The 115,343-nt window shown below is 69.1% G+C and carries 91 protein-coding genes, 1 tRNA gene and 5 pseudogenes; 40 read left to right on the top strand and 57 right to left on the bottom strand.

Annotated elements, in window-relative coordinates:
• Positions 1-31: 31 nt before the first annotated feature.
• Positions 32-1,159: a patatin-like phospholipase family protein gene (locus tag ABT115_RS11335; protein ID WP_351786908.1), complete on the top strand. Its 1,128-nt coding sequence runs from the start codon at positions 32-34 to the stop codon at positions 1,157-1,159.
• A 33-nt stretch (positions 1,160-1,192) separates the two neighbouring features.
• Here the strand turns inward: ABT115_RS11335 and ABT115_RS11330 are convergent, their stop codons facing one another.
• On the bottom strand, positions 1,193-1,402 hold the full coding sequence (locus ABT115_RS11330) for a hypothetical protein (protein ID WP_351786905.1): 210 nt from the start codon (positions 1,400-1,402) through the stop codon (positions 1,193-1,195).
• 395 nt (positions 1,403-1,797) lie between these two features.
• Between ABT115_RS11330 and ABT115_RS11325 the strand changes: the two genes are divergently transcribed.
• The gene (locus ABT115_RS11325; protein WP_351786903.1) at positions 1,798-2,076 is read left to right on the top strand and encodes an Hsp20/alpha crystallin family protein; all 279 of its coding nucleotides are present in this window, start codon (positions 1,798-1,800) and stop codon (positions 2,074-2,076) included.
• Between the two features lie 190 nt (positions 2,077-2,266).
• A complete protein-coding gene (locus ABT115_RS11320) occupies positions 2,267-2,662 on the top strand; it encodes a hypothetical protein (RefSeq protein WP_351786900.1) in 396 nt (131 codons plus the stop codon).
• Between the two features lie 137 nt (positions 2,663-2,799).
• On the opposite strand, the pseudogene ABT115_RS11315 reads toward ABT115_RS11320, so the two are convergent.
• From ABT115_RS11315 to ABT115_RS11215, 21 genes and pseudogenes are all read right to left on the bottom strand, one after another.
• A pseudogene (locus ABT115_RS11315) lies at positions 2,800-3,371 on the bottom strand (transposase); the annotation flags it as partial.
• 670 nt (positions 3,372-4,041) lie between these two features.
• Entirely contained in the window at positions 4,042-4,779 is a 738-nt protein-coding gene (locus tag ABT115_RS11310) for a CBS domain-containing protein (protein ID WP_351786897.1), read from the bottom strand.
• 206 nt (positions 4,780-4,985) lie between these two features.
• Positions 4,986-5,073 (bottom strand) — tRNA-Leu (locus ABT115_RS11305).
• A gap of 410 nt (positions 5,074-5,483) precedes the next feature.
• A pseudogene (locus tag ABT115_RS11300) lies at positions 5,484-6,837 on the bottom strand (IS110 family RNA-guided transposase).
• Positions 6,838-7,073: 236 nt separating this feature from the next.
• Positions 7,074-7,544, bottom strand: a pseudogene (locus tag ABT115_RS11295) (transposase); the annotation flags it as partial.
• Between the two features lie 107 nt (positions 7,545-7,651).
• Entirely contained in the window at positions 7,652-8,803 is a 1,152-nt protein-coding gene (locus ABT115_RS11290; protein ID WP_351786894.1) for a sugar phosphate isomerase/epimerase family protein, read from the bottom strand.
• A 49-nt stretch (positions 8,804-8,852) separates the two neighbouring features.
• On the bottom strand, positions 8,853-10,250 hold the full coding sequence (locus tag ABT115_RS11285; RefSeq protein WP_351786891.1) for an alkaline phosphatase family protein: 1,398 nt from the start codon (positions 10,248-10,250) through the stop codon (positions 8,853-8,855).
• Complete coding sequence (eboE, locus tag ABT115_RS11280) at positions 10,247-11,422, bottom strand: metabolite traffic protein EboE (RefSeq protein WP_351786888.1); 1,176 nt, start codon at positions 11,420-11,422, stop codon at positions 10,247-10,249. The genes ABT115_RS11285 and eboE overlap by 4 nt, the downstream gene beginning before the upstream one ends.
• Positions 11,423-11,426: 4 nt before the next feature.
• On the bottom strand, positions 11,427-12,275 hold the full coding sequence (locus tag ABT115_RS11275) for a TatD family hydrolase (protein WP_351786885.1): 849 nt from the start codon (positions 12,273-12,275) through the stop codon (positions 11,427-11,429).
• The gene (locus ABT115_RS11270) at positions 12,275-12,940 is read right to left on the bottom strand and encodes an EboA domain-containing protein (protein ID WP_351786882.1); all 666 of its coding nucleotides are present in this window, start codon (positions 12,938-12,940) and stop codon (positions 12,275-12,277) included. Before ABT115_RS11270 ends, ABT115_RS11275 begins: the two co-directional genes overlap by 1 nt.
• A 20-nt stretch (positions 12,941-12,960) precedes the next feature.
• Complete coding sequence (locus tag ABT115_RS11265) at positions 12,961-13,818, bottom strand: sugar phosphate isomerase/epimerase family protein (protein ID WP_351786879.1); 858 nt, start codon at positions 13,816-13,818, stop codon at positions 12,961-12,963.
• The gene (locus ABT115_RS11260) at positions 13,815-14,861 is read right to left on the bottom strand and encodes an SCO3242 family prenyltransferase (RefSeq protein ID WP_351786876.1); all 1,047 of its coding nucleotides are present in this window, start codon (positions 14,859-14,861) and stop codon (positions 13,815-13,817) included. Before ABT115_RS11260 ends, ABT115_RS11265 begins: the two co-directional genes overlap by 4 nt.
• The gene (locus ABT115_RS11255; protein ID WP_502969073.1) at positions 14,858-16,012 is read right to left on the bottom strand and encodes an inositol-3-phosphate synthase; all 1,155 of its coding nucleotides are present in this window, start codon (positions 16,010-16,012) and stop codon (positions 14,858-14,860) included. The genes ABT115_RS11260 and ABT115_RS11255 overlap by 4 nt, the downstream gene beginning before the upstream one ends.
• A 90-nt stretch (positions 16,013-16,102) precedes the next feature.
• Positions 16,103-19,825 (bottom strand): ThuA domain-containing protein, encoded by a 3,723-nt coding sequence (locus ABT115_RS11250; RefSeq protein ID WP_351786871.1) that lies wholly within the window; start codon positions 19,823-19,825, stop codon positions 16,103-16,105.
• A 231-nt stretch (positions 19,826-20,056) separates the two neighbouring features.
• On the bottom strand, positions 20,057-21,061 hold the full coding sequence (locus ABT115_RS11245) for a sugar phosphate isomerase/epimerase family protein (protein ID WP_351786868.1): 1,005 nt from the start codon (positions 21,059-21,061) through the stop codon (positions 20,057-20,059).
• 12 nt (positions 21,062-21,073) lie between these two features.
• A complete protein-coding gene (locus ABT115_RS11240; RefSeq protein ID WP_351786865.1) occupies positions 21,074-22,315 on the bottom strand; it encodes a Gfo/Idh/MocA family protein in 1,242 nt (413 codons plus the stop codon).
• Between the two features lie 68 nt (positions 22,316-22,383).
• Positions 22,384-23,421, bottom strand: a complete 1,038-nt coding sequence (locus tag ABT115_RS11235) for a substrate-binding domain-containing protein (RefSeq protein WP_351786862.1) — start codon at positions 23,419-23,421, stop codon at positions 22,384-22,386.
• Positions 23,422-23,614: 193 nt separating this feature from the next.
• A complete protein-coding gene (locus ABT115_RS11230; RefSeq protein ID WP_351786859.1) occupies positions 23,615-24,664 on the bottom strand; it encodes an ABC transporter permease in 1,050 nt (349 codons plus the stop codon).
• Positions 24,661-26,187, bottom strand: a complete 1,527-nt coding sequence (locus ABT115_RS11225) for a sugar ABC transporter ATP-binding protein (RefSeq protein ID WP_351786856.1) — start codon at positions 26,185-26,187, stop codon at positions 24,661-24,663. Before ABT115_RS11225 ends, ABT115_RS11230 begins: the two co-directional genes overlap by 4 nt.
• A 201-nt stretch (positions 26,188-26,388) precedes the next feature.
• On the bottom strand, positions 26,389-27,570 hold the full coding sequence (locus tag ABT115_RS11220) for an ROK family transcriptional regulator (protein WP_351786853.1): 1,182 nt from the start codon (positions 27,568-27,570) through the stop codon (positions 26,389-26,391).
• Positions 27,571-27,875: 305 nt separating this feature from the next.
• Entirely contained in the window at positions 27,876-28,826 is a 951-nt protein-coding gene (locus ABT115_RS11215) for a beta-ketoacyl-ACP synthase III (protein WP_351786850.1), read from the bottom strand.
• A 407-nt stretch (positions 28,827-29,233) separates the two neighbouring features.
• On the opposite strand from ABT115_RS11215, the pseudogene ABT115_RS11210 reads away from it, so the two are divergent.
• The 4 genes and pseudogenes from ABT115_RS11210 to ABT115_RS11195 form a co-directional block, all read left to right on the top strand.
• Positions 29,234-29,359, top strand: a pseudogene (locus ABT115_RS11210) (2Fe-2S iron-sulfur cluster-binding protein); the annotation flags it as partial.
• Between the two features lie 11 nt (positions 29,360-29,370).
• Complete coding sequence (gene fdhD / locus ABT115_RS11205) at positions 29,371-30,225, top strand: formate dehydrogenase accessory sulfurtransferase FdhD (protein WP_351786847.1); 855 nt, start codon at positions 29,371-29,373, stop codon at positions 30,223-30,225.
• Between the two features lie 306 nt (positions 30,226-30,531).
• Positions 30,532-32,331 (top strand): AMP-dependent synthetase/ligase, encoded by a 1,800-nt coding sequence (locus tag ABT115_RS11200; protein ID WP_351786845.1) that lies wholly within the window; start codon positions 30,532-30,534, stop codon positions 32,329-32,331.
• Positions 32,332-32,548: 217 nt separating this feature from the next.
• Positions 32,549-33,385, top strand: a complete 837-nt coding sequence (locus ABT115_RS11195) for an aldo/keto reductase (RefSeq protein WP_351786842.1) — start codon at positions 32,549-32,551, stop codon at positions 33,383-33,385.
• 586 nt (positions 33,386-33,971) lie between these two features.
• Here the strand turns inward: ABT115_RS11195 and ABT115_RS11190 are convergent.
• The 3 genes from ABT115_RS11190 to ABT115_RS11180 all read right to left on the bottom strand — a co-directional run bounded on the left by ABT115_RS11190 (position 33,972) and on the right by ABT115_RS11180 (position 36,922).
• Entirely contained in the window at positions 33,972-34,598 is a 627-nt protein-coding gene (locus ABT115_RS11190; RefSeq protein WP_351786839.1) for a hypothetical protein, read from the bottom strand.
• Positions 34,599-35,443: 845 nt separating this feature from the next.
• Positions 35,444-36,382 (bottom strand): class I SAM-dependent methyltransferase, encoded by a 939-nt coding sequence (locus ABT115_RS11185; protein ID WP_351786837.1) that lies wholly within the window; start codon positions 36,380-36,382, stop codon positions 35,444-35,446.
• Positions 36,383-36,592: 210 nt separating this feature from the next.
• The gene (locus ABT115_RS11180) at positions 36,593-36,922 is read right to left on the bottom strand and encodes a 4a-hydroxytetrahydrobiopterin dehydratase (RefSeq protein WP_351786834.1); all 330 of its coding nucleotides are present in this window, start codon (positions 36,920-36,922) and stop codon (positions 36,593-36,595) included.
• Positions 36,923-36,985: 63 nt separating this feature from the next.
• On the opposite strand from ABT115_RS11180, the gene ABT115_RS11175 reads away from it, so the two are divergent.
• A complete protein-coding gene (locus ABT115_RS11175; protein ID WP_351786831.1) occupies positions 36,986-37,858 on the top strand; it encodes a helix-turn-helix domain-containing protein in 873 nt (290 codons plus the stop codon).
• Between the two features lie 197 nt (positions 37,859-38,055).
• On the opposite strand, the gene secD is transcribed toward ABT115_RS11175, so the two are convergent.
• The 6 genes from secD to ABT115_RS11145 all read right to left on the bottom strand — a co-directional run bounded on the left by secD (position 38,056) and on the right by ABT115_RS11145 (position 46,752).
• The gene (gene secD, locus ABT115_RS11170; protein ID WP_351786829.1) at positions 38,056-40,371 is read right to left on the bottom strand and encodes a protein translocase subunit SecD; all 2,316 of its coding nucleotides are present in this window, start codon (positions 40,369-40,371) and stop codon (positions 38,056-38,058) included.
• Positions 40,372-40,401: 30 nt separating this feature from the next.
• Positions 40,402-40,974 carry a hypothetical protein gene (locus tag ABT115_RS11165; RefSeq protein WP_351786826.1) on the bottom strand — a complete coding sequence of 191 codons (573 nt, stop codon included), beginning with the start codon at positions 40,972-40,974 and terminating at the stop codon, positions 40,402-40,404.
• A 29-nt stretch (positions 40,975-41,003) separates the two neighbouring features.
• Entirely contained in the window at positions 41,004-41,828 is an 825-nt protein-coding gene (locus tag ABT115_RS11160) for a rod shape-determining protein MreC (protein WP_351786823.1), read from the bottom strand.
• A gap of 149 nt (positions 41,829-41,977) precedes the next feature.
• Positions 41,978-44,089, bottom strand: coding sequence for an NAD-dependent DNA ligase LigA (ligA, locus tag ABT115_RS11155; RefSeq protein WP_351787102.1), 2,112 nt, complete (start codon positions 44,087-44,089; stop codon positions 41,978-41,980).
• A gap of 46 nt (positions 44,090-44,135) precedes the next feature.
• Positions 44,136-46,238 carry a phage holin family protein gene (locus ABT115_RS11150; RefSeq protein WP_351786820.1) on the bottom strand — a complete coding sequence of 701 codons (2,103 nt, stop codon included), beginning with the start codon at positions 46,236-46,238 and terminating at the stop codon, positions 44,136-44,138.
• Positions 46,239-46,338: 100 nt separating this feature from the next.
• Positions 46,339-46,752, bottom strand: a complete 414-nt coding sequence (locus tag ABT115_RS11145; RefSeq protein ID WP_351786817.1) for a hypothetical protein — start codon at positions 46,750-46,752, stop codon at positions 46,339-46,341.
• Positions 46,753-46,960: 208 nt separating this feature from the next.
• On the opposite strand from ABT115_RS11145, the gene ABT115_RS11140 reads away from it, so the two are divergent.
• Both ABT115_RS11140 and ABT115_RS11135 read left to right on the top strand, forming a co-directional pair.
• Positions 46,961-47,743: an MBL fold metallo-hydrolase gene (locus tag ABT115_RS11140; protein WP_351786814.1), complete on the top strand. Its 783-nt coding sequence runs from the start codon at positions 46,961-46,963 to the stop codon at positions 47,741-47,743.
• Positions 47,744-47,754: 11 nt separating this feature from the next.
• On the top strand, positions 47,755-48,360 hold the full coding sequence (locus tag ABT115_RS11135) for a DedA family protein (RefSeq protein WP_502969068.1): 606 nt from the start codon (positions 47,755-47,757) through the stop codon (positions 48,358-48,360).
• A gap of 24 nt (positions 48,361-48,384) precedes the next feature.
• Here ABT115_RS11135 and ABT115_RS11130 read toward each other — a convergent pair whose 3' ends face one another.
• Both ABT115_RS11130 and ABT115_RS11125 read right to left on the bottom strand, forming a co-directional pair.
• The gene (locus ABT115_RS11130) at positions 48,385-49,653 is read right to left on the bottom strand and encodes an aminotransferase class I/II-fold pyridoxal phosphate-dependent enzyme (RefSeq protein WP_351786808.1); all 1,269 of its coding nucleotides are present in this window, start codon (positions 49,651-49,653) and stop codon (positions 48,385-48,387) included.
• A 160-nt stretch (positions 49,654-49,813) separates the two neighbouring features.
• A complete protein-coding gene (locus ABT115_RS11125; protein ID WP_351786805.1) occupies positions 49,814-50,662 on the bottom strand; it encodes an SMP-30/gluconolactonase/LRE family protein in 849 nt (282 codons plus the stop codon).
• A 222-nt stretch (positions 50,663-50,884) separates the two neighbouring features.
• Between ABT115_RS11125 and ABT115_RS11120 the strand changes: the two genes are divergently transcribed.
• Complete coding sequence (locus ABT115_RS11120) at positions 50,885-51,694, top strand: class I SAM-dependent methyltransferase (RefSeq protein WP_351786802.1); 810 nt, start codon at positions 50,885-50,887, stop codon at positions 51,692-51,694.
• A 24-nt stretch (positions 51,695-51,718) separates the two neighbouring features.
• The gene (locus ABT115_RS11115) at positions 51,719-52,072 is read left to right on the top strand and encodes a VOC family protein (protein WP_351786799.1); all 354 of its coding nucleotides are present in this window, start codon (positions 51,719-51,721) and stop codon (positions 52,070-52,072) included.
• Between the two features lie 43 nt (positions 52,073-52,115).
• Here ABT115_RS11115 and ABT115_RS11110 read toward each other — a convergent pair whose 3' ends face one another.
• Positions 52,116-54,086 carry a DUF5107 domain-containing protein gene (locus ABT115_RS11110; protein WP_351786796.1) on the bottom strand — a complete coding sequence of 657 codons (1,971 nt, stop codon included), beginning with the start codon at positions 54,084-54,086 and terminating at the stop codon, positions 52,116-52,118.
• A gap of 236 nt (positions 54,087-54,322) precedes the next feature.
• Here ABT115_RS11110 and ABT115_RS11105 point away from each other — a divergent pair, with 236 nt between their 5' ends.
• The 3 genes from ABT115_RS11105 (at position 54,323) to ABT115_RS11095 (ending at position 55,857) form a co-directional block, all read left to right on the top strand.
• The gene (locus ABT115_RS11105) at positions 54,323-54,676 is read left to right on the top strand and encodes a DUF6204 family protein (protein ID WP_351786793.1); all 354 of its coding nucleotides are present in this window, start codon (positions 54,323-54,325) and stop codon (positions 54,674-54,676) included.
• A gap of 363 nt (positions 54,677-55,039) precedes the next feature.
• Complete coding sequence (locus ABT115_RS11100; RefSeq protein ID WP_351786790.1) at positions 55,040-55,564, top strand: hypothetical protein; 525 nt, start codon at positions 55,040-55,042, stop codon at positions 55,562-55,564.
• 71 nt (positions 55,565-55,635) lie between these two features.
• On the top strand, positions 55,636-55,857 hold the full coding sequence (locus ABT115_RS11095; protein WP_351786787.1) for a hypothetical protein: 222 nt from the start codon (positions 55,636-55,638) through the stop codon (positions 55,855-55,857).
• A gap of 847 nt (positions 55,858-56,704) precedes the next feature.
• Here the strand turns inward: ABT115_RS11095 and ABT115_RS11090 are convergent.
• From ABT115_RS11090 to ABT115_RS11080, 3 genes are all read right to left on the bottom strand, one after another.
• Positions 56,705-58,300: a multicopper oxidase family protein gene (locus ABT115_RS11090; protein WP_351786784.1), complete on the bottom strand. Its 1,596-nt coding sequence runs from the start codon at positions 58,298-58,300 to the stop codon at positions 56,705-56,707.
• 73 nt (positions 58,301-58,373) lie between these two features.
• Positions 58,374-58,805, bottom strand: coding sequence for a DUF6153 family protein (locus ABT115_RS11085; protein WP_351786781.1), 432 nt, complete (start codon positions 58,803-58,805; stop codon positions 58,374-58,376).
• 281 nt (positions 58,806-59,086) lie between these two features.
• On the bottom strand, positions 59,087-59,746 hold the full coding sequence (locus ABT115_RS11080; RefSeq protein ID WP_351786778.1) for a class I SAM-dependent methyltransferase: 660 nt from the start codon (positions 59,744-59,746) through the stop codon (positions 59,087-59,089).
• A 359-nt stretch (positions 59,747-60,105) separates the two neighbouring features.
• On the opposite strand from ABT115_RS11080, the gene ABT115_RS11075 reads away from it, so the two are divergent.
• Positions 60,106-61,278, top strand: coding sequence for an MFS transporter (locus tag ABT115_RS11075; RefSeq protein ID WP_351787099.1), 1,173 nt, complete (start codon positions 60,106-60,108; stop codon positions 61,276-61,278).
• Between the two features lie 25 nt (positions 61,279-61,303).
• On the opposite strand, the gene asnB is transcribed toward ABT115_RS11075, so the two are convergent.
• The 6 genes from asnB to ABT115_RS11045 all read right to left on the bottom strand — a co-directional run bounded on the left by asnB (position 61,304) and on the right by ABT115_RS11045 (position 69,498).
• The gene (asnB, locus tag ABT115_RS11070; RefSeq protein ID WP_351786775.1) at positions 61,304-63,151 is read right to left on the bottom strand and encodes an asparagine synthase (glutamine-hydrolyzing); all 1,848 of its coding nucleotides are present in this window, start codon (positions 63,149-63,151) and stop codon (positions 61,304-61,306) included.
• 532 nt (positions 63,152-63,683) lie between these two features.
• Positions 63,684-64,247: a GNAT family N-acetyltransferase gene (locus tag ABT115_RS11065; protein ID WP_351786772.1), complete on the bottom strand. Its 564-nt coding sequence runs from the start codon at positions 64,245-64,247 to the stop codon at positions 63,684-63,686.
• Between the two features lie 115 nt (positions 64,248-64,362).
• Positions 64,363-65,307 (bottom strand): S66 peptidase family protein, encoded by a 945-nt coding sequence (locus tag ABT115_RS11060; protein ID WP_351786769.1) that lies wholly within the window; start codon positions 65,305-65,307, stop codon positions 64,363-64,365.
• Entirely contained in the window at positions 65,304-67,289 is a 1,986-nt protein-coding gene (locus ABT115_RS11055) for a prolyl oligopeptidase family serine peptidase (RefSeq protein ID WP_351786766.1), read from the bottom strand. Before ABT115_RS11055 ends, ABT115_RS11060 begins: the two co-directional genes overlap by 4 nt.
• Before the next feature lie 21 nt (positions 67,290-67,310).
• Entirely contained in the window at positions 67,311-68,672 is a 1,362-nt protein-coding gene (locus tag ABT115_RS11050) for a M20/M25/M40 family metallo-hydrolase (protein WP_351786763.1), read from the bottom strand.
• Positions 68,665-69,498 carry a M55 family metallopeptidase gene (locus ABT115_RS11045; RefSeq protein ID WP_351786760.1) on the bottom strand — a complete coding sequence of 278 codons (834 nt, stop codon included), beginning with the start codon at positions 69,496-69,498 and terminating at the stop codon, positions 68,665-68,667. Before ABT115_RS11045 ends, ABT115_RS11050 begins: the two co-directional genes overlap by 8 nt.
• A 741-nt stretch (positions 69,499-70,239) precedes the next feature.
• Between ABT115_RS11045 and ABT115_RS11035 the strand changes: the two genes are divergently transcribed.
• Together ABT115_RS11035 and ABT115_RS11030 are read left to right on the top strand one after the other, a co-directional pair.
• Complete coding sequence (locus ABT115_RS11035) at positions 70,240-71,097, top strand: helix-turn-helix domain-containing protein (RefSeq protein WP_351786757.1); 858 nt, start codon at positions 70,240-70,242, stop codon at positions 71,095-71,097.
• A complete protein-coding gene (locus ABT115_RS11030) occupies positions 71,094-71,297 on the top strand; it encodes a DUF397 domain-containing protein (protein WP_351786754.1) in 204 nt (67 codons plus the stop codon). The genes ABT115_RS11035 and ABT115_RS11030 overlap by 4 nt, the downstream gene beginning before the upstream one ends.
• A gap of 93 nt (positions 71,298-71,390) precedes the next feature.
• Here ABT115_RS11030 and ABT115_RS11025 read toward each other — a convergent pair whose 3' ends face one another.
• Positions 71,391-71,693, bottom strand: a complete 303-nt coding sequence (locus ABT115_RS11025) for a hypothetical protein (RefSeq protein ID WP_351786751.1) — start codon at positions 71,691-71,693, stop codon at positions 71,391-71,393.
• Positions 71,694-72,007: 314 nt separating this feature from the next.
• On the opposite strand from ABT115_RS11025, the gene ABT115_RS11020 reads away from it, so the two are divergent.
• The 5 genes from ABT115_RS11020 to ABT115_RS11000 all read left to right on the top strand — a co-directional run bounded on the left by ABT115_RS11020 (position 72,008) and on the right by ABT115_RS11000 (position 81,763).
• Complete coding sequence (locus ABT115_RS11020; RefSeq protein ID WP_351786748.1) at positions 72,008-74,956, top strand: helix-turn-helix transcriptional regulator; 2,949 nt, start codon at positions 72,008-72,010, stop codon at positions 74,954-74,956.
• Positions 74,957-75,360: 404 nt separating this feature from the next.
• Positions 75,361-79,179: a S8 family serine peptidase gene (locus tag ABT115_RS11015; protein ID WP_351786745.1), complete on the top strand. Its 3,819-nt coding sequence runs from the start codon at positions 75,361-75,363 to the stop codon at positions 79,177-79,179.
• Positions 79,180-79,396: 217 nt separating this feature from the next.
• Positions 79,397-80,341, top strand: a complete 945-nt coding sequence (locus ABT115_RS11010; RefSeq protein ID WP_351786742.1) for an ABC transporter ATP-binding protein — start codon at positions 79,397-79,399, stop codon at positions 80,339-80,341.
• A complete protein-coding gene (locus ABT115_RS11005) occupies positions 80,338-81,312 on the top strand; it encodes an ABC-2 membrane transporter-related protein (protein WP_351786740.1) in 975 nt (324 codons plus the stop codon). The genes ABT115_RS11010 and ABT115_RS11005 overlap by 4 nt, the downstream gene beginning before the upstream one ends.
• 46 nt (positions 81,313-81,358) lie before the next feature.
• Positions 81,359-81,763 (top strand): GntR family transcriptional regulator, encoded by a 405-nt coding sequence (locus tag ABT115_RS11000; RefSeq protein WP_351786737.1) that lies wholly within the window; start codon positions 81,359-81,361, stop codon positions 81,761-81,763.
• Positions 81,764-81,898: 135 nt separating this feature from the next.
• Here ABT115_RS11000 and ABT115_RS10995 read toward each other — a convergent pair whose 3' ends face one another.
• Both ABT115_RS10995 and ABT115_RS10990 read right to left on the bottom strand, forming a co-directional pair.
• The gene (locus tag ABT115_RS10995) at positions 81,899-84,361 is read right to left on the bottom strand and encodes an MFS transporter (RefSeq protein ID WP_351786734.1); all 2,463 of its coding nucleotides are present in this window, start codon (positions 84,359-84,361) and stop codon (positions 81,899-81,901) included.
• Between the two features lie 187 nt (positions 84,362-84,548).
• Complete coding sequence (locus tag ABT115_RS10990; RefSeq protein ID WP_351786731.1) at positions 84,549-84,992, bottom strand: SRPBCC family protein; 444 nt, start codon at positions 84,990-84,992, stop codon at positions 84,549-84,551.
• Positions 84,993-85,264: 272 nt separating this feature from the next.
• On the opposite strand from ABT115_RS10990, the gene ABT115_RS10985 reads away from it, so the two are divergent.
• Positions 85,265-86,869 (top strand): alpha/beta hydrolase, encoded by a 1,605-nt coding sequence (locus ABT115_RS10985; RefSeq protein ID WP_351786728.1) that lies wholly within the window; start codon positions 85,265-85,267, stop codon positions 86,867-86,869.
• A gap of 97 nt (positions 86,870-86,966) precedes the next feature.
• Here ABT115_RS10985 and ABT115_RS10980 read toward each other — a convergent pair whose 3' ends face one another.
• Positions 86,967-87,539 carry an adenylosuccinate lyase gene (locus ABT115_RS10980; protein WP_351786725.1) on the bottom strand — a complete coding sequence of 191 codons (573 nt, stop codon included), beginning with the start codon at positions 87,537-87,539 and terminating at the stop codon, positions 86,967-86,969.
• Positions 87,540-87,879: 340 nt separating this feature from the next.
• Here ABT115_RS10980 and ABT115_RS10975 point away from each other — a divergent pair, with 340 nt between their 5' ends.
• The 10 genes from ABT115_RS10975 to pssA all read left to right on the top strand — a co-directional run bounded on the left by ABT115_RS10975 (position 87,880) and on the right by pssA (position 99,755).
• Complete coding sequence (locus ABT115_RS10975) at positions 87,880-89,661, top strand: 3-hydroxyacyl-CoA dehydrogenase family protein (protein WP_351786722.1); 1,782 nt, start codon at positions 87,880-87,882, stop codon at positions 89,659-89,661.
• A gap of 85 nt (positions 89,662-89,746) precedes the next feature.
• Entirely contained in the window at positions 89,747-90,562 is an 816-nt protein-coding gene (locus tag ABT115_RS10970) for a TetR family transcriptional regulator (RefSeq protein ID WP_351786719.1), read from the top strand.
• Positions 90,563-90,687: 125 nt separating this feature from the next.
• Entirely contained in the window at positions 90,688-91,485 is a 798-nt protein-coding gene (locus ABT115_RS10965) for a GNAT family N-acetyltransferase (protein WP_351786717.1), read from the top strand.
• A gap of 360 nt (positions 91,486-91,845) precedes the next feature.
• The gene (ccrA, locus tag ABT115_RS10960) at positions 91,846-93,315 is read left to right on the top strand and encodes a crotonyl-CoA carboxylase/reductase (RefSeq protein WP_351786714.1); all 1,470 of its coding nucleotides are present in this window, start codon (positions 91,846-91,848) and stop codon (positions 93,313-93,315) included.
• 1 nt (position 93,316) lies between these two features.
• Complete coding sequence (locus ABT115_RS10955) at positions 93,317-95,329, top strand: ethylmalonyl-CoA mutase (protein ID WP_351786711.1); 2,013 nt, start codon at positions 93,317-93,319, stop codon at positions 95,327-95,329.
• The gene (locus tag ABT115_RS10950) at positions 95,326-96,345 is read left to right on the top strand and encodes an HpcH/HpaI aldolase/citrate lyase family protein (protein ID WP_351786708.1); all 1,020 of its coding nucleotides are present in this window, start codon (positions 95,326-95,328) and stop codon (positions 96,343-96,345) included. The genes ABT115_RS10955 and ABT115_RS10950 overlap by 4 nt, the downstream gene beginning before the upstream one ends.
• A gap of 2 nt (positions 96,346-96,347) precedes the next feature.
• Entirely contained in the window at positions 96,348-96,875 is a 528-nt protein-coding gene (locus ABT115_RS10945) for a MaoC family dehydratase (RefSeq protein ID WP_351786705.1), read from the top strand.
• A gap of 2 nt (positions 96,876-96,877) precedes the next feature.
• Positions 96,878-98,083, top strand: coding sequence for an acyl-CoA dehydrogenase family protein (locus ABT115_RS10940; RefSeq protein WP_351786702.1), 1,206 nt, complete (start codon positions 96,878-96,880; stop codon positions 98,081-98,083).
• 180 nt (positions 98,084-98,263) lie between these two features.
• Positions 98,264-98,911, top strand: a complete 648-nt coding sequence (locus ABT115_RS10935) for a phosphatidylserine decarboxylase (RefSeq protein ID WP_351786699.1) — start codon at positions 98,264-98,266, stop codon at positions 98,909-98,911.
• Between the two features lie 22 nt (positions 98,912-98,933).
• Positions 98,934-99,755 carry a CDP-diacylglycerol--serine O-phosphatidyltransferase gene (gene pssA / locus ABT115_RS10930; protein WP_502969072.1) on the top strand — a complete coding sequence of 274 codons (822 nt, stop codon included), beginning with the start codon at positions 98,934-98,936 and terminating at the stop codon, positions 99,753-99,755.
• A gap of 124 nt (positions 99,756-99,879) precedes the next feature.
• Here the strand turns inward: pssA and ABT115_RS10925 are convergent, their stop codons facing one another.
• Entirely contained in the window at positions 99,880-100,920 is a 1,041-nt protein-coding gene (locus ABT115_RS10925) for a zinc-binding alcohol dehydrogenase family protein (protein WP_351786693.1), read from the bottom strand.
• A gap of 299 nt (positions 100,921-101,219) precedes the next feature.
• Between ABT115_RS10925 and ABT115_RS10920 the strand changes: the two genes are divergently transcribed.
• Positions 101,220-101,714 carry an SRPBCC family protein gene (locus tag ABT115_RS10920; protein ID WP_351786690.1) on the top strand — a complete coding sequence of 165 codons (495 nt, stop codon included), beginning with the start codon at positions 101,220-101,222 and terminating at the stop codon, positions 101,712-101,714.
• A gap of 187 nt (positions 101,715-101,901) precedes the next feature.
• Here the strand turns inward: ABT115_RS10920 and ABT115_RS10915 are convergent, their stop codons facing one another.
• Positions 101,902-103,017 carry a glycerate kinase gene (locus ABT115_RS10915; protein WP_351786687.1) on the bottom strand — a complete coding sequence of 372 codons (1,116 nt, stop codon included), beginning with the start codon at positions 103,015-103,017 and terminating at the stop codon, positions 101,902-101,904.
• Positions 103,018-103,146: 129 nt separating this feature from the next.
• Between ABT115_RS10915 and ABT115_RS10910 the strand changes: the two genes are divergently transcribed.
• Together ABT115_RS10910 and ABT115_RS10905 are read left to right on the top strand one after the other, a co-directional pair.
• Positions 103,147-103,641 carry an NUDIX domain-containing protein gene (locus ABT115_RS10910; protein WP_351786684.1) on the top strand — a complete coding sequence of 165 codons (495 nt, stop codon included), beginning with the start codon at positions 103,147-103,149 and terminating at the stop codon, positions 103,639-103,641.
• Between the two features lie 216 nt (positions 103,642-103,857).
• Positions 103,858-105,060: a hypothetical protein gene (locus tag ABT115_RS10905; protein ID WP_351786681.1), complete on the top strand. Its 1,203-nt coding sequence runs from the start codon at positions 103,858-103,860 to the stop codon at positions 105,058-105,060.
• On the opposite strand, the gene ABT115_RS10900 is transcribed toward ABT115_RS10905, so the two are convergent.
• Positions 105,035-105,187, bottom strand: coding sequence for a DUF2191 domain-containing protein (locus ABT115_RS10900; RefSeq protein ID WP_351787096.1), 153 nt, complete (start codon positions 105,185-105,187; stop codon positions 105,035-105,037). The two genes, ABT115_RS10905 and ABT115_RS10900, sit on opposite strands and share 26 nt — an antisense overlap.
• 376 nt (positions 105,188-105,563) lie before the next feature.
• Between ABT115_RS10900 and ABT115_RS10895 the strand changes: the two genes are divergently transcribed.
• On the top strand, positions 105,564-106,148 hold the full coding sequence (locus ABT115_RS10895) for a TMEM165/GDT1 family protein (protein WP_351786678.1): 585 nt from the start codon (positions 105,564-105,566) through the stop codon (positions 106,146-106,148).
• 108 nt (positions 106,149-106,256) lie between these two features.
• Here ABT115_RS10895 and ABT115_RS10890 read toward each other — a convergent pair whose 3' ends face one another.
• The 5 genes from ABT115_RS10890 to ABT115_RS10870 form a co-directional block, all read right to left on the bottom strand.
• A complete protein-coding gene (locus tag ABT115_RS10890; RefSeq protein ID WP_351786675.1) occupies positions 106,257-106,781 on the bottom strand; it encodes a methylated-DNA--[protein]-cysteine S-methyltransferase in 525 nt (174 codons plus the stop codon).
• Positions 106,782-106,794: 13 nt separating this feature from the next.
• A complete protein-coding gene (locus ABT115_RS10885; RefSeq protein WP_351786673.1) occupies positions 106,795-108,264 on the bottom strand; it encodes an AlkA N-terminal domain-containing protein in 1,470 nt (489 codons plus the stop codon).
• An 84-nt stretch (positions 108,265-108,348) separates the two neighbouring features.
• The gene (locus ABT115_RS10880) at positions 108,349-108,885 is read right to left on the bottom strand and encodes an O-acetyl-ADP-ribose deacetylase (RefSeq protein WP_351786670.1); all 537 of its coding nucleotides are present in this window, start codon (positions 108,883-108,885) and stop codon (positions 108,349-108,351) included.
• A 115-nt stretch (positions 108,886-109,000) separates the two neighbouring features.
• Complete coding sequence (locus ABT115_RS10875; protein WP_351786667.1) at positions 109,001-110,416, bottom strand: phytoene desaturase family protein; 1,416 nt, start codon at positions 110,414-110,416, stop codon at positions 109,001-109,003.
• 239 nt (positions 110,417-110,655) lie between these two features.
• Positions 110,656-111,483, bottom strand: a complete 828-nt coding sequence (locus tag ABT115_RS10870; RefSeq protein WP_351786664.1) for an inositol monophosphatase family protein — start codon at positions 111,481-111,483, stop codon at positions 110,656-110,658.
• 243 nt (positions 111,484-111,726) lie between these two features.
• Here ABT115_RS10870 and ABT115_RS10865 point away from each other — a divergent pair, with 243 nt between their 5' ends.
• Positions 111,727-113,664 carry a glycoside hydrolase family 5 protein gene (locus ABT115_RS10865; RefSeq protein ID WP_502969067.1) on the top strand — a complete coding sequence of 646 codons (1,938 nt, stop codon included), beginning with the start codon at positions 111,727-111,729 and terminating at the stop codon, positions 113,662-113,664.
• Positions 113,665-113,751: 87 nt separating this feature from the next.
• On the opposite strand, the gene ABT115_RS10860 is transcribed toward ABT115_RS10865, so the two are convergent.
• Positions 113,752-114,102: a Zn-ribbon domain-containing OB-fold protein gene (locus tag ABT115_RS10860; RefSeq protein ID WP_502969066.1), complete on the bottom strand. Its 351-nt coding sequence runs from the start codon at positions 114,100-114,102 to the stop codon at positions 113,752-113,754.
• 319 nt (positions 114,103-114,421) lie between these two features.
• Positions 114,422-115,093: a TetR family transcriptional regulator gene (locus tag ABT115_RS10855; RefSeq protein ID WP_351787090.1), complete on the bottom strand. Its 672-nt coding sequence runs from the start codon at positions 115,091-115,093 to the stop codon at positions 114,422-114,424.
• Positions 115,094-115,262: 169 nt separating this feature from the next.
• Between ABT115_RS10855 and ABT115_RS10850 the strand changes: the two are divergent.
• Positions 115,263-115,343, top strand: a pseudogene (locus tag ABT115_RS10850) (electron transfer flavoprotein subunit beta); the annotation flags it as partial.

The raw sequence follows: 115,343 nt of genomic DNA, 5'->3' as shown, positions 1-115,343 counted from the left end.
CCGATGGACACGTGAGGAGAGGCGGCTGGAAATGACGTCGCAGGTGGCGGGGGACCCCAGGCATCCGGACGCGCCGCGTTCAGCTCCCGGTCGGCGCCGGGGGCTGGTACTCGGTGCCGGCGGAAGCCTCGGCGCCGCGTGGACGATCGGCGCGCTGTGCGCGCTGGAGGACGCCTACGGATGGGATCCGCGCACCGCAGACGTGATCCTGGGCACCTCCGCGGGTGCCATCGTGGGCTCGATGCTGGCGCTCGGGGCGCGTCCACGTGACCTGCGCGACCACCAGCGGGGCGAGGCGGTGCAGTCCGGCCCATTCGACCAGGTCCACGTGGACTACGACACGTGGGTCGGCGGCGCACTGCCGCACCTCCCCAGGCCGGGAATCGGGTCGGTCAAACTGCTGGGGAGCCTGGCCAGGCACCCGCACCGGATGCCCTTCACGACCCTACTCGCCGCCTGCGCACCGCCGGGGCGGGGAAGCCTCAGCGGCGTGCACGACCTGTTCCGTCAGCTTGGGATGACTGACCGCTGGTCTGCCAACACGGCGCTGCGCGTGGTCGCGGTCGACCTCGACAGCGGTACGCGCGTGCTGTTCGGGACAACGGACGCCCCGCGCACCGGCCTGGCCTCCGCAGTGACGGCTTCCTGTGCCCTGCCCGCCTGGTTCGAGCCCGTGCCGATCAACGGGCGACGGTACGTGGACGGTTGCGCCTGGTCGGACACCAACCTCGACCTGCTGGCCGGGGAGGAACTGGACGAGGTGTTCGTTCTGGCACCGACCTCCGCCCGCCGAATGGACCACCCGCGCGGTATCCTCGCCAGAGTCGAGCGCCGCCTGCGCGGAATCGCGACGCGGCGCCTGCTGCACGAAGCCCAACTCGTACGGGAGGCAGGCACTCGGGTTCGGCTGATCGTTCCCGGACCAAAGGATCTGGCAGCCATGGGCGCGAATCTGATGGACCCGCAACAGCGACTGAACGTTCTGGAGACCTCGCTGCAAACGACCGCCGCAGCCTTGCGCAGGCCCTGCCCGCAGCAGAGAGGCACACCGGCCGAGCCAGGCACAGCGGGCCGACCCGCAGGCTTACAGAGCAGAGTTCCACGCAGCCGGCCACGACCAATGACCGGGCCACGATCAGGCGGCTTTGAGGTCAACTGAGCTGCCGGGTTTCGTATCACCGGGCATCGATGGCTAAGCCGAGGCTAAGTCGCCGCTGGCCACCCACCGGAAGCGGGCCACCATCATCACGTCGTCGACGCTCTCCTGCACGAACCCGTCCACGATGCCAAGACCGCCCGGGCGTTCCCGCAGCACCACATAGCCCGGCTCCTGATCATCCGCGATCTGCTGGTAGTCCCCCGAGTCGGGGCAACCCGAGAACTCGTACAGCCAGTGGCCCATGCCTGCCATCCTGCCGGGAACGACGAGCACCCCAGTGATCAGGCGCGAAGGCGGTGGAGTGGATCCGCCCGAAGGGATCAGAGGCACTGCTGATCACGCAAGTGGGCGGCCCGGGGTCCTGGAGCTGTCGGCTGGCCCGATTCGCGGGCCGTCACGGATACCCGCAGCATGGAGATGACCCGATTGCCGTCGCTTCGCGGAGGTGAACCCGATGACTCTGCCCGTACACCGCAGGCCCGGCCGTCTCATGGAACGGCCGTTCCCCTCTCTGGGCTGGGGGGAACCGACCGCCGCCGAGTTCGATGCCCTCTTCGAGCGGATGAGCCGTTTTCTCCGAGCCCTCCGCAGGGGCGTGGTCGCCCCTGGCCGACCTGCATGAGACGGACGACGCCTACGTGGTCGAGGCGGAACTGCCCGGGATCGAGCGCGAGGACATCGACGTCGAGATCAGCGACCGGGAGTTGCGCATCACCGGTGAGTACAAAGAATGCGAGCGCGAGGGCGTCCTGCGCCACAGCACGCGGCGCGCTGGGCATTTCGTGTACCGGGCGCTGCTGCCAGCGGACCTCAAAGCCGAAAAGGTCGCCGCAGCGCTGTCCGACCGGATCCTGACCGTCACCGTGCTCAAAGCGCAAGCGGCCAAGCCGCACCATGTCGAGATCGCTCAAGTCTGAGGCATGTATGGCGGTGGGGGCGGTTCCCAGCTCCCACCGCCTGGAAAGGGACCGTCCGTTTCCAGGAGAACTCGGTGGCACCGGGCTGTGGTAAGGCCGACCGGGCCCCTGTCCGGTCCGGGTGTCACCGACCGTCGGCACCTGGAAGGGTGCGGAGGAGCGCTGCTGGCGCCGAACCTTGGAGCGATTCATGGCGGGTGTCTACGCACTCATCGATCCCGACGGACGGCTGGAGTTCCGCGACGGCGTCCCGGACCGGATGCTGGGAAACTCAGACCCGCAGCACGGGGCCCCCGTGGCCTTCACCATTCAGCGCGCCGCATGGGGCGGCAACGGCCTGCAGGGCCACATCGGCAACGTCTCCTGTTTGGCCGGCGCGTATCCGCCGAACCACATCGCCACTGGTGTCGTGACCGCCCTGGGCGGCCCGCAGGATTACATCTTCGGCAACCTGACCATCTGCGGCAGCCAGAGCTTTTCCGTCAGCGGGGAACCATACTTTCTGTGCGCCCTCACCGAAGCACAGCAGGATCTCATTGGTGATGTCCACACCGCAGTCTTGAAAAGAGCCGTCGACGGTCCGTAGCCGAGTGGCAGCAACTGTGCACGGCCTTGCCGGTAGGTGTCCACCGAGGGCCGCCGATGTCACATCAGGCTTTGAGGGGATCTTTCGCGCGCGCCCGGGTGCTGGCGAGGCGGTCGACACCTCACGATGCCAACGTGTCAAGCGGCGGCGGCGAGTTCGGTGGGGAACGCGGTGTGTTCGTCGACCAGCCTTCGGTGCTGGAGGCAGTGGTAGAGCTGTCCGACTCATGCGGTTGAAGAGGTTGCGCTGGGCGGCTACGCGCCAGTCGCCGTGCTCGCGTCGTCGGCGGTAGTGGGCGTTGGCTCCGGCAGACGCTCGGAGTGAGGGGAAGCCGCAGAGGTATCCGGCGTGGTTGAGCCGGTCGTTCTTCACCCATCGCCTGGTGATGGCCGACATTTTTTACCGGAGGCCCTGGTAACGGGCGAGGAACCCGCGTACGCCTTCAAACCGCGGGCGTCGGCGAGCGGGTGTGGTCGTCCCCGACCTCAGCCAGGATCCGGGCGGCGTGCTGGATGCCGAGCCCGGGGAAGCTCAACAGGATCTCGGCGTCCGGATGCTGAGGGAACGCCTCTTCCATAGCCGTCGCCAGGTCATTGGCAGGGGTGCAGGCGGTTTCCAACTGTACGAAGAGGGCAAGCATCTGCTTGCCGAGTGCGTCCTCGACCAGCAGCGGCTGGTGGTCCCACTCGGCCCGGAAGACGTCGCGGATCGGCTTCCGCTTGCGCGGCGCGGCCCTGAATAGCACTCCTGGGAAATCGCGCCCGCGGTCCGAGTACCGGACCACTGTGGCGGCGCCGATGCGCTTCCGTCTGCTGAGGGCTGCGGCGGGCCGACTGCTCAGTGCGGTCCGGGCTTGAGCATCGGCCCCGCCGTAGTCCCGCAGTCCGCAACCTTCAGCTCATCACGCAACCTTCCGGCCTCAACTGGGTTCTGTCCGCGAGCACGTCACCGCGACGACCGTCACCGAGGCCCTCGGCCTGCCCCAGGACCGGCTCGCACAACGGTTCGCCCGGCTGGTGGAGCACTGGGAGGAGGTCGCCGCGGCACATGGCCGCAGCCGGGGCCGTAGCGCTGCCTGTGGTGAAAGGACGACCACGTGGTCGGTGTGGTCACGACGGAGACCTGGTCGTGCGGGTGATGGCCCTGCTCTCACCTCACCTGCGGGTCGACATGGCCATGCAATTCCCCGAAATTCACGTCGGCGCCCTCCCAGTTCAGGCGGGGTGGTGTCGACCGTCATCGACACCCGGTGTCGACTCCCACGTACAAAGCCAGGCGGAACTGCGTTCGGCCCTTCGACTGGTGGCCGCCGACCGCGGCCTTACACCCCACGCCGGTGTCCGGCAGTGGGGGACCGGGGCCGGGCGGCCGGGCCACGGTCACAGACCGCCGCGCCGCCCGGGGGCGGTATTCATCAGCCATGTCACCGTGCGGCTGACGTCCGAGAGCGAGACGATTCCGACGAGCCTGCCGTGATCCATGACCAGGACCCGGTGTTCGGCGCCCGGTTCCATGCGCGGCAGCAGATCCGCGAGCGGCGCGTCCGGCTCCACGACGGTGGTCTGCGTCAGCGGCACCATCACCTCGCTCACCGTCACCGCATGGGCCTCGGCCTGTGGCACCTTTCTGGCGCTGTCGAGGGTCACCAGCCCGACCGGCGCCCCGTCGTCGGTCACCGGGAACGCCGAATGCCGGTAGCGGTAGCGCGAACCGGTGAGGAAGCCGACGACCGTGGTGTCGGCGGAAACCGTGAGAGGTTTGAGCGTCATGGCGTCCCGCACCGGGACGCCGGCGAGCACGCCGCGCAGCTGGGCCTGCCGTCCCTCGGCGGTGGCGGCCGCGATGAGGAACCAGCCGATCAGTGCCGGCCAAAGACCGCCGAACGCGCCGGTCCTCATGAACGCGATCAGTCCGAACACCACGAGCAGCCACCCGAAGACCCGCCCCGCCGCAGCCGCGCCGGCTGTCGCCCGCAGCCGGTCTCCCGTGCGCCACCACAAAAACGCGCGCAGCAGCCTGCCCCCGTCGAGAGGTGCGGCGGGCACCGCGTTGAAGACCGCGAGCAGCACATTGATGCCTGCCAGCCACGCCACCATCTCCACCACGATCCCGGACACGGACGCAAACCTTCATCTTCCACACAGCATCACTTCTAGAAGTTGCCTACGACCAACTCCCTTTCATGTTCAGGACACAAGAACAGCACAAACGCATCTGGCCCTCTGCGAACCCGCAGAGGGCCAGACCCATATCCACCACAACAACAGAACCGGTCAAAGCGACAAAGTGTCGCTTTGACCGGCTCTATTTGGTCGGTTGACCCTGGTGTCCGAGGGGGGACTTGAACCCCCACGCCCGATAAAGGGCACTAGCACCTCAAGCTAGCGCGTCTGCCATTCCGCCACCCGGACCCGGTGGTCGGCCCCGGTTTCCCGCGGCGACATAGAAAACAATACCAGGGGTTCGGGGTGCCTCTCACCTGCGTTTCCGGTGGTCAGTGCGGCAATGCGGACGAGCTCATTCAATCCGGCGCGCTTTGCCCACCTTGCGTACACTCCGTCGCCGAGTGCATACGCATGGGTGCACCAGTTCCCTGATCTCGTGCAGGAGGTGCGTGACGGGGACAGCCGGGTTGTCGGACCGGCGCCGGCGCAGGTGGTCGCGGTAGGGGTGGGCCGGTAGCGGGGGCAATGCGATCCGCGGGCCTTCCACCGTTGCCAGCGGTCGCTGACCGGAAAACTCCACGGTGAGACGGGTACGGCGAGGTAGCCCCTGGTCGGTGACGTCGAGGGGCTGCTTGCGGGTGCTTCGGCGGGTTCGGTCAGGCGGTGGCCGGGGTGAGGGTGACGTCGTGGCCGAGGGCGGCGAGCTGGCGGACGAGGTCGCGGGTCTTGCGGGTGGGGTCGAGGTTGCGGGTGTGGAAGTCGGTTCCGAGGTCGCGGTAGCGGGCGGTGGGGTCGCTCATGAGGTGCCACACGGCGACCAGGATGGAGCGGGCGACAGCGACCAGGGCTTTCATGTGGCCGCGGCGTTTGACGATCCGGCGGTAGCGGGCGCCGAGGAAGGTATTGGTGCGGGCGGCGGAGATTGCCGCTTCACCGAGCGCGCCGCGGAGCCAGGGGTTGCCCTTGCCGGTGGGTCCGGAGGTGTTCTTGCCGCCGGACTGGATGGTGCGTGGGGAGAGTTTCGCCCAGGACACCAGGTGCCCGGCGGTGGGGAAGATGCTCATGTCCAGGCCGGTCTCGGCGAGGATCACCTGCGCGGTGCCCGGTCCGATGCCGGGGATTTCGTCGAGGCGTTCGGTGTCGGTGATCGGTGATCGGTGATCGGTATGAGGGTGCCCTGTCCGGGGCCCTCGTCGCCCTCGGTGGTGGACAGCTCGGCCAGGCGCAGGGTGATGCGGGCGGTGAGCTTGTCGATCTGCACGGTGAGGTAGTCGACGGTGTCCAGCAGCATCCGGCACATGAACCCGTGATGCTCCTCGAACCGGCCGGTCAACGATTCGGCCAGGGTGGCGTGGCTGGCCTTGATGGTGCCGTGGGCCAGATCCGCGAGGGCTTTCGGGCTGCGTTCACCGGCGATCAGCGCTTCGAGCATGGCACGTCCCGAGACGCCGAAGATGTCGGAGATCACGGTGGAGAGTTTGATCTGGGCGTCTTCGAGGAGTTTCTCGGTTCGCTGCTTGTGGCGGGTGCGCTCGTGTGTCATCACCGCGCGGGCCCGGATGAGATCGCGGAGTTCGCGGATGGGTTTCGGGGGTACGAAGGAGGCCTGAGCATGCCGCGTTCGGTGAGCTTGGCCAGCCAGACCGCGTCCAGACGGTCGGTCTTGGGCCGGCCGGGGACGTTCTTCACGTCACGCGCGTTGACCAGCCAGCACTCCAGCCCGCGGGATTCGAGGAGGAAGAAGTACGGCTTCCAGTATGTCGAGGTCGCTTCCATCACCACCCGGGTGACGCCCTGGCAGATCAGGTGGTCGGCCAGTTCCAGGATCGCGCCGGATGTCGCGACGGTGTTGAAGACCCGCTGGACGCGTTTGCCGGGCTCGTCCTCGTGCGGTACCCGCACGCAAACCATCCTGGACGCCTTGGCGATATCGATCGCGGCGACGCGTTCCACCAACTCGGCGGCCTGCTCGATCTCCTCGACGTCCTCACGGTCCTCGGCCTCGGCCATGGACAGCTCCCCCTCAGTTCTCGTGTCCGCGAACAGAACGGTGCCTGCCCGTGGGACCGCTGGGGGAGCGAGAATCTGACCGGCGTGCTCGAAGGCAACAGTGCGTGGCCCCTCTGCGGTCCCGGCGCCAGACTGACCTACGGGCTCAACGTCCCAACGAGACATCGGGGTCGGCGGGCAGGCGCCGCGATCATGTTTTCACGCCAGCAAGGCGTACCCGAAAAGGGATCAGGGGGACTGACCTGCACCGCGTCAGGCAGGGCCCGGCGGATCGCCTCGGCGTAGGTGGCCGAACCGTCCCGCACACGGCTTCGATCCCTTTCTTCCCTCGCAGCCATGCCTCCGATGTAGCGGCTTCGCGGTCGGGCAGGACATCAATGCGCTCGCCTTTTTTCGGCGTCGATGATGATCGTGGCATAGCGGTGACGATGGCGCAGGGCGAAGTCATCGACCCCGATCAACCGCGGGATCCGCACCGCCGGCGGGGCGATTCCCCGCAGCACCCGCAGGGCGGTGGCGAACGAGATGGGCACGGCCAGTATCCGGGTGAGCCGGGCGGCCGCCCGGCCGCCCAACTCCTTGACCACCCCCGAGACCTGGCTGGTCAGACGCGTAATGCGGCGCTGAAGGCGCTCGATCAGCCCAGGGACCTGCTCGCGGAAGGTCTGTCGCCGGCAGTCCAGGACCGGGCAGACCGGCCGTCGCAGGTGTTCACCTGCCGAGTAGCCGGGAGGGATCTCACCTCCCGGCCCTCACAGAACCGTGCGTAACAGTCTCCCGTGGCGCTGACCGCCCATTCGGTGCCGCCGATGTCCTACTTGCGCAGCGCCGCCAAGTTGTCGTAACCGATCCGAGCATCGTTCAGGGACTGCGCAGGGACGGTCGAGCTCGGTGCGTTGTCCTGCTCGACCATCGGGTTGTGGTAGTTCTTCGCCCCGACGCGGCGGAAGAACGTCCGGTAGTCGATGACCCCGGTACCGAAGGGAACCATGTCGTAGCCGTTGCCGCTGGTTGTGTTGGCGATGCCGTCCTTGGCGTGGAACAGCGGGTAGCGCTTGGTGTTGCAGCGGACCAGTGCCGCCGGGTCGAAGATGTTCTCCTGCTGCGATCCGTCGTGCGCGGTGTAGGTGTGGAACTTGTACTGAGCGACGTGCGCCCAGAAGATGTCCATCTCCAGCCATACGGACTTCGGGTCGGTGACCTGAAGGAAGTACTCGAGCTTGCGGATGCCGGAGCTGCGGGTGGGGCGGCCCTGTGCGTCCAGCGGGCCGCCGTCGAGCAGGAAGCCGTAGGCCGCGTCGTGGTTGTGGGTGTACAGCTTGATGCCCGCATCCTGAGCGATCCGTCCCAGTGTGTTCCACTTGTCGGCGGCCACGTCCCAGTCGGCGCGGTAGGCGCTGCCGGTGGGGTCACCACCGGTGCCCATGTGTTCCATGCCGAGGATGTTCGCCAGCTCGAGGTGGCGCTTGAACTGGTCCAGGTCTTTCTGGCTCAGCGGCCAGGACGACGGGATGAAGCCATGGTTGCCCTGGGCGCGCAGACCGTAGTCGTCCAGCCATGAGCGCAGCAGCTTCGCGCCTTCCACCGATTCGAGGTTGCTCCCGCCGGGTGCGTTGGCGTGCTGGCCGTACCCGGCGAACTCGACCTGCTGGTAGCCGTAGCGGGCCAGCTCCCTGAAGACCTCGCGGAAGCCAGAGGGAAGTTCGCTGCTGAGCGGATCGCGGCCCGTGGCGTCGCGGACGGTGTACAGGATGATTCCTCGTTTCGCCGCCGGGATCAGAGCCTGGCCGACGCCCCGCCCCTTGCCGGATACGGTCTGGGCGAGGGCCGGTGGCGCGCCGAAGGCGGGCGCGGCGAGCGTCGCTGCCGCAGCGGCCGTGCAGGTGCTCAGAAAGCGGCGGCGACTGACGCCGAGGCTGCGGCGCAGGGCACCGTCCGTTCCGGATTGGTCGTTGTACGCGGTCACGGTCTCTCTCTTTCTCGAAGATGCTCGAAGCGCTGTGCACGGACCGATGTCATGCGAGGCCGGCAAGCTTGAGGAGCAAGGACTTCACTTCGGTGGCCCGGACGGGGCCGGTGAACGCGTGGGGGGTGGAGCACAGGATGAGCGGACCTTCTTCGTCGCTCGCGGGAAGGCGGCCGTGGCTGCCGCGAACAGGTGACGGGTCCAGGGGTACGACCGCCATGCGGTAGCGCATGCCGAGTTTCTTGCGGGCGACGGCCGCAGCGGCCTTGACCCGGACGTACGGGTCCTGGGGGTCCAGGAAGAGTTCGACGGGGTCGTAGCCGGGTTTGCGGTGGATCTCGACGAGCTGCGCGAAGTCGGGCGCGTGGGCGTCGTCGAGCCAGTAGTAGTACGTGAACCAGGCATCCGGGTCCGCGACGGCGACCAGCTCGCCGGAGCGTGGGTGGTCCAGGCCGTGTGCCTTCTTGCCCTCGTCGTCGAGGAGTTGCTCGATGCCCTGGAGGTCCTGGAGGGCTTCGCGGGTCGCTTCGAGGTCTTCGGGGCGGCGCACGTAGATGTGGGCGAGCTGGTGGTCGGCGACGGCGAAGGCGCGGGAGGCCATCGGGTCGAGGTATTCCATGCCGTCCTGGGTGTGGACTTCCAGGAGGCCGGCACGGCGCAGGGCCCGGTTGATGTCGACGGGCCGGTCGACGCGGGTGATGCCGTATTCGGAGAGGGCGACGACGGTGCGGCCTTCGCGGCGGGCGTCGTCCAGGAGGACTGCCACGGCCCGGTCGAGATCGGCCGCGGCCCGGTACGAGCGGGGGTCGTCGGGGCCGTAGCGCTGCAGGTCGTAGTCGAGATGCGGGAGGTAGCACAGGGCCAGGTCGGGGTGGTGGGTGTCGAGGATGTGCCGGGTCGCGTCGATGATCCACTGGGAGGAGACGATGTCGGCGCCGGGGCCCCAGAAGTGGAAGAGGGGGAATGTGCCGAGTTTCTCGGTGAGCTCGTCGTGCAGGGCGGGCGGCCTGGTGTAGCAGTCGGGTTCCTTGCGGCCGTCGGCGTAGTAGACGGGGCGTGGGGTGACGGTGATGTCGGTGTCGGCGCCCATCGCGTACCACCAGCAGATGTTGGCGACGGTGTAGCCGGGGTGGGCGCGGCGGGCGGCGTCCCAGAGTTTGTCCCCGGCGACCAGTCCGTTGTGCTGGCGCCAGAGCAGGACGTCGCCGAGCTCGCGGAAGTACCAGCCGTTGGCGACGATGCCGTGCTCGGCGGGGGTGGTGCCGGTGAGGAAGGTGGACTGGGCCGCGCAGGTGACGGCGGGGAGAACGGTGCCGAGAGGGGCATGGGTGCCGGACTGTCCCAGGGCTTTGAGGTGCGGCATGTGGTCGAGGAGCTGTGGGGTGAGGCCGACGACGTCGAGAACGAGCAGCGGGGTGGGCGTGGTGGTCTGCTCGGCTGCGGTCATGGGAGCTCCTTGAGGCCGAGGTCGACCAGGAGGTCGCGGGCGAGGGTGAGTTCGGCGGCGATGCCGTCGGCGAGCTGGGTGCGGGTGCGGGGGCGCAGTGCGGCCGGTAGCGCCTGCCAGGTGTACGTCTCGACCTCCAGGTGCCTGGTGAGGGGGCGTGCGCCGCCGACCAGTCGGGTCAGCGTGGACCGGAGCACGGGAAGGGTGGAGGTGAGCGGTGGTGCGGGAGGTGCGTGCAGGGGGACGTGGAAGTGGGCGCGCCACGGGGCGCCGTCGGGCAGGGCCCGGCCGGTGACCGCCTCGTCGAGGTCGTCGGTGCCGCGCAGCCCGGCGGCGGTGCTGGTGCGGGTCTGGTGGAGGAAGCGGGGCTCGGCGAAGGCGGCGAGTGCGGTGCGTACCTCGGGGAGGTGGGGGTGTTCGGCGTGCAGTGCGGCGGAGAGCTGGGCCTTGGTGACCGGGATGCCCGCTGTGTCGAGTGCGTCGACGGCGCTGTCGGGGTCCTCGAAGGAGGTGGCCAGGTGGCAGGTGTCGATACAGATACCGATGCGCTGGTGTCCGACGGCGGTGAGCGGTGCGATGGCGTCGGCGGTGGTCTCGACCGTGCAGCCCGGTTCGGGTTCGAGGCCGATGCGGATGGACTTGCCGGTGAGCTCGGCCAGTGCGTCGAGGCGCTGGGCGAGGGTGGTGAGCGCGGTGTGTGCGAGGCCGGCCGCCTCGGCGTCGGAGTCGAATGGGGTGCGCCAGGCGATCGGGAGGGTGGAGATGGTCCCTTCGGTGACGTCGTCGGGGAGCAGACCGGCCAGGAGCCGGGCGAGGTCGGTTGTGTGGGCGAGCCGTTCCGGGTCCGTCCAGTCCGGCTTGTACACCCGGTACTTGACCTCGTCGGCGCCGAATCCCTCGTACGGGAAGCCGTTGAGGGTGACGACTTCCAGGCCGCGGCGGTCCAGTTCGGCGTGCAGCGAGCGCAGCTGGGACGGGTCGTTGATCAGGCTGCGGGCAGCGTCCCTGGCGAGCCAGAGGCCGATGCCGAGCCTGTCCCGGCCGACGCGTTTGCGGATCGGTTCGCAGTGGTCCCGCAGTTGGGTGCGGACCCCGTCGAGCGTCTCTGCGGGGTGGACGTTGGTGCAGTACGAGAGATGGATGGTTGAGCCGTCGGGGTGGCGGAAGCGCATCGCCTCACTCCCCGCCGCGCAGGACGGAGTTGCCCTCGTGGAGTGGTTCCGGCGCGGCGATGTCGAGCTGAAGTCGTCCGCTCTGCCCGTAGAAGGCGACGGGGTTGCGCCAGAGCACCTGGTCGACGTCGTCCTCGCCGAACCCGGCGGCAAGCATCGCGTCGCCCACCTTGCGGGTCTTGAGCGGGTCGCTCCTGCCCCAGTCGGCGGCCGAGTTGACCAGGACCTTCTCGGTGCCGTGGGTTTTGAGGATCGCGATCATGCGGTCCTCGTCCATCTTGGTGTCGGGGTAGACGGAGAAGCCGGCCCAGCAGCCGCTGTCGATGGCGTCCTTCACGGTCGTCTCGTTGAGGTGATCGAGCAGGACCCGCTCCGGGGGGAGGTGGGATTCGCGGATGACGTCGATGGTGCGGTGGAGACCGGCGAGCTTGTCACGGTGCGGGGTGTGCACGAGGGCGGGTAGACCGTGGTCGACGGCGAGCTGGAGCTGTGCGGCGAGGGCGGTGTCCTCGGCCGGGGTCATGGAGTCGTAGCCGATCTCGCCGACGGCGACGACGGAGTCCTTGACGAGATAGCGGGGCAGGGCGTCCAGGACGGGGGTGCAGCGGGGGTCGTTCGCCTCTTTGGGGTTGAGAGCGAGTGTGCAGTGGTGGGCGATGCCGTACTGGGCGGCACGGAAGGGTTCCCAGCCGAGCAGGGCGTCGAAGTAGTCGAAGAAGCTGGCGGGCGAGGTGCGGGGCTGGCCGAGCCAGAAGGAGGGCTCCACAAGGGCGCGGACACCCGCGCCGTACATCGCCTGATAGTCGTCCGTGGTGCGGGAGGTCATATGGATGTGGGGGTCGAAGATGCGCATCAGGACTCCTCCGTCGGGGCGGCAGGGCCGGGGGTGGTGAGGTCGAGCACGCGGGTGAGACCGGCGGGGACACTGCGGCCCGCGGCGATGCGTTCGGCCGCGAAGTCGCCGAGCATGCGGGCGAGTTCCGCGTCGCCGCGCGCGCGCCGTGCCAGCCCGTCGACGGTATCTACGGGGACGCCGGTGAACAGGCATTTGAGAATGGCGTGGCGCCAGTTGTGCGTGTCGAGATGGGCGCCGGCGTACGGGCCGACGGCCGCGGCGACCAGCCGGGTGTCATTGGTGCGCAGGGCGTCCTCGACGAGCGGAAGGGCGGTGGGGCCGAGGTCCAGCCGGTGCAGGGTGAGCAGGACGGCGCGTCGTTCGGCGGCGGTGCCCTGCTCGTAGAGCCTGGTCAGGGCGGGCAGTGCGGCGCGGGCTTCGATGAGCAGCAGGGCGCGTACGGAGTCGGCGTGTTCGAGTCCGCAGTGCCGGCCGGCGGCGGCGTACCGCAGCTCCCACGGCGGTACGGCGTACTGACCGCCGGGCTGTCCGGTGCCCTCGTGGGAGGCGGCGTGTTCGGCCTCGGCGAGGGCCTCGTCGAGCCAGGCGCGCGCGGCTCCGCCGAGCTGTGCGTCGAGTTCCCTGCGGGTCAGCAGCGGGGTGGTCGTCGGGGGCATCGGCATGGCGTTTCTCCCTTCGGGATTCAGCGGCTCGACGGACTGTGTTTGCGGAGGAACTCGATGGATGTGCGGGCGAGTTCGGGACCGGCGTGGGAGTGACGGGGCAGTTCGACGACGGTGAGGCCGCGGTAGCCGGTGGCCGGGAGGGCGTCGAGCGCTTCGAGTACGGGCCGGAAGTCGATCTCGCCCTCGCCGAACGGGAGGTGTTCATGGACGCCCCGGCGCATGTCCTCGATCTGGACGTGCCGCAGCCAGGGCGCGGCGTCGCGGACGCAGTCGGCGGGCGGGGCGGGCTCCAGGCACTGGCAGTGGCCGATGTCCAGGGTGAGTCCGAGCGGTGGTGGATCGCCGCTGAGGACGCGCAGGTGGTGGAAGTCGGCGAGGTCGGCGAGGAGGTGTCCGGGCTCGGGCTCGATCGCCAGGGGGATGCCGGAGCGGTCAGCAGCGTCGAGGACGGGGGCGAGGGAGTCGGCGAGCCGCTGCCAGGCAGCGCCAGGGGTGGTGTCCGGTGGGGTGATGCCGCTGAAGCAGTGCACGGCGTGGGCACCGAGGTCGGCGGCGATGCTGACGGCCCGGACGAGCAGCCGGGTGCGGGCCGCGCGGGCGTCGGGGGCCGGGTCGAGGAGGGACGGGCCGTGCTTGCGGCGGGGGTCGAGGACGTAGCGGGCACCGGTCTCCACGGTGACGCCTAGGCCCAGCTCCTGGAGCCTGGACGCCACGCGGCGGGTGCGGGCGGCGAGGTCGGGGGCGAGGGGGTCCAGGTGCATGTGGTCGAGGGTCAGGCCGACCCCGTCGTACCCGAGATCGGCGAGGAGTCCGAGGGCGTCGTCCAGGCGGAGGTCGGTCAGCCCGTTCGTGCCGTAGCCGAAGCGGATCGTCATGTGAGGCTCACCTTCCGGGCGAGGGTACGGGCGAGCGGGACGAGACCCATGACGGCGAGCCCCGTACCTGCTGCTCCGGCGCGGGCGGCGAGGGCGGCCTGGAGCGGGATCATCGCCCGGATGCCGCCGCCGACGGCGCGCTGGGTGAGCGGCGGGGACGGGTTGAGGGCGGCGTGGAGGAGGGGCCGCGCGGCGGTGCGGAAGTAGGAGCCGGTGAGCGCGGTGAGCAGAAGGCGGGGGGCGGTGGAGGCGGGGGGCGCCGGTGGCCGGTGCGACTCTCGTTTACTGCCACGTCCCGTATCCGGGGTCGCGTCCCCGGGTCCGCGCTGCGCGCGCAGCGCCGCGGCTCCCAGTGCGGCAGTGGCCGCGAGCGCGGCGAGGGGTGCGGTGGTGGATCCGCCCTGCGCCTCGTGCCGTGAGACGGCGGTGACCGCATAGGTGTGCGCCCCGAGCAGGCCGGCGGCCGGGAGGGCGCCGCGAACGAGGCCACGCGAAGCCGAAGCCGAAGCCGTACCCGCGCCCGTGCGCGACCCCGAACCCGAGCCTGCGCGCGGCCGCGTGCGCGACCCCGGCTCCGGTCCCGTCGTGCTCTTCGCCGCACCGGTGGCGGTGGCTCCGAGCAGCAGATCCAGTCCTCGTGCCGCCGCCATCGCCGCCGGTCCCGCCGGGGTGTGCTTGAGGCGGAGGTCGTACGCCCAGACCGTCGCCGCCAGCCCTGTGGCGACGGCGAGGGCCGGGCGGCCGGCCCGTGCGGCGAGCCCCAGGCCCGCGGCCGTCAGCGCGCCCGCCGCCGCCAGGGCCGCGCCGGGGGCGATCCGCCCCGAGGGGATCGGCCGGTGCGGGCGGTCGACGGCGTCCTCGTCGCGGTCGGCCCAGTCATTGAGCGCCATTCCCGCCTCGTACAGGCAGAGCGAGGCGCCGACGGCGAGCGCGGTGCCGCGGTCGGGACGCAGGCCGGTTGCCGCCGCCCCGGCGAGTGCGTCGCCGGGGACGGTGAACAGCGCAGACACCCGCAGCAGTTCCGCCCAGGCCCGTACCGTCACTTCTCCCCCCGCAGCGTGTCGGCGAAGGCCAGCAGTTCCATGTACTGCTCGTAGAGTGCGGCAGGGCCGCCGTCCGGGTCCTTGAAGTAGAAGCCGAGCTGGGGCAAGGAGCCGGTCAGCCCCTTCTCGTGGGCGCGGGCCACCAGTCTGGCCAGGTCCAGGACCAGGGGTGCGGCCAGTGCGGAGTCGCACCCCTGCCAGGTCGTCTGGAGCACCATGCGCGCCCCGAGGAATCCGTCGAACGCGATGTGGTCCCAGGCCGTCTTCCAGTCGCCGAGGGCCGGTACGTCGTCGATGTGGACCTCGCCCTCGGGCGCCGTTCCCAGTGTGTCGGCGAGGACGCGTTCCTTGCCCGCGTTCTTGGCCGCGGCCGCGCCCGGGTCGGCCAGCGCCGCTCCGTCCCCGCCGCCCAGCAGGTTGGTGCCCGACCAGGCCCGTACGGGCAGGGCACGCTGCACGAACATCGGGGCGAGTACGGAGCGGAGCAGCGTCTGGCCGGTCTTGCCGTCGCGGCCCGCGTGAGGAAGTCCGCAGTCCGCGACGGCGTCCTGGAGGGCGGGGGTGCGCAGCCCGGTCGAGGGGGTGAAGTTGATGTACGGGCAGCCGGCCCGGAGCGCTGCCGCGGCATAGAGCGAGCTGGCGGGCAGCCGCCGCTCGCCGGGGGCCGGGACCGGTTCCGTGGAGGCGAGATTGATCACGACCGTCCTGGCCAGGTCGTTCCGGTGCCCGAAGGCCGCGAGGTCGGCGGCGAAGGCGGTGATGAGCTCCTCGTCGCTGCGGGTGTCGCCGGGCAGTGGCCCGCCGGGACGTATCTCCGCGTCGGCGGCGGCGAGTTCGGAGCGTACTGCCGAGGGCAGGCCGTGCGGCAGAACTCCCCCGGCGGCCAGTGCCTCGGCCCGTTTGGGCAGCGGACAGCCGACCGTGTCGTGTCCGCCGAAGACCAGTGAGGTCAGGCTGGGCAGCCCGCTGTCGGCGAACGGCGGTGTCTCGGTGACCATGCCTGCCGCCGGGTGGAGCCTCGCTGCGACCGCTGCGCACCCCGCCGTGGCGGTGGTGGCGACGGAGCCGCGTGCTCCGATGAACCAGACTCCGGTACGAACGTCGGGTGCTGACACGGGCTGCCTCCCTGGCTGGGGGTCCTGGCTGGGCAGAGCGAGCGGCGCTGTGCGACGGGGAAGGGATCGGGTGGGGACGGCGGGCGGGGAGGATGTCCCTGCCCGCCCGCCGTCGGCGGGAGTGACCTACGCCGAGGGCAGTTCCTTCAACTGGATGTTGCGGAAGGACACATGGTCATCGGCACCGTGGTTCTGGATGCCGATGTATCCGGCCTTCAGGCTCCGTACCGGATCGGTGTTGGTGAAGTCGTTGATCTTCACTCCGTTGAGGAAGACCTGGAGACGTTCGCCCTGGACCTTGATCTCGTAGCTGTTCCACTGCCCGGGCGGCCTCAGGACCCGGTCGCGGGCATTGATGTCCGCCGCCTTGAAGGTGTAGATCGAGCCCGTGGTGCGGTCGGGCGCGTCGGTGGCGTCGATCTGGACCTCGTAGCCGTTGTTCACCGCGGACCAGGGGTCGTCGGACTCCGGGAAGCCGACGAAGACACCGGAGTTGTCGTCGCCCTCCATCTTCCAGTCGAGCTTGAGCGAGTACGACCCGAGTTCCTTGGCCTGGTAGGTGAGCAGACCCATGCCGCCCTCGGAGCGAAGTTCACCGTCGACAACGTTGAACTTTCCGGGGCCCGCCTGCTTCCAGCCTTCGAGCGTCTTGCCGTTGAAGATCGACCGGTAGCCGGTGTCGGGCTTGCAGTCACCCTTCACCTGACCGGCCGCGTACCGCATACCGCCGAGCAGGAGCTGGCGGAAGGCCGGTTCGGAGTACGACTCCTTGGTGTGGCCGAGGCCGGTGTAGAAGGAACGGCCGCCCTGGTAGGTCTGGCACCAGGTGATCGGGTGATCGCCCTTCATGGTGCCGCCGGTGTAGGTCGTCTCGTCCAGTGTGGCAAGGACCTTGGCCTGACTGCGCGGGTTGGTGCGGTAGTTGTACCACTCGTCGGTTCGGTCCCAGGCGTCCTCGAGGTGTGCGGTCGCCGGGTGGTCATGGTCCTCGACGCGTACGGTGGCGGGCTGGATCGCGGGGTGTCCGGAGAAGTACGCACCGACGAGACCGCCGTAGAACGGCCAGTCGTACTCCGTGTCCGCCGCCGCGTGGATGCCCATGTAGCCGCCACCGGCGGCCACGTAGCTCTCGAATGCCTTCTGCTGGTCGGCATTGAGCACGTCACCGGTCGTCGACAGGAAGACGACCGCGTCGTACCGGGCGAGGTTGCTGCTCGTGAACTGACCGGCCGCCTCCGTCGAGTCGACGGTGATGTTGTTGTCCTTGCCGAGTTCCTTCAGCGCGGCAATGCCGTCGGGAATCGCGTCGTGACGGAAGCCGGCCGTCTTCGAGAAGACCAGGACCCGCTTGGCGGTCTTGTCGGGGGCACTGTGGGAGAGCTCGAAGTCGTCGACGTCGTAGAGCGCTCCGGCGCCGCCCTTGAATACCAGGAAAAGTTCGGTGGACTTCTTCGGGACGTCGCGCAGTGCTACATCGATGTCCTGGAAGTTGTCCCAGGCACCGGTCACCGGTACGGGCGCGGAGCCGAGGATCGTGCCGGTCGGGGATCCGGACCGGACTTCCAGGAATCCGCCCACGCCGCCGGAGGAGATCCGGGCGGTCAGCTTGGTGGAGTCACCGAGGAGGTACGGCTTGAAGGAGATCCAGTCGTCGTTGTGGATGTCGCCGACCGTCTTGCCGCCATGAGCGGTCGCCTTGTTCTGCGGTGCGACGCCGTAGGAGGCGCTGTAGTGCTCGGCCTGGCGGTGGCGCGGCTGCAGTGCGGCCTGATCGTGTCCGGACAGTGCTGCCTGGCCACCGCCCCCGCCGTCCGTGTAGGAAGCGTCGATGACCCCGAAGATGTTGGCGTTCGGGTCGTGTCCGCCGTCGCTGCCGGTCTTGATCGTTCCGGAACACCCGTTGACGGTGGTGATGGGGTGGCCGTGACTGTCGTGACCGAGGACGAAGCGGACCTCGACCTTGGAGCAGTCGATCGTGCCGTCCTCGGGGTCGGTGACGGTCACCTTGAACGGAACCTCGTCCCCGAAGCTGAACAGCTGCCCGTCACCGGGGAGCTTCAACTCCACCTTCGGCGCCGTGTTGCCGACTGTGACATGGGCGCTCGCCGAGGCGGTCCGGCCCGTCGAATCCTTGACGGTGACAGTCGCCGTGTAGGTGCCGTTCTTCTTGTACGTGTACGTGGGGTTGGCGGCCGTCGAGCTCCCGCCGTCACCGAAGTTCCAGGCGTACGTCAGCGGGTCGCCGTCGGGGTCGACGGTGCCCTCCGAGGAGAAGCTCACCTTCAGCGGTGCGGTACCCGAGGTCTTGTTGGACGACGCCACCGCGTTGGGAGAGCGCCCACCTGTGGCGTTCTCGATGCGGTAGAGGGCGGAGTTCGTATCGCCGCCGAACCAGCTGGTGCCGTAGTCGAGGACGTAGAGCGCCCCGTCGGGTCCGAAGGCCATGTCCATTACCTGTGTCCCGGTCCACGGGACGGGGTTGATGGACTGGACGGTGCCGTTGGCATCCTGCTTGATGGCCTTGATCCAGCGTCGGCCGAACTCTCCGGCGAAGAACTGCCCGTCGTAGGACTCGGGGAACTTCACCGGTGAGTCGAGGTCGGCGTCGTAGTGGTAGACAGGTCCGCCCATCGGCGACTCGGAGCCGGTGCCGAACTCGGGCACGGATCCGCCGTCGTAGGGAATCCAGGCGGGCTGGGCGGGCGGAAGGTCGACGAGCCCGGTGTTGTGCACAGAGGTGTTCTTCGGGGCGTCGCAGTCGAAGGACGCACCGGACGTCTTCGTCGCGAAGTCGTAGTCGACGTAGGCGTTGTTGTTGCCGGTGCAGAACGGCCAGCCGAAGTTGCCCGGCTTGGTCACCCGGGCGAACTCGACCTGTCCGGCCGGGCCGCGCTTGGGGTCGGCCGCGCCCGCGTCGGGCCCGTAGTCGCCGACATAGAGGATGCCGGTGGCCTTGTCGACGGAGAAGCGGAACGGATTGCGAAAGCCCATCGCGTAGATCTCGGGACGGGTCTTGTCCGTACCCGGTGCGAAGAGGTTCCCGTCGGGGATGGTGTACGAGCCGTCCTCGGCGACCTTGATCCGGAGAATCTTGCCACGCAGATCGTTGGTATTGCCCGCGCTGCGCCTGGCGTCGAACGCCGGGTTGCGGTCGGGGCGCTGGTCGATCGGTGTGTAACCGTCGGAGGCGAACGGGTTGGTGTCGTCACCGGTCGACAGATACAGGTTGCCCTGGGCGTCGAAGTCGATGTCACCACCGACGTGGCAGCAAATACCGCGCGAGGCCGGAATGTCGAGGATCTTCTTCTCGCTGGCGTTGTCGAGGGTGCCGTCGTCCTTCAAAACGAAGCGCGAGAGCCGGTTCACCCCGTCGAACTTGGCGAAGTCGGCGGCCGTGCCGTTCTCGGGGGCGTCTCCGGCGGGAGTGTCCATCGGGGGCGCGTAGTAGAGGTAGATGGCCCGGTTCTTGCTGAAGTCGGGGTCGATGGCGACGCCCTGGAGTCCTTCTTCGTCGTGCGAGTACACGGGGACGGCCCCCACGACCCGGGTGTTTCCGCCGCTGTCGGTGAGGCGCAGCTCGCCGTTGCGCGAGGTGTGCAGCACGCTGCGGTCGGGGAGGACGGCGAGGGTCATGGGCTCGCCGGTCTCGGCTGCGCCCTTGGCGAGGGTCACCTGCTGGAATTCCTCGGCCGTCGCGTCGGCGGCGGCCGGCGAGGACGGTCCCGCCGCGGCCGCTCCGGGCGCGGCGCCCAGGGCGAGGGTGGCCGCCGCGAGCAGGCCGCTGGTGAGCAGCGCGAGGGATTCACGGGCGCGGAGCCGCGTTCTGCTCCTGCTTCTGATTCTGTGCACGAATGTCCTCCGGAGAGTGCCGGTTGTACGGGCGGGTGTTGCCGTGCCGTTCTGCGCGGGGACTGCCGCGCAGGTCATTCGGGGCCTGTGGGGCGCCGGTGACGCGGGTCATGTCATGTACACATTGAGGACGACGGTAGACCTGTTCGTCCGGGTCGGAAAGCCCTTACGCAGCAGTCTCGTTGAACTTTTTCCCGCGTCAGGACAAAGAGGCCCCCGTGAGGCGGGCGGTCAGTCCCCGCCCCCGAACGCCGCGTCGAACGACGCGGACGGCGGGTCGAAGTCATACCGCTTCAGCGTGGCAAGCGCTTCCGGCGCACCCGCCAGCCGGTCCATCCCCGCGTCCTCCCACTCGACGGAGACCGGCCCCTCGTACTCGATGGACCGGAGCATCCGGAAGACGTCCTCCCACGGCACATCACCATGCCCGGCGGAGACGAAGTCCCAGCCGCGCCGCGGGTCGCCCCACGGCAGATGTGAGCCGAGGCGACCATTACGGCCGTCCAGGCGCCTGCGGGCCTCCTTGCAGTCCACGTGGTAGATCCGGTCCCGGAAGTCGTACAGGAAGCTGACCGGGTCGAGGTCCTGCCAGACGAAGTGGCTGGGGTCGAAGTTCAGCCCGAACGCGGCCCGGTGACCGACCGCCTCCAGCGCTCGGTGCGTGGTCCAGTAGTCGTACGCGATCTCGCTGGGGTGCACCTCGTGGGCGAACCGCACGCCCTCCGCGTCGAAGACGTCCAGGATCGGGTTCCAGCGCTCGGCGAAGTCCTCGTACCCCCGCTCGATCATGCGTGGCGGAACCGGCGGGAACATCGCGACCAGGTGCCAGATCGAGGAGCCGGTGAAGCCGATGACCGTGCGCACCCCGAAGGCAGCGGCCGCGCGGGCAGTGTTCTTGATCTCCTCGGCGGCCCGGCGGCGCACCCCTTCGGGTTCACCGTCGCCCCAGATCCGTGCCGGCAGGATCCCCTGGTGACGTTCGTCGATCGGGTTGTCACAGACGGCCTGGCCGACGAGGTGATTGGAGATCGCCCAGCACTTCAGTCCGTACTTGTCGAGCAGCTGCCGCCGCCCGTCCAGATAGCCGGGATCGGCCAGAGCCTTGTCGACCTCGAAGTGGTCGCCCCAGCAAGCGAGTTCGAGCCCGTCGTAGCCGAAGTCCCGGGCGAGCCGGCAGACCTCCTCCAGCGGCAGGTCGGCCCACTGGCCGGTGAAGAGTGTGAAGGGACGGGACATGCGCAGGACCTCCTAGAGAACTACGGGGGTGTGTACGGAGTTCTTCTCGGCGCTCTCCTCCACCGCAGCGAGCACCCGCTGCACCTGCAGCCCGTCGGCGAACGACGGTGCGGGGGCGGTCCCTTCGGCGATCGTCCGCACCAGGTCACGGGCCTGGTGGATGAAGGTGTGCTCGTATCCCAGGGCGTGACCCGGCGGCCACCACGCCTCCAGGTAGGGGTGTTGGGGTTCGGTGACGAGGATGCGCCGGAACCCCGCCGTGGTGGCGGGTTCGGTGTGGTCGTGGAAGGAGAGTTCATTGAGCCGTTCCAGATCGAAGGCGAGCGAGCCGCGCTCCCCGTTCATCTCCAGCCGCAGCGCGTTCTTCCGTCCGGCTGCCATCCGGGTCGTCTCGAACGAGGCCAGCGCCCCGGAGGCGAGCCGGCCGGTGAAAAGGGCCGCGTCGTCCACGGTCACCGCACCCCGCGCTCCCGAGTCCGCGGCGCCGGAGAGGCCGGCCGACGGACCGGCGAGCAGCGGCCGTTCCGTCACGAACGTCTCACTGACCGCCGACACCCCGACCAGCAGCTCCCCCGCCAGATACTGTGCCAGGTCGACGATGTGCGCCCCCAGGTCGCTGAGCGCTCCCGAGCCGGCGTGTTCCCGCTTCAGCCGCCAGGTGAGCGGCGATTCACGGTCCACGAGCCAGTCCTGGAGGTAGGTGGCGCGGACATGCCGCAGGGTGCCGATCCGCCCCTCGGCGATCAGCTGCCGGGCATACGTGATCGCGGGCACCTTGCGGTAGTTGAAGCCCACCATCGCCACCTGGCCGCGGGCTGCCGCGCGCTCCGCGGCCTCGGTCATGGCCTCGGCCTCGGCAACCGTGTTGGCGAGCGGCTTCTCGCACAGCACGTGTTTGCCCGCCTCCAGGGCGGCGATGGCGATCTCGGCGTGGCTGTCGCCGGGGGTGCAGATGTCGACGAGCTGCACATCGTCCCGGGCAATGAGGGCCCGCCAGTCGGTCTCCGCCGCCGCCCAGCCGTGGCGGGCCGCCGCCGCGTCGACCGCTACCCGGTCGCGTCCGCAGATCGCGGCGAGAGCCGGTTTCATCGGGAGCTCGAAGACGTGTCTGGCGGTGCGCCAGCCCTGGGAGTGGGCGGCGCCCATGAACGCGTATCCGACCATGCCGACTCCGAGCGTCGGCGCACTCGCCATCGGCCGATTCGTCGGCGGTGGCGATGCGGCCTCCTGATCCGTCTCTTCCCTACGGGCCATCCGGGCTTCCTCCTCGTCGGTCGTTCGATGGGTACGGCGGAAGGGTCAGCACCCTCCTGCGGGGCGGATCAGCTGAAGCCGGTCGGCAGGTACTGGTCGATGTTCTCCTTGGTGACGACGGCCGAGTAGAGGGTGAGACTGGTCGGGATCTCCAGTTCGGCCAGACCGCCGACACCCTTGCCCTGCCCGAGAGCACGGGCCAGGTCGATGGCGGACGCGGCCATCGTCGGCGGGTAGAGAACGGTGGCCTTCAGCACGCTGTTGTCGGCCTTGATCGCGTCCATCGCGGACTTGGCCCCGGCGCCGCCGACCATCAGGAACTCGTCGCGGCCCGCCTGCTGGATGGCGCGCAGCGCGCCCACGCCCTGATCGTCGTCGTGGTTCCACAGGGCGTCGAACTTCTTCTGCGCCTGCAGGAGTTGGGCCATCTTCGCCTGGCCCGACTCGACGGTGAAATCGGCTGCCTGACGGGCCACCAGTTTGATGTTGGGATAGTTCTTCAGTGCGTCGGCGAAGCCCTGGCTGCGCTGCTTGGTGAGCTCCAGGTTGTCGATGCCGGCCAGCTCGACGACTTTGGCATCCGCCTTGTCCTTGAGCTGCTCGCCGATGTACGTACCGGCGTTGAGGCCCATGCCGTAGTTGTCGCCGCCGACCCAGCAGCGGTACGCCTGAGGTGAGGCGAAGATTCGGTCCAGGTTGACGACGGGGATGCCAGCCTTCATCGCTTCCAGACCGACCTGGGTGAGCGCCTTGCCGTCAGCAGGGAGAATGACAAGGACGTCGACCTTCTTGTTGATGAGGGTCTTTACCTGGCCGATCTGGGCGGCGGTGTCGTTGGAGCCCTCGGTGATCTCCAGGGTCACCTCGGAGTACTTCGCCGCCCGCGACTTGGCGTTCTCATTGATGGCGTTGAGCCAGCCGTGGTCGGCCTGCGGGCCGGCGAAGCCGATGGTGACGGGCTTGCCTGGCTTGTCGTCGGCGGCAGGCTGATTGCTCTGCGCGGTCTCCGACTTCTTGGGCTCATTGCTGGTGCAGGCAGTGAGGAGGGCGCCCGCTGAGACGGCTGCGGTGCCGAAGAGCAGTCGTCTGCGGCTGGTTTCTGGCATGGCTGTCCAACCCTTCATCCGGTGCGTGACGTGTCACATATGGCGTATGGGGCGGTGGGCGGAATGAGAAGCAGAGCTGCCGGGAGTGCGCCCGAGAGCCTGTCGGGTGACCTTCGTCCGCCCGATCAGAGGTCGCCCGACAGGCTCTGAGGGCTAAGCAGCTGTTGTCCAACCCCCGCTGGACAACAGCTGCTCAGGTCTCCCCGTGCGCCGATGTGCGGCGCTGTACCAGGACGGCGGCGACGATGATCGCGCCCTTGGCGATCTGCTGGACGTCGCTCTGCAGATTGTTGAGAGCGAAGATGTTGGTGATGGTGGTGAAGACGAGGACGCCGAGCACGGAGCCGACGATGGTGCCGCGTCCGCCGCTGAGCAAAGTGCCGCCGATGATCGCAGCGGCGATGGCATCGAGCTCGTACAGATTGCCGTTGGTGTTCTGTCCCGAGCCGGACAGGATGATCAGCATGAAGGCGGCGATGCCGCAGCACAGTCCGGAGAGCAGATAGAGACAGAGCCGCTGCCGTCGTACGTCGATACCGGCCAGCCTGGCCGCTTCCGCGTTGCCACCGACCGCGACAGTACGCCGTCCGAATGTCGTGCGGTTCAGCACCAGCCAGCCGATGACGGTCACCGCGGCAAACATCATGACCAGGGGTGGGATGCCGAGGACGTACGAGTCGGGCAGGCCCAGGTCGAGGACCGACTTGACGGTGACGATCTGAGTCTTGCCGTCGGTGATCTGGAGGGCGAGCCCGCGGGCCGAGGCGAGCATGGCCAGCGTCGCTATGAACGGCACCATCCGCCCGTAGGCGATGAGCACCCCGTTCACCAGCCCGGCACCGAGTCCGACGATCACGGCGGTGAACAGAATCCCCGCGAAGCCGTACTCCTGGGTGGCGAGCGTGGTCGCCCAGACGGAGGCGAGCGCGACCATCGCACCGACCGACAGGTCGATGCCGCCGCTGGTGATGACAAAGGTCATCCCGACGGTGACGACGCCGATGACGGACGACTGGGTCAGAATCAGCTGAAGGTTCCCGGTGTCCAGAAAGGCATCGGGCTCGGTGAATCCGCCGACGGCGACAAGTACGACGAGAACGCCGAGGAGCGAGAGGTTACGGACGTCCGCGCGCAGGCCGAGGGGGCGCGAAGGTCCGTCCTTCTTACGGGGTTCGGCGACCGGGGCGGGGGCGGCTCCCTTGTTCGGCCCGCCCTGCTGCGCCGATGAGACGGGCTGCGTCATGACGTGGGGCTCCCTTCCATCACCAGGTCGAGTACGCGGTGCTCGTCGAGCTCCCGGGCGTCCGCCATATGCACGACGCGGCCCTCACGGAGCACCAGCACCCGGTCGGCGAGGCCCAGCACTTCGGGCACCTCGCTGGAGACGAGCAGCACGGCGAGGCCTTCGTCGGCCAGCCGGCGGATCACGGCGTAGAGCTCGGCGCGGGCGCCGACGTCGACACCGCGGGTCGGTTCGTCGAGCAGCAGGACCCGGCAGCCGCGCAGCAGCCAGCGGGCAAGGACGGCCTTCTGCTGGTTGCCGCCGGAGAGCGTGCGGACGGCGGTGTCCGGGTTGTCGGGGCGCAGCGAGAGTTCGCGGGTGGCGGCGCGGGCCGCCCGGCGTTCGGCCCCGTGGTCCATCCAGCCGGCCCGGGAGAAGCGGGACATCGAGGAGACGGAGACGTTACGAGTGACGGATTCGAGCATCAGCAGGGCCTGCGCCTTGCGTTCCTCGGGGGCGAGCCCGATGCCGGCGGCGACGGCTGCGCGCACGCTGCCGGGCCGGAGCGGTCTGCCTGCCACGGTGACCCGCCCGGCACTCGGTTTGCGGGCACCGTAGACGGTCTCCAGGATCTCGGAGCGTCCCGAGCCGACGAGTCCGGCCAGACCGACGATCTCGCCGGGCCTCAGTTCCAGGTCCACCGGGGCGAATTCGCCCTTCCTGGACAGTCCTTCGACCTTCAGTATTGGCTCCGCCGCTGTTGCTCCCGCGCTGCCCGTGGAGCGTGGCGGGAAGACGTACTCGACATTGCGGCCGGTCATCATGGCGACGATGTCGCGTGTCGGTGTGGACTTGACGGGCAGCCCCACGGCGACTGCGCGGCCGTCCTTGAGCACGGTCACCCGGTCGCCGATCCGGCGGATCTCCTCCAGGCGGTGCGAGATGTACACGACGGCGACCCCGTCGGCGGTGAGGGCGGCGACGATACGGAAGAGGTTGTCGACCTCGTCGGGGTCGAGTGCGGCGGACGGCTCGTCCATCACGATGAGTCGTACGTCGTGGGAGAGCGCCCATGCCATGGAGACGATCTGCTGCTGAGCGGCGGACAGTTCGCCGACCGCCCGGGCCGGGTCGATCTCCGGGTGGCCGAGACGCTTCAGCAGGGCGGCGGCCGCCGTGCGGCCCTCGCGGGTGCGGACGACGAAGCGGGCGGCGGTCGGTTCATGGCCGAGGAAGACGTTCTCGGCGACCGACAGGCCCTCGACCAGGTCGAGTTCCTGGTAGATGGTGGCGATGCCCAAACGCATCGCGGCGATGGGCGACTTGAGCGCAGCCGGTTCGCCGCGCCAGGTGATCTCGCCGCCGTCGGGCTGATGGGCCCCGGCGAGCACCTTGATGAGGGTGGACTTGCCGGCGCCGTTCTGCCCGAGGAGACAGTGGACTTCGCCGGCCTGGACCTCCAGGGCCACGCCGTCGAGGGCGCGTACTCCGGGGAACGATTTGGTGATGCCGGACATGGTGAGCAGGGGTGGTTCTGGTGCCATGACGATCCCCTCGGCGAATGGGGTCTCCCCTGCTCGAGCGCAGCCGAGAGCTTGGGGAAGGCCGATGAGCGGGCAGGGCTGTACCAGGTGCGGTGGTGCGGTACTTCCGGTGTTTCTGGTGTTTCCGGTGTTTCCGGTGTTTCCGGTGTTCTTGGTGTTTCCGGTGATTTCGGTGTGTGCCGATGCGCTGCCGGCCGAGGGTCAGACCGGTGAGAACAGGTGGTCGCTGATGAGGCGGGCGGCGCCGATCACTCCGGCAGCCGGTCCCAACTCGCCCAGCACGATGGGTAGATTGCCGGTGGCCAGCGGCAGTGACTGCCGGTAGACCTGGGTGCGGACGCTGGCGAGCAGCGTGTGGCCGAGGCCGGTCACACCGCCGCCGATCACCACCAGCCCGGGGTTGAAGAAGCTGACGAGTCCCGCGATGACCTGGCCGACCCGGTTGCCGCCTTCGCGGATGAGGTCGAGCGAGGTGGCGTCACCGGCGGCCGCGGCGGCGGCCACATCGGCGGCGGTGAGCTTTCCGGCCGCCTTCAGCCGGCCCGCGAGTTCCGCCGACTGCCCGGCGCGCGCCGCGTCCTCGGCGTCGCGGGCGAGCGCGGCACCGCTGAAGTGGGCTTCCAGGCAGCCCCGGTTACCGCAGGCGCAGGCGCGTCCTTCGGGTTCGACCTGGATATGGCCGATGTCTCCGGCGCTGCCCGTCGTACCGCGGTGGACGTCGCCGCCGACCACGATGCCGCAGCCGATACCCGTACCGATCTTGACGCAGAGGAAGTCGCCCGCGGAGCGCGCGACGCCCGCGTGCTGCTCCCCCATCGCCATCAGGTTCACATCGTTGTCGACCATGACGGGGCAGCCCAGTTCCTGGCTGAGCGCCTCGCGGACCGGGAAGCCGTCCCAGCCGGGCATGATCGGCGGTGCGACCGGCACCCCTTCGGGGAAGCGGACCGGCCCGGGTACGCCGATGCCCGCTCCGTCGAAGCCTTCGGCGAGCCCGGAGGCCCGGAGCTTGGCCACCATGGACAGCACCTGCTCGAAGACTGCGACGGGCCCTTCGCGTACGTCCATGGGGTGGTTGACGTGGCCCAGGACCTCCAACTCGGCGTTGGTGACGGCCACATCGACGGATGTGGCACCGATGTCGACGCCGAGGAAGCGCAGCTGCGGTGCGAGCCGGATGTTGTGGGAGCGACGCCCTCCGCGGGATGCGGCGAGTCCGTCGGCCACGACGAGTCCGGTCTCCAGCAGCCTGTCGACCTCGACGGCAAGCTTGGAGCGTGAGAGATCGACCTGATCCCCCATCTGTGCCCGCGAGTTGGGCCCGCCGTCGCGCAACAGCCTGAGCAGTCGCGCCTGATGCGCATTCGCGGGTCGTGCCGTCATACGTCTCACGCACCCCTCCCGCCACATCGGCTGTCCGTCGGGCTTTTGAGGGGAACGTAGCAGCGGTTGCCGGGAGTGGGAAGAAGTTGCGCAGGAATCCGCTACAACTTTCTCCACACCCAGGACAAAGCCGTTCGGCCGAGGGAGAGGACGGCATTGCCCGCCAGCTCCATGGCCTTGGCGTGGAAGGCCGGGTTGGCAGCATCACGGTCCCCCTCCGGCGACGAGCAATTGCTTACGGCCTCACCCACGATTGGCAGCAGGAGAGGCCGTTATTGTCTGCAATCTACCGATCTCAACGCCCCTCAGGGACAGCGGATCACCTGACCCGCATACGAAAGATTCCCGCCGAAACCGAACAGCAGCACCGGCTCTCCACTGTGGACCTCACCACGCTCCACCAGCTTGGAGAGAGCCATCGGGATGGAGGCCGCGGACGTATTGCCGGAGTCCACTACGTCCCGGGCGATGACCGCATTGACCGCACCGATCTTCCTGGCGACCGGTTCAATGATCCGCAGATTGGCCTGGTGCAGTACCACCGCAGCCAGCTCCTCAGGGGCGACACCTGCCTTTTCGCACACCTTGCGGGCGATGGGCGGCAGCTGCGTCGTGGCCCAGCGGTACACGGACTGCCCCTCCTGCGCAAAACGCGGGGGCGTCCCCTCGATCCGTACCGCATTCCCCATCTCCGGCACCGAGCCCCATAGAACGGGGCCGATCCCGGGCCGGTCGCCACCGCCCAGGTCCGCGACGACGACCGCCGCACCGGCTCCGTCACCGAGCAGGACACAGGAGCTGCGGTCGGTCCAGTCCGCGATGTCCGCCATCTTGTCGGCACCGATGACAAGGACGCGCTCGGCAGCGCCCGCCCTTATCGCATGGTCGGCGGTAGCGAGGGCGTGAGTGAAGCCGGAGCAGACGACGTTGATGTCCATCACCGCAGGCGCGCCCATGCCGAGCCGGGCGGCGACCCGCGCCGACATGCTCGGCGAACGATCGATCGCGGTGGATGTGGCGACAAGAACCAGATCCACTTCGGCGGGCTGCAGCCCAGCCGCCGCAAGCGCCTTGGCTCCCGCGTGCGCGGCCAGCTCGTCCACCGGCTCGTCGGGGCCTCCGATGTGGCGGGTCTTGATGCCGACGCGACTGGTGATCCACTCGTCGCTGGTGTCGACCATGGCCGCCAGATCATCGTTGGTGAGCACCTTGGCGGGCTGATAGTGGCCGAGCGCCACGACACGTGAGCCGGTCATTTACAAGATCCCCTCGCTACGTATGCAGGAACCATCCAGTCTTGGCTGCTACCGCCCGGTACGGGGGCACGTGTTCCCACAGGAATAGCACCCGGCCGTTGGAGGCTTGACAACAGCCGTGATCACCAGAAAGCATATTTGCCTCCCTCCGCGACGCCGGAGCGCTTACCCGCTTCGTCAACGCGGCGATCGGCTGCATGCGCATCTCCAGCCAGGGCGGTGCCGACCGGACCGCACTGGAGTCGATCGCCGAAGTCACCATGGACGCACTCACCGGCTGACGGCGTACGCAGCCAAGGCCGCGTCCGCGCACGCCCAGGTTTTCGCCGCGTTCTGGGCCATCACCCTGATTCCCGCCCTGGCCGGCCTGGCCACCGTCCTGCCCGACCTCGCCCGCCGCACCACACTGCAATGTCACACTCCACGTGCAGGACAATGAGATCGTCAAGGTCGCCTCTGCACACGGCAATCCGGTGATCCACGACAGCCTCTGCACCAAGGGCCGGATCGGCTTTCAACACGTACAGAATCGAGTTAAACCGCTATGGGACGGGTCACCGAGCGTCGCCGCACCATCCGCATCCGGGACGGGGCCGTCACCACGCGCCCCGACACGCTCGTTGCCGAGGAGCCCCTGGAGATCCGACTGAACGGCAAGCCGCTCGCCATCACGATGCGGACACCGGGCGACGACTTCGCACTGGCGGCGGGCTTCCTGGTGAGCGAGGGCGTGATCGGTGACGGCTCCGAGGTGCAGTCGATCGTCTACTGCGCCGGGGCCACGGCGGACGGCGTCAACACGTACAACGTCGTGGATGTGAAGCTCGCCCCCGGCGTCCCGGTCCCCGACATCACACTCGAACGCAACGTGTACACCACGTCGTCCTGCGGGCTGTGCGGCAAGGCGAGCCTCGACGCGGTACGCACCACGACCCGGCATCCGGTCGCCGACGCTCCCCCGGTCCGGGTCGAACCCTCTCTGCTCGCCGCCCTCCCCGACCAACTGCGCTCCGCACAGCGGGTCTTCGACCGGACAGGGGGTCTTCACGCGGCGGCGCTGTTCTCCGAGACGGGCGAGCTGCTCGACATCCGCGAGGACGTCGGTCGGCACAACGCGGTCGACAAGCTGGTCGGCCGGGCTCTGACCGACCACCGGCTGCCGCTGTCCCGGGCGATTCTGCTGGTGTCGGGGCGGGCTTCGTTCGAGCTGGCCCAGAAGGCGGTGATGGCCGGGATCCCGATACTCGCGGCGGTCTCGGCACCGTCGTCCCTCGCCGTCGATCTGGCGGCCGAGACCGGACTGACCCTGGTCGGCTTTCTGCGGGGTCCTTCGATGAACGTGTACGCGGGTGAGCATCGCATTGCGCTGGCCTCAGCTCACCGTGACGCTCTCCGGTGACACCGCAACCGGAGGGCGATCCGGTCCCCCGGTCGAAGCCGAGCCGCTTCGCCCCGTACCCGCCCGGAACGGGGGTGACAGCGGCGTACAGATTCGGTGGAGATTCCGGCGCCGGTCTCTTACTACGTGGGCGGAACCATGCCCGAGCCTTGCCCATCTGGCCGGATTTCGGTGGCTGACTTGTGCATATGCCACGTTGTCCGCCGTTTCGGGGCCCTCCCACCGCGCCGCCCGGTGGGGTAGCGTCACGGCGCTGTGCGGAGCGCCACAAGGAGCAGGTCATTGCGCGAGTTCACTGTCCCACCCATGGCAGCCGCGCCCCTCGTAGGCGGGCTGGCCGATGTGGTGTTCGACTACGCCGAGGAAGATCCGCACCGGGTCGCGCTCGCCCGAAAAGACGCGACTGGACGCTGGCAGGATGTCACTGCGGCAAAGTTCCGGGACGAGGTGCTGGCGCTCGCCAAGGGGCTGATCGCGCACGGCGTCAGATTCGGCGACCGGGTGGCCCTGATGTCGCGTACGCGCTATGAGTGGACGCTCTTCGACTTCGCGCTGTGGACGGTCGGCGCCCAGTCCGTACCGGTCTACCCGACGTCCTCGGCCGAACAAGTCTTCTGGATGCTGCACGACGCCGGTGTGTCAGCCATCGTGGTCGAGCACGAGGACCATGCGATGACGGTCGCGTCGGTGATCGACCGGCTGCCGCTGCTCAAGCGGCTCTGGCAGTTGGACACCGGCCCGGTGACCGAGCTTTTCGACGCGGGCACCCATATCAAGGACGAGGTGGTGCACCGCCACCGGCGCGCGGTGACACCCGAGTCGGTGGCAACCGTCATCTACACCTCGGGGACGACGGGACGCCCCAAGGGCTGTGTGATCACACACGCCAACTTCATGTTCGAGACGGACACCATGGCCTCCCGCTGGAAGTCGGTCTTCCACTCCAAGCCGGGCGACGAGGCCGCCACTCTCCTCTTCCTGCCGCTGGCGCATGTCTTCGGCAGGGTGGTGGAGCTCGCCGCGGTCCGCGGCCGGGTGAAGCTCGGCCACCAGCCGGAGTTGTCGACGAAGGCGCTGATGCCGGACCTGGTGTCGTTCCGGCCGACGTTCATCCTGGCGGTGCCGTACATCTTCGAGAAGGTCTTCAACGCCGCCCGGCGCAAGGCCGAGGCGGAGGGCCGGGCCGGGCCGTTCGACAAGGCCGTGAACATCGCAGTGAAGTACGCCGAGGCGATGGAGGCAGGGGCGTTCGGGACCGGCCCGGGGCCGTCCGCCGCGCTGCGGGTGCAGCACCAGTTCTTCGACAAGGTCGTGTACAAGAAGGTGCGCGAGGCGTTGGGCGGCCGGATCCGGCACGCCATGTCCGGCGGTTCGGGGATGGCGCGGCAGCTCGGGCTGTTCTTCGAAGGCGCGGGCGTGAGGGTGTACGAGGGATACGGGCTGACCGAGTCGACCGCGGCGGCCACCGCCAATCCGCCGGAACGCACCCGGTACGGCACGGTCGGGCAGCCGATCCCCGGCACCACCGTGCGCATCGCCGGGGACGGCGAGGTGTGGGTGCGCGGCGGCAATGTGTTCGCGGGCTATCTCGGCGACCCGGAGGCCACCGGCGCGGTGCTGCGCGACGGCTGGCTGGTCACTGGGGATCTGGGGGCGCTCGACGAGGACGGCTATCTGACGATCACCGGGCGGAAGAAGGAGATCCTGGTGACGTCGGGCGGCAAGAGTGTGTCGCCGGCCGGTCTGGAGGAGCGGGTGCGGGCGCATCCGCTGGTCGCGCAGTGCATCGTGGTCGGCAATGACCGGCCGTACATCGCGGCGCTGGTGACCGTGGACCAGGAATCGGTGGACCACTGGCTGTCCATGCAGGGGCGGCCGCCGATGAGGCCGGAGGATCTGGTGCGGGACCGGGACCTGGAGATGGAGGTCCGGCGGGCGGTGGTGGCCGCCAACACAGCGGTGTCGCAGGCCGAGTCGATCCGTACGTTCCGGATCCTGGCGCATCCGTTCAGCGAGGAGCACGGTCTGCTCACGCCGTCCCTGAAGCTGAAGCGCAAGGCGATCGAGACGGCGTACGCGGCGGAGGTCGATGCCCTGTACCGCTGAGGCACCGTGCCTCAGCGGTGGAGCGCACGTGGCTCGGGCGCGGACCGGCGGCGTCGAACCACGTACGGGGGCGAGGCCGGGTGAGAGGCTGGGTGAAGGCCACGTAGCCTTGCACTGGAGGGCGGCGGCCGCGAACACCGGGCCGGCGGGGAATGCATGGCACTCCCCGATCGTTTGGACATGAGAATCCCACCGACGACGTAAGGATCGACCGCTCGTGAGCAAGGTCCCCTCCATCACCCTCAACAACGGCGTCGAGATGCCGCAGCTCGGTTTCGGTGTCTGGCAGGTGCCGGACGACGAGGCCGCGAAGGCGGTCGCGACAGCCATCGAGTCCGGGTACCGGAGCATTGACACCGCCGCGATCTACGAGAACGAGGAGGGCACGGGCAGGGCCGTCGCCGCCTCCGGTGTCGCCCGCGAGGAGCTCTTCGTCACGACGAAGCTGTGGAACGCTGACCAGGGGTACGACTCCACCCTGCGCGCCTTCGACACCTCGCTCGACAAGCTGGGGCTGGACTATGTCGATCTGTATCTGATCCACTGGCCGGTGCCGGCCAAGGACGCGTACATCGAGACGTACAAGGCCTTCGAGAAGATCTACTCCGACGGCCGCGCGAAGGCCATCGGTGTCTCGAACTTCCTGCCCGAGCACCTGGAGCGCCTGCTCGGCGAAACCTCCGTGGTCCCGGTGATCAACCAGATCGAGCTCCACCCGCAACTCCAGCAGGCCGAGTCGCGCGCCTTCCACGCCAAGCACGGCATCGCGACCGAGGCCTGGTCGCCGCTGGGCCAGGGCAAGGGCCTCCTGGAGGCCCCGACGGTCGTCGCCATTGCCCAGAAGCACGGCCGCACGCCGGCCCAGGTGGTCCTCCGCTGGCACATCCAGACCGGCAATGTGGCGATCCCGAAGTCCGTGACGCCGTCCCGGATCGTGGAGAACCTCGATGTGTTCGGCTTCGAACTGGACGCCGACGACCTGGCCGCGTTCGCCGCACTGGACGAGGGCAAGCGTCTCGGCCCGAACCCGGGCGAGTTCAACCTCGGCGCCTGAGACTGAGAGGTCACCCGACAGCCTGAGTCGTGTCGCTGCACCGTTGGAGTACGCAGACCGCCGCCCGGCTGCCGAGCCGGGCGGCGGTCTACTGCTCAGGAAGGAACCACGGGGCCCGTCACCCACATGGGCTAAGGCCGACCGGCGAATGAGGGGCGGCGGCGCGGGGCTGGGCACGCGCCCAGCCCCGCTCCTTCTCCCACCCCCGATTCACCGGTTGGTCCATGCCTTTCTGTTCTGATTCGATCAGCGGCCCGGCAGGGCCATCGGTTACCCGGCTCTGGGCCTGGCCGGGATCCCGGCGGCCGGGACGTGGGCGGCGTCTGCCGCGCCGGCGCCACGTGTTCTGTCGCCCCGGTCGCCGGGTCCTGCCAATGGCTGGGAGGCCGCAATGCGACGCGGCTGTTCCAGCCAGGCTGGCAGTGCCTTGCCGTCCGGCTCTAGTATGGCAAGGCAGCAGTACCCAGACTGGAACCCCGGCCCGATTCCGGCGGGCCGGGGTTCTGCGTCAGGCGGGTGACTTGATCACCAGCCTTTTCAGTGGTGTTTGATTACCGGCCATCGTGATGATGCTCGATCACCGGTCTCAGTACTCGCCGCCCTCCTCGTAGCCACCCTCCTCGAAGCCACCCTTCTCGAAGCCACCCTTCTCGAAGCCGCCGTGGTGACTACGGATCACTCGGAAGCTGCCCACAACTCCGTGGCGGACCTTCACGCCGCCCTTGACGTGGCCCGTGCGAACGCCGTCGCTGGAGCTCCAGGGTCCGACAGTGGCCAGCGGGGCGCCGTTGTCGCAGGTCGCCCCGCGGAAGACCTCGACGGTCTTGTGGCTGTCGTTGCGGATGTTGAGGCTCTTGGAACCGAGACCGCTGACCACCGTGACGCAACCGTCCACTACCGCGGGGTAGGTGCGCTCGTTGATGTGGATACGGCCCAGGAAGTGGCGCCGCTCCCGCTTCTTCTCGTGGCGGCCCTTCTCGTGTTCGCCCTTCTCCTGCTCGCCCTTCTCGTAGCCGCCCTCATTGCCCTTGCCCTCGTTGCCCTTGCCGGACTCCCCGCCAGTGAGGGCCGAAACGGGGGCGGTGGCCTGCTGGACGACCGGGGCTGCCTGGGCCGGCTCGGAGGAGGCGGCCGAGGCGTAGGTGATGCCGGTGGCGGCCAGTGCCGCGGCGGCCGCAAGAGCGGCAGTAACGACGGTGGAACGCGTAACCATGTCACTTCTCCTGTCTCAGAGAGGCCGACCGAGCAGCCGACCCGTGATTGAACGTACTTACGGTCCCGAAAGCTGTCATATCGGACACGTTGGAAGGTTGGCGGCGGGGCGCCGATCGGGGTACACGAGACACCCGAATGCCATTTCCAGATAATCCGACAAGCTGCCAATCACCCTTATTTGTAGGCGAATTGATGCTTCATTAGCCTGTCCAGGCGACTTCCTGATGCTCTCTCACCCCTGGCGGCAGCGTGTCTTTGTTGACACAGCCCGGGAAAGAGCCGTAAGCACCCGTCCTGAATACCCGTCATCCGCAGTCCCACCCATCCTGACCTGCAGTAACGCGCCGAGAAAGCTCGCCGAAGAGCGCTACGCGGGATTCCGGGCGCCCGGTGGTCGCAGGTGAGCGCTCATTTCACGGCGACGTCGGCCGTACCCGGTGCGCCCCTCCGTCTGGAGCGCAGAGCCTGGCCTGCTGAGATCGAGGACGCGCAGGGCGTACAGATCACGGATGGCCAACCGCCTGTCAGGATCCGTACGCGCTCCGGGCGTGCGGCCGCGGCCACGTAGACCGGTCGGCCGTGCCACGTAGGCACGCTGTACCGCGGGTGTCCCTGGCCGACGCCCCCCTCAGCCTCGTGTCGCGACCGGCAAGGTTTGCCCATCAAGGAGCGGCGGCTGGTGCTTGTGACCGCAAGGCGGCCAAAAGCCCAGGTGGCGGCGCTACCTGGGCTTTTGGCCAACGCCGCGAGCCATGGGGTCTCCCCTGCTCGAACGAAGCTGAGAGCTTGGGGAAGTGCCGGCCGCCGCGACGGGGCTAACCTTGCCGGTCGGGTACTAGCACGTCAGCACAGGTCACCCCGTCGGGCCACGTGCACCGTACGGACCGTGAGCAGGAAGACATCGGGGCGGCGGCGCAGTCCGGCCGGGTCCTCGGGGTCGAGCAACCGGTCCAGAACGGCAATGTCCTCGGCCGTCAGGGACTCTTCGAACATCTCGCGCCGACGTGCGAACTCGGCGATGACGTGGTCGCGGGCCGGCTCGGAGAGCGGTGCCGGAAGGTCGAGCAGGAAGCTGCGGGTGCCCTGCGGGTGCAGATCCACCGCGGTGAACAGGGCGCTCCAGTCCTCGGTCTCCCGCTTGGTGCCGGGCAGTGACGCCCGCATGTCCTCGAACCAGTCCGCGGTGATCGCGTCGAGCCTGGCCTCCAGACCCGGCCGCCCCATGCCGATGTCACGCGGGAGCTGGCGGGGCGGCAGGCCGCCCTCGACCAGGGCGACGGTCCCACCGGGGCGCAGAAGTTCGGCGAACCCTGCGAGGACTGCCCGCTGGTCACCCATGTGATGCAGGGCGTTCCCCACCCAGATCAGATCCGCCTCCCCCAGCTCAGCGAGGCCTTCGGGGATGTCGGCCTGCTGGGTACGGACCCGGTCACCGAGACCGAGCCGCTGCGCGCGGGCCCGGGTGCGTTCCAGAAGCGCAGGGGTTCCGTCGACGGCGACGACTTCCGCCTCGGGAAACACCTCGGCGAGCAGACAGGCGATCACACCGGGCCCACTGCCGATGTCGAGAATCCGGCGTACCTTCGGGGCCGCGGGCAGGCCGGCGATCCAACGGGCCGCCTCCTCGTACTGCGTGCGGCTGAGCTCGGCGTTCTGCTCCAGCAACGGGCCCATGACATCCCAGTCGAAGTCGGTGGTGCCGTGATGGTGGGCGTGAGTGCTGTCGTGCTGATGACGGCTGATGGTGTCGTGCTGATGACCGTGGTCGGTGTGCTGGCTCATGGGGACAGCCTCACCGCACATCAGCTCTCTCTCAATATTTGTTGCCGGTTTGGCAACCCGCTGCTCCGGTATTCCCGGGGCTGACGCCTCCGACTCCTGGCGGGCAGGACCGCAGGCCGTTCGTGGACGTCGACGATCCGTTCGGGCCCAGCAGATGGTGCCGGCTCAGCGGCGTGCCCGGCACATCCACGCGGCCTCCCGGCCCGATGTTCAGCGGCGTGCCCGCCCATCCGGCTGCCTCACGCCGTGCCCGGCAGCGATCGCCACCACCCGCGCGGCCAGGTTCAGATCATTCTCGGTGACCACACCACCCGCGTCGTGGGTGTTCACGGACAGGGTGACGGTGTTGTATCCGAGCGTCAGATCGGAGTGGTGGTTCAGTTCGTCCTGGATCTGGGCGACATGCACGGTCAGCCCGACTGCGGCGAAATGCGTGCGGAGCCGGTAGGTGCAAGTGATCCGGTCCCCCTCCAACGACCAGCCGGGCAGGTCACCCAGCCGGTCCTCGATCTCCTTCTGCGATAATGGTGCGGCGGACATGCTGCGACTCCCTCACGAACGATCGGTGCCGGTCTGCGGTGCCGGTGACGTTACGGTCTTGGCATGACAACTGTCGCGCTTGACACGGGGGTAGGGCCGCTGTTGCGCAGCTGGCGGGAGCAGCGTCGGATCAGCCAGCTGGAGCTGGCGCTCCGCGCGGATTCCTCGGCCCGGCACATTTCGTTCATCGAGACCGGCCGCTCCCGTCCCAGCGAGGACATGATCCTGCGGCTGGCCGAACATCTCGACATCCCGGTCAGGGAACGCAACGCCCTGCTGCTGGCGGCCGGTTACGCGCCCCGCTACGCACAGACCGCGCTCGACGACCCGGCGCTGGGTGCGCTGCGCGAGGGGATGGAGCGGCTGCTCCAGGGGTACGACCCCTACCCGGCGCTCGTCGTCGACGGTATGTACAACGTGGTGGCGGCCAATCAGGGTATCCAGATGCTGCTGGAGGGCGTGGCCGGGCATCTGCTGACCCCGCCGCTGAACGCCATGCGGCTCACTCTCCATCCGGAGGGCCTGGCCCCGCGCATCCGCAATCTTCGGGAATGGCGGGCCGATCTGCTGGCACAGATGGATCGTCAGATCGCCCTGGCCCGGTCTGCGGAGCTGCGTGAGCTGTACGAGGAGGTCGCGGGCTATCCCGCGCCGGAAGGTACGGACAGGGCAGAGGATGCCGAGACCGCCGCGAGCAACGGGGGCGCCGGGAGTATCGGGTGCTCTGCCGGGGAGAACGCGGGAGCCGGCCCCGCGTCGCCCCGGCCCTTCGCGCTGCCCCTGCGTATCGAGCACGGCGGGCAGGTGCTCTCGTTCGTCGCCTCCATCGCGACGTTCAACACCCCGATGGATGTGACGGTGGCCGAGCTGGCCATCGAGACGTTCCTGCCCGCTGACCGGGCGACCGCCGACCATCTGCGGTCCCTCACTTTCTGACGGTCGGGCGGACCCAGGGGGCATCGGCGCACCCCAGGACGATCGCGGCGGTGCTCGCGACGGGCAGGACGCCAGGACGCCAGGACGCCAGGACGCCAGGACGCCAGGACGCCAGGACGAGCATCAGCACGTCGCCCCCGCCCGGAAGGAAACTTGGGTTCCCGAGGGGGGCGGGGGCGCCGTGCGAGCGGGAGCGGCTATACACGTGCTCCGTTGTCGAGCGGATCCCGGCGCGCCGACTTCGTGCCCGACCGGCGCCTTGGGGCGCGCTTCCGGGCGGGGGGCGGAGCCTTGCTGCTTCGTTCCAGGACGAGTGCGACCGGTACGGCGGTCATCACCGAGGAGTAGGTGCCGACACAGATGCCGATCAGCAGGGCGAGCGCGAAGTCCGCGAGGGAGTCGGCGCCCAGCACTGCGAGTGCGGTCAGGATGAAGAGAGCGCCCATTCCGGTGTTGATCGTTCTGGGTACGGTCTGGAGAACGGCCCGGTTGGCAACCGTGGCGACGGGTACGCGCCGGGCCTTCGCCCAGAGTTCCCGTACCCGGTCGAAGACCACCACCGAGTCGTTGACCGAGTATCCGATGACGGTGAGCAGCGCGGCCAGGAAGATGCCGTCGACGCTGCGTCCGAGCCAGGCGAAGGCACCGACCAGGATGATGACGTCGTGGACCAGCGCCGCGACCGCGCCCACGGCGAACGTCCAGCGGAACCGGATCGCCAGGTATGCCAGCTGTACGAGGACGGCGATACAGAGTGCGATCAGGGCGTTGCGCCGGAGCTCCTCGCCGAGGCTGGGGCCGATGAGTTCGTCGCGGACCTTGGTGGTCTTGCCGCCCTCTTCCTCGAGGGCGGCGCGCATCGCGTGTTCACCTTCGTTGTCGAGATTTCCGGTGCGTACGGAGATGTCGCCCTCGCCCGCCGTGGTGACCTCTGCGTCGCCGAAGCCCGCGTCGGCCAGGGCGGTGCGGGCCTGCTCCACGTCGACGGGCTGGCTGGTCGAGTACTCGACGAGCCGGCCACCGGTGAATTCGACACCCAGGTTGACGCCGCGTACGACAATGCCGAGGACGGCGACGGCGACCAGAGCCGTGGAGATCAGCAGCCAGCGGCGCGGGGACCGCATCAGTTGGGGATCGCGGCGGGTCAGCCAGGTGCGGACCCGGCCGGGGGCGGTGATGCCGTTGACGCCCTGGTGGTTGCTGACGAATCGTGAACTTGCGGCGACCTCGGTGAGTGCCCGGGCGACGACGAGTGCGGAGAACATCGAGGCGAGCACACCGATGGCGAGTGTGACACCGAATCCCTTCACCGGTCCGGAGCCGAAGAGGAAGAGCAGCCCGGCCGCGATCAGCGTCGTGATGTTGGAGTCGGCGACGGCGCTCCAGGCATTACGGAATCCGGCGGTCAGCGAGGAGCGCAGCGAGCGGCCCGGATGCTGGATGCGTTCCTCTCTGGCCCGTTCGAAGACCAGCACGTTGGCGTCGACCGCCATCCCGATGGCCAGGACGAACCCGGCGAGACCTGGCAGTGTGAGGGTCACTCCGAGGGCGACCAGGGCCGCGTAGGAGATCAGCCCGTAGGCAGCCAGCGCGACGGCGGCGAGCGCGCCGAAGAGCCGGTAGATGACGGTGATGAAGAGTGCGGTGGCTGCGGCGCCGATGAGAGCGGCCCGGGCGCTGGCGTCGATGGCTTCGTCGCCGAGCGTCGGGCCGACGGTCCGTTGTTCGACGATTTCGACGGGGAGCGGCAGGGCGCCGCCCTCGATCAGCAGAGCCAGTTCCTTGGCCTCGTCGGCGGTGAAGGAGCCTGTGATCTGGGTGGAGCCGGACGGCAGGCCGACGTTGCAGCCGACCGAGGGGGAAACCTCTGGCGAGGAGATGATCTGCTCGTCGAGGACGATGGCGACGCGGCGCCGGTCGTCCTGGATCGGGTGGCATGCGGCCTCACCGGTCAGCTGGGTCCAGGACTGGCCCGCCTCCTTGTGGAAGTCGAGGGAGACGGTCCAGCCTGCGCCCTGCTGGGAGTCGAACACGGCGGTGGCGTCCTTGACGCCCGCACCGGAGAGCCGGGCCGGGCCGAGGTCGAGCATGCGGCCCTGTTCGTCGGGGAGCGTCGGCCCGTCGCCGGCCTTGGCGTCCGCCTTGTCATCGCTCTGCGTGGCGAGGCCCTGGACTGCGTGGAAGCTGAGCTGGGCGGTTTTGCCGATGACCTCGGCAGCCTCGCGCGGGTCCTGGACATCCGGGAGTTCGACGATGATCCGGTCCTGGCCGGAACGGGTCAGGGTGGGTTCGGCGACACCGAGGGCGTCGATGCGCTGGCGGAGCACCTCAAGGGTGCGGTCGGTGCTCTCCTGGTCCGCTTTCGCAGTGGCGGAGTCCTTGGCCTGGAGCACCATTCTGGTGCCGCCCTGAAGGTCGAGGCCGAGTTTGGGTGACTTGGTCAGCGTGATGAACACGGAGACGAGCAGGACGGCCGCAGCCAGAACCGCTCGCACCGTGGTGGCGCGAGTCATGGGTTTCCTCCGAGGGGGCGCCGGGCGCCCTCACCTCGGCGAGGACATTCCGGCGGGTCTGTGGGGCGGGACCGGTGGCAGAACCGGTGGGCGGTGAATGGCTGTCCTCGGAGGCCCGCGCACGGTGGGGAGCGCGATGCGGAAGCGGTCGGTGGCCCGAGGGGGTGCGGCGGGAGCCTGCTGAAGGGCGTGGTGCGGTACGCGGATGCCCGGTGTGCCGGGCATCAGGAAGTCGAGGCCGTGCGGCGGGAGATGGTTCTGGGTGCGGGCGTGGTCGGTGCCGGCCCTGGGCTGGGGTGCGGGCGTCGGCGACGGCCGGTGGCGGTCGGTCGCCGTGGCCGTGCGGGTGCGCCGGGTTTCGTGGACGGTGCCTGTGCGGGCGGTCCGGTCGGTGTGCGGGGCGGGCTGATGGGCGCCGGGTGAGTCCGCGGCGGAGGGCGGCACACCGGCGAACGGCCGGAAGGGGAGTACGGATGATCCGGTGGCTGCGGGAGCGCCACCGACGACGGTGAGCACGGCGAGAAGGAGGGCGGCGAAGACCTGCCGGGCCGCTTGTGCGGTTCTGTGGTGTGCCGGGGCACCCGGCCGTGCCCTCGGGGGCACATTCCCCGGGGGTGGCCCGGGGAGGGGGGTCACCTCGTTCGGCCGGGCAGGGCCGGTGTCGCACCGGCTCGGCGGAGCACGGAGCCGAGTATCAGTCCGGCGCCGCGTACGACGGTGGTCGCGGGGTCGTCGGCGAGGCGTACCGGAACGCCGAGGCGGACCGCGATCCGGTCGGTGATGTCCGGGCGGGTGGCGCCACCCCCGGCAAGCAACGGACCCTTGCGCAGGGCCCCGAGGACGGCGCCGTGCCGGTCCTGCTTCCACATCTCCGTGACCATGTCGAGGACGGTGCGGACGACGACGGCGGGCGGCTCGAAGGGGTCGAGGTCGCTCAGCCCCGTCTCGGCCTGGCGGGCGTCGCGGACCTGTCCGTCGACGAGGAGGGTCGCCTCGGTCAGCTCGGCGCCGATGTCGACGACGAGCAGCGGGCCACTGTCCTGCGGTCCGGCGTATGCGGCAGCGGCCCTCGCGCTGTCCAGGGCGATGACGCTCGTCAGCCCGAGTGCGGCGATCAGTTCCCTTGCCTCGGCACGGTGTTCGGACCCGGCGAGGACGGGATGGCTGAGCACGATCACGGTGTCGGTGCGGTCCGCGCCCAGGCAACTGTCGGCGATGCGGCCGAGCATCCGGCCGCAGGACACGGGGTCGACGATGCGTCCTCGCCGGACCGGGCGGCCGTGCCCCGGCCCGGTGCCGGAATCGCCGCAGGCGTCGGTGTCGGCGACGACGCCGTGTCCGGGCATCCAGGCACGGGTCCGTGAGCTGCCGAGGTCGAGGGCGAGGCCCCGGGTGATGCCCCGGTACTCCTGGCGGACGGAGCGGTCGAGTCGCGGTCCGTCGTGCAGCGAACGCATCGTCCCTCCCTGCCGAAGCGGCCGTTCACACACCTGTTGACCCGCTGATAGCGAGGCATGGCCAGCCCTCACTATGCAATAGGGAGGCAAAGAAAGCCACTCTCAGGCAAAATCCAAGGGCTCGGGCGCGGCGAGGTCTCCGTTCTGCGTCACACCTCCGACGGCAGGAACCCGGCGATCAGTTCGGCGAACTCGTCCGGCGCGGCGATCCGGACACCGAGGTCCTCGGCCTTGGTTCGCTTGGATCCGGCCTTCTCCCCGGCGACCAGGAGCGTGGTGCGCTTGGAGACGCTGGACGAAGACTTCCCGCCGGCTCGCTCGATCAGCTCGTTCATCTGATTCCGGGAGAGCTTCTCCAGCACGCCGGTCATGGCGCCGGTGACCACCACGGTCATCCCGTCCAGCGGCAGACCGACGGCCCCCTCCCCGTCCGCTGCGGCGGCCGCTTCCGTGCCCTCCTCCCCCGGCTCCGGCGGCGGCGTCGCACCGGGCTCTGTCATGTTGACCCCGGCGGCCATCAGTTTCTCGATCAGCGGGGCCAGCTCCACCAGCTCCGCGACGACACCCGCGGCCTTCTCCTTCCCGATGCCGTCGACCCGCTGGAGCTCCTCGGCGTCGGCGGCCCTGATCCGGTCCATGTCCGCGAAGTACCGGGCGATCCGCCGTGACATGGAGCGCCCGGTGCCGCGTACGCCCAACGCGCAGAAGACCCGGGAGAGCGGCTGGGTCCGTGCCGTTTCGATGGCGGCCAGGAGGTTTTCGGTGCTGGTCTCACCCATTCGTTCCAGGCCGAGCAGCTGCTCGCGATCGAGGGTGAAGAGGTCTGCGAAGTCGGCCACCAGACCGGCGTCGACGAGCTGGACGACCCGGGTGGCGCCAAGGCCCTCGATGTCGAGCTGGTCGCGACCCGCCGCGTACGAGATGGAGGCGACGAGGCGGCAGCCGCGGCCCCGGACACAGCGCCAGCGCTGCTCGCTGGTGTCGATCTCGGAGCCGCACTGCGGGCACGCCTCGGGGAAGACTATGGGCTGCTCGTCACCGGTCCGCAGATGGGCGACCGGCGCCTCGATACGGGGGATGATGTCGCCCGCCTTGTAGACCATCACACGGTCACCCAGGCGCAGATCACGCCGGGTGATGTCGGCCGGGTTGTGCAGCGTGGCGTAGCTGACGGTGGAGCCGTCGATCTCGACCGGTTCCAGCACGGCGCGCGGCGCGATGATGCCGGTCCTGCCCACGTTCCACTCGACGCCGAGGAGCCGGGTGACCTTCTCGACGGCCGGGAGCTTGTAAGCGATGGCCCAGCGCGGCGCCCTGGTCCCTGAACCGGCCTCGCGCTGGTCGGCCGCAAGATCGGCCTTGATCACGATGCCGTCGATGCCGAACGGCAACGAGGCGCGCAGGGCCGCGACTTCCTCGACCCGGGCCTGTACCTCCTGGACGGTGGTGACGGTGCGCGGTGCCACATCCGTGTCCGCCGCGGTGTGCACGCCGAGACCTGCGACGTATTCCAGGACCTCGCTGTGCGGGAGCTCGGCGAGGGTGGCGGTCAGCTCTCCGGACTCGGACAGCGGCAGGGCACCGTAGGCGAAGAACGTCATCTCCACCGTGTACGCGCGGTCCTTGGCGCGGAGTGTGCCCGCCGCGCCGTTCCTCGGGTTGGCGAAGGGGGCGCCGCCGTGCTCGGTGCGCACGGTGTTGGCCTGCTCGAACTGCTCGGTCGTCATGAGGATCTCGCCGCGCATCTCGATCGTCACCGGCTCGGCGAGCCGCTCGGGAAGGCCGGCCACGGTGCCGATCGCATGCGAGACGTCCTCGCCCGCGGTGCCGTCGCCCCGGGTGATCAGCTGCTCGAGGCAGCCTGCCCGGTAGCGGGCAGCGACAGCCAGGCCATCGAGCTTCGGCTCCACGCTCCACGCGGCGACGGGCCTGCCGATGCGACGCTCCAGCGACGCCGTCCACGTGGCGAACTGCTCGGCCGAGAAGACGTTGTCCAGGGAGAGCATCGGCACCGTGTGCGGCACGTCCCCGCTTGCGGCGCCGCCTGCCACCTTGCCGGTCGGGGAAGCCTCCAGCACCTCCTGCGGGTGCTCTTGTTCATACGCGGCGATCCCCCGTACCAGCCGGTCGTACGCATCGTCGTCGAGCGTGCTCTCGCCGGTGGCGTAGTAAGCGGCGGCGGCCCGCGACGCTTCTTCGACCGCGGCGGCGTAGGCGGCAGTATCGGCGAGCACAACAGCTGAGTTCGTCATGGCCCCCATCCTGCCGCCCGCCACTGACAATGCCCCTCACCAGGGACGACGCCCCTCAGCCGGCCTCCTGAACAGTCCCGCCCGCCGCGTCGGCGCCGCCCACCGCACCCGGCGGTGCCAGCGGGTTCTGCGGTCCCGAGCACTCCCGCAGCCAGCGCCGCAGCACCTCGTGCACCTGCTCGGCCCCCACCAGCTCCGTGCCGTCCGCCACCGGCGCCGACAGGTCCGTCGGCCACAGCAGGAACGGCCGGGACTGCTCGCCGCCCAGGCCTCCGTGCGAGCCGATCTGTTCCTCGAAGGCGTGCACGCAGCCCGTGGCCTCGTCGTGCATCGAGTTGACCATGATGTCGGCGACGTGCGGGAAGGTATCGGTGCGGCGCACCGCAGCCGCCGCGCCCGGGCCGAAGGGGGCCAGCGGCCCTTCCCCGTCCTTCAGTTCCGACACTGGGACCTCGGTGCCGCCACGGCCCAGCACCACCGAGCCGTTCTGCTCGCTGCGGACCAGGAGAAAGCCGATGCCGAGGTGGTTGGCGAGAGTGCCGAGCAGTGCGGGACGGCTCCGGTCGAGCTGTTCGCGCGAGGCGCGCCCCTCTATGTCGGGGAAGGAGATCAGGCCGAGGTTGCCGGAGGCAAGGACCACCGGGTCGGATGGCTTGGCACGGTGTTCCGCCTCGCCCTCCTCGACCGGCCGGCGGTGCAGGGCGATCCGTACCGCGTCACGCGCCTCCGAACCGCTGTGGGTGCGCTGCGCCCGACGGGGTACGGGCAGCCCGCAGCCCGCCCGCACCAGGTCCTTGAGCGTCAGCCCGTACGCCCCCGCGAAGGTCTCGCCGGGGCTCTGCCCGTGGTCGGAGAGCAGCACGAACCGGTAGGTTCGCGGGGTGTGTTCGGCGACCTTGACGATCAGGGCGAGCGAGCGGTCCAGTCGCGCGAGCACCTTCTCCGCGTCGCGGCTGTTCGGTCCGGAGTGGTGCGCCACCTCGTCGTATGCGACCAGGTCGGCGTAGACGGCGGTGCGGCCGGCGAACATGTCCCCGATGACGGCGGCCACCACCACATCGCGTTCGATCACTGTCGCGAAGGCCCGGATGAAGGGGTAGAGCCCGCCGCGCTTGATCCGGGGCGTGTCCTTGCGTATCCGCGCCCTGGTGGACTGGCCGATCTCGCGGCAGACCTCGGCGACGAACGAGAGCGCGGTACGGACAGCATTGGCCGGATCGGAGAAGTAGGCGAAGTACCCGGCGCGGGAGCGGCGGCCCTTGCCGCGCCGAGCCGCCATGGACAGGACGAGCGCCAGCTGGTCGGCGCCGCCGCTGAAGAGATTGCCGCGGCTGGCACCGTCGAGCGTGAGCAGCCCGCCCTCACGAGTGCGTGCGATGGCCCGGCGCTGGAGTTCGATGGCGCTCGCGGGGCGGCTGGAGACCATGACGTCGCCGGTCTCCTTCTCGTACCAGCGGAAGGCGGGGACGTCGTGGTTGCTGCCGTGCAGGATGCCGAGCTGGCTGGCGCCGGTCTGACTGGACCAGTCGGTGCGCCACGGGGTGAGCCGGTGGCTCCCCTCGTCGGCGAGCCATTTCGCCACGGTCGGCATCAGGCCGGAGTCGGCGGCCCGGGCGAGCACGTCGTGGCCGACGCCGTCGAGCTGGATGAAGACGGTGCCCGGCGGTCCGCTGCGCCCGCTGTCCGCACCGGTGCGCCGACGGCGGCGGTCGGCGAGCCGTGAGAGCCGGCGCCGGTAGGCGTTGTCGTCTCGTACGGCCAGCGCCGTGGAGGTTGCGGAGGCAACGGCGGACATCACGGCCGCGACGACGACCGCGGTCTCCGGGTTGGCGACGCCGCGGCCGTCCGGGATGAGCCACAGGGCGACCAGCAGCAGCGAGCCGTTCAGGAAGAAGACGAGCATCCCGAGGACGAGTGCGGGCACGATGAGCAGTGCCCGCACCAGGACCGGCCAGACCAGTGCGGAGAGCAGACCGAACGCTCCGGCGCCCCAGGCGGCGGCGAACGCGACCTTGGTGATGCTGTCGCCGTCGTTCGACTGGAGCTGGAAGTCCGGCAGAATCCCGGCGAGCGCCAGCATCGTGAGCGTCGAGACCGCCCACACCACAACCACTCGCATCAGGGCGCTGCCGGCTGTTCGCCATCGCCCGTCTCCCACGCCGTTCCACCTCACGTCCGGACCCCGCCGTTCCAGGCCCTGTCCCCCAGCTTTTCACAGCCCGGCCGCGGGCCGTCGACAGCAGCAGGCAGGAGGCCGGTCAGCAGCCGTCGTATCCGGCGGTCGGCATGGAGAGCCTGCGGTGCACACTCGCCTTCGTGCGGGCGTTGTACGGCGGCTCGTCCAGTCCCGCGATCTCCAGCCGTACGCCGCGCCGCTGGCATTCCGCGGCGAACTCCGGCACCGAGGTGAGGGCCCGCGCCAGCACCCGGTCGTTGGCGGCGACGAAGAGTTCGACATCGCCGCTCTCGACATCCGTCCACAGGGCGTGGTGGTCGGGGCGCAGCCCGTAGAAACGCAGCTGCCGGGTGACAACGTATCCCTTGTCGGCGGCCCAGCGGGCGCACATGTCGTGCTGGCTGCGGGTGTCCACGAGGAACGGATCGCTGTCGAGCTCTTCGAGCGGTGTGAGACTGGCGATGGCCGCCACCCGTACGTTCGTTGCGTCCCCCATGGCCGTCCCCCGTGTCAGGCGTACCGGCGACCCTACCGGCTCCCGCACAAAAAAGCGCATGTCGGGACCGTAGGAGCGCGAAGTACGGACACGGAACGCCGGTGCGCCCCCGCCCCCGCCCCGCGGGCGGACGACGCTACTTTCGAAACACGCCCTAGGCTCGATGGCAGGGCCGGAAACAAGAATCCCAGGAACGAGGAGGCAACGCGTGCCGGTGGAAGTCACCTGGTGGGGTCATGCCACGTGCACCATCGAGGACTCCGGGGTCCGTGTGCTGACCGATCCGCTCTTCGTACGGCGCTTCGCGCATCTGCGCCGCCGCCGCGGCGAGCTGCCCGGCCCCGAGGCCGCCGTCGCCGATGTGGTGCTCGTCTCGCACCTGCACTCCGACCATCTGCATCTGCCGTCACTGGCCCGGCTCGCCCCCGGCAGCCGGCTGATCGTACCGGCGGGTGCGGTGCGCTCCGTGCCGGGGCTGCGGGTGCTGCGCTCGGTGCGCGGGCTGCAGATCACCGAGGTGGCACCGGGCGACGAGGTCCGGGTCGGCGAGGTGCGGGTACGGGCGGTTCCCGCACTGCACGACGGCAGGCGCCTGCCCATGGGCCCGCACCGCTCCCCCGCGCTCGGCTATGTGATCGAGGGCGAGGCACGGACGTATTTCGCCGGTGACACCGGGCTCTTCGACGGCATGGCCCAGGCGGTCGGTCCGGTGGATGTGGCGCTGCTGCCGGTGGGCGGATGGGGTCCGTATCTGGGCCGCAGTCATCTGGACGCCGGCCGGGCCGCGCAGGCGCTGGCCCGGCTGGCGCCGCAGTCGGCCGTGCCGGTGCACTACGGCACGTACTGGCCGATCGGAATGGCCGGAGTCAGGCCGCACGAGTTCCACGCACCTGGTGACGAGTTCGTCCGCAAGGCCGCGATGCTGGCGCCGGAGGTGGCGGTGCACCGGCTGTCCCACGGTGAGCATGTGCGGCCGGAGGCCGCAAGGTGATCCAGCAGGTCATGAGCCAGCTGCCCGCCGAGTCGACACAGCAGGTGGTCGGCTATCCGTCCCTGTTCCTGCTGGTGGCGCTGGGCGCGCTGGTGCCGGTGGTGCCGACGGGTGCGCTGGTGAGTTCGGCCGCGGTGGTGGCGCTGCATCAGTCGTCGCCGTTCTCGCTGCTGATCGTCTTCGGGGTGGCGTCGGCCGCGGCGCTCGTCGGCGATATCAGTCTGTACTGGCTCGGTCAGCGCGGGTTGCGTTCGAAGAACGGTTCGAAGTGGCTGCAGGCGATCAATGACCGTGCCGCTCCGGAGCGGCTGGCGCAGGCACAGCAGAAGCTGGACGAGCACGGTGCGGTGGTGCTCGTGCTGTCGAGGCTGATACCGGCGGGGCGGATTCCGGTGATGCTGGCCTGTCTGCTGGCCCGGATGCCGCTGCGCCGGTTCGCCCGTGGGGATGTGCCGGCCTGTCTGGCATGGGCGGCGACGTACCAGCTGATCGGCATTCTGGGCGGTTCGCTCTTCCCCGAGCCGTGGCAGGGTGTCATCGCGGCGGTGGGTGTGACGCTGCTGATCAGCGGGTTGCCAACGGTGTGGCGTCGGATGCGGGCTCAGTTCAGCCACTGACCGTGCGAGGCACTGCGCGGTTCGTCATCGGAGTTCGCCGAGCGCTCCTGCGAAAATGCTCAGGGCCCGAGCCACATGCGGCAATTCCAGGGGCGCCACAGCGGTGAGGGACTCCAGCTGCTGTTCCGGAGTCGACCCGAGGAGCGTCCCGGTGCCCAGCCGTACGCGCAGTGCCCCCAGTTCGTCGCCGAACCGGTGGCCGCCCGGCGCCGGTGCGCCGAGGCGCTCCGCCAGGTACTCCTCCAGTTCGAGGGAGTCCGAGACACCTCGGTTCGCGAGCCGGGATCTGAGCGGCCCGAGGTCGGCGTAGAGATGGCGGCCGGCCTGCGGGGGCCTCGCCAGCGCGCCCGATGCGAGAACCGCGCGGTGGGCCGCCGCCGCGAGCTGCGCCTGGAGCGCGGCGGCCCGGCGGACCCGGTCTGTGACGGAGTCCGGTTCGCGCAGCGCGTGGGCGGCGGCCATGGCGACGGGTCCCGCGACGTGCGCGCCGAGTGCGGTGAGGATGTCGAGCGTACGGGCATGGCGCACCGCCGCCCGCTCGGTGTCCGGAAATCGGGCGACCGCGACCGGCCAGGCGGACGGGGTCAGCGCACCGGCGAGATCGCAGACGACCGTGACATCGTCGGGGCACATTTCCGCCGGACTGAGCAGGACCGTGTCGTGCGGCCGGTGCAGGGTGTCACGCCAGGTCTCGTCGCTGACGATGTGCAGCCCTTCGGCGACTGCCGCCTCGCATGCCTCGCGCACGAGTTCCGGCGGGGCGACGGTGGCGGTCGGGTCGTCGACGACGGAGATCAGCAGCAGCCGGGGCCTGCCGCCTTCGGCGCGCACTCTGCGTACGGTCTCCAGCAGCGCGTACGGGTCGGGCACGCCGCCGCACTCGGCCGGGGTGGGCACACGGTAGGCGGGCCTGCCCAACAGCCGGGCCTGCGGGATCCAGGTGGCCGTGCAGGGGCGCGGCATGAGCACGTCGCCGCCGTGCGCGGCGATCAGCGCGAGCAGCAGCGGCGAGGCGCCCGGGGCGGCTGCGATGTTCTCCGGGCTGCCGTGCAGTCCGCGCCGCTCCCAGTAGGCGGTCGCGGCCTCGCGCAGGGCGTCGCCGCCGCCGGTCGGTTCGGGTTCGCTGCGGCCGGCCGCGGCGGCCAGCACCTCGGCCAGTTCGGGCAGAACAGGCAGACCGGGGTCGGGCGACGGCGGCCCGTACCGGACAGGGCCGCGGTCCTCCCGCACAGTACGCGCACCGCCCCCGGCCCGCTGCTTGCGCCCCGCCCGTCCGGTCTTCTCCCGCGCCATCCGGGCCTCCTTCGCCGCCGCCCCGTCGCCCCGTGCCAGGGTCTCGCACCCAGGGCCCTTTGTACTGAGGTGTACTCAGGGCCCTTTATACGAGGGTTCGACCGACCGCGCCCGCCCAGCGGAGCCGACGAGAGTCCCGCCCGGCATCCGGGAGGCGGGCTCAGCGCGCGAAGGCCGTGGCGGGCATCCCATGGCCGGCGTCCGGCAGCACCAGCAGCGAGCCGGACAGCGGATGCGGGGCGGCGAGCCCCGTGCGGGCCGAGGTGATGTAGAGGTCGCGCAGATCCGTACCGCCGAAGGCGCAGGCCGTCGGGCGCTGTACGGGGAGTTCGACGATCCGGTCCAGGGCACCGTCGGCCGTGTAGCGGCGCACCGCAGCGCCGTCCCACAGGGCGACCCAGACGGCTCCCGCGGCGTCGACCGTCAGCCCGTCGGGGAATCCCGCCCCCTGCTCAAGGGTGACGAACGGACGTCGGTTCACGACGTGTTGACCGTCGAAGTCGAAGACGTCGATACGGCGCGTGGGCGTGTCGATGAAGTACATCAGCCGCCCGTCCGGGCTCCACCCGATGCCGTTGCTGCAGGCCACAACGGGCAGCACCCGGGTGACCGCGCCATCGGGTGCGATGCGGGCGAGGCTGCCACCGGTCTCGCCGTCGTAGCGCATGGTGCCCGCCCACAGTGCCCCGTCCGGAGCGACCGCCGCGTCATTGCCGCGGCGTCCGGGCTCGGGTTCGTGGGCCAGCCAGTGAAAAGCGCCGTCGGGGTCGTACAGGCCGATGCCGTCGCGCAGATTGACCACAAGTCCGCCACCGGCGCGCGGCTTGGCGGCTCCGACGTGCTGTTCGGTGGCCATCACCGTACGGCGGCCGCTCACCGGGTCGTAGGTGTGAACGCGGGCCGAAATGATGTCGACCCAGATCAGCCGGCCGGTGACGGGATCCCAGGTCGGGCCCTCGCCGAGCTCGGCCTGCTCCTGTACGGCCACATCCAGGCGTGTGGTGGTCATTTCTGCCCGTGTCACCCGTCTCTCACATCCGGCACTCCGGTCGATGACCGGAACAACGAACACACGGTAGTCGGGTGGCACTTGCCGCGACGATGCCGATAATAAAGGCAGTCCATGTATCAAGACAGGGATCTCATAATTCGACATACGAGCGTACGGTGGCCGCACCGGTCAGCGCTTCGCGGTTCGCGTGTCGCGCTCTTCGAGAAAGGATCCACGGCCATGCCGAAGGAGACCGCCGTCTACACCCACGGCCACCACGAGTCGGTGCTGCGCTCGCACCGCTGGCGCACCGCCGCCAACTCCGCGGCGTATTTGATCGACGAGCTCCGCCCCGGCATGACCGTGCTGGATGTCGGCTGCGGACCGGGCACCATCACCGCGGATCTGGCCGCGCTCGTCGCCCCCGGCCGGGTGACCGCCGTCGACACCAACCAGGAGGTCCTGACGCAGGCAGCCGAGGTAGCGGCTGAACGCGGGCTGGACAACGTCGAGTTCACCACCGCCGATGTGCATGCCCTGGACTTCCCCGACGACTCGTTCGACGTCGTCCATGCCCATCAGGTGCTCCAGCACGTGGGCGACCCGGTGCAGGCGCTGCGCGAGATGCGGCGCGTCTGCCGCCCCGGCGGCGTCGTCGCGGCCCGCGACAGCGACTACGCGGCGATGACCTGGTACCCCGGGGTATCGGGCATGGACGCCTGGCAGGAGCTGTACGGGCGGGTGGCCCGAGCCAACGGCGGCGAGCCGGACGCGGGCCGCCGGCTGCTCTCCTGGGCCCGCCGGGCCGGCTTCACCGACATCACCCCGACCGCCGCCAACTGGTGCTTCGCCACCCCGGAGAGCCGCGAGTGGTGGAGCGGCCTGTGGGCGGACCGCACGGTCAGCTCGGTGTACGCGAAGCTGGCCGTGGACGGCGGTCACGCGAGCACCGAGGAGCTGGCCGCGATCGCCGCGGCCTGGCGCGAGTGGGGCGCGCAGGACGACGCCTGGTTCATGGTCCCGCACGGCGAGGTGCTCTGCCGGGCCTGAGCACCGCCAACTACCCTTGTACTCATGGACATTCTGGGAACCACGCTGCGTATCTGCGTCGACGACCTGGAGGCCGCGGTGGCCTTCTACGAGGACCTCACGGCCAGTTCTGCGCTGCGCTTCGAGCGCGGCGGAGTCTCGGTCGCCGCGATCAGCTGCTTTCTGCTGATGAGCGGGCCGGAGTCGGAGCTGGAGATCCTGCGCAAGGTGACGGCGACGATCGCGGTCAAGGATGTCGACGCAGCACATGCCTCCCTCACCCGCGTCGGCGCCCGGATTCTCGCGGGCCCGGTGGAGACGCCGGTGGGCCGCAATCTGATCGCGGTGCATCCGGACGGCTCGGTCTTCGAGTACGTCGACCGGAATCCGGCCGTCTGACCCGCGCCGGTGGAAGTGGGCGCGGGCCCGACGGACTTCGTTGTCAAGTCCTGGGGCGCATCCGGTAGTTGTACCTGTCCGGCAGCGGCTCGTCGGTGAGCTCGGCCCACACCTCGTCCAGGACTTCCGCGCCCTCACGCAGATCCGCGACCTCGAAGCCTTCGTCGAACACGGCCCGGGCGGCGGCGCGGTCGCCCTCGGCGATCAGCAGCCGGGCCTCCAACAGGCGGAAGCGGCCGCGCTGTCGGACGGCCGGGGGCAGTCCGGTCCACACCGTCCGGACCGCTTCGGGGCGCCCCGCCGTCAGCAGTGCCTCCATCGCCTCGCGGCCGAGCGCCACCGTGGCGGACGTCCAGGCGTCACCGTCGTCGCGACGTTCCGCGCACAGGTCGTCGAACGCCTCGGTGTAGAGGTCGGCCGCCCGGTCCCACTGGCCGCCCTCCTCGGCGGCGACGGCGAGGCAGCGCAATAGCGGCCAGCGGGACGCGGCGAGGACCAGTCCGCGTTCCCAGCTGCGGACCGCCTGGGCGCGGTCGCCGGCGTGCCACTGGGCGACACCGAGGTGGTACTCCGTGAGCGGTTCGGCAGAGGCCGTCTCCAGCATGTCGCGCCAGTGCGGGGAGACCAGGGACGGGCCGGGCGGGGCCACCCTGCGCGGTTCGGGGAAGGCGCCCTGGTCCAGCAACTCCAGCCAGGGTGCCTGTTGTTCACCGAGGGTGGACTCGGCGAACGGTGTGCCGGGAAGCCGGTACTTGCCGCGCCGGACTTCGAGAGCACCCCAGCCGGAGCCGGTGGCGAGCGACTCACCGGGCTCGATGTCGGCGCAGGGGCGCCATGCGGCGTACGCGGCGTCGACATCGGCGCGCGGCAGCACCTCGGCGAGCCGCCGCTCGGTCTCGGCGCGGGCTACCGCCCAGTCGTCGCCGTGCACGGCCCGTGGGTCCGCGGACAGCGGCCCGTACGACTCCAGCCAGCTGAACTCGGCGCCCGGTTCGAGGGGGATGTGTTCCAGCTGAGTACGGGCGAGTCCGGCCTGGATCTCGGCATATCCGATGGTGCCGGGCTCGGTGAGCCACTCCTGCCAGTGCCGCCCGCCCGGGCCGCTGCCCCACAGGAACAGCTTTCGGCCGCGCAGCAGATCGGTCGACGTCTGGACGACTCCGTGGCCGTCCCCGTCCAGGGAGGCGATCCAGCGACGGGCGCCTTCGGGCACCTCGTAGAAGTATTCGGCGGGGAAGTCGCTGCGCAGCGGGTACGTACGGTCGACGCATCCGGTCTCGGGGACCGGGACCCGGGTCAGGGTCCGTTCGTAGCCGAAGTGCCATGCCTCGTCGGCCGGGGCCAGGACGCGGGTGTGTTCGCCCTCGGGCACGGCGATGTTGGACCACCAGTAGACGGGTGCGGTGTGCTCGTGCGGGTTGCGTATCCGTACGCCTACGTGCAGGAAGTCGGAGTCTTCGGGCAGCCAGAGATCCACCTGGAACGGCAGGTCGCGCAGCCGCTCCCACTCCCAGAGGCGGACCATTTCACCGCCGTCGGGTGCGGGCACCCGGGCGGCGTGCACCGGGGCGCAGGACAGGGTGGTGTGGCCTGTGGCGCCGATGTTCCATTCGATGCCTCCGGAGAACCAGGCACCGTTGAGTGCGAAGTCGGCGGGCTGCAGGACGGGATTGGTGTAGAGGAGTTCGCGGCCGGTCGGCTTGTGGCGGAGGGAGTGGATGCGGCCGCCGAGTCCGGGCAGGACGGTGGCCCGCAGCCGTTCGTTCTCGATGATGATCGCGTCCAGGCCGGTGGGGGTGCGTTCGCGCCCGTACCCGTCGAGGATGCGCACCGGAAGCACGGTGGCCAGTGGTTCGTAGCCGATCTGGCGCGCCATGTCACGTGGCAGTCCGGCCCGGTCGCGGTCGTCGACGACATGCATCTCGTCGAGCGGCCGCAGTGCGGGCAGCGGATTCTCCGTGCCCAGTGGTGCGGCAGGCAGAGTCAGTACGGCACGTCGTACGGTCGTGGCCAAGGCAACCTCGCTCCCTCGCGCGGGCCGCCGCAGGTCCGGGCGCCCCCGATGACCATGGAACACGCTGGACAGCGGCCCGGCCAGGGGCGTCGCTGTCAGACTTCGGCAAAAGTCCGGAAGATCACGGGGAAGGCGCCCGAGGACGCCGCCCCACAATAATTCGGATGCGTACGACCACCGCCTCCGTAACCTTGGTCCTCGACGGTTCACAAGCGGAATGCGGAGCGGGAAACACGATGAGCACGCAGCACACCTACCGAGTGATCGTGCGCGGTACCTGGGACGGTCTGACGGACGAGGCGCGCGCCCGGCTCCTGTCCGATGTGGATCTGCACGGCCTGAGTGCGATGCAGTTCACCGAGGAGGGCTCGCTGACGTACGACCGTGTGCTCAAGCATTTCAGCTTCCGGTTCGTGGTCGTGTCGGACGCCGAGGACGGCGAGGAGATGGCGTCCGCGATCGCGGAGGACCGGGCCGAGACGCTGCTGAAGGAGCAGGGGTACGGCCATGGCGAGCTGCGGTCCACGGCGACGGACATGGACACCATGAAGATCAACTACAAGGGTCGGCAGACGTCAGGGGCGGCATGACGGCGGGCCGATGACTGCTAAAGGAGCGCTGACCAGGTATTTCTCTACTTTCAGCTCTGTCACGGGCTTACCGGGTTGCACGCCGGATCGTCCCGCGAAAGTCCCTTTGACAGAGCTGAAAGTCCCTGAAAAGTCCCTGGCTCAGCCCGCTTCTGGGTAGCGGAATCGAGGTGGAAACAACGACTCCGCAGCCCTCTGGACACCTCCGGCAGCACTGGCTCTCGCGGCGCAGAGGGCGCGGGCTCGTGAACTATGGGTTCGCCGGGGATCCAATGCTGGGCATGATGACTGTCAGGAATATCTGCTGGTCAAGCTGATGATCACCGACGGGTTGAGGACGCGGCGCGACCTACGATGACGAGCATGGAACCAGCGCCCAACCTCGTCCACCTGGACAGATCCTTCATCAACTTCCGAGACTTCGACTTCGGCGAGGGCTCCCATCATGGCTACCGCTGGGTCGATGCCAAGCATTTCCAGCTGTCGCCCGAGGTGCCGGACGACCGAGACGCGCTGGCGGCCTTGATCTCACACCCTCAGTTCCGGGACACCTACGACGGAGCCGGCGTCCAAGACTGGCCGCGGCACGGTCAGTGGTGGCTTGACCGCATCACTCCTGACACCTATGAGGCCGTCGATGCGGCGACAGTAGTCGACGTCATCCACTCCTGGGCCAATCAGCATGGAAACGTCCCAGAATCACTCGCATCACGCCTGCGTCAAGAGATCTACGCCCCGATCCGCAAGGCAACCAGCAGATACCTGCTGGGACAGCTTCCGGAAGACGCGTTCCACGACTACGGCCCCATCCACATCGACTACCACGAACTCGTCCTCATCGACCGCCCTGCGGGGACCCTCGAACTCCTCGTCGCAGCCGACGACTGACGCTGCGACGATCACCGCAACCGGCGCTTGAAGCGGGGGCATTCGGACAGTTCCAATACCCGACTCCACCATTGTCGCGTCCGGGCGGGGCTCAGGCCGAACTTCTGGCCGAGGTCAACAAGCACGAGAGCAAGCGCGACCTCCACCTGGTCCTGGAGGAGTTCCGAAATTACGAGCTGGGCGTCCTGCCCGCCGGTCCTGGCGCCCGCAGCCTCACGGAGTTCTTCGCCAGCATCGACGCCCGGGTCGGTACGTCCCCGACCGCAACCAGATCCCTGCCCGCACCATCATGATGACCGGCGCCGCAGTCCTCGTCGGCGGCACGACCGCCGCGGTGACGCTCATCGCGACCGGCCTCGCCACCTGGACCGGCACGGCGATCGTCTGGACCGTGATCGGCATCGGCATGGCACTGCTTATCACCCCGACCGGCAGGTCCTGCGCGCCTCCGTCGGACGGAACGCCATCCCCGAGGCATTCGCGGCCCAGTTCTCCCTGTCGCACCTGGCCTGGCTCATCACCTACCCCATCGCGGGATGGCTCAGCACGAACGCCGACTTCACCCTCGCCTGGTCCGTCCTCGCAGTCCTCGCCGGGGCGGGAGCGATCGGCGCCCTCCTCCTGTGGCCGCGCCACGACGAACGAGGAACCGTCAGGACCACGCCCGCGCCACTTGCCCAGCACATGCCTGGCAAGGACCGGTCCATCCTCTCCAAGGCCGCGTGAAGCGCCGCGTACAGCGCTCTGACCATCTGCGTCGCGCACACACGCTGCTGGCCGGACACACCGATTCCCGAGAAGGCCGTGACCTCTGTCCCGCTCCGCGCGGGCGGCCACGGCCTTCTCGGGTGTCGGCGCCGCCATCGCCGTCCTCAGCGTCGTGGCTACGCTCGCCCGGCTCCTGGGCCACGTCCCCGCTCTCGTCCTGGTCGCGCGACGTACCTCGCCGAAGGTCGTGGTCACCGCGAACGGCGGACCTGATGCCTGATGGCTTGCGGAGAACATGGCCGTGGACACCGACGCGCTGGTGGCCGCGGTGCGCCGGGCCAGTCTGTACGAGGCTCAGCCAGTCGGCTGAGACAGAGTGAGGAACGGCCTGGCCAGGACCCCGGCCAGGCCGTTCTCCGTAGGTGTCCCGGTCTACTTGAGGTAGCCGAGGACGGTCATCATCCCTGACTCGGCGTGGTAGACGTTGTGGCAGTGGATCATCCAGAGCCCGGGGTTGTCGGCGTCGAAGTCGACGTCGAGCCGCTTCCCCGGCAGCACGATCGAGGTGTCCTTCCGTGCGCCGCCGTCGGCGAGCGCGTACGTGTGGCCATGCAGGTGCATGGGGTGCCACATCGTCGTGTTGTTCACGAACGACAGTCGTACGCGCTCGCCGGAGCGAGCCGCGTAGCGCTCGGCGGGGTCGTACTTCTTGCCGTTGATGGCCCAGTCGTACTTCATCATCGAGCCGGTGAGTTTGACCTCGATCGTCCGGTCCGGGCGCCCGGGCTCAAGCCGTACGGGCTCGGCTGCCTTCAGCTGACCGCCATGAACGACCTTCCCGTCGAGCTCCTTCGGGCGTACGGAGGCGGTAGGCGCAGCGCCGCCGCCGGTGCGCAGGACGGCGAGGGCAGAGCGGCGTTTGCCCTCGGCGAGCGCGGTGAGCGGGAAGGTGCCATCCCCGACGGTCACGACGGCGTCGATGCGCTCGCCCATACCTAGCAGGAGTGCGTCGGCCTGCGTCTGTTCGACGGGGAAGCCGTCAGTGTGCGTGACGGTGAGCTTGTGGCCGCCGAGGGCAATACGGAAAGCAGTGTCGCCGCCGGCGTTGATGATCCGGAGCCTGATCCGGTCGCCGGGCCGGGCCGTGAAGGTCTGCGGCTTGTCCGGCGTCCGGCCATTGATCAGGTAGTACGGGTACCCGACGTCTCCGGCGTCGCCGCCGAGCAGGTCGCTCGTTGCGCCCATGAGCATCCGGGAGGGACCAGAGGGCTTCGGCGAGGGGGACTTCCGGGTGGTCATCGACATATTCGACATGTCGTGGCCCTCCATGCCGCCCGATCCCCCGTGGTCCATGTCTCCCATACCCCTGCTCAGCTCGGCAAGCACGGCGTCCGGAGTGGAACCGTCGACGCCATCGACCCAGTCGTCGAGGACGATCACCCACTCCTTGTCGTACTTGAGCGGTTCCCTGGGATCTTCGACGATCAGTGGGGCGTACAGGCCGCGGTCCTGCTGAACGCCGGAGTGCGGATGGAACCAGTAGGTGCCGGGGTGGGAGACCGCGAAGCGGTAGTCGAAGGAGCCACCCGGCTTGATGTCGCGCTGAGTGAGACCGGGGACACCGTCCATGTCGTTGCGCAGGGCGAGTCCGTGCCAGTGGACGGAGGTGGCCTCGGGAAGGTTGTTCGCGAGGGTGAGCGTCAAGGTGTCGCCGGCGGCGACCCTGATTTCCTTGCCGGGGAGGTCGTCCCCGTACGCCCATGACCGGACGGTGAGTCCTGCGCCGAGGTCGAGCGGGGTCTCGACGGCGGTCAGTTTGAACCGCCGTTCCGGGCCTGGCTTGCGGAGTGCTTCGGTCGCGGCGACCTCCTTGCTGTCCGGGCTGAGGTAGTCGGCGCTCGACGATATTCCACCCCCGACGGAGGAGTGGTCCATATCGCTCATGGAACCTGAGCAGGCGGTCAGCAGACTGGTGCCGGCGGCGGCGAGGCCGGCGCCGAGGACGGTACGACGGGTGAGTCGGGACATGACTGTGAAACCTCTTGAGGTGGTCGTTGCATGATCAAGGCTTTTCGCTCACGACGTGGAGCGGCCGGTCTGCCTATATACGCAACAACGAGAGGCGGGTCAGCAGGGACTTGGGCGACTCGGGCGGTGGGATCACGCAGAGGGCATAGGCAAGCCGCATGGAAGTCGGCGGCTCGTCGGCTGCACAGCGTCGGCCTCGGCGTACGAGCGCGCCACGGACCACCAGTACGATGCCGACCCCGGCGCCAAGCACCGCCAGGCACACGCCCGCGAAGCCGACCCCGTGCGCGGGGGCGGGATCAGGGTGCGGGGCGTGGCCGGCGTCGGCCACCACATGCTCCATTGCGGCGGCCACATGCCCGCCTGATACGTGCGTGGCATCCACATGCTCGCCGGGGTGGCCGAGACCGTGCATCAGCACGATGCCGACGAGCAGCGCGACGGCGAGTACAAATCGACCCCACCATGTCGCAGCCCTCGGGCGCCTCGTCACCTCGGATTCCACCCACTCATCATACGGCGAGGGGGTATGCGGTGCGTTAGTGGGAGCGGGTGCCTTTGGCGACCATGGACCGGGTCACGCTGCACCTCGGACCCGCCCCCCTCACACGGGACGCCCGTCTGCAACTCGCCCGGATGCTGGCGCGTTCGGCCGCAGGCTTGAGCTCGCTTCGCCCGGGTGAGCAGGGATCCCTGCCAGACGGCGCAGTCGCCAGACAAGGAGCTCATTTCCTGAAATGGGCACATTCGGACGGGATGGCCGGAACATGAGCCGAGGGCGATTCCTCAGCCTTCCGGCCTTCGGGCGACGCCGATGACGCACGGCGAGCTGGGCGTTGTACGACCGTTGACGAGGAAGTCGAAGTGCCGTGCCTGCTCAATCGTGAATCCGGCGTCCATGATGGCCCGTTCGCTGTCCCGGTCGAGGTTGCAGCCTCCGCCGAGCAGTGGCCAAACGATGTTGATCCTGCGTTGCTTCCTCGCGAACCGGGGGTCGGATGAGCGGATGTGCTCGTAGAAGTACAGCCGACCGCCGGGCCGCAGTACGCGAGCAGCCTCGGCCAGCGCCCCTTCGACATCGGCGATGCTGCACAGGACGAGCGAGACGACCACGCCGTCGAAGGACCCATCCGCCACTGGCAGATTCTCCGCCCGGCCCTCGCGGACCTCTACGGGAATGGATGAGTCGGCCGCCGCCCGCGTGGCGAGTGCCCGCAGTCGTGGCTCAGGTTCCACCGCGATGACCTTGCCCACGTGCGCTGGGTAATGCGGGAAGTTGGCTCCGGTTCCGGCGCCGACCTCGACGACACAACCCTTGGTGTGGGCGAGCAGCTCTTTGCGGTGCTCCACAGCGCCATGGGCTTCTGCGTAGGCGTTGATCTTCGGATAGATCCGCGCGAAGAGCGGGTGTCGCAGTCGTGACTGTCTGGCGGTAGCAGTGGACATGACGCAGCTTCCCTCGGTGGGTGACAACCTCAAGCTACTGTCCGCAGATTAAGGTGCCGGAGCTGCTTGAGTCAGTCCTTCGCCGACTTTCCGAGAGCTCGATTATCCTCGACGCGGCCGTAGCGCCAGATGAGCGTTGACCGAACAGATAGAAGAACCCCCGTCCCGCTCCCTCACCGTGTGCTTTCGGCCAGCCTCACCTCAACGGGCCTGCACATGTGGGGTTGTGTGTACGTTAAATGAGGCTCAGCAGTTTTGGGGTGGGCCGTGCGGGCTTCAACAAGCTCGAACAGAAAGAGGGGCGTATGGTCGCCGGGCAACCGGCTCGATGGCGCAGGCTGTCGGTGCTCGTGGCTCTGATGTTGGCCGCCTTCACGTTCAATACCGCGGAGAATCTGCCGATCGGCCTCCTGGAACTCATCTCCCGGGGCTTAGACGTATCCCCGTCGTCGGTCGGCTACCTGGTCACCGGCTACGGCGTGACGGTCGCCGTGGTGTCCCTGCCCTTGGCCCACGCCACGCGGGCCACGCCCCGGCGCCAGGTGCTGACCGGGCTGCTGACCGGGCTCGTCGTGTCCAGCTTGATGTCGGCGCTGGCCACCTCGTACGGGATGCTGCTCGTCGCCCGGCTGCTGACCGCACTCGCCCAGGCCCTGTTCTGGGCGGTCATGGGGCCGGTCGCGGTGAGCCTGTTCGCGCCCGAGGTCCGCGGGCGGGTAGTCGGGGTACTGTCCGTCGCCGGCTCGCTCGCACTGGTGCTCGGTGTCCCCGCCGGGACCTGGCTGGGCCAGCACAGCGACTGGCCGGTGCCGCTCGGGGTACTGGCGGGCCTGGGAGTCCTCTCCCTCCTCATGATCGCCGTGCTGCTGCCGACATCGCGCCCGGAGGAGGGGCACGCCGCGTACGGCACCACTCCCGACACCCGCCGGTTCGGGATCGTCCTCGCGACCACCGCCCTGTCCGTCACCGGGGCGTTCGCGGGATACACATACATCGTGAAGTTCCTGGGCGAGGTGAGCGGGTTCTCCCAGGGCACGGTCAGCGCGCTGCTGGCGGTCTCCGGTGTCTCGGGCGTGGTCGGGGTGAGCATCACCGGGGCACTGCTGGACCGCCACCCGCGTGGCACCCTCACGACCGCCGTGGCTACCCAGGCGGCGGGGTTGCTCGGCCTGTACGCGGCCGGCTCCACTCCGGGGGCGGCGGTAGCGTTCCTGGCTCTGCTGGGCGGTTCGCTCGGGCCTGTGTTCATGGCCACCCAGAACGAGATGCTGCGCTGCGCGCCGGGCCGCACGGAAATCGCCCTCGCGGCCAACTCCGGTGCCTACAACGCCGGTATCGCGGCGGGCGCCGCACTCGGCGGCCTGGTCCTGCCGCTCACCGGGGTACGCGGCACCTTCGTCGTGGGCGGACTGCTGACCGTTGGCGCCTGCGCGGTGGTGCTTGGCGAGCGGCTGATGCGGCCTTCGGCGAGGGCAGCACAGGAGGCCCGCCCGGACCCGTCAACGCAGGACAGCGTCGTCGAGCGCGGCTGAGCCGACGTCACCGACGGCAGCCGGCTCAGCTGAGGTCCAGCTCCGGCTCGTACATGTCCAGCCACACCGCGAGGTCCAGGGTGCGTTCCAGGCCACGGCGGGACGCCGAGGTGATGCGGGGTGCGTCGTGGTCGGCGACGCGTTGCAGCCGGGCTCGGTCGATGAGCTCGAAGACCCGGTGGTCCGGGCGGGCGAGCAGGTCGTGGGCGTGCTCCTGGAGTGCGAAGGCGTACTTGGGGTCCTGGGTCGACGGATAGGGGGTCTTGGTCCGCTCGTACACGGACCGGGGAAGCAGATCCGCGGTGGCCTCGCGGAGCAGGCTCTTCTCCCTGCCGTCGAAGGACTTCAGGGCCCAAGGGGTGTTGTAGACGTACTCGACGAGCCGGTGGTCGCAGAACGGCACCCGGACCTCCAGGCCGACGGCCATGCTGGCGCGGTCCTTGCGGTCGAGCAGGATGCGTACGAACCGGGTCAGGTGGAGGTGGCAGATCCTGCGCATGCGGTACTCGAAGTCGCTCTCGCCGGTGAGCCGTTCGATGCCGGCGACGGCGGAGTCGTAGCTGTCGCGGATGTACGACTCCAGGCGAAGGGCCTGGTTCACGTCGTCGCGGAGGATGCCCGCGTCCTCGCCGAAGTGCTCGGCGAACCGCACCAGCCAGGGGAAGGTATCGGCGCCGCGGGCCTCCTCGTCGAAGAACTGGAGGTAGCCGCCGAAGACCTCGTCGGCCGACTCGCCGGACAGCGCGACGGTCGAGTGTTCGCGGATGGCCCGGAAGAGCAGATAGAGCGAGGCGTCCATGTCGCCGAGACCCATGGGGATGTCCCGGGCCCTGATCATCCGAGCGCGTACCTCGGGGTCGGCGAGAGTGTTCGGATCGAGCACGATGTCGCGGTGGAGGGTGCCCGCCCGCTCGGCCACATCGTGCACGAACGGGGTGTCGGGGGTGGTGCGCAGTTCGTCGGCGACGAAGTTCTCGGTGCGTCCGACGAAGTCGACGGCGAAGGTACGGACCTTCTCACCGGTCTCGGCGAGCTGCCGGGCGGCGAGCGAGGTGACCGCGGACGAGTCGAGGCCGCCGGAGAGCAGGACGCATCGGGGTACGTCGGAGACCAGCTGGCGGCGCACGATGTCGTCGAGCAGTGAGCGTACGTTGGCGACCGAAGTGTCCCGGTCATCGGGGTGCGGACGGGTCTGGAGCTGCCAGTAGACGTGCCGGCGCAGCCCGCCGCGGTCCACGGTGACGACCGTGCCGGGCTCCACCTCGTACATGCCGTCCCACACGGCGTGGCCGGGGTTCTTGACGAGGGTGAAGAGTTCCCGGAGCCCGTCGAGGGTCACCCGGGGCCGGGCCACCGGATTGGCGAGGATGGCCTTGGGTTCCGAGCCGAAGAGCACTCCGTCGGGCGTCGGCCAGTAGTAGAACGGCTTGACGCCCATCCGGTCGCGGATCATGACGAGCTTGTCGTGGCGACTGTCCCAGAGAGCGAAGGCATACATGCCGTTGAGCCGTTCGGCGACGGACTCGCCCCACTCCAGATAGCCGTGCAGTACGACCTCGGTGTCCGAGTCGGTGATGAAACGGTGCCCGCGGCCGGTCAGCTCGGTACGAAGTTCGGTGAAGTTGTACGCCTCACCGGAGTAGACGAGGGCGACATCCCCCTCGGGGGTGCCGACGGTCATGGGCTGGCGTCCGCCGGGCAGGTCGATGATCGCGAGCCGCCGGTGTCCGAGCCCCGCGTGATCGGTGATCCAGGTCCCCCGGTCGTCGGGGCCCCGGCAGGACATGGTCTCCGTCATCGCGTCCAGCGTCGCGACCGCCTCGGATGCCCGAAGATCGCTGTCGAAGGAGACCCAGCCTACGATGCCACACATACGCGTCCTCCCGGTTCGGTCCCGGCCGGGAATGCGGTCGTACGCACGGTGCCGTCCCGTGGGGGGCGTGCCGAAGGCGTAGGCCCGGCAGAACCAGTTGTAGTGAGCAGCTATATATCGAGCCTCTGCCTGCGGTTGCGTACCGTCAACACGGTGGCCGCATCGGCGGGGCCAGGCTCCCGATATTTTCGGCCGCCACTTTCCCCTTCCTATACGGAGTGCCGTGCTCCGCGGCCCGTGCGGGAAGGGCCCACGGGCCGCGGAGGGGGCCCGAATCGGCCACGGGCAAAGACTTGCCCAATCAGGCGTGGGCCAGTGGGGTGCACCCCGGCGGTCAACAAGTTCTCCGATACCGCACATCGGGGAGATGCGCCTGCCATTCGTCCTTCGAGGAGTGCGCGAGCCGAAACGTCACGCAGGCACGCATCATCGTGTATGCCAGGCCGGGCCGCTGCTGAACCTCGTCCTCGCGCCGTGGTGTCCGCGACTGTGGGTGCGGTTCGGCGCATATCCTCGAGCCCTGAACCCACTCTTAACCCAGCATCTCGGCCGTGATCGCCCACCGCTCGTGGTCGCGCCAGGCTCCGTCGATGAAGAGGAAGTCCGGCGAGAACCCTTCGAGACGGAATCCGGCCCGCCGGACGAGGGCGAGCGAACCCTCGTTGGCGGGCTGGATGTTGGCTTCGAGCCGGTGCAGGCCGAGCGGCCCGAAGGCGTACCGCAGGACCAATGCCAGCCCTTCGCTCATCAGACCGCGTCCCACCGCGTGGGCGAAGGCCCCGTATCCGAGCGCACCGCAGCGGAACCCGCCGCGGACGATGTTGTTGATGTTGATGAACCCCGCGATCCCGCCGCCTGCCCCGCTCTCGCCGGATTCCCGTTCACGTTCGCAGACCAGGAAGCCCGCCTTTGCCGGATCGTCGATCAGCCGTCCCGCGTAGGTGGCGTACGTGCGGGGGTCCTCGGGCGGGAAGAGCCAGGGGCTGTGCAGGCCCCGGCTCTCCCTCGCGCGGGTGGTGAACTCTTCGGCATCCGCCGGGGTGTAGGCGCGGATCGCCACACGGCGCCCCTCGGCCAGATAGTCGATTTCAGACATTCGGCCAGCTTAGACCGACCGGCAGGTGGGGGTGTTAGCAAAGTCTCGCCCGGCCTTGCCGACCTGGGGCATTCACCGGGTGAAGGAGCTCAACTCCTTCGCTTCACAGGGCCGTTCAGACCAGCGCGGGCACCTCGATGGTGAGCGTGGCGGGGGCGCCGTCGGCCGGCGCGTGCAGCACGGCGGGCACGCCGAGCGGAATCGTGAGCGCCGTCGGTCCGTGCCCGAAGCCCAGTTCCTCGACGACGGGTACGCCCAGTGGGCCGAGCCGGTCGGCGAGGACCGCCCGGACCTCCTCGTACGGGCCGCAGCCCGCCCAGGAACCGCAGGCCACGCCGGCAATCCCGTCGAGCGCCCCGGCCCTCAGCAGTTGGGTGAGGATGCGGTCGATGTTGTACGGGTCCTCGGTGGTGTCCTCGATCACCAGAAGCCCGCCCCGGGCGGACGTCCGGGCGTGCGGGGTGCCGATGTCGGCGGCGAGCAGGCTCACGCAGCCGCCGTAGGTGACACCGCGGGCCCTGCCGGGGACCAGCACCCGCGCCGTGGGCAGGCCGAGGGCCCGTACCGACTCGGGCTCGAACAGGGTGGCCCGCAGGGACTCCTGAGTGTCCGGATCCTTGAGGAAGGTCTCGGTGCCTGCCATCGGGCCGTGCAGGGTGACGAGCCCCATGCGCTGGGCGAATGCCTCGTGGAGCACGGTGATGTCGCTGTAGCCGATGAACACCTTGGGCCCGGCCGCGCGCATCGCCGCCCAGTCGACCAGGTCGACCATGCGGTGCACGCCGTACCCCCCACGGGCGCAGATCACCGCGTCGACGGACGGATTACACCAGGCCTCCTGGAGGTCCCGGGCCCGCGCCTCGTCCGTACCGGCGAGGTAGTCCAGCTCAGGGTGCATGTCACGGACATGGGGTGATTCGACGGGGTCGAGGCCCCAGCCGCGCAGTACGTCGAGGCCCGCCTCCAGGCGGTCGGCGGGCACCGGCCCGCTCGGCGACACGACGGCGATCCTGGCACCCGGGCGCAGTCGGGCGGGGCGGGTCAGGGGGGCGAGGGTCACTTCTTCAGCTCCAGCCGCGGTACGTCGGGACGGTCGATGCCGAAAGTCTGGCCGTACAGGGAGAGTTCAGCCTCCAGGGCGCGGATCATGGTGTCGGCGCGCCTGAACCCGTGCCCCTCCCCCTCGAAGGTGAGATACGCGTGCGGAATGCCGCGCCCCTCGACCTCGGCCAGGAACCGCTCGCACTGGACGGGCGGGCAGATCGGATCGTCCAGCCCCTGGAGCAGGAGGAAGGGGGTGGTCAGACGGTCGGTGCGGGTGATCGGCGAGCGTTCACGGTAGCGGGCCGGGACGTCGGCGAGCGGGCCCACCAGGGACTCCAGGTACTGGGACTCGAAGTCATGGGTCTCATCCGTGCCCCAGCCGGTCAGATCGAGGATGGGGTAGATGATCGTGCCGCAGGCGTAGACATCGGTGCCGGTCAGCGAGGCCGCGGTGGTCCAGCCGCCGGCGCTGCCGCCCCGGACGGCGAGCCGCTGCCGGTCGGCCGTACCCTCGGCGGCCAGCGCTTCGGCGACGGCCGCGCAGTCCTCGACGTCGACGACGCCCCACTGTTCGCGCAGCCGGTTGCGGTAGCTCCTGCCGTAGCCGGTCGAGCCGCCGTAGTTGACCTCGGCGACGCCGATTCCGCGCGAGGTGAAGTAGGCGATCTCCAGGTCGAGGACGAGTGCGGCATGGCCGGTGGGGCCGCCGTGCGCCCAGACCACATAGGGCGGCAGTTCATCCTCGGGGCCGACCCGGTCGGGGTTCCGTGGCGGGTAGATGTGGGCGTGGATCTCCCGGCCGTCGGGCCCGGTGAAGGTGCGGTCCTCGGGCCGCGGGTAGTAGGCGGGGTCGACGGCGTCCTCGTGCGGTGTGCCGATGATCCGGGTGCGGCCGGTCGCGGTGTCCAGCTCGACGACTTCGTAGGCGCTGTACGGGCTCGCGGCGATGCCGATGATCCGGCTGCCGTGCACGGCGAGCGACTGGGCCCATTCGGTCCAGGGTCCGGCGACGTCGACGAGTTCACCGGTCTCCGGGTCGAGGATGCCGAGCGTGGTGGTGCCGCGGCCGTGAACGGTGGCGATCAGGCCGTTCTCCAGCGGCCGGAACCAGCTGAGGCCGATCTTCCAGAGCGGTCCGGCGAACTCCTGTTCCTGGGCGCAGAGCGCGACCGTACCCCGGTGCGGGTCGGCGCGGTACAGGTTCCACCAGCCGCTGCGGTCGCTGGCGAAGAGGAGTTGCCCGTCGGCGCCCCATTCGATCTGCGGTACCGATTCCTCGGGGCCGCCGAAGCTCCAGGTGTGCTGGAACGTACCGTCGTCGGCGACATCGGCGAGCATCACCTCGGTGCCGTCCCACGGCATCCGCGGATGGTCCCAGGCGATCCAGGCCGCCCGTCGCCCGTCGGGCGAGAGCTTCGGTCCGGTGACGAAGCGGCGGCTGTCGTCGGTGAGTTCACGTACCGCTGACCGGTCGTCGGCCGCCGAGCCGTCCAGCGGTACGGCGGCGATCACCCGGCGCAGATCGGTGGGCGCCTCACCGGTGAACTCCTCCAGGACGCACCACACTTCGCCCTGCTCCCCACGGTCGGGGTGGAGCTGCGGGTCGACCCAGCGCAGCCCGCCGCCGACGACGGAGACCGGGGTGAGCGGCCAGGGGTCGCCGGGCCCGTCGGGGGCGTACGCGTACAGCCGCTGGTCGGCGAAGTCGACGAAGACGATCAGTGGGCCGCCCTCGGCGCGTGTGGCTCCGGCCCAGGGCTGTCCGCCGTACTCGATGACCCGGCTCCGTACGTTCCACGGAGCGGGCAGCACACTGCCGCTGGTCCCGTCCGCCCGGCGGCGGATCAGGGCGCGGCGGCCGGCCTCGGCCGGGCGCGGCTCCGTCCACCACACCTCGTCGCCGACCACGCCGACGTACTCCGGACGGCCGTCGTTGGAGGCGGCCAGCCGTGCGTCGATCGGTGACGGCCACGTTCCGTAGGCCCCTGTGGACACCATGATCAATTCCCCCCTGCCGGGTCAGGCCGTGCGCAGATAGTGATCGAGGACGCGGACGCCGAAGTGCAGTGCCTCGACGGGGACGCGTTCGTCGACGCCGTGGAACAGCGCCTGGTAGTCGAAGCCGACGGGCAGCTTCAGCGGGGCGAAGCCGTAGCCGGTGATGCCGAGCCGGGAGAACTGCTTGGCGTCCGTGCCGCCCGACATGCAGTACGGCACGACGTGGCCGTCCGGGTCGAAGCGTTCGACGGCGGCGCGCAGTTTCGCGAAGGTCGGCGAGTCGACCGGGGCCTGCAGCGGGACCTCGCGGTGGTGGAACTCCCAGTCGACATCAGGTCCGGTCAGCCGGTCCAGCGTGGTGTGGAACTCGTCCTCACCGCCGGGCACCATCCGGCCGTCGATGAAGGCGGTGGCGTGGCCCGGGATCACGTTGACCTTGTACCCGGCCTCCAGCATGGTCGGGTTGGAGCTGTTGCGGACGGTCGGCTCGACCAGGGCGGCGGCCGGTCCGAGCTTGTCGAGGAGCTCGTCCACGTCGAAGCCGGGGGCGTCGAGGTCGGCGCGGATGCCGTGCAGTGCGGCGATCTCGGTGAGTGCGGCGCGCACCGTCGGGGTGAGCCTGACCGGCCACGCGTGCTCGCCGATCCTGGCGACGGCCGCGGCGAGTGCGCTGACCGCGTTGGCCTTGTTGACCTTGGAACCGTGTCCCGCCTTGCCGTGCGCGGTGAGTTTCAGCCAGGCGGTGCCACGTTCGCCGGCGGCGATCGGGTAGATCGGCATGTCCGGTCCGGCGTGGAAGGTGAAGGCGCCGGATTCGCTGATGCCCTCCGTACACCCTTCGAAGAGTTCGGCGTGCTGGTCGGCGAGGAAGCCTGAGCCGTCCTCGGCGCTGGCCTCCTCGTCGGCGGTGTACGCGATCACGATGTCGCGGCGGGGCCGGACGCCGGTCCGCGCCCAGGCCCGGACGACGGCCAGGACCATCGCGTCCATGTTCTTCATGTCGACGGCGCCGCGTCCCCAGACGACGCCGTCGCGGACCTCCCCGGAGAAGGGGTGCACGGTCCAGTCGGCGGCCTCGGCCGGGACGACGTCGAGATGGCCGTGGACGAGCAGGGCGTCGGCGGACGGGTCGCTGCCCGCGATCCGGGCCACCACATTGGTGCGGCCCGGGGTGCGTTCCAGCAGGGTGGGTTCCAGTCCGGCGGCGGCCAGCCGCTCGGCGACGTACTCGGCGGCCGGTCGTTCCCGGCAGTCGCCGCCGCCGCGGTTGGTGGTGTCGATCCGGATCAGTTCGGAGGTGAACGTCACCGATTCATCGAGCGCCTGCTCGTCGACACTCTCGGCGCTCGCGGCGCTCTCCTGCGGGTGGGTCACCTCAGCCATACTGTTCCTCCACGGCGGACGACACGATCGTCGTCACCGCCTTGAACGTGCGGATACCTTCGTACATCGTCGCGCTGGTGTAGGCGACGCGCCGTTCACCGCTGGGCGCCACGCCGGGTACCACGGTGGCCGCCGCGGCCAGATGCTCGGCGTCGAACTCCAGCTCGACGGTGAAGGGGCCGCCCTCCACCGGGGTGTGCCGCACGGCGAGCGCGGTCGCCTCCTTGGCCGCCGCACGGATGTCCGCGGCGGTACGGGCGGGGGTGCGGCACACCGCCGCGTACCGCGACACATAGTCCTTCACGGCGACCTTGCGGGCCTCGGGGGCGTACCCGTCCGCGTCCACGCAGGTCAGGTCGTCGCCGGTGACGAGGACGACGGGGACGCCGTACTCGGCCACGACATGCGCGTTGAGGAGCCCCTCGCTGGCCCGGGCGCCGTTGAGCCAGACCCCGGTGATGGAGTTCGCCAGATACGTGTGGGCCAGGACCCCTTCCGTTCCGGCGCCTGTGTGGTAGCCGACAAAGGCGATGCCGTCGATGTCGCCGTGCTGGATGCCCTCCACCATGGAAAGGGACTTGTGCCTGCCAGTGAGCATCTGGACCCGGTCGTCGAGCTGCTCCAGCAGGAGGTTGCGCATCGACCAGTGAGCCTCGTTGATGAGCACCTCGTCGGCGCCGCCGTCGTAGAAACCGAGCGCCGCCGCGTTCACGTCGGAGGTGAACATGGACCGGCACCGCTCCCACTGGGAGGTGCCCGGCAGCACATCGGCCGGCCAGGTCACACCGGTGGCGCCTTCCATGTCCGCGCTGATCAGGATCTTCATGTTGAGTCCGTCTTCTCACAGGTCAGGGGCTATCCGGGCCGGTCGTGACACCAGTTGCTGACATCAGTTCCTGAAGGCCATCAAGCAAGCATCCAACTCGGCGCTCCCATACAAGCATCATTGCTGACCAATCGTCTCCCCTCCCCCGTCACCCGGGGCCGAAACACCCCTACCTCACGAGCTTGAGTACTGGTGATCGTCGCAACACGCGATCTTCGAGAAAGGGATGGTCGAGATCCGCACGTTCCGCTCGGCACAGGGACACAGGAAGCCGACGCGCGGACGGAAGGCGCACCTCCTGCTCATACAAAAGGCTCACTGGCCGGCACCCTTTGGATCTACTGGGAGTTCGGCAATCTGTGAGGCGAGGCGGCGACGCTCTATGCACTCGCCGAGCCGCAACTCAGAGCAGGACGTCCAGCGTAGGCCTGTCGACGCACCGAAGCCGGGCCACCCCCATGCCACCAACTGCTCCACGGCGAGCAACCGGGCAAGGCGGGCACCCCGCCGGGTAGCACTGAACAATTGGGTGAACTGTTGTGCGGTAGTTGACTGTTGAGGGGTATCGATCTCTACGGATTCACTCGTCACGCCACTCAGCGTGGCCACGTGACCGTACGCTGACCAGCAACGACAGCGGTACGTAGCGTGCGCGTACCAGTACGCGCGGCGACCGGTACCGGTTGTCCGCCGTGGCAGGACGGGGCGCGCGATCGGCCCAGGGAACGAAAGCGGGCAGCAATGGAGCTGTACGGCGCGATCGGTGACAACGACGATTCGGAAGAGGCCGCGGACCTGTTCCGCGTGATCGGCCGCCAGGTCCGGCTGTTACGGGAGCGGGCCGGCCTCACCCAGCGGGAGGTGGGCGACCGGCTCGGGTACAGCGAGGACCTGATCCGGTCGCTGGAACGGGGACGCAGGACGCCGCAGCCGGACTTTCTGGACGCGGCGGACGACCTGCTGGAGGCGGGTGGGCTACTACGGGCTGCGAAGGAGGACGTGACGCGGGCGAAGGCGCGGGCCCGGGTGAAGCATCCGGCCTGGTTCAAGGACTACGCGAAGTTGGAACGCCAGGCCGTCGAGCTGCACGATTTCAGCACCCTCGCACTTCCTGGACTGCTCCAGACCGAGGAACATGCCCGTTCCGTCTTCGCCAGTCGCCGGCCGCTCCTGCCTGAAGAGGTCGTCGAACAACGAGTGCTCGCGCGGCTGGAGCGCCAGGAAATCCTGACGTGCTGGCCACCGCCGTTGGCGACCTTCACCATCGAGGAGTCGGTCCTCCGGCGCCCCATCGGCGGGCGGGCCGTTCACTCGCGGCAGTTGGAGCAATTGATCAAGTTCGCGGGGCTGCGCAGCGTGGAGCTCCAGATCATGCCGACCCACCTGGATGAGCATCCGAGCCTTGGAGGCCCGTTCATCCTGCTTACTCCGAAGGGCCGTACACAGGTCGGCTACTTGGAGATCCAGAACACCAGCAAACTGGTCACGGACCCGGAGGAGGTACGTATGCTGTCGGCGCGATACGGAAGTATCCGAGGTCAGGCACTCAGTCCCCGCAAGTCCCTGACGCTGATCGAGAAGATCCTGGGAGAACAATGAGCAACCGTCAGCCCGCCGACGAAGCCAACCTCGCCTGGTTCAAGAGCAGTCACAGCAGCGGGGAAGGCGGCGCATGCGTCGAGGTCGCCACTTCCGGACCAGCGATCCTCGTCCGCGACTCGAAAGACACCTCCCTCCCCCACCTGGCACTCACCCGCACCGGCTGGACGCACTTCGTGCGGTACGCGGCCGGAACCTGAGCCCAGCAGCGGTCCCGCAAACGAACAGACAAACACCCTCGCTCTCCGGTCCGGAGTGCGAGGGTGACAGCGACGGAGAGATCGCCCGAGCGTTCAGCTCCCGTCGCGCAGGTCGTCCAGCCCCGTCGAACGGAACCCGCAGATGCAGCAGACTCCACACGTGCCCCCGACCCGGGCGCGTGCCTTCGCGATCTTCGCCAGGACTGCCTCGTCAAGCGCGGCCAGGGTGCGGCGGGCGGTGGAGTCCGAGGCCGCCGACCCGAACAACGGCCGGTGATGCAACTGAAGTTGCTCGACCTCCGACAGGTTCGCTGCCCCGAGCACGATCGCGGCCGCCAGGTGCACCAGCACGCTCGCCCGTTCCCGCCAGCCGACCGCCGTGCTGGACGGCAGCACCTTCCCCAGTGCTCCGGTGAGTCCAGTGCGGTCCGCGCACCGGCACAGCAGCACCGCACCGGCGCTGCCAGGGCCGTGATCTCGCGTACGTCGAGCTGTTCGCCCCGGCCGAGTTCGCCTTCCCCGACCGCATCCGAATCGACCGTGACGCGGACCCGCGCGGCGGCGGCGCGGGCGGCATCGATGATCGCCTTCTGCACCGCGCCTGTGAACGTGGCCTATCCCCCTGCCACCCCGCCTTGTAGCCTCTGATCATATTGTTCACGGAAGACGACGGTTCGGCACGCCGTCGTCCGTCTCCCACGGTGGGGCGAATGTCTACCAGCGATTCCGACACACGTGACCTGCCTGCGAGCGCAGCACCCGGCTTGGTCGGACGCGAGCGCGAACTCGCCGCCTTAAGAGCGGCGTTGTCCGACCCACCGGTGGTCGTGCTGATCGAGGGCGAGGCCGGGATCGGTAAGAGCCGGCTGATCCAGGAACTGCTCGCGGCGCATGCCCGGGCCCGGCAGCGGGTGCTGCTGGCGGCATGTCCGGCTGTTCGACAGCCTTTTACGCTCGGGCCGGTGGTGGACGCGATCCGACCTGCGACCGAGGATGTCGCCCGGCTCGGCCTGAGCGGGCTGGCGGGGGCGCTGCGGCCGTTGTTCCCCGAGTGGGCATCGGCGTTGCCGCCCACACCCGACCCGGCCGAAGACGCGGCAGCGGCACGACACCGGCTGTTCCGGGCCATCGAGGAGATCCTCGTACGGCTCGAGATCGGGTTGCTCACAGTTGAGGACGTGCACTGGGCGGATGAGGCCACCCTGGAGTTTCTGCTGTTCCTGGCATCACGTCCGCGACAACAGGTCAGTCTGCTGGTGAGCTACCGCCCGGAGGAGATCGCGCCGGACTCTCTGCTGCTGCGGTTGTCGTCGCGGCAACCGGCGGGGGCGGCGAGGCTGCGGCTGTCGTTGGAGCCGTTGGATGTCCCCGGCACTGCCGCGATGGTGTCCTCGATGCTGGACGGCGAACGGGTTTCCGACGAGTTCGCGACCATCCTGCACGACCGGACCGACGGGCTTCCGCTCGCGGTCGAGGAGTCCATCCGGCTGATGTGGAACCGCGCTGATACGACCCGGCGGGGTGATTCCTGGGTGCGGCAGCGGCTGAGTGAGATCGACGTACCGCCGACAGTGCGGGACGTCGTAGTGGAACGCAGCGCACGGCTCGGCCCGGCGGCGCAGGCTGCGTTGCGCGCGGCCGCCGTACTCGCCGGCCCCGCCCCCGAGGAGGCCGTCGTCGCGGTGATGGCTCCGGAAGGCGATCCGGCGAGCAGGCTGGCAGGCCTGGCAGAGGCAGTGGGTTCGGGGCTGCTGAAGGAGGACCAGCGCGGGCTGGTCTCGTACCGGCACAAGCTGGCGTGCCGCGCGGTGTACGAGGCGATTCCTGTGCCGCAGCGGCGGGCGATACACCTGCGTGCCGCACACGTTCTCGAAGACACCACCCCGTCCCCGGTCGCCCAGCTCGCGCGCCACTTCCGGGAGGCCGGCGACACGACGGCGTGGTGCCGGTACACGGAACAGTCTGCCGACCTCGCCCTCGCCTCGGGTGACGATGCGACGGCGGTCACTCTGCTGCACGATCTGCTCACCAACGCCGACCTGCCGCCCGCCGACGTGGTCCGGCTGACCGGCAAGGTTCCGTTCTATCTGCTCAGCGGGCACGAACGCTACCGCGAACTGATGGACGCTCTCCATCTCGCGCTGGAGACCGGTGAGCCGACGCCGAGCGAGGCGGGGGAGATCCGCTTCCATGTCGCCCGTCTGCTGCAGCAGACGGAGTCGTTCGAGCAGTCCCGGATCGAGATGGAACGCGCGCTGCCCGACCTCGGGCACGACCCGGCGAAGTCAGTTCGCGCAATGATGTTTCTCGGCCTGCCGTACGGGACGACGACACCGGCGGCCGAACACCTCAGGTGGCTGCGGCGCGTGGCGCGGGTGCCGGCCTCGATCGCGCCGGTGGACCGGCTGCCTATCCGGGTCGGACGGGCGAGTGGGCTTTTGCTGCTCGGTGAGGAGGAGGGGTGGGCCGAGGCGGCATTGATCGCCGATGACGCGTCCACCTCCGCCGAAAGGCAGCAGATCACGGTCGGCCATCAAAACGTCGGGCACATGGCGCTGATCTGGGGAAGGTACCCGGAGGCGAGGCGGGCGCTCACGCTGGCCGCAGGACTGACCGACACGTATCAGTACCAGAAGCTCCGCAGGATGGGGCAGGTGACGCTGGCTCAGCTGGACTGGCTCACCGGAGCCTGGGACGGGCTGGCCGACCGGGCCCTGTCGCTGGCCGGTGACGAGGAACTCCTGCAACCGGCGAGTCGCCTGGCGCCGGCCACGGTCACCGGCTTGCTGTATGCGGCCCGCGGTGACCACGACAGAGCGGACGAGTGCCTGCGGCTCGTCCTTGAACAGGCGGACCTGCACGGCGGGGCGGAGCACTCCGTCGAACCTGCCGGCGCCCTGGCCAGGCTCCGGCTCGGCGCCGGGCAGGTCGACGACGCGCTGCAATTGACCGATGAGCCGATCCGGTTCCTGGAACGCAAGGGCACCTGGATCTGGGCCACCGAACTCGCCCCGGTCCGGGCCGAGGCACTACTCATGGCCGGCCGCATGGACGAGGCCGGCGACTTGGTCGACGCATTCGCAGCAGGAGTGCGTGATCGCCGCGCCCCTGGGCCGCACGCCGCCTTGTCGACCTGCAGGGCGATCCTGGCCCAGCATCAGGACGATCCCCTCAGCGCCGCTGAACTGTTCGCGCGTGCGGCCGACGCCTGGCAGGGCCTTCCGCGGCCGTACGACGCCCTGCTCAACCGTGAGCGACAGGCCCGTTGTCTGCTACGTGCGGACCAGTCCGATGCGGCTCTCTCCATCCTGACGGAAACCTTCCAGGGGTTGTCCACCCTCGGCGCTCGTGGCGACGCCGAGCGCGTCATGCACACACTGCGTGCATCCGGTGTCGGGGTAAAGCGCCCGTCGTGGCACGGTGGACGGCGAAGCTACGGCGATCAGCTGTCTCCCCGTGAGCTCGACGTGGTCCGGCTGCTCGTCGGAGGCCGGACCAACCGGGAGATCGCCGGTGTCCTCATCCTGTCGCCGAAGACGGTCGCGCGGCACGTGGAGACAGCGATGCGCAAGCTCGATGTCTCGTCCCGGACGGCGCTGGCCGTGAAGGTCGTCGAAGCGGGCTTCGTCGTCGACAGCCCGTCCGGCGCGCACCGTTAGGCGGGCGGGGCAGCAAAATTGGGTCATCTGCCCAGTCGTCCGGTGGCCAGTGCGTGAACAACACTCAGCGTCATGGAATCGCTGCCTCCGTCTGTCGCCACTCATCCCCCCGCGTCCGCAAGGCTGGTGCGGCACGGTCACATCTGACGGATCGCCTCGGCCGGCCCTGGTTTCCCTACCAGGCCGGGTTCCGGGACGAATCCCGCAGGCCGACCGACCGGCGCCAGGTCACTGCCGCCAAAGCGGGACGCGTTGTTCGCCGCCCGGCGCTGTGCCACCGATCCGCCCGAAGCAGCACTGGCCGGCACCCACCACATGCATCCGCAGCCATTCGGCGCGATGCGAAATCCCTGCAACCCTGCGGTATCCGCGCGCATTCTCCCCTCAGAAAAGGTCGTTGCCGCATGAGACAGTCACCACCGGCCGGGGCATCCAGGCTCCCGGTCCACCTGACCATCCCCATACTCCGGCGCTTACCACACCGCCCACATCGCGCGCTCACGGCGCTGCTGGCCACGGCCTGCGTGGCCGGGACACTCGGCATCCCCGCCATCGCCGCCGCCGATGCGCCGGCCACCCGGGCAAGCCAGCCGCAGCAGAACGGCCCCGTTGTCGCCACACACAAGCTCACCCTCGTCACGGGTGAGGTGGTGACCCTGGAACGTCACGCCAACGGCTTCCAGGCGGCGACGGTCGAGCCCGCGGCCGACGGCACTCCGGCGGCGTTCACCAGCATGAAGGTGGGTGACGAGGTCTATGTCATCCCGGAGAAGGCACAGCCCTACCTCGCCGCGAACGAGCTCGACCGTGAGCTGTTCAACGTCACCAAGCTGGTCGAGTACGGCTACGACGACGCGCACCGTTCCGCCGTACCGCTGATCGCGACCTACGGGGGCGCGCCGGGCAAGGCCGGCAAGGCGCTCGAGAAGGCCGCGCCGGCCGGTTCAGTGAAGAAGGACGAGCTGCCCAGTGCCAACGCGGTGGCGCTGCACGCCGGCAAGAAGAAGGCGGCGACGTTCTGGGAGGCGGTCGACGACGACAGCGCCGGCGCGGCAAAAGCACCGAAGCTCGCCGGTGGCCTCAAGAAGCTCTGGCTCGACAAGCCGGTGCGCGTCGCTCTGGACCAGAGTGTGCCGCAGATCGGCGCCCCGGAGGCGTGGGCGGCCGGCTACGACGGCACCGGCACCAAGGTCGCCATCCTCGACACCGGTATCGACCCCGACCACCCCGATGTGGCGGGGCGGGTGAAGAAGACGCAGAACTTCACCGACGACCCCGACGCGGTCGACCACCACGGCCACGGCACGCATGTCGCCTCGACCGTCGCCGGCTCGGGTGCCGCGTCGGGTGGCAGGCTCAAGGGTGTGGCGCCGGGCGCCGACCTGTACATCGGCAAGGTCCTCAACACGGCCGGTTCGGGCTCCGAGTCGGGGGTCATCGGCGGCATGGAGTGGGCGGCGGCCCAGGGCGCGGACGTCATCAGCATGAGCCTGGGCGGTTCGATCCCCAGCGACGGCACCGACCCGATCAGCCAGGCCGTCAACCAGCTCACCGAGTCCTCCGGGTCGCTGTTCGTCATCGCGGCCGGCAACGAAGGCCCGGGCAAGGGGACCGTGAGCTCGCCGGGTGCCGCCCAGGACGCGCTGACCGTCGGCGCGGTGAACAAGCAGGACCAGCTCGCGAACTTCTCCAGCCGCGGCCCGCTCAAGGAAACCTTCGCGGTCAAGCCGGAGATCACCGCACCGGGCGTGGGCATCGTCGCCGCCCGCGCCGCCGGCACCACGATGGGCACCCCGGTCGACGCCAACTACACCTCGGCCAACGGCACCTCGATGGCCACCCCGCACGTGTCCGGCGCCGCGGCGATTCTCGCCCAGCGCCACCCCGACTGGACCGCGGACCGGCTCAAGCAGGTGCTGGTCAGCACCGCCAAGCAGGGCTCGTACAACGCCTACCAGGGCGGTAACGGCCGCGTCGACGTGCCCAAGGCGATCGATGCCACGACGTACTCCAGCCCCGCCGTCGTCAGCATGGGCAAGAAGTCGGCCGAGAGCGCGCCGGTCACCAAGACGATCGACTACGTCAACACCTCCGCGGCGGACACCACGCTGTCGCTCCGCCTGCTCAGCCTCGGGGAAACGGCGCCCCCGCCGGACGGCATGTTCACGCTCAGCGCCGACAGCGTGACGGTCCCGGCGAACTCCACCGCGAGTGTGACGGTGACCTACCACCCCGAGCTCGGCGCCGTGGGCGACTACACCGGGATCATCACCGCCACCGCGGCCGACGGTACCGCGATCCGTACCACCGTCGGCGCCACGAAGGACGTGCCCACCGTCGACCTCACTCTCAACACGATCGACCGGAACGGAGACCCGGCGTCCGGCGAACTCGTGGTGTTCGACCTGGACAACGGCGTCGCCCAACAGGTCTTCCCCCAGGGCGGAACCAAGACCATCGCGGTGCCGCAGGGTCGCTACTCCGTCATGGGCATCGTGTACACGAAGGACAAGGCCACGGGCGTGGCCGTGAGCAACACGCTTGCCGGTGAGCCCGTGGTGGATCTGAAGGCGGACCGGACGATCACGATGGACGCCCGGCTGGGCAAGGAGGTCAAGGTCTCGACGCCCAAGGAGTCCGAGTCGAGCCAGCACAAGCTCGGGTACCGCCAGAGCCTCCCCGGCAAGCGGGGAATCGACTACATGAAGGGTGCGTCGAGCCTGTTCGCGAAGCACGCCTATGTGGTGCCCACCGCGCCGGTGACGGACGGCAGCTTCGAGTTCAACTTCCAGGACCGCAGGTACTCGCCGGTGATCCAGGCGTCCATTGCAGGGCAGGCAGGCGCGCTCCCGCTCAAGCCGGTGACCTATGCGGCCCAGTTGTACGGCCCCAGCACGCTCCAGGCGGTCAACGCCGGCACGGGGCGGCCGGAGGACCTGGCCGGCAAGGACCTCGATGGCAAGCTCGCGGTCGTCACCCGCGATGCCACCTTGAAGGTTGTCGACCAGATCGCCGCTGTGGCCGGTGCCGGTGCGAAGGCAGCGGTCATCGTCAACGACCGGCCCGGCGTCTACGCCACCATCGTGCCGCGCGTCACCGGCACTGCCATCCCGGCCTGGACCCTCACCCAGGACGAGGGCGCGGTGCTCTTCGACCGGATGGCCGACGGTCCCACGCAGATCAACCTGCAGGGCATCGGGAACCACCCCTATGTGTACAACATCGCGCTGATGGTTCCTGGTGGAATTCCGGCCGACCCCACCGACGCGGTCACCACGGAGAACTCGGCCGTGGTGAAGTCCCACTACCGCGGCACCAAGGGAACTCTGATCGGCGACACCACCTCGGCGGTCCGCCCGGGAGAAACCTTCATCACCCAGCTCGTGGACTTCCACGACGCGCCGACGGACCGGGAGGAGTGGTACTCCACCGGCAGCAAGTGGTCGACGATGAAGGACATGCGGTGGATCCACACGGTCTACCCGGACCGCAAGGACATCATCACCACCATGAGGGACCTCATCCGCAACTACAGCCCGGGCGAGCAGCGCGAGGAGACCTGGCTGGGCGCTACGAACGGCCCGCCCGGACCGGAGAGCACCCTCGCGTTCCGCGACGGTGACAAGGTCACCCTCAACATGCAGGAGATGAGCGACAGCCAGCCCGGACACTACGCCTACTTCCAGGGCGACAACGGCACCACGTCGACGGTGCGGCTGTACCAGGACGGCAAGCTCCTCAACGAGCAGGGCTGGTACAGCCTCACGACGCTGCCGGTCAGCCCCGACCCGGCGACCTACCGGATCACCATGGACACCGAGCACCCGGCGTGGTTCCCGCTGTCCACCAAGGCCAGCACCGCGTGGACCTTCAAGTCCGCCCGGCCGGCGGACGGCAAGGAGGATCTGGCGTTGCTCTGGCCGAGGTACGGCCTGGACCTGGACGCGGAGAACACCACCCCGGGCGGCAACACCTACCAGTTCGACCTCTCGTTCCTCCTCCAGAACGGCGCCACCCCGGACATCGACGGGGTCGAGGTGGAGGCGTCCGCCGACGACGGTGCCACCTGGCAGCCCGCGAAGGTCAAGAGCAAGAGCGACGGCAGCTACGAGGTGTCCGTGAGCAACCCGGCAAAGGGTTACGTGTCCCTGCGCGTCAAGGCACAGGACACCAACGGCAGCAAGATCGAGCAGACCCTGATCAGGGCCTACGCCGTTCGCTGACCCTCACGGCAGCCCTTTCCTGACCGCGCCCCTGGCACAAGGCACGCCCTTGTGCCAGGGGCGCATTTTTTGGTCGAAAGCGCCACACACTCCGAACAGGTGCATACCAGGTACCCCGGTGCCCCGGGGCGCACGGGCCCGGCGGCGCCTCCTTGACAGTCCCCCTTCACCAAGACCATGATTCCATTAATTGACTAATGGAATTGAGGTGAAGTGCATGGCAGACGCATTCACTCCGGGAGGCGCGTCCGGCGCCTGGGCGCTGGAGGCCCGCGGCCTGGGCAAGCGCTACCGTCGCGGCTGGGCGCTGCGCGACTGCTCGTTCCGGCTGCCGGCCGGGCGGATCTGCGGTCTCGTCGGCCCCAACGGGGCAGGGAAGAGCACCCTGTTGGGACTCGCGACCCGACAGGTGCAGCCGACAGAGGGTGAACTCAACATCTTCGGCGTGCCGGTGGACGATCCCGCGGTGATGCCGAGATTCGCCTTCCTCGGGCAGGACAAACCGCTGTTCAAGCGGTTCACCGTGGCGGAGACGCTGCGTCTGGGCAGCGAGATCAACCCCGGCTGGGACATGGCCGCGGCGGAGCGGATCGTGCGGTCGGGCCAGGTGCCGATGCACGCCCGTGTCGGCACTCTCTCCGGTGGTCAGCGCACCCGTGTCGCGTTCGCGCTCGCCTTCGGCAAGCGGCCCGACCTGCTGCTGCTCGACGAGCCGATGTCCGACCTCGATCCGCTGGCCCGCCACGACATGAGCACCCTCCTGATGTCGGAGGCCGTGGAGCGCGGCACCACGGTGGTGATGTCCTCGCACCTGCTGTCCGAGCTGGAGGACATGTGCGACTACCTGTTGGTCCTCGCCGAGGGCAGAATCCGGATGGCGGGCGACGCGGACGCCCTCGTCCCGGCCCACGCGCTGGTCACGGGACTCGCCACCGGCGGGGACCCGGCCGCCTCGCTGGCTCCCCACACGGTGGTCGAAGCCCGTGTCCAGGGCAGGCAGTTCCACGCGCTGGTGCGACCGAACGGCCCGCTGTCGGGTGACTGGGTGGTCGCCGAACCCAGCCTGGAGGAAGTGCTGCTGGCGCATCTCCGCTCGTCGGCCGCGCCCCCGTTGTTCACACCCGGTGCCCGTATCGAGGCCGAAGGGATTCACACCTCATGAGCGCCACCCTGACCGAGACGTCCCGAACCGGACGGGCGCCCGGACCCCGTCTGCTGCACGGGCTGAGCTGGCTCGTCGTACGTCAGCACCGGACCGCGCTGCTCACCGTGCTCGCCGTGATGGTCCTCGGCTCGATCTGGATCGCGTACCAGCAAGGCCGGATGAGCCAGACCCTCGAAGCGGCCGGCTGGCCGGAGAAGGAGCCGGCGCAGCCGACGCTCGACTCGAAGGCACTCGGTCTCACCCTCACGGCCCTGAGCGGGCTGCCCGTGATCCTCGCCGTCTTCCTCGGCGCCCCGCTGATCGCGGGCGATCAGGAGCACGGCACCGCACAGCTGGTCACCACCCAGTCCGTGTCCCGCCGTCGCTGGCTGGCGACGAAGCTCATCTGGTGCTACGCCGCCGCGGTCGTGTCCGGCGCGGTGCTCTCGGCGTTCTTCACCTGGTGGTGGAAGCCCTACCGTTCGGTGTTCCCCAGCCTGTGGCCGGAGGGGCCGATCTTCGACAACACCGGTCCGGTGCTCCCGGCGCTCTGTCTCTTCCTGACCGCCGCCGGCGTCACCATCGGCATGCTGCTGCGCCGTGTCCTCGCGTCCATGGTGGTCACGTTCGTCTTCGCCGCGATCGTCGAGGTCGTCTGGGGCGAGATGCGCGCATATCTCGCGCCGTCACGCATGCTCACCTACCCGCTCGACGGCGACATGCCCGCACGGCTGAACGAGTCGCTCGAGCTGGACCGCTGGATCGGCTCCGCCGACGGCCATCGCTACGGCTGGGGGCTGTGCGCCAAGACCACCGAAGCGGCCTCGGACGCCTGCATCAAGGAGCACGGCATCGTCAACAACGTCGTCGAGTATCTCGGTTACGACCAGATGCCGTCCATGCAGTGGACCGGAGCGGGCATCCTGCTCGCGGCCACCGCCGTGCTCACGGCGTTCACTCTGTGGCGGGTCTCCCGGAGCCCCCTTTAGGACATTCCGCCGCAGGTACGTATCGTTTCGGCAGTTCATAAGGGAGGTGAAGAATGTGGTCGTATTCCGAATCGACAGACGCAGCGGAGTGGCGACGTACCTCCAGATCGTGCGCCAGGTCGAACAGGCTCTGCGAATGGGTGCCCTGGAGGAGGGCGACCGGCTGCCCACCGCCGCGCAGGTCGCGGCGGAGACCAAGGTCAACCCGAACACGACCCTCAAGGCGTACCGCGAGCTGGAACGCGCGGGCCTGGCCGAGGTCCGGCAGGGAGCAGGCACCTTCATCACCCGGTCCCTCGCCCCGGCGCAGGAGGGACCCGACTCCCCGTTGCGCGCCTCGCTCGCCCAGTGGCTGGACGAGGCGCGGTCTCAGGGTCTCAGCGGCCAGGAGGTCACCGCCCTGTTCCGCTCGGCCTATGCGGCGGTGTATCCGTCCGAGACGGACCGCTGAGGGGCGGTTTCGTACTCCTCGCACCGAGGAGTAAGAAACCGCGCAGCCGGGCCTAGTGCCGCGACAGGCAACGTTCGCCCCGTCGCGGCACTAGCCGGTGAAGCCACCGGCCGGCCCGGCGTTCCTCGGCACGGTTCAGTCCTCGTGACCCAGTTGGAGGTCGCGTTCGGTCCGTCCGCCACCCGCGACCTGGAGGACGGTGGCCACCGGCGGATAACCGGCCGCGATCACCGTGTACTCACCGGTGGACAGGTCCACGAACCGGAATGCGCCGTCGGGCCCGGTGGTGAGCGTGTCGACCACATTGCCCGCCGCGTCCAGGAGCGTGACCCTGGCATCCTCGACGAGCCGCCCGCCGCTCGCCCGTACGACGCCGCGCAGCACCGCTCCACCGGCGAGTTCGATGTCCTGCCGGGTCTCCCTGGCGGCCTGCACACTCACCGGCAGCGCGGCGGGCCGGAAGGCGGGGGCGCTGGCGGCGAGGGTGTACTCGCCGGCCACCAGCTCCGTGATCACATAACCGCCTTCGCGGCCGCTGCGGGTGGACGCGACCACTTCGCCGCGTACATCGGTGAGGGTGACGGCGGCATCGCGCACCGGGATGCCGTCGGCGGTGACGACGGTTCCGGCCAGGCGTCCCGCACCGCCGAGCACCACATCGAGCTCGACGGGCCGTTCGCCCACGGTGACGCTGACGGCCTGCGGCTGGTGGCCGCCGGCCGCGGCGATGAGGACGTACGAACCGGCGCCGGGCACGCTCAGCGCGTACCGCCCGTCGTCCCCGCTCGCGCCCCGTCCGACCTGCTGTCCCTGGACGTCGATGAGGGTGAGGGCGGCACGCGGGACCTTCGTACCGTCGGGGTGCTGGACGCTGCCGCACACCGGAACACCGGACAGGTACACGGGCGGCGGCGGAGCCGCAGCGGTGGTGCGGGCGGCGGGGATCGGTGCGGACTCGGCGGCGGTTTCGGGGCTGTGGTGGGACACCAGCGGTTTCTCCTTGAGGAAGAAGGCGAAGAACAGGCCGAGCGCGAGCACCGGCACGAGGTAGAGGAAGATCCGTGGCATCGCTTCGGCGTACGCCTGGATGTAACTGTCGCGCAGCGCGGGCTCCATGACATGGACCAGCTGCGGGGTAATCGACTCGGGGTCGGGGAGGTCGGCGCCGGACGGCAGGCGGACGGCGAGCGCGTCCGCGAGACGGCCCGCGAAGAGCGTCCCGAAGACGGCGGCGCCGACGCTGCCGCCGATCTGCCGGAAGTAGTTGTTGGCGCTGGTGGCGGCGCCGAGGTCGGCGGGCTTCACGGAGTTCTGCACGGCGAGCACCAGTACCGGCATTACCAGGCCGATCCCGATGCCGAGCACGGCCTGCGCGATGCTGTATTCGAGGCGCGGGGTGTCGGTTCCAAGCAGGGAGAGCAGCCACATGCCGACCACCGAGACGGCGCTGCCGAGGATCGGATACACGCGATAGCGGCCGGTGCGGGAGATCAGCTGACCGGAGACGATGGACGCGCCGACGATGCCGCCCATCATCGGCAGCATCAGCAGCCCGGATTCGGTGGCCGTGGCGCCGTCGACCATCTGCAGGAATGTCGGCAGATAGCTGGCGGCGCCGAACAGTGCGACGCCGACCACCGCGCCGACAAGTGCGGTGACATTGAAGATCGAGTCACGGAACAGCCGCAGCGGAATGACCGGTTCGGCTGCCCGGTGCTCGACGACGAGGAACAGCAGGGCCGTTCCGGCGGCTCCGGCTGCGAGTCCCAGGATGGGACGCGATCCCCAGGCGTACTCCGTACCGCCCCAGCTGGTCAGCAGCACCAGACAGGTGGAGGCGGCCGCGAGCAGCAGCGCGCCAAGGATGTCGAGACGGGGCCGGACGGTGGGCCTGGGGAGATTCAGTACGACAGTGATGACGGCGAGGGTGACCAGACCGAACGGGACGTTGATGTAGAAGCACCAGCGCCAGGAGGCATGGTCTGTGAAGAAGCCGCCGAGCAGCGGGCCCGCCACGGAGGCGACGCCGAAGGCGGCTCCGATGAGCCCCATGAACCGGCCGCGTTCCCGGGGCGGCACGACATCCGCGATGATCGCCTGGACACCGATCATGAGCCCGCCGCCGCCGATGCCCTGGACGGCACGGAAGGCGATCAGTTCGTTCATGGTGCGAGACCAGCCGGCCAGCGCGGAGCCGATGACGAAGACGACGATCGCGAACTGGAAGACGCCCTTGCGTCCGAAGAGGTCGCCGAGCTTTCCGTAGATCGGCAGTCCGATGGTGGAGGCGAGGAGGTACGCGGTAACGGCCCAGGACATTTTCTCCAGACCGTGAAGCTCACCGACGATCTTCGGCAGTGCGGTGGCGACGATCATCTGGTCGAGCGCCGCGAGCAGAAGCGTGAGCATCAGCCCGAGGAAGATCAGCCGGATGTGGCGGGGGGTGGTCTCCGGTACGGCGGAGGGCGCGACGGCGGCGGCTTCTTCCGCTTCTTCCGCCTTTTCCGCGACAGGGAGCGGCGAGGGCGGCGTGGCCGTCGCCTCGGTGGCCCCCGCACCGCTCGGCTCGTCCTCCAACAGAGTGATCCCACCCACCACGTGCCGCTCCCCTCGTCGCATCTGCGCCGCCCATTTCTCGCACTGCGTGATGAGGGAGGGCAAACACGACGGGGGGCGCTGGCAGCGCACTCAGGGGGCTTAGCCCCCGGTGGGAGCCACTACGGCGCACAACCGACGGGCCGAGAAAACCACCCGAACCGGTGAGGCCGGTCAAGAGAGCGTGGAGCTACTTCTCGACCTCGGTGGCGAGGTTCTTCAGCAGCTCGTCGTAGATCCGCCCAAGTCCCTTGGGAGCGAAGGTCTTCTCGAAGAATCCACCGATACCGCCGGCGCCTTTCCAGACGGTCGATACGACCGTCTTGGACTTGCCCTCACCGGCTGGAGTGACGGTCCAGGTGGTGACCATCGAGGAGTTGCGGTCCTTCTCCACGAGCCGGCCGTCGGTGGGCTCGGTGACTTCCATCAGGCAGTCGCGCACCCGCTTGCTGGTGGCCTGGAGCTTCCAGTGGACGAGGGTGCCCTCGCCGTCACCGCCCTCGCGCACCTCGTACTCGCTGAACTGTCCGGGCAGCACCTTGCCCCGGATCTCCTGGTAGTCGGCCAGCGCGTCGAACACCGTCTCCGCGTCCGCCGCGATGACTCGCTCTGTCGTGGCCTCGACCTGCGCCATGGATGTTCCTCCAGCACTCGGTTGTTCGGGGGTGTGCTGAGCCAATCACCTTCGGGACGCCGCTCAAAATCCAGGTCGGGGAGTAGGGGGCCGAGCTCACCCGGCTGACCCCGCTCCGGCCCGGCGGTTCCAAAACGGGAGGGCCCGGCGCGGCCGACGCGGGCAAACGGGTCAACTCTCAGCAGAACATGTCCTTCCTGGCTCAATTATGGGGAGCATGCGGCGGGGGCTGCGCCACGCGTAGCCGTCTTTCCCCCACCACGGGAGGCCATATGACGAAACGTCCAGGAATTCTGTTCGCCGTCGGTGCGACGGTCGCCGGTCTGGTGACCGCCGCCCCGTCCCCGGCAACCGCCGACACCGGTTGGCAGCGCACCGCGATGCAGCTCGATTGGACCGACTGCGGCACCAAGTCGTACCCGACGATGCAGTGCTCATCGGTCAGTACTCCACTCGATCATGACGATCCGTCGGGTCGGCGGATCACGCTCGCCCTGTCCCGGATCCCGCACACCGCGAAAACCTTCCAGGGCCCTCTGCTCGTCAACCCGGGCGGTCCCGGGGGCAGCGGCCTGTCGCTGGCCGGCTTCGTGGCGTCCTCGCTGCCGAAGTCGGTTGCCGCGCAGTACGACGTGATCGGGTTCGACCCGCGCGGCGTCGGCGAGAGCGAGCCCGCGCTGGACTGCGTACCGAAGTACTTCGATCCGCTGCGTCCCGACTCGGTGCCGGACTCGCTCGCGGTCGAGGCGGCCAACCGGAACCGGGCCCGCTCGTTCGCGGCGGCATGTGGCGAGAAGTACCCGGATCTGTTGCCCTACATGGACACGGTCAGCGCCGTTAAGGACCTCGATGTGATCCGGCAGGCAACCGGTTCCCAGCAGCTCAACTACTTCGGGTACTCGTACGGGACCTACCTGGGCGCGGTGTACGCCAAGCTGTTCCCGGAGCGGGTGCGGCGCCTGGTGCTCGACTCGAACGTCGACCCGGAGGGCGTCTGGTACGAGGACAACATCGGCCAGAACTACGCTTTCGACGCCCGCCACAAGGCGTTCGCCGCCTGGGTCGCCAAGCACGACACCATGTACCGGCTCGGCAGCGACCCGGCGAAGGTCGAGGATGCCTGGTACGCGATGCGTGCCGCCGTCAAGGCGAACCCCGCGGGCGGGAAGGTCGGGGCGAGCGAGCTGGAGGACACCTTCCTGCCCGGCGGCTACTACAACGGCTACTGGCCCTATCTGGCCGACGCGTTCGCGGCGTATGTGAACGACCACGACCAGGACACGCTTGTGAAGGCGTACCAGAAGTTCGGCGCGGTCGACGCGAAGGCCGACAACGGGTACTCGGTCTACTCGGCCGTCCAGTGCCGCGACACGCAGTGGCCTCTCCAGTGGAGCACCTGGCGCAACGACAGCTGGAAGGTGCACGACAAGGCACGCTTCTTCACCTGGAACAACACGTGGTACAACGCCCCGTGCGCCGACTGGCCGGTGGAGCCGCTGAACCCGGTACAGGTCTCCAACAACAGCCTGCCGCCGGCACTGCTCTTCCAGGCCACCGAGGACGCGGCCACGCCGTACGAGGGCGGAGTCACTCTGCACCGCAAGCTGCGCGGCTCCAGCCTGGTGGTCGAGCAGGGCGGCGGCAATCACGGCATCACACTGAGTGGCAACGACTGCCTGGACAGCTATCTGGCGGACTATCTCGCCAAGGGCACCGTCCCACGCGGCAGAGGCAGCTGGGCCGACGCGGACGCGGTGTGCGCCAAGTCCCCCGACCCGAAGCCGCTGAGCGGCAGGGCGGCGGCTCAGTCGGCCGGGGGAACGGATTCCGGGACCAGGGGCAGCACCCTGCACGGCCTGCTCGGCTTCCGCGGCTGACGGCCCACGAGGCCGGTCCGGATTGACGTACGGGCCATCCTGCCGTATGCGCCAGGATGGCCCGTATTGACGATATGGACCACAGGGATCCGCGCTCTCAGGCCCCCCGCAGGCGGCTGAGCGCATCCCGTGCCGCGCCGCCCAGCCTCGGGTGCGGCAGCGCCGCCTCCAGGAGCGGGCGGGCCGCTTCGTCCCCGAGCTGTCCGAGCCCTTCCACGCAGGCGAGCGCCACCCGCCAGTGCGGATCGTCCGGGGCCAGGAGCCGCTCCAGGGTGCTCATCAGCGCCGGTACGGACTCCGGGGCCCGAAGGGCGGTGAGCAGCCGCACCGGGTGCAGGGCGTAGGCGGTGCGCAGGGTGTTCGTCGCCAGGGCGGCGGCGGCCCGGGGTGTGCGGGGGTCGCCGAGGCGCAGCAGGGCGTGGGCGGCACAGACGCAGCGCTCCGGGTCGCGGTGGTTGAGCAGCAGGACCAGCGCCTCGAAGGCCCGTCGGTCACCGCCGCAGCCGAGCCGGAACGCGGCGATCTCTCGCGCCCAGAGCGGGCGTTCGCGTTCCTCGAGGACCCGGGCCAGTTCCTCGTCGTCGTCGGTGGCGAGCAGTTGGCGGTACGCCGCCGACTCCCCCGCCTCGTCCGCCAGCCGGTCCGTGAGCGACCGGAACTCCTCGTCCATGACCGTCAGCGTAGCGGCGATGACAGTGAGTGTGAGCCGAACCACAGCGACCCGGGGCTGGCACGCTCGTTACCCACCAGTTAAGCTCATGTGAGCGGGACACACTCCCCGCCGGCTCCGGTGGCCTGGTGACGCAGCCACCCGGAGTGCTTGTCGGTTCGGCAGCTTTGCGAGACGTGACTCCGGGACAGAGTCCGTCGCCCCTTCCCGGTCCGGGCGCGCTCATCGCGCCTCGGCCCTGAGCATCACGACACGCAATTACCGCACGCCCTGCGCCAGTTCGCCCTTTCAGCGCGCGCCGTGCTCCTCACAGTCGTCACTCATTCACTGGAGTCCCGTGATGGACACCCCACTCAGCACCATTGCCGTCGTCGGTCTCGGCACCATGGGCACCGGCATAGCCGAAGTCCTGGCCCGCGCCGGCCACGAGGTCATCGGTATCGACATCAGCGACGCGGCCGCCCGTCAGGCCGTCGCCGCCCTGGAAGCCGCGACCGCCCGCGCCGTGCGACGCGAACGGATCACGGAGGAGGAGCGGAGCGACGTCCTCGCCCGGTTCCGTACCTTCGGTGATCTCCAGGCCGCCGCGGAGGCGGAGCTGGTCATCGAGGTCGTGCCCGAGTCGTACGAGATCAAGCAGCAGCTCTTCCGGGAGCTCGACGCGATCGTCTCCCCCACCGCAATCCTGGCGACCGGCACCAACGCCCTGTCGGTCACCCGGCTCGCCGCCGAATCGCTGCGCCCCGAGCGCGTGCTCGGTCTGCACTTCTTCAACCCGGCGCCCGCGATGAAGCTGGTCGAGGTGGTCTCCTCGGTACTGACCGCGCCGTCGGCCGTCGCCGCGGTCACCGAGCTCGCCCGCAGCCTGGGCAAGGAGCCGGTCGCGGTCGGAGACCGGCCCGGCTTCGTCGCCGACGGGCTGCTGTTCGGGTACCTCAACCAGGCTGCCGCGATGTATGAGGCGAACTACGCCTCCCGTGAGGACATCGACGCGGCGATGAAGCTGGGCTGCGGCCTGCCGATGGGCCCGCTCGCCCTGCTCGACCTGATCGGGATCGACACCGCCCGTACCGTCCTGGAGGCGATGTACTCCGCGTCGCACGACCGGCTGCACGCCCCGGCCCCCATCCTCAGGCAGCTCAGCGAGGCGGGACTGACCGGCCGCAAGTCGGGCCGCGGTTTCTACACGTACGCGGAAACCGGCAGCCAGACCGTGGTGCCGGACGCGCTGACGCCGCAGGACAGTGCGTCGGCTGCCGGCGGGCGCACGGTGCGGTCGGTGGGTGTCGCGGGCTCCGGCACGATGGCCTCGGGAATCGCCGAGGTCTTCGCGAAGGCCGGCTACGAGGTGGTACTCGCCGCCCGCAGCCAGGAGAAGGCGGACACGGCGAAGGGCCGGATCGCCAGGTCGCTGGAGCATTCCGTCACCAAGGGGCGGCTGACGGCCGAGGCGCGGGAGGAGACTCTGGCCCGGATCACCGCGGCCGGTTCGCTGGACGCCTTCGCCGATGTCGATCTCGCGGTCGAGGCGGTCGCCGAGGACCTGTCGGTCAAGCAGCAGCTGTTCGGGACGATGGACAAGGTCTGCAAGCCGGGCGCGGTGCTCGCCACCACCACCTCGTCACTGCCGGTCGTCGCGATCGCGCGGGCCACCTCGCGTCCGCAGGACATCATCGGGATGCACTTCTTCAACCCGGCGCCCGCGATGAAGCTGGTCGAGGTCGTCCGTACGGTGCTCACCGCCGACGATGTCCACGCCACCGTCCGCGAGGTGTGCGTCAAGGTCCGTAAGCACCCGGTGGACTGTGGGGACCGGGCCGGCTTCATCGTGAACGCGCTGCTGTTCCCGTACCTCAACAACGCGATCAAGATGGTCGAGGAGCACTACGCGAGCCTCGACGACATCGACGCCGCGATGAAGCTGGGCGGCGGCTACCCCATGGGCCCGTTCGAGCTCCTGGACGTCGTCGGTCTCGATGTCTCGCTCGCCATCGAGAAGGTGCTGCACAGCGAGTTCCGCGACCCGGGCCTGGCCCCGGCGCCGCTGCTCGAACATCTGGTGGCCGCCGGCTGCCTCGGTCGCAAGACGGGGCGCGGCTTCCGCGAATATGCCCGGCGCTGAGCCGGGGTGGGGCGGGCTGCTCGATCCTTCGGACGGCCCGCCCCCGCAGGCGCATTCCCCTGCACCGATGCAGTACGTTCACACCATGTCCCAGCCCGCCAGGTCCCCCCGTGTCTCCGCCGCGCCCGACACCCAGGAGAGTGCCGCAGGCACCCGCGCCGCCGCCCAACGGCTCAAAATGCGCCGCGAACTGGCCGCCGCGGCAATGGAACTCTTCGCCACGAAGGGGTACGAGGCAACGACGGTCGACGAGATCGCGGGCGCCGCGGGAGTCGCCCGGCGGACCTTCTTCCGGCACTTCCGCTCCAAGGAAGAGGCGATTTTCCCGGACCACGACGACACCCTCGTCAGGGCCGAGGCCGTGCTCAATGCCGCCCCCGCGCACGAGCACCCGCTCGACACGGTCTGCCGCGGCATCAAGGAAGTCATGAAGATGTACGCGGCGAAGCCCGCGGTCTCCGTGGCCCGCTACAAGCTGACCCGTGAGGTCCCCACACTGCGCGAGGCCGAGATCGCCTCGGTGGCCCGCTACGAGCGGCTGTTCACGCGCTATCTGCTGGGCCACTTCGACGAGCGCGACCACCATGTCGGCAATGACGACCCGCTGCTCGCGGAGGTCGCGGCATCCGCCGTCGTCACCGCGCACAACCATGTACTGCGCCGCTGGCTGCGGGCGGGCGGCGAGGGCGATGTGGAGACCCAGCTCGACCACGCCTTCTCGATCGTCCGCGACACGTTCGGAACCGGCATCGGCGCGGGCCGGATCGTCGGCACCGAGCCGGCGAAGCAGCCGGCCGCTTCGGTGACGTCCCAGGGCGAGGTACTCGTCACGGTGGCGCGGACGGACGCGCCGCTCGAAGACGTGATGCGCACGATCCAGCAGGCGCTCAAGAACCGCTGAACGGGGCGTGCCGGCCGGAAACCGCCTGGCCGGCCGTTCCGTCCCGGCTTGCCTGACGGGCCCGGTTCGCCGCCCGCACCGGAAATCTGGTTGCCGCACCCGCACCCCGGTGCTGTGGTGTGCGGATGAATCGTGATCGCGACACACTTCTGACCCTTTTCGACCGTGAGATGCGCGAACATGCCCGGCCCGACGGCCCTGGTGTCCAGGTCGAGCGCACCGATGATGTCGTACGGCAAGTCGGTGCGGCCGACGACTGGAACGGTGTCATCTGGTCGGCCCCGGACCTGGATCCCGTACGGGCCGACGCCGCGATCGCGGCACAGGTGGCCCATTACACGGCGCTCGGACACGACGAGTTCGAATGGAAGCTGTACGCGCACGACCGGCCGGCGGATCTGGCGGAGCGGCTCCTGGCGGCCGGTTTCGAGGCGGAGGAGCCGGAGACCCTGCTGGTCGCCCCGGTGGCCGACCTCTCGACGACGGTGAATCTCCCCGAGGGCGTCCGGCTGCGCACCGTGAGTGACGCGGACGATGTGGAGCTGATGGCCCGCGCCCATGAGCAGGCATTCGGCTCGGACTGCTCGCGGCTGCGGCATCAGGTGCTGGCCAGGCTGGCCGAGGACCCGGACAGCTTCGTCGGCGTCCTCGCCATGGCCGGCGACGAGCCGGTGAGCTCGGCCAGAATGGAGCTGTACCGGGGCACGGGCTTCGCGGGGCTCTGGGGCGGCGGAACGGTCGAGGCGTGGCGGGGAAGGGGCATCTACCGCGCCCTGGTCGCCTTCCGGGCCCGGATCGCCGGGGAGCGCGGCTACGGCTACGTTCAGGTGGACGCCTCAGACCAGAGCAGCCCGATCCTCCAGCGACTCGGATTCCTGTCCCTGAGCACCACGACTCCGTACGTGTACCGGCCCTCTCGCTGACCGGACGACCTCAGAACAGATCAACGCGAAACACCTCTCATGTTGCTCATGCGTGCCCCGCGGGTGACAAGTGAGAGAAATTGTTGGCACGCAGTGCCTTGCCAGGTGTCACAGAGTGCCATACGTTGAAGTTGTCCGGGCGGCCGGCGTGCTGAGATCTCACGTACGCCGGCTGTCCCCGCAAGCCATGTGCCTGCGCGCCCGGACGCCTGCGTCACAGGCAAAACCTTCTGCTCCACAGAGCAAGCCGAAGCCTTACCAGCCGGACCGACGGCAGCACCTCCACACCACACTGCTCCCCCTCAGCTCGTAGGGACTCTCAAGTGTTCCCTCAGCGCCCCCATCCGCCGGAGGCCCACCGTGAAGGAAATCCTGGACGCGATCCAATCGCAGACGGAATCGAAAAGCGGCTCCGCCGCGGTCACAGCCGCAGACTTCGCGGCCCTGCCCATCCCCGAGTCGTACCGCGCGGTGACCGTGCACAAGGACGAGACGGAGATGTTCGCCGGGCTCACCACCCGCGACAAGGACCCCCGCAAGTCACTGCATCTCGACGAGGTTCCGGTGCCCGAGCTCGGGCCCGGTGAGGCACTGGTCGCCGTCATGGCCAGCTCGGTGAACTACAACTCCGTGTGGACCTCGATCTTCGAGCCGATGGCCACCTTCGGGTTCCTGGAGCGCTACGGCAAGCTCAGCGAGCTCACCAAGCGCCACGACCTCCCGTACCACGTCATCGGCTCCGATCTCGCGGGCGTCGTCCTGCGCACCGGCCCCGGCGTCAACGCCTGGCACCCGGGCGACGAGGTCGTCGCGCACTGTCTCTCGGTCGAACTGGAGTCCTCGGACGGCCACAACGACACGATGCTCGACCCCGAGCAGCGCATCTGGGGCTTCGAGACCAACTTCGGCGGCCTCGCCGAGATCGCGCTCGTCAAGTCCAACCAGCTGATGCCGAAGCCCCAGCATCTCAGCTGGGAAGAGGCCGCGGCTCCCGGCCTGGTCAACTCCACCGCGTACCGCCAGCTCGTATCGCGCAACGGCGCCGGCATGAAGCAGGGCGACAACGTGCTGATCTGGGGCGCCAGCGGCGGACTCGGTTCCTACGCCACGCAGTTCGCCCTCGCGGGTGGGGCCAACCCGATCTGTGTCGTCTCCAGCGAGCAGAAGGCGGACATCTGCCGCAAGATGGGCGCTGAGGCGATCATCGACCGCAACGCCGAGGGCTACAAGTTCTGGAAGGACGAGCACAGCCAGGACCCGCGCGAGTGGAAGCGGTTCGGCAAGCGCATCCGTGAACTCACCGGCGGCGAGGACGTGGACATCGTCTTCGAGCACCCGGGCCGCGAGACGTTCGGTGCCTCGGTGTACGTGACCCGCAAAGGCGGCACGATCGTCACCTGCGCCTCGACGTCCGGCTACAACCACGAGTACGACAACCGCTACCTGTGGATGTCACTGAAGAAGATCGTGGGCTCGCACTTCGCCAATTACCGCGAGGCATGGGAGGCCAACCGGCTGGTCGCCAAGGGCAAGATCCACCCGACGCTGTCGAAGGTCTACTCCCTGAAGGAGACCGGTCAGGCCGCGTACGACGTCCACCGCAACCTCCACCAGGGCAAGGTAGGCGTCCTGGCGCTGGCGCCGCGCGAGGGTCTGGGCGTGCGCGACGAGGAGCTGCGCGAGAAGCACATCGACGCCATCAACCTGTTCCGTGACGCGTCAGCGGAGCGGACCAATAAGCACAGCCGGGACGCGTCAGCGGAGCGGACCAATAAGCACAGCCGGGACGCGTCAGCGGAGCGGACCGACGAGCACAGCAGGAATGCCTGACATGACGGGCCGCCAGAAGGACCGCCCGTGGCTCATGCGGACGTATGCCGGTCACTCGACCGCGGAGGCGTCCAACGAGCTCTACCGGCGCAACCTCGCCAAGGGTCAGACAGGCCTGTCGGTCGCCTTCGACCTGCCGACCCAGACGGGTTACGACCCCGACCACATCCTCGCCCGCGGCGAGGTCGGCCGGGTCGGTGTGCCGGTGTCGCACCTCGGTGACATGCGCCGGCTGTTCCAGGACATACCTCTGGAGCAGATGAACACCTCGATGACAATCAACGCCACCGCGATGTGGCTGCTGGCGCTCTACCAGGTGGTTGCCGAGGAACAGGGCGCCGACGCCACCAGGCTCCAGGGCACCACGCAGAACGACATCGTCAAGGAGTACCTCTCACGCGGGACACACGTCTTCCCGCCGGGTCCCTCACTGCGGCTGACCACCGACATGATCACGTACACGGTCAACCACATCCCGAAGTGGAACCCGATCAACATCTGCAGCTACCACCTGCAGGAGGCGGGAGCCACCCCGGTCCAGGAGATCGCGTACGCCATGTCGACGGCCATCGCCGTCCTCGACGCCGTGCGCGACTCCGGCCAGGTGCCCGAGGAGAAGTTCGGCGATGTGGTCGCCAGGATCTCGTTCTTCGTGAACGCGGGCGTCCGTTTCATCGAGGAGATGTGCAAGATGCGCGCCTTCGGCCGCATCTGGGACCAGGTCACGCGCGAGCGGTACGGCATCACCGATGCCAAGCAGCGCCGCTTCCGGTACGGCGTCCAGGTCAATTCGCTCGGCCTGACCGAGGCGCAGCCGGAGAACAACGTCCAGCGCATCGTCCTGGAGATGCTGGCCGTCACCCTGTCCAAGGACGCCCGCGCCCGGGCCGTCCAGCTGCCGGCCTGGAACGAGGCGCTGGGTCTCCCCCGGCCCTGGGACCAGCAGTGGTCGCTCCGTATCCAGCAGGTGCTCGCGCACGAGAGCGATCTGCTGGAGTACGAGGACATCTTCGACGGATCGCATGTCATCGAGGCCAAGGTGGACGAGCTGGTCACCGATTCGCTCGCCGAGATCGACCGGATCCAGCGGATGGGCGGCGCCATGGCGGCCGTCGAGTCCGGCTATCTGAAGTCCGAGCTGGTCTCCTCGCACGCCGCCCGCCGGGCCCGGATCGAGAGCGGTGAGGAGAAGATCGTCGGCGTCAACATCTACGAGACGACGGAACCGAACCCGCTCACCGCGGACCTCGACGAGGCAATCATGACGGTCGACCCCGCCAATGAGGCCAGGGTCAGCGCAGCCCTCCACGAGTGGCGCGACAACCGCGACGAGGCCCGTGCCACCGACGCGCTGGCCGCGCTGAAGAAGGCCGCCGCGGGCACCGAGAACATGATGAAAGCGACCGTGGAGTGCGCCCGCGCGGGTGTCACCACCGGAGAGTGGTCCTGGGCGCTGCGCGATGTCTTCGGCGAATTCCGGGCTCCGACCGGCGTCTCGTCCGCCCCGGTCGCGGTGACCGCGGAGGCCGGCACACCGCTCGCCCTGGTCCGTGAGAAGGTCGCCCGCACCGCGGCCGACCTGGGCGCCGGACGGCTGCGGCTGCTGGTCGGCAAGCCAGGCCTGGACGGACACTCCAACGGCGCCGAGCAGATCGCCGTACGCGCCCGTGACGCCGGTTTCGAGGTCGTCTACCAAGGGATCAGGCTGACCCCCGAACAGATCGTCACGGCCGCCCTCGCCGAGGACGTGCACTGCGTCGGCCTGTCGATCCTGTCGGGCTCGCACGCCGAACTCGTCCCCGACGTACTCACCCGGCTGCGCGAGGCGGGTGCCGCCGACATCCCGGTGATCGCGGGCGGAATCATTCCGCCCGCCGATGCCGCCGCCCTGATCGGAGCCGGCGTCGCCGCCGTATTCACACCGAAGGATTTCGGTATCACGGAGATCATCGGCCGTATCGTCGACGAGATCCGGAAAGCGAACAAGCTCGACCCTCTGGAGGTCTCCGCATGACCCACCTCGCCCACCCGTCTCCCGCCACCACCCTTCCAGGGAGCGACTCCGCCGCGCACCTCCCGAACCGCCTGCGTCCGCGCCGTTCCTGCCTGGCAGTGCCCGGCTCGAACCCGCGGTTCCTGGAGAAGGCCCAGGGCCTCCCCGCCGACCAGGTCTTCCTGGACCTGGAGGATGCCTGCGCTCCCCTCGCCAAGGAGGGCGCCCGGCACACCATCGTCGACGCGCTGAACAACGGCGACTGGACGGGCAAGACCCGGGCCGTCCGCGTCAACGACTGGACGACGCACTGGACGTACCGCGATGTGATCACGGTCGTCGAGGGCGCGGGCCAGAACCTCGACTGCATCATGCTGCCGAAGGTGCAGGACGCCCAGCAGGTCGTCGCGCTCGACCTGCTGCTGACCCAGATCGAGAAGACGATGGGCTTCGAGGTCGGCAGGATCGGCATCGAGGCGCAGATCGAGAACGCCAGGGGCCTGGTGAACATCGACGACATCGCCGCCGCCTCGCCGCGCCTGGAGACGCTGATCTTCGGCCCGGCCGACTTCATGGCGTCGATCAACATGAAGACCCTGGTCGTCGGACAGCAGCCGCCCGGGTACGGCGCGGACGCGTACCACTACATTCTGATGCGCATTCTGATGGCGGCCCGTACACACGACCTCCAGGCGATCGACGGCCCCTTCCTGCAGATCCGTGACGTGGACGCGTACCGCGAGGTCGCGGGCCGCGCGGCGGCGCTGGGCTTCGACGGCAAGTGGGTGCTGCACCCCGGTCAGGTCGACGCGGCCAACGAGGTGTTCTCGCCGTCGCAGGAGGACTACGACCACGCCGAGCTGATCCTCGACGCATACGAGTGGTGCACCTCGGAGAAGGGCGGTAAGAAGGGCTCGGCGATGCTCGGCGACGAGATGATCGACGAGGCGAGCCGCAAGATGGCACTCGTCATCGCGGGCAAGGGCCGCGCAGCCGGCATGCAGCGCACCTCCAAGTTCGAAGCGCCGGAGGCCTGATCATGCAGTTCGGACGCACCTATGAGGAATTCGAGGTCGGTGCGGTCTACAAGCACTGGCCCGGAAAGACGGTCACCGAGTACGACGACCACCTTTTCTGTCTGCTGACCATGAATCATCACCCGCTCCACATGGACAGCAACTACGCGGAGAAGACGACCGACTTCGAGAAGAACGTTGTCGTAGGCAACTACATCTACTCGCTGCTGCTCGGCATGTCCGTTCCGGATGTCTCCGGAAAGGCGATCGCCAACCTCGAAGTCGAGTCGTTGAAGCATGTCGCGCCGACTTTCCACGGCGACACGATCTACGGCGAGACGACCGTTCTGGACAAGACTCCGTCAAAGTCCAAGAACGACCGCGGAATCGTTTATGTGGAGACCAGGGGGTACAAGCAGGACGGCACGCTGGTCTGTGTATTCCGCCGCAAGGTGATGGTCCCCACCGAGACGTACATCAAGGAGCGCGGCGGGGAACAGCCCGGCCGTCCCGAGCTGAACCAGCCTTCGCTGAAGAACGTGGAGAAGTAGCCATGACGCGACTCGCCCAGACTGCCGGTCTCAACGATGTCCAGCAGGAAATTCTCTCCACGGTCCGGGATTTTGTCGACAAGGAGATCATTCCGGTCGCAACCCGGCTGGAACACCGCGACGAGTACCCGACCGAGATCGTCGAGGGGCTCAAGGAGCTCGGCCTGTTCGGGCTGATGATTCCCGAGGAGTACGGGGGGCTGGGTGAGTCGCTTCTCACATACGCGCTGTGCGTGGAGGAAATCGCCCGCGGCTGGATGAGCGTGTCGGGAATCATCAATACGCACTTCATCGTGGCGTACATGCTCAAGCAGCACGGCACGCAGGAGCAGAAGGACACATTCCTGCCGCGGATGGCGCTGGGTGAGGTCCGGGGCGCGTTCTCGATGTCCGAGCCGGCGCTGGGCTCCGATGTCTCGGCCATCACCTCCAAGGGCGTCAAGGATGGCGATGAGTACGTACTGAACGGCCAGAAGATGTGGCTGACGAACGGTGGCACTTCCTCACTCGTCGCCGTGCTGTGCCGGAGTGACGAAGGCCACCCCGAGGGGACCGCCCCGCACAAGTCGATGACGACGTTCCTGGTGGAGAAGGAACCCGGCTTCGGCGAGGTCCGACCGGGTCTCACCATCCCCGGCAAAATCGACAAAATGGGTTACAAGGGCGTCGACACGACCGAACTCATCATGGACGGCCTACGCATTCCGGCCAATCGGGTACTGGGGGGCGCCACCGGCCGAGGGTTTTACCAGATGATGGACGGCGTCGAGGTCGGCCGGGTGAATGTGGCTGCGCGTGGCTGCGGTGTCGCACAGCGTGCATTCGAACTGGGCGTTTCCTATGCCCAGCAGCGTCACACCTTCGGAAAGCCGATCGCTCAGCACCAGGCGATCCAGTTCAAGCTGGCCGAAATGGCCACCAAGGTCGAGGCCGCCCATGCGATGATGGTAAATGCAGCGCGCAAAAAGGACTCCGGGGAACGAAATGACCTGGAGGCAGGGATGGCGAAGTACCTCGCCTCCGAGTACTGCAAGGAAGTCGTCGAGGACGCCTTCCGGATCCATGGCGGCTACGGCTTCTCGAAGGAGTACGAGATCGAGCGCCTCTACCGGGAGGCCCCGATGCTGCTGATCGGTGAAGGTACCGCCGAGATCCAGAAAATGATCATTGGGCGCCGAGTCCTTGAGGAGTACCGGTTGCAGGGGTGATTGTCCCTTTCGAGGCGATTTAGTCGCGAAGAAGATCACACCCTGTCACCCTCAGGCGGCGCCTTCAAGCCGTCCGACTCGGTTGCTGGCTTGCTCAGTTGTGGCTCGCAACCGATAACATCGCCGGAAAAGCCGCCGTCCCCGTTGCCAGCGCGGCCTCATCCGCTACGAAGGTCATCAATGCCCGACAGCCAAACCTCTGCATCACGCGGCGGAGTCCGCCTTGCGCGCGGAGCTTCGCCGTGGCTCCTCCCGACCGTCGCCACGGCGGCACTCAGCCTCGCCCGGGCCCGCAAGTCCGGACGCTGGGCCGCGGTGGCCGTGCCCACCACCGCGCTCGCGGCAGGCATGCTGTGGTTCTTCCGCGACCCCGAGCGTGAGATCACGCAGGGCCGGGTCATTTCGCCGGCGGACGGCGTGGTGCAGAGCATCATGCCGTGGAAGGACGGGCGCACCCGCGTCGCGATCTTCATGAGCCCACTGAATGTCCATGTCAACCGTGCGCCCCTGGCCGGCACGGTGACCTCGGTCGAGCACATCCCCGGCGGGTTCGTTCCGGCGTTCAACAAGGAGAGCGAGAACAACGAGCGCGTTGTCTGGCACTTCGACACCGAGCTCGGTGACATCGAGATGGTGCAGATCGCCGGTGCGGTCGCCCGTCGCATCGTCCCTTATGTCCCGCAGGGCACGAAGGTAGAGCAGGGCGAACGCATCGGTCTGATCCGCTTCGGCTCCCGGGTCGACATCTACCTGCCGGAAGGTATCGATGTTGCGGTCGAGGTCGGCCAGGCCACCACCGCGGGGGTGACTCGAATTGACCGTGATTGATCCTGACACTCAGGCCGGATGGGTGCCGGAGGCGGAGTCCGAGGACGACGCCGGCGAGGACATGCCGCTCTCACTGCGCCTGTCGATAGCGGACACCCTCACTCTCGGCAATGCCACGTGCGGTTTCATGGCGGTGTACTTCACCACCACCGGAATCCTCATCCCGCATCTCACGGGCAGCGACGAGAGCGGCATGGCCCGGCACTCCGCGGCCACCGCCGTGATCCTCATGCTCATGGCTGCGGTGTTCGACCTCTTCGACGGGCTGGTGGCACGCAAGCTGCGCTCCTCTCCGATGGGTGCCGAGCTGGACAACCTCTCGGACCTGATCAGCTTCGGGCTCGCCCCGGCGTACTTCGTCCTCGTGTACGGCATGGTCGCGGACGACGCACACCAGCGGGTTTCGGCGCTGGCGGCGATCGTGGTGCTGCTGGCGGTGGTGCTCAGGCTTGCCAGATTCTCCTGCGTGACCATGAAGGACGGCATGTTCCAGGGCATGCCGAGCCCCTTCGGAGCGCTCACGGTCGTCTCGATCGTGCTCCTGGAGCTCCCCTTCCCACCGACGCTGCTCGCCATCGTCGGAGTGGCGTGGCTGATGGTCAGCCGGGTCGAGTACCCGAAGCCTCGGGGCGTTCTCGCGGTGGCGATGCTCAGCTGGATCGTGGCCGCGATGGGGCTCCTCGCCGCGTGGGCGTTCGACGCCCCCGGCGGAAAGCTGCTCCTCCAGACCGGCTGTGCGCTACAGGTGATCCTGGGAGCGGTCATCCCGCTCTTCGCAACGGCACGGCGGGTGAACACCTTCCGCGACAACCGGCGTGAGGCACGGGCGGCGCAGCTGCCGTAACGGCACAAACGATTCGTAAGAGGGCCCCGGGTGTTCCCCAGCACCCGGGGCCCTCTGCATGTGCTGGGAATGCGCCCGGCTTACGCACGTCTCCTGGTCCCGCCTGCTATGCACCTCCCGGCTCTCAGAGGCTGTCGGGTACGAGCACGGCGGCCCCGTTCACCCGGTCGGCCGCCAGGTCGGCCAGTGCCTGGTCGGCCCTGCTCAGCGGGTAGGTACTCACTGTGACCCGGATGCCCACGCGCTCGGCCAGAGCGAGGAACTCGCGGCCATCCTCGCGGGTGTTGGAGGTGACGCTGCGCAGATTGCGCTCCTGGAACAGGTGACGCTGGTAGTTCAGCACGGGAATGTCCGAGAGGTGGATTCCGGCGATGGCAAGCGTGCCGGACCTGTCCAGTGCCTCCATAGCCACCGGCACCAGGTCGCCGACGGGTGCGAACAGGATCGCCGAGTCCAGGGGCTCCGGCGGGCGGTCGTAGGCACCGCCCGCCGACGCGGCACCGAGGTCCAGAGCGAGCGCGCGTGCCTGTGCCGAGCGGGTCAGCACATGAACGGTGGCGCCCTCGGCGACGGCCACCTGGGCAGCCAGATGGGCCGACGCGCCGAAGCCGTAGATTCCCAGCCGCCCGCCCTCCGGCAGCGCACTGCGCCGGAGCGACCGGTATCCGATGATCCCGGCACAGAGGAGAGGTGCGAGCCGGACGGCGTCCTGGTCTTCCGGAAGCCGGTAGGCGAACGCCTCCGGAACCAGCGCCGTGTCGGCGAAGCCGCCGTCCGCGTCCCACCCCGTATAGGTGGACCGCGGGCAGAGGTTCTCCTTGCCGCCCAAGCAGTACCGGCAGCGCCCGCACGTTCCGCGCAGCCACGCTCCGCCCACCCGGTCGCCGACACGGAAGACGCCGACGGCCTCGTCGCCAACGGCAGCCACCCGGCCGACGATCTCATGACCGGGGACCGTGGAGGGACGGCGCGGCAGGAGATCGCCCTCGGCCAGATGGAGATCCGTGCGGCAGACGCCGCACGCTTCCACGTTCAGCAGAAGCTCCCCAGGGCCGGGAGCAGGCATCGTGCGGCGTACGCGTGCCAGGGGCCCGGTGCCGATCGGACCGGGTGTCCGGACGGCCCAGCCGCTCTGCTCAGCTGGGACGGACTCGGAGACAGCCACACATCAAGCCTGCGGCGGAGGAGCCGGACAGGCAACCGCCCCCGTTGTCCGCAGTCTCACCCACAGCTCTGCTCCTCGCGGCGGTCGTCACCGAACGGAATCGCACATACCAGGAAATCAAGCGAGTCTGTGCGCAACTCTCCGAGATGGTGTCGCAACAGGACACCTGATTCACTCCATCAGCCGTACGAAGCGTGCGCGGACCCGCGATCCGAAGCAGGCTGAGGGGCGAACGGCACCGCAACGAAGGCAACCGGACGCCGAGACCCGGGCGGACGGGCGCCATAAGAGGTGGAGCCATGCCCCCTGTGTCTGCGAATATCCATGTGCCCCGCCCTGCGGACGAGATCTTCTCGTTTCTCCGGGATCCGCGGAATCTGGCCGTGTGGTCGTCGAGCATAGATCACGTGATCGAGGGCCCGATCAGCACGGAACTCGGCGACGAGTACACCTGCAAGTTCCCGGGCAGGCGCCGGGTGCACCGCCTCACATGCACCGCGAGCTCACCTGTCGAGTACCTGGCCTTCCGCGGTGCGCGCATGTGGACCCCACTGGGCCGCCATTCCCCGGAACTCGAGTTCCGGCTGAGTCCGAGCCGATGGGGAACGCTGGTCAACGTTTCGGTCAAGCCCCATCTGGACGGCGGCATGATCATCCTTGCCCCGTTCGTGACGATGGCATGGCGTCGTGATCTGCCGGTGGAGCTGCGGCTTCTGGCGGAGCTGCTCGCCGACGGGGACCGTCCCGATGCGGACACGAGTGACGGTCAGGGGTCGGCGCCCTCTGTGGGGTGAGGCGAAGGGTGCGGCTCCGATGCGCGGGGCTGTCCCCCTCCGCCCGCCCCTTCCCGATACCGGGACGCCGTCCCGGCCCCCGGTCCTCGATCGCCGGACGAGCTGGGTCTCCCTGGGTCTCCGCACCCGTCCCGCGAGATCGAGGGCCGCGACCGGAACGGACTACAGGAGGGACGACCGGAACGGGCTACAAGAGGAAGTCGTGCGCGATCGCCTCGGATGCCCGTTCCAGTAGTGGTCCCGCCTGGGCCATGGAGACCGCGGGGTCCGGTTCCAGGTCCGTGAGGGCGTACGCGCGGCTGATGCCCGCGCCGGTCAGGGCCTTTGGCGGCAGGGCGAGGCGGCCACAGACCGCCACGACGTCGACGCCCGCGGCACGGGCCGCCGCGGCCACGCCTGCCGGGGCCTTGCCATGGAGGGTCTGCTCGTCGAGCGAACCCTCCCCGGTGATCACCAGCGTGGCGCGTGCCAGCGCGGGGGCGAATCCGAGGACGTCGAGCATCACCTCGATGCCGGGGCGGAACCGGGCGCCGAGAGCGACCAGTGCCCCGTAGCCGATGCCGCCCGCCGCGCCTGCCCCGGGCAGCCGGGCTTGGTCCGGGCCCAGGATGGACGCGTAGTGGGCGAGCGCGGCATCGAGCGTCGCGATGTCGTCCTCGGTCGCGCCCTTCTGCCGGCCGTAGATCTCCGGGGCGCCCTTCGGGCCGGTCAGCGGGTTGTCCACGTCGCTGGCGAGGATCAGGTCCACGTCGGCCATTCGCGGGTCGAGGCCTGACAGGTCCGCCTCGGCCAGATCGGCGAGGCCGCCGCCACCGGGGCCGACGGGCTTGCCCTCCGCGTCCAGGAAGCGGGCTCCGAGCGCGACCAGCATGCCCGCGCCGCCATCCGTGGTCGCGCTGCCACCGACGCCGAACACGACCGTCCGGCCACCCGCGTCGAGCGCCGCGGCCAGCAGTTCGCCGGAGCCGTACGTCGTGGCCGTCAGCGGGGCGAAGACCCCTGCGGGGAGATGCTGGAGACCCGACGCCTCGGCCATCTCCACCACCGCCGTGGTGTCGCGCAGCGCGTACGCCGCGGTCACCGGATCACCGAGCGGCCCCGTCACCCGCACCTCGCGGCGCTCGAACCCGGCGGCCACCGCCGCCGCCACCGTGCCGTCGCCGCCGTCGGCCACAGGCAGGGTCTCGACCTGCAGCCCGGGGACGACGCGCCGCAGCCCGGCCGTCACTCGCTCCGCGACCTGTACGGCCGTGAGCGAGCCCTTGAACTTGTCCGCCGCAACGAGCACGCGTGCGGTCTCCATCACTGCTCCGTCCGCCACCTTGAATCCCCTGCTCTCGAACAGGCAGTCGCACCGCCCCCGACCCTATCCGCGGCGGATACCCGCTGCCCAGAGCCGTCGTCGCAGCGGCTCTCCTACTACGCTGCCCGCGTGACCACCACTGATTACGCCACCTACATCGCGGGGCTCCCCCGGGTTCTCGCCGCCGCGGCCACTGTGTTCCGGGACGCCCACGGGCGAGTGCTGCTCGTCGAGCCGAACTACCGGGACGGCTGGGCGCTGCCCGGCGGCACGATCGAGTCGGACAAGGGCGAGAGCCCTCGGCAGGCCGCGCGACGCGAGACAGCCGAGGAGATCGGTCTCGATCTGGAGCCGGGACGGCTGCTCGCGATCGACTGGGCCCGCGGCCCGAAGCGGCCACCGATCGCCGCCTATCTGTACGACGGCGGAGTGCTGGAAGAGGCGGAGTTGAAGGCGATCCGGCTGCAGGAAGAGGAACTCCTGTCCTGGGAACTGGTCGAGCGCGACGACCTCGACCGCTATCTGCACGACGGTCTCGCGCTGCGCCTGAGGGCGGCACTGGATGTGCTCGATTCCAACAGTGGTGCAGTGGAGCTGGAGGACGGCCGCCCGGTGGCCGACTGACGCCCGAGCCCGCTCGCGCACCCACCCATCCATCCACCCACCCACCCATCCATCCACCCGTCACGTATAGCCCGTATTACCCTTGTGTCCCGTTGTCTTGATGAACCGTCAGCTGATAGTCCGGTCGATGACTGCCGGACACCCGAGTTCATGTGCCATTGGTCCGCAGTGCACGCTCGACCGGCATCATCCGAACTCCACGACAGCGGAGGGATCATGCGTACGCACACGGGACACCTCGGCGGGCTGCTGGCCACGATCGTCGCAGCGTTCGCCTGTATGTCAGTCGTCGCCACGGCGTCGACCGCGACCGCTGAGCCGTCGTCGGCCCCGGCCGCACACCGCAAAGTGCCGCTGTCGGTCGACGGTGGCGCCTGGCAGTCGGGGCATGTCCAGGGCATGGCCATCGACCGCCGCAAGGGCTTCATGTACTTCTCGATGACCAACCTGCTGGTCAAGACCGACCTCAAGGGCAACCCGGTCGGCTCGGTCACCGGATTCACCGGCCATCTCGGCGATCTGGACTTCAACGAGAAGGACGGCAGGGTCTACGGCTCGCTGGAGTACAAGGAGGCGAAGTCCTTCTACATCGCGATCCTCGACGTCAACCGCATCACCCGGATGGACATGGACGCACAGTCCACGGGTGTCGTCTCGACCGTCTATCTCAATGAGGTCGTGAAGGACTTCACCGCCGATATGAACGGCGACGGTGTCTTCGACGGCGACACGGGCAGTACGCCCGACCACCGCTACGGCTGCAGCGGCATCGACGGCGTCGCCTTCGGCCCGGCGTTCGGCGACCGGCGCGGCAAGCGCGGCGAGCAGAAGCTGACGGTCGCGTACGGCGTGTACGCCAACACGGCGCGCACGGACAACGACCACCAGGTGCTGCTCCAGTACGACGTCACGCGGTGGAAGAAGTACGAGCGCCCGCTGACCGAGTCCGCACCGCACACCAGCGGCCCCGCACACGTCGACGGCAAGTTCTTCGCGTACACCGGAAACACCACATACGGCGTGCAGAACCTGGAATACGACGGGTACAGCGGCAACTGGCTGATGGCTGTCTACAAGGGCACCAAGCCGGGCTTCCCCAACTACTCGGTCTTCGCGCTGGACGGTGCGAAGAAGCCGGTACCCGGCCCCGTCCGCGGGCAGCAGGAGCCGGAGCACGGTCTGCTGCTGCCTCTGCTGCGTGAGGGGGCGCATGATGAAGCGACCGGTACGTACGGGTGGCCGGCGCCGGGGCAGTACGGGCAGTACGGACTGATCTCGCTCGACGACGGGCGGTTCTATCTCGCGCAGAGCGGCAAGGTCCAGGACGGCCAAGTCACCAAGCAGACCGTTCACGCCGTGCTGAACACCTGGACGGGCCTGACCCCGTCGCCGTTCAGCCCTGTTGGTCCTGCGGCTTGACGTCCGCCTCGCGCAGCGACTGCTCGCGCGCGGCGATCCGTGCTTCGGTGCGGTGGCCGCGCGCGATGTAGTCGCGTACCAAGAGTTCGACGGCGACCTGCGAACCGCTGATACCCGCGAGCACCATCAGGCTGCCGGTGGACAACGGGGCGCGGCTGATCACGGTGAACGCCGAGCCGACGCCGTACGACGAACTGGCCGCACAAGGCTCTACCGATCCCTGCCTCCGGATCGAACATGTGCACACCCCCGCCCGCCGGTGGGGTACAGTTGATGGCTGCGAAGGGGAGTAGCCCCGCAAACCGGTCGTCGACACACTGGAGCCCTCGGGTTCCCGGTGGCCGGGCCCGTAGATCCCTACGGGCGGGCGAGACCTTCGGTCAGGTATGACACGCCCGCGCCTCGTGGGCGCTGACGTCATGCCGGGCCGAGTGGTCCTCCGAAAAGCCTGAGTGGCGCTTCGCGAAGGCCCGGGGCCCGGCTCTCACAGAAAGCCACCCGGAATGCACCTCGACCCCCTGGCGATTCTCACCGCCTTCGGGCTGATCTTCCTCGCGGAACTCCCCGACAAGACGATGTTCGCGTCGCTTGCCATGGGCACCCGTATGCGACCGCTGTATGTCTGGTTCGGTACGTCGTCCGCGTTCATCGTGCACGTCGCCATCGCCGTGGGGGCGGGCAGCCTGATCGGGCTGCTGCCCGACTGGATCGTCAAGCTCGTCTCGGCGTCCCTCTTCGCGTTCGGGGCGTTCATGCTGCTGCGCAACGGCGGCGGCGATGCCGAAGAGGAGGGCGGCGCCAAGACGGTGACCGGCTTCTGGCCGGTCTACTCGACCGCATTCATGGCGGTCTTCATCAGCGAGTGGGGCGACCTCACCCAGATCACCACGGCCAATCTGGCCGCGAGCAACGGCACCTGGTCCACGGCGATCGGGTCCGCGGCCGCCCTGATGTCCGTCTCGGCGCTGGCGCTGCTCGCGGGGCAGTTCATCGCGAAGCGGGTGCCCCTCAAGACGGTTCAGCGGATCGGCGGGTTCTGCATGCTGGGTCTGGCGATCTGGACCCTCGTGGAGATCTTCACCGGCTGACACCTCCGCCGCCACGGCGCTGCTTCGGCTTTTCCCTCGTGGATTCCGGACGGACGGGCTTGGACCAGGTCTGCCAAGCCCGTCTTCGCGTTCTCCGCACGGGCGGCGTCAGAAGAGTGCCGGAGTGTTGTCCTGCGTACCGTTCTCGAAGGCCAGCAGCCGCTGCTTGCGGTCGAGCCCGCCGCCATAGCCGGTGAGGCTGCCGGAGGCGCCGATGACGCGGTGGCAGGGGACGATGATGCTCACCGGATTCCTGCCGTTGGCAAGGCCCACCGCGCGTGAGGCACCCGGTTTGCCGAGACTCTCGGCCAGTTCGCCGTACGAGCGGGTCTCGCCGTACGGAATCAGCAGGAGCTGCGCCCAGACGCTGCGCTGGAACGGGGTGCCTTCCAGATGCAGCGGCAGGTCGAACTCACGTAGTTCACCGGCGAAGTAGGCGTCGAGCTGGCGGATGGTCTCTGTGAAGGGGCGTGGGTCGGGGTCGCCGAAGGTCTCCTCGGGCGGGCGGTGCCGCTGGTCCGTCATGTAGAGGCCTGCGAGTGCCCCGTCAGTGGCAACGAGAGTGAGCGGACCGTACGGACTGCCGACGACCATGTGCTGTCGGTTCGCGTCACGCGTATGCGTCGCGGTCATGGGTGAACTCCCCTTATGCGGGCAGGTGGTTGATGGGGTGATCGGCCACGGTCCAAAGGTACTGGACCGCGTACGCCCGCCAGGGCCGCCAGGCCGCCGCGCGGGCGGTGAGCGCTGCGGGTGTCGACGGGAGGCCGAGCTGTCCGGCCGCGCGCCGGATGCCGAGGTCGGTGGGGAGGAAGGCGTCCGGGTCGCCGAGCGCCCGCATCGCGATCACCTCGACGGTCCAGGGGCCGAAGCCGGGAAGAGCGGTCAGTTCGGCCCGCGCCTTCTCCCAGTCGGCGTCGGTGCCCAGCCGCAGTATGCCGTCGGCGAGTGCGCCTACGAGTGTGGTGAGGGTGGTGCGGCGGCTGCGCGGCAGGGCGAGCTGTTCGGGGTCGAGCGCGGCAAGGGCCTCGGGGGTCGGGAAGAGATGGGTGAGGCCGCCCTCCGGGTCGTCGACGGGGAGGCCGTGGGCGGTGACCAGACGTGCCGCGTGGGTGCGGGCGGCCGCGGTCGAGACCTGCTGGCCGAGCACCGCCCGTACGGCGAATTCCGCACCGTCGACGGTACGCGGCACCCGGCGGCCCGGCGCCTTGTCGACCAGGGGTGCGAGGAGTGGATCGGCGCGCAGCTGGTCGTCGACGGCCACGGGGTCGGCGTCCAGATCGAGCAGCCAGCGGCAGCGGCTGATCGCAAGGGTGAGATCGCGCGGATCGGTGAGGGAGAGCCGGCAGGCGATGTGGTCGGGGTGCGGGGTGAGGGCGACGATGCCGTGCCCGTACCGGAGGGTGAGCGTGCGGCGGTAGGCGCCGTCGCGCCACTCCTCGACACCGGGGACCGCGGTCGCGGCGAGGTGACCGAAGAGGTTGGTGGGGTTGAGCGGGGCCCGGTACGGCAGCCGCAGCGCTATCACGCCCGGAGTAGGCGATGCCGCGGACCGCGTGGCGCGGGTGCGTAGCTCGCCAGGGGCGAGTGCGAAGACCTCACGGACGGTGTCGTTGAAGGTACGGATCGAGGAGAAACCGGCGGCGAACGCGACCTCGGCCATGGGCAGCCCGGTCGTCTCGATGAGCAGCCGTGCGGTCTGGGCGCGCTGCGCACGGGCCAGGGCGAGCGGGCCGGCCCCCAGCTCGGCGAGCAGCTGGCGTTCGATCTGCCGGGCGGAGTAGCCCAGCCGGGCCGCCAGACCGGGGACGCCTTCGCGGTCGACGACACCGTCCCGGATGAGTCGCATCGCACGGGCAACGGAGTCGGCACGGGCGTTCCACTCCGGGGAGCCGGGACTGGTGTCGGGGCGGCACCTCTTGCAGGCCCGGAATCCGGCCTGCTGGCAGGCGGCGGCGCTGGGGTAGAAGGTCATGTTCTCGACCTTCGGCGGCACGACGGGGCAGCTGGGGCGGCAGTAGATCCGAGTGGTCAGGACCGCCGTATAGAACCAGCCGTCGAAGCGGGAGTCCTTGGACTGGACGGCCCGCACGCAGCGCTCGGTGTCGGTGTGCATGACTCAAGCATCGGGCACGGGGCACCTGGAGGCTGGCGAGAATCCGACATCAACCTTGCACTGCCAGGACCTCGGCCGTCCCCGTCAGCCCTGCGCTGCCAGGACCTCTTCAAACTCCGCATACGCATCCGCGTCGAACAGCACGAACCTCACCTCCTCGACGGGCGGGGCGGCCTCCTCCAGAACTGTGCGAATGGCGATACGCGCCCCGTCGCCCATGGGCCAGCCGTAGATCCCGGTCGAGATGGCAGGGAAGGCGACAGTACGTGCCCCCAACTCCGCCGCCACACGCAGCGATTCGCGGTAGCACGAGGCGAGGAGCGCGGACCGGTCTTCGGTACCGCTCCAGACCGGCCCTACGGTGTGAACCACCCATCGGGCATCGAGCCTTCCGGCGGTCGTGGCGACAGCCTGGCCGGTGCGCAGCCCCTTTCCGTACTGCGAGGCGCGCAATTCGCGGCACGCCGCGAGGATCTCCGGACCGCCGCGCCGGTGGATCGCTCCGTCGACTCCGCCGCCGCCGAGCAGGGAGGAGTTCGCCGCGTTGACGATGACATCGGCGGACTGCTGGGTGATGTCACCGCGTACCAGGGTGACGGTGACGGCCTCGGGTGTGCGCATCCGGCCATGATGCCGTGTCCCCGTTGACCGGACGCCCTTGGCGCTCCGAAGGATTCTTGGTGTTCCGGACGGCACCGGCCCCGTTCCCCCGGCACTCCGGACGGCTTTGAAAAGCTCAGGCCGCCCGCAGCCGCCGCCAGACGGCCTTCGCCGCGTGGTGACCGGACATGCCGTGCACACCCGGGCCGGGCGGAGTGGCCGAGGAGCACATGAACACCGCCGGATGCGCCGTCGCATACGGAACCCGTGCGAGCTTGGGCCGTATCACCGTCTGGAGGCCGGAGTACGCGCCGCACGCGATGTCGCCGCCGACGTAGTTGGCATTGCGCGCAGCAAGCCGGGGCGGCCCCGCGACCGCTCGGGCGAGCACCAGATCGCGGAAGCCGGGGGCGAAACGCTCCAGCTGCCGCTCGATGACATCGGTGGCGTCGCCCTCCCAGCCCGCCGGGACGTGTCCGTACGCCCAGAAGACATGCCGGCCCTCGGGCGCCCGGGAGGGATCGACCAGACTGGGCTGTGCGGTGATCAGGAACGGCACGCTCGGGTCGCGGCCCGCCACCGCGGCGCTCAAGGCAGAGTCGATCTCGCCGGCCGTGGGGCCGATGTGGACCGTACCCGCTCTGCGGGCCTCCTTCGCGGTCCAGGGTACGGGGCCCGACAGCGCGTAATCGATCTTGAAGCAGGATGCCCCGTACCGATAGCGACTGTAGGCGTGGCCCAGCCCCGCGATGCGTGCGAGGGCGGTCGGCGAGGTGTCGAAGATGTAGGCGCGGGCGGGCGGGAGCTCGTCCAGGCGCTTGACCTCCGTGCCGGTATGTATCGTGCCCCCCTGCTCGCGCATGTATGAGGCAAGGGCGTCGGAGATGGCCTGCGATCCGCCGCGCGGCACCGGCCAGCCCTTCTCGTGCGCGGCGAGGGCGAAGAGCAGGGCGATCCCGCCGGTGGCCAGGCCGCTGACAGGGGCTATGGCGTGGGCGGCGAGCCCGGCGAACAGACCGCGCGCCTTCGCACCGCGGAAGCGTCGGGAGAGCAGTGTCGCGGGCTGGAGCGCGTCAAGACCGAATCGCACCCAGCGGTAAGGGTCACGGGGCAGCCCGTCCCACGGGGTGCGCAGAAAGTCCTCGGCAAGGGTGTCCCAGTGGCCGAGGAAGGGGGCGACGAGCCTGCGGTACGCCCCCGCGTCCTGGGCGCCCAGCGACATGGCGCTCTCCCCCACCGACCCGGTGAGCACGGCGGCCGACCCGTCCGGGAACGGGTGGGCAAGCGCCAGGTCGGGCTGGAGCCACTCCAGGCCGTGCCGGGCCAGTGGCATCGCGGCGAACGCGGGCGAGCCGATGCCCAGCGGATGGACGGCGGAACAGGGATCGTGGCGGAAGCCGGGGAGGGTGAGCTCTTCGGTGCGGGCACCGCCTCCGACGGCCTCGGCCGCCTCGAAGACCTCCACGGCAAAGCCACGGCGGGCCAGTTCGACCGCGGCGGTCAGTCCGTTGGGCCCCGCCCCCACGACGACAGCATCAAGCATCGACGGCACCTTCGGACTCCTTCTCAGCCGACGGCCAGGACACCCAGGATATTCCGAGGCACCGACAGCGCTACCGCGGGTGGGGTCGCCGCTCCATGAACCGTTCCGCCTGATCCAGCACGGCAACGGCGCAAAGTGGCCACGCCCGGCCTCTCAGTCCCGCTGAACGGCCGTGAAGCGGAGCGCGAGCAGGTCCGGCAGAGCGTCCCGTTCCTGCTGGGTGAACTCGTGGGCGAGGCGGCGGTCGATCAGACTTCGTCGCGGAGCGCCTCAAGGATGCGCTCGACGGTCGCCTCGTCACGGGCCGCCGTGAACGGCAGGGCGTTGCCACCGGTGAGGCGGTACGGGGCGCCGGACAGCGTGGCCTGGGCGCCTCCCGCCTCGGTGACCAGGAGCAGACCTGCCGCGTGGTCCCAGGCGTACTCCCAGTTGAAGGCGACCGCGTCCTTGTCGCCGCGGGCGACGGCGAGGTATTCGAGGCCCGCGGAACCGCAGGGACGGGCATCGATGCCCTCGGTATGCAGGCCGAGGAGAGCGCGCTTCTGCGCCTCGGTGGTGAAGTCGGGGTGCGACATCGCCACCCGCAGATCGGCGCCGGGCGTGGGCGAGCCGACGTGTACCGGCTTGCCGTTGAGTGTGGCACCGCGGCCGCGGACGGCGATCGCCATCTCGTCCAGAGCCGCGGCATACGTCCAGGAGGCGAGGAGTTCGCCGCGGTGAGCGAGGGCGACCAGGGTGCAGAAGCCCGGTTCGCCATGGACGAACTGGCGGGTGCCGTCGACCGGGTCGACGATCCACACCGGTGCGTCGCCGCCCAGGGCGTCGTAGACCTTCGGATCGGCGTGGACCGCCTCCTCGCCGACGACGACCGAGCCCGGCAGGAGCCTGGTCAGGGATGCGGTGAGGTGTTCCTCGGCAAGGCGGTCGGCGGTGGTGACGAGGTCGTGCGGGCCGCTCTTCTCGACGATCTCGTGCGCGGCGAGCTGCCGGTAGCGCGGCATGATCTCGGCGGCGGCCGCTGCGCGGACCGCCGCCTCGACCTCGGTCAGGTCCCCGGCAAGCAATTCATCGATCATGCCCCCAGCTAAGCACGGTCCACCGGGGAGCCGACGACCTGGTCATGACGTGGCCCGTCCAGGATCGCCTCCGTCCTTACGCCCGCGCTGCTCTGCCCGTTCCCGTTCACATCCCGTTCAAGTACCTTGCGGGAACCGATCCCACGGCCGTTCTCCGGCCCAGGTAGATCCACCGCTCCACCACGCACTACCGCTTCACACTCCTTTCCACTGGGCCGACCGCACACCGCAGACTCCCCTCCGGTGCGGCGTGCCCCCGGACCGCTGAAGGGCACCGTGAAGAGAACTTTCCTTGGGGCCGTGCTGGCCGGAGGCCTGCTGGCCGCAGTGCTGGCCGCACCGGCCGGCGGATCCCCCGCACTGGACGTCGACACCGCAGCCGCGGCGACCGGCAACACCCTCGTGGACAGCTGGAAGCCGCCTCTGAGTACACGCGGCCGGTACATCGTGGACGCAGACGGCAACCGCTTCAAGCTCAAGTCTGCCAACTGGCATGGTGCGCAAGGTTCGTGGAACGGATCGGGGGACATCAACGCCCCCGCGAACCACCACGACGCCGAGAAATCCGACCAGATGCCACTCGGCCTCGACCGCGTTCCCATCACCACAATGCTGTCGGACTTCCGTGAACTCGACATCAACAGCATCCGCCTTCCGTTCTCCAACGAGATGGTGCACGACCAGCGCCCGGTCTCCGACGCGGCGGTCGCCGCAAACCCCCAACTCCGCGGCAAGACCCCGCTCCAGGTGTTCGACGCAGTGATCGCCGCCACGACAGCCGAGGGCTTCGCGGTCGTGCTCAACAACCACACCAACACGTCCCGCTTCTGCTGTGGCCTGGACGGCAACGAGCGCTGGAACACCAGTCAGAGCACCGCGCAGTGGGAAGCCGACTGGTTGCTCCTGGCCAAGCGGTACAAGGACAACAAGCGCGTCGTGGGCGCCGACCTGTACAACGAGGTGCGGCGTACGATCACCGACGACGCCAACTGGGGCTGGGGCAACGACCACGACTGGTGGGCTGCCTCCCAACGTCTCGGCGACCGACTGCTCACTGAGGCCAGCCCCGACCTGCTGGTAGTGGTCGAGGGCATCAACTGGCAGGGCATCCCCGCGGACGGCCTGCCGCACTGGCGACCGACGCTGGAACCGACGCGCACGCTCTCACACACACTCCTGGCGTCGAACAAACTCGTCTACTCGGCACACTTCTACGGCTACACCGGCCCGAACCACACCGGGGCGACCGGCACCGGGGAGACACACGACTGGCGCTACCAAGAGCTCTCGCGCGACGAACTGTTCGCGACGCTGCAGCGTCAGGCTTTCTTCGTCGCCTCCGACACCGGACAGCACTACACCGCGCCACTGTGGATCAGCGAGTTCGGCATCGGCGCCGATGAGACCGACCCGCGGGCGCGCGCCTGGTTCGGCAACTTCGTCGACTACCTGATAGCGAACGACACCGACTTCGCGTACTGGCCGCTGGTCGGGTTCACCGGGCACGGGCACTGGAAGCTGCTCGACTACGACACCGAGGGCCGGCGCTCCGGCCTCCTCGACGGTGGCGACTGGCGCGCCGTCGACTGGAACCGGCTGATCGCCGCACCCGGCAAGACCGGGCCAGTGCCGGCGAACCAGAACTGGAACATGCTGAACCTCGACCACGCGGACGCCGTACAGTCCCTGCGGGTGCGCTCACAGGGGGACTGGGACTCCGGAGCCCGCAAGGGCGTGTGCCCGGACGGGCAGCGGATCACCGGTGTGTCCCACCGCGATGGCCGCAGCCTCTGCACGGACGCGGGTGCGCCCGGACTCGCGGCCCCGGCAGGCGGATTCACCGTAGTGACGGACGAACGGTACGCCCAGCAAGGCGACTGGGCCTCGGGCTACACCAAGTTCCAGTGTCCCCAGAACCAGTTCATGACCGGATACAGCATCCGCGGGCAGGCCGTCTCCGGCGTGCTGTGCGCCTCCGCGTCACGTGCGCTGCCGACAACTGGCCGCACTGTGTGGTTCGACCGTGGCGACAACCGCCCGGCCGGCAACCCCGGTGGCGAATTCGCCTCCGGCAACTACAAGGGCCAGTGCTCCACCGACGAGTACGCAGCAGGCATCGCCTTCACCGGTGCGTGGGCCAAGGGCAAAACGCCCGACGCCCTGCTCTGCCGCAAGCTGTAGCACTTCAGGAAGGCGGCCGCCGAGCGCAGTGGCGCGACGCGGCCGCCGACCGCAGCGCGGCGGAGGTCCTGCCGGGGCTGGGCAGGCTCAGAACCAGTCGTCGAGCCTGGGCGGGTCGCAGAGTTCGAAGACCACCTCGCCCGTATCCCGGTCACCGTCGGCAACCGGGCGGACCCGCGCGCCGACCGATACCTCGTGCGGTGCGGCGCCCACGACACGGCAACGGAACACAAAGCCCTCGGGGAGCCGGACGAGGGACTCGTTGCGTGCCGCGTCCGTGTAGCGATGCACGACGCCGGACCTCACCACGACGCCCAGACCGGCGCTGTGTTCGGGCTTCAGATCACTTGATGCGCACACCGGACACAGCAGCCTCCGGAAGGAGGCCGTGCCGCACCAGCGGCATCGGTCGTAGTACAGGCCGACTTCCTCATGCACCGTCTGCACGGTGCCACTTGATGACTGGGACACGTTTCGACCCCCTGCGCTCGGCTCGTATGCGCCGTACCTGCGCGTAGGCGCGTCCGCACCATAAGGCACTGAGTGCTGAAACGTAAAGACACTCAGTGCCACACCTAAGGGCTGTCCCGTAATCCGTGGTGGATCAGCGCGCGGCGTCAGATGCGGTGCATCGCAAGGCGGAGGGACGTCCGCATGCTGAATGTATGCGGACGTTCCGACAACGCGGCGAGGTGCCGTAGCTGTCGTCGCGCGCCCGCCAGGGATTACGGGACAGCCCTTGGGTCGGGCCGCAGTGTCAGCCCCGGCCCATGACCGACTCGATCTCCTGCACGACGCGCCACATCGGGGCCCCTTTGGCGGCAACCATGACAACGACGTCACCCTCGGCTGCTACCGGGGGCGCGCCCCCGGCCGCCGCACTCCCCCACACCTGGCGAACCAACCCGAGGGCCTGATCCACCGCGGCCTCCGCGTCCCCCTCACCGCCCGAACGCAGCCACGTCCGCAGCCCGTTGTTGTGCGCGGCGACCACGGACGCGGCGATCACCTCGGCCCGCAGCGCACCGTCCCCCGACTGTCCGTACCGGTCACGGAGATAGCCGGCCAGCGTCTGCTCGTAACGGCGCACCACGGACAGTTCATAGGTACGAAGCCCGGGCACCTCCCGGGTGAGCCGGTAGCGCTGGACGGAGAATTCAGGGTTGGCGGAGTACATGCGCAGCACCAGCCGCGCCGCGTCGCACACCGCGTCAACCGGCTCCGCGTCACCGGCCGCAGCAAGAAACGCGGTCATGTCGGCGAGGCAGCGCTCGTGATCCGGGAAGACCGCGTCCTCCTTGGAGGGGAAGTACCGGAAGAACGACCGGCGCCCAACCCCGGCCCGCGCCACGATGTCGTCCACCGTGGTCTGCTCGAAGCCCCGCTCCAGGAAGAGCTGGAAGGCCACCTCGGCGAGCACCTCCCGCATGGGGGCCTTCTTCGCCGGTCTGCGTGCGTCAGTCATGCGGGGAACGTAGCACCGGAAGGCTCATTCTGGCACCGGGTTCCTTTACAGAGGGTACTGAGTGCCATATTCTCTCCGATACGAACCACACCCAGGTTGTCGATACGAACCACATCCAGGTAGGAGAGCCGGCGTGAGCTTGAGGATCGTTGTCTGTGTGAAGTACGTGCCCGACGCCACCGGCGACCGGCACTTCGCTGATGACCTGACGGTG

The organism is Streptomyces sp. NPDC001832, from assembly GCF_040297265.1.
Lineage (GTDB): Bacteria > Actinomycetota > Actinomycetes > Streptomycetales > Streptomycetaceae > Streptomyces.
This window is presented reverse-complemented; position numbering and strand designations above follow the sequence as displayed.

Excerpts from the sequence above, each read along its gene's own strand:
- ABT115_RS11115 (WP_351786799.1), top strand. The coding sequence starts at position 51,719 with ATGGACATTCTGGGAACCACGCTGCGTATCTGCGTCGACGACCTGGAG.
- ABT115_RS11335 (WP_351786908.1), top strand. The coding sequence starts at position 32 with ATGACGTCGCAGGTGGCGGGGGACCCCAGGCATCCGGACGCGCCGCGT.
- ABT115_RS10890 (WP_351786675.1), bottom strand. The coding sequence starts at position 106,781 with ATGACCGCGACGCATACGCGTGACGCGAACCGACAGCACATGGTCGTC.
- ABT115_RS11100 (WP_351786790.1), top strand. The coding sequence starts at position 55,040 with ATGGAACCAGCGCCCAACCTCGTCCACCTGGACAGATCCTTCATCAAC.
- ABT115_RS11270 (WP_351786882.1), bottom strand. The coding sequence starts at position 12,940 with ATGCCGATGCCCCCGACGACCACCCCGCTGCTGACCCGCAGGGAACTC.
- ABT115_RS11180 (WP_351786834.1), bottom strand. The coding sequence starts at position 36,922 with ATGTCCGCCGCACCATTATCGCAGAAGGAGATCGAGGACCGGCTGGGT.
- ABT115_RS10985 (WP_351786728.1), top strand. The coding sequence starts at position 85,265 with ATGACGAAACGTCCAGGAATTCTGTTCGCCGTCGGTGCGACGGTCGCC.
- ABT115_RS10855 (WP_351787090.1), bottom strand. The coding sequence starts at position 115,093 with ATGCGGGAGGTGCTCGCCGAGGTGGCCTTCCAGCTCTTCCTGGAGCGG.
- ABT115_RS11080 (WP_351786778.1), bottom strand. The coding sequence starts at position 59,746 with ATGTCCACTGCTACCGCCAGACAGTCACGACTGCGACACCCGCTCTTC.
- ABT115_RS11265 (WP_351786879.1), bottom strand. The coding sequence starts at position 13,818 with ATGACGATCCGCTTCGGCTACGGCACGAACGGGCTGACCGACCTCCGC.
- fdhD (WP_351786847.1), top strand. The coding sequence starts at position 29,371 with ATGGGACGGGTCACCGAGCGTCGCCGCACCATCCGCATCCGGGACGGG.
- ABT115_RS10880 (WP_351786670.1), bottom strand. The coding sequence starts at position 108,885 with ATGCGCACACCCGAGGCCGTCACCGTCACCCTGGTACGCGGTGACATC.
- ABT115_RS11010 (WP_351786742.1), top strand. The coding sequence starts at position 79,397 with ATGGCAGACGCATTCACTCCGGGAGGCGCGTCCGGCGCCTGGGCGCTG.
- ABT115_RS10935 (WP_351786699.1), top strand. The coding sequence starts at position 98,264 with ATGCCCGACAGCCAAACCTCTGCATCACGCGGCGGAGTCCGCCTTGCG.
- asnB (WP_351786775.1), bottom strand. The coding sequence starts at position 63,151 with ATGTGTGGCATCGTAGGCTGGGTCTCCTTCGACAGCGATCTTCGGGCA.
- eboE (WP_351786888.1), bottom strand. The coding sequence starts at position 11,422 with ATGCGCTTCCGCCACCCCGACGGCTCAACCATCCATCTCTCGTACTGC.
- ABT115_RS11125 (WP_351786805.1), bottom strand. The coding sequence starts at position 50,662 with ATGACCACCACACGCCTGGATGTGGCCGTACAGGAGCAGGCCGAGCTC.
- ABT115_RS10895 (WP_351786678.1), top strand. The coding sequence starts at position 105,564 with ATGCACCTCGACCCCCTGGCGATTCTCACCGCCTTCGGGCTGATCTTC.
- ABT115_RS10950 (WP_351786708.1), top strand. The coding sequence starts at position 95,326 with ATGACCCACCTCGCCCACCCGTCTCCCGCCACCACCCTTCCAGGGAGC.
- ABT115_RS11120 (WP_351786802.1), top strand. The coding sequence starts at position 50,885 with ATGCCGAAGGAGACCGCCGTCTACACCCACGGCCACCACGAGTCGGTG.
- ABT115_RS10920 (WP_351786690.1), top strand. The coding sequence starts at position 101,220 with ATGCCCCCTGTGTCTGCGAATATCCATGTGCCCCGCCCTGCGGACGAG.
- ABT115_RS11030 (WP_351786754.1), top strand. The coding sequence starts at position 71,094 with ATGAGCAACCGTCAGCCCGCCGACGAAGCCAACCTCGCCTGGTTCAAG.
- ABT115_RS11015 (WP_351786745.1), top strand. The coding sequence starts at position 75,361 with ATGAGACAGTCACCACCGGCCGGGGCATCCAGGCTCCCGGTCCACCTG.
- ABT115_RS10940 (WP_351786702.1), top strand. The coding sequence starts at position 96,878 with ATGACGCGACTCGCCCAGACTGCCGGTCTCAACGATGTCCAGCAGGAA.
- ABT115_RS10980 (WP_351786725.1), bottom strand. The coding sequence starts at position 87,539 with ATGGACGAGGAGTTCCGGTCGCTCACGGACCGGCTGGCGGACGAGGCG.
- ABT115_RS11145 (WP_351786817.1), bottom strand. The coding sequence starts at position 46,752 with ATGGGGGACGCAACGAACGTACGGGTGGCGGCCATCGCCAGTCTCACA.
- ABT115_RS11090 (WP_351786784.1), bottom strand. The coding sequence starts at position 58,300 with ATGTCCCGACTCACCCGTCGTACCGTCCTCGGCGCCGGCCTCGCCGCC.
- ABT115_RS11285 (WP_351786891.1), bottom strand. The coding sequence starts at position 10,250 with ATGACCGCAGCCGAGCAGACCACCACGCCCACCCCGCTGCTCGTTCTC.
- ABT115_RS11220 (WP_351786853.1), bottom strand. The coding sequence starts at position 27,570 with ATGACGGCACGACCCGCGAATGCGCATCAGGCGCGACTGCTCAGGCTG.
- ABT115_RS10990 (WP_351786731.1), bottom strand. The coding sequence starts at position 84,992 with ATGGCGCAGGTCGAGGCCACGACAGAGCGAGTCATCGCGGCGGACGCG.
- ABT115_RS11225 (WP_351786856.1), bottom strand. The coding sequence starts at position 26,187 with ATGGCACCAGAACCACCCCTGCTCACCATGTCCGGCATCACCAAATCG.
- ABT115_RS10870 (WP_351786664.1), bottom strand. The coding sequence starts at position 111,483 with ATGATCGATGAATTGCTTGCCGGGGACCTGACCGAGGTCGAGGCGGCG.
- ABT115_RS10970 (WP_351786719.1), top strand. The coding sequence starts at position 89,747 with ATGTCCCAGCCCGCCAGGTCCCCCCGTGTCTCCGCCGCGCCCGACACC.
- ABT115_RS11130 (WP_351786808.1), bottom strand. The coding sequence starts at position 49,653 with ATGGCGCGGGAGAAGACCGGACGGGCGGGGCGCAAGCAGCGGGCCGGG.
- ABT115_RS11135 (WP_502969068.1), top strand. The coding sequence starts at position 47,755 with ATGAGCCAGCTGCCCGCCGAGTCGACACAGCAGGTGGTCGGCTATCCG.
- ABT115_RS11020 (WP_351786748.1), top strand. The coding sequence starts at position 72,008 with ATGTCTACCAGCGATTCCGACACACGTGACCTGCCTGCGAGCGCAGCA.
- ABT115_RS11075 (WP_351787099.1), top strand. The coding sequence starts at position 60,106 with ATGTTGGCCGCCTTCACGTTCAATACCGCGGAGAATCTGCCGATCGGC.
- ABT115_RS11035 (WP_351786757.1), top strand. The coding sequence starts at position 70,240 with ATGGAGCTGTACGGCGCGATCGGTGACAACGACGATTCGGAAGAGGCC.
- ABT115_RS11105 (WP_351786793.1), top strand. The coding sequence starts at position 54,323 with ATGAGCACGCAGCACACCTACCGAGTGATCGTGCGCGGTACCTGGGAC.
- ABT115_RS10945 (WP_351786705.1), top strand. The coding sequence starts at position 96,348 with ATGCAGTTCGGACGCACCTATGAGGAATTCGAGGTCGGTGCGGTCTAC.
- ABT115_RS11320 (WP_351786900.1), top strand. The coding sequence starts at position 2,267 with ATGGCGGGTGTCTACGCACTCATCGATCCCGACGGACGGCTGGAGTTC.
- ABT115_RS11055 (WP_351786766.1), bottom strand. The coding sequence starts at position 67,289 with ATGGTGTCCACAGGGGCCTACGGAACGTGGCCGTCACCGATCGACGCA.
- ABT115_RS11190 (WP_351786839.1), bottom strand. The coding sequence starts at position 34,598 with ATGGTTACGCGTTCCACCGTCGTTACTGCCGCTCTTGCGGCCGCCGCG.
- ABT115_RS11240 (WP_351786865.1), bottom strand. The coding sequence starts at position 22,315 with ATGGCCCGTAGGGAAGAGACGGATCAGGAGGCCGCATCGCCACCGCCG.
- ABT115_RS11275 (WP_351786885.1), bottom strand. The coding sequence starts at position 12,275 with ATGCGCATCTTCGACCCCCACATCCATATGACCTCCCGCACCACGGAC.
- ABT115_RS10975 (WP_351786722.1), top strand. The coding sequence starts at position 87,880 with ATGGACACCCCACTCAGCACCATTGCCGTCGTCGGTCTCGGCACCATG.
- ABT115_RS11215 (WP_351786850.1), bottom strand. The coding sequence starts at position 28,826 with ATGACCGGCTCACGTGTCGTGGCGCTCGGCCACTATCAGCCCGCCAAG.
- ABT115_RS10900 (WP_351787096.1), bottom strand. The coding sequence starts at position 105,187 with ATGGTGCTCGCGGGTATCAGCGGTTCGCAGGTCGCCGTCGAACTCTTG.
- secD (WP_351786829.1), bottom strand. The coding sequence starts at position 40,371 with ATGACTCGCGCCACCACGGTGCGAGCGGTTCTGGCTGCGGCCGTCCTG.
- ABT115_RS11245 (WP_351786868.1), bottom strand. The coding sequence starts at position 21,061 with ATGTCCCGTCCCTTCACACTCTTCACCGGCCAGTGGGCCGACCTGCCG.
- ABT115_RS11185 (WP_351786837.1), bottom strand. The coding sequence starts at position 36,382 with ATGAGCCAGCACACCGACCACGGTCATCAGCACGACACCATCAGCCGT.
- ligA (WP_351787102.1), bottom strand. The coding sequence starts at position 44,089 with ATGGGGGCCATGACGAACTCAGCTGTTGTGCTCGCCGATACTGCCGCC.
- ABT115_RS11160 (WP_351786823.1), bottom strand. The coding sequence starts at position 41,828 with ATGCGTTCGCTGCACGACGGACCGCGACTCGACCGCTCCGTCCGCCAG.
- ABT115_RS11045 (WP_351786760.1), bottom strand. The coding sequence starts at position 69,498 with ATGAAGATCCTGATCAGCGCGGACATGGAAGGCGCCACCGGTGTGACC.
- ABT115_RS11050 (WP_351786763.1), bottom strand. The coding sequence starts at position 68,672 with ATGGCTGAGGTGACCCACCCGCAGGAGAGCGCCGCGAGCGCCGAGAGT.
- ABT115_RS11330 (WP_351786905.1), bottom strand. The coding sequence starts at position 1,402 with ATGGGCCACTGGCTGTACGAGTTCTCGGGTTGCCCCGACTCGGGGGAC.
- ABT115_RS11005 (WP_351786740.1), top strand. The coding sequence starts at position 80,338 with ATGAGCGCCACCCTGACCGAGACGTCCCGAACCGGACGGGCGCCCGGA.
- ABT115_RS11065 (WP_351786772.1), bottom strand. The coding sequence starts at position 64,247 with ATGTCTGAAATCGACTATCTGGCCGAGGGGCGCCGTGTGGCGATCCGC.
- ABT115_RS10905 (WP_351786681.1), top strand. The coding sequence starts at position 103,858 with ATGCGTACGCACACGGGACACCTCGGCGGGCTGCTGGCCACGATCGTC.
- ABT115_RS10955 (WP_351786711.1), top strand. The coding sequence starts at position 93,317 with ATGACGGGCCGCCAGAAGGACCGCCCGTGGCTCATGCGGACGTATGCC.
- ABT115_RS11230 (WP_351786859.1), bottom strand. The coding sequence starts at position 24,664 with ATGACGCAGCCCGTCTCATCGGCGCAGCAGGGCGGGCCGAACAAGGGA.
- ABT115_RS11175 (WP_351786831.1), top strand. The coding sequence starts at position 36,986 with ATGACAACTGTCGCGCTTGACACGGGGGTAGGGCCGCTGTTGCGCAGC.
- ABT115_RS10965 (WP_351786717.1), top strand. The coding sequence starts at position 90,688 with ATGAATCGTGATCGCGACACACTTCTGACCCTTTTCGACCGTGAGATG.
- ABT115_RS11200 (WP_351786845.1), top strand. The coding sequence starts at position 30,532 with ATGGCAGCCGCGCCCCTCGTAGGCGGGCTGGCCGATGTGGTGTTCGAC.
- ABT115_RS10885 (WP_351786673.1), bottom strand. The coding sequence starts at position 108,264 with ATGCACACCGACACCGAGCGCTGCGTGCGGGCCGTCCAGTCCAAGGAC.
- ABT115_RS10915 (WP_351786687.1), bottom strand. The coding sequence starts at position 103,017 with ATGGAGACCGCACGCGTGCTCGTTGCGGCGGACAAGTTCAAGGGCTCG.
- ABT115_RS11235 (WP_351786862.1), bottom strand. The coding sequence starts at position 23,421 with ATGCCAGAAACCAGCCGCAGACGACTGCTCTTCGGCACCGCAGCCGTC.